This is a genomic window from Novosphingobium sp. ERW19 (assembly GCF_012641315.1).
In the GTDB taxonomy this organism is placed as follows: domain Bacteria; phylum Pseudomonadota; class Alphaproteobacteria; order Sphingomonadales; family Sphingomonadaceae; genus Novosphingobium.
The window spans coordinates 1-115,343 of record NZ_JABAIC010000005.1 but is presented as its reverse complement, the minus strand read 5'-3'; the positions used below and the strand labels follow the sequence as shown (position 1 = coordinate 115,343).

Below are 115,343 nucleotides of genomic sequence, written 5' to 3'. Positions count from 1 at the left end.
GCCAGCGAACGGGCGATGCGGAAATTGCCGGGCACGTACGTGATCGCGATGATCATCGTCAGCAGCACCAGCGACGATCCGAATGCCGCCACCAGCACCAGCGCAAAGATCTTGCTGGGGATCGAGATGAGCGTGTCCATCGATCGCGAGAGGAGTTCGTCAAGCCAGCGCGGCCCCACCGCCGCCGTCAACGCAAGGCCGGTGCCGATCCCGGCGGCAATCGCCACCGCTATCGCCGAAAGCCCCACCGTAAAGCGCGCCCCGGAAAGCAGGCGGCTCAGCACATCGCGCCCCAGAAAGTCACTTCCCAGCCAATAGGCACTGCTCGATCCGGCAAAGACTTCCTCGTTCACGAAGGAACCCGGCGGGTAGGGTGCGATCCATGGCCCGATTACCGCAACCACGATCCAGAAAAGTACGAGCGCAAGGCCGATCTTGCCCGAGAGCGGCAAGCGCATGGCGCGGCGGACGAGATTGGCCATGGTCATCCCTGTCGCAGGCGGGGGTTGGCAAGGATTGCAACTGTATCGGCGATGAGCACCAGCAGCAGGTAAGCCGCGCAGAAGATCATCGCACAGGCCTGCAACAGCGGCATGTCGCGCGAGGTGACCGCGTTCACCATCAGGCTGGCCAGCCCGGGATAGCTGAAGATCGTCTCCACGATGATCGCCCCGCCAAACAGGTACGAAAGGCTCAGCGCCATCGCGTTGGCAATCGGCCCGACCGCATTGGGCAGGACATGGCGCACGATCAGGCGGCGCGGAGAAACACCCTTCAGGCGCGCCATCTCGACATAGGGCCGGTCGAGCTCGGCGATGATCGCGGCGCGGATCATCCGGCCCAGTTGCGCGATCACGCCCACGCCCAGCACCATCACCGGCATGGCATAGGCGCGCAGGAACTCACCCAGCGTCGGGTCCTGCGGCACGATCGTGATGGAGGGCAACCACAGCAGCTTGACCGAGAACAGCAGCACGGCAATCGTCGCCACCAGGAATTCCGGCAGGGCCACCATCGCCAGCGTCATGATGTTGAGCGCCCGATCCGTGGACCGCCCCCGGTTGACGGCTGACACTATGCCAATCAGGAACGCGAACGGTACCGAAAACGCGGCCGTCAGGCCTGCCAGAGTCAGTGTATTTGGCAGCCGTTCCGAAATGATGTCGGCCACCGGCTTGTTCGCAACGATCGAATTGCCGGGATCACCCACGGCAATCGCCCGCAGCCATTCAAAATAGCGGACCACGGCTGGTCGATCGAGCCCCATCTCGTGCCGCAAGGCCGCGACTTGCTCCGGCGTTGCCCCTTGTCCCAGCACCTCCTGCGCGGCGTCGCCCGGCAACAACCCGCTGATAGTGAAGACCACCGCCGAGACCAGCAGCAGCGTCAGCAACGCCAGGCCGATACGCTTTGCCACAAGCCGCATCGGTCCGCGCCAGGGCGACATGGCAGGCGCACCACTCATGCTGCAAGCCACACGTTTTCGCCGAAAGTATAGCCCGCCAGGCCACCGAACGGGATCGGCTCCAAGCCGCGAATGCGCCGGTCATAGCCATCGAGAAGGCTGATGAACACCGGAATGCCCAACCCTCCGCTGCGGTGGATCATCCACTGCATCTCACCATAAATCGCCTTGCGCAGGACCGGATCGCGCGATTGCCTCGCCTCGAGCAACAGCTTATCGAACTTCGCGTTTTTCCAGCCCGCCTCGTTCTCAGTCGCGCCCGACTTGAAGAACAGGCTGAACATCATGTCCGTCGTCGGACGCTGATTGATGTTCCCGAAGGTAAGCGGATGCTTCATCCAGTGGGTTGACCAGTATCCGTCGCTCGGCACGCGATTGATCGCCAGATTGAGCCCGATCTGCGCGGCGTGTTCCTGAAGGATCGACCCCATGTCCACAGATTGCGTTGCCGCCGGCGAGACATAGACCGGCAGGCGAGTGCCCAGCAGACCGGACCGCTTGAGCAGGAACTTCGCCTTGTGCGGATCGAACGCGCGCTGCGGAATCTCGGCGTTGAAATAGGGATCGAGCGGCGAGATCGGCTGATCGTTGGCAATCGTGGCAAAGCCCCGGAACAGCGCCCGCTTGATCAGGTCGCGGTCCATCAGGTGCTTCATCGCCAGCACGAAATTGGGATGGCCTGTCACCGGATTGTCCTGCCGCATGACAAGGTCGGTATAGAGTCCGGACTTGGTTTCCATCACCAGATGCGATGACGATGCCCGCACCCGCTTCACCGAACCGGGACTGACGGCAAGGCACATCTGCACATCGCCCGAAAGGAGAGCGTTCACGCGCGAAAGCTCGTCGGGAATGGCAATCAGCTCGATCTGGTCGAGATAGGGCTGGCCCGGTTTCCAGTAATTCGGATTGCGCTGCACGATCGTGCGGATGCCCGGCGCAAAGGCCTTGAGCACGAACGGTCCCGTGCCATTGACCTTGCTGAAATCGCGCCGCCCGTTCTCCACGATCACGAACTGCGGCTGCGCCAGAATAATGGGCAGATCGGGGTTCGGCCCGGTCAGCCGCAGCTCCACCTCGTGCGCATTCACGCGGCGAGCGCTGGCGAACTGCTCCGCCACCGCCTTCACCTTCGATCCCACCGCCGGATCGCGATGCCGCAGCAGGGAATGGACGACATCGCCGGCGTCGAGCGACTTGCCGTTGTGGAACTGCACGCCGCGCCGCAGGCGGATCGTCCACACCACATTGTCGGTTGATTCGATGGATTCAGCCAGGCCAGGCTTTACCGCCAATCCGCGGTCGTACTGCATCAACCCGCTGTAAAGCAGGAACATGCGCATGTAGTCGCTGGAATTGCCCGCACGCGCCGGGTCGAGCGTATCCGAAGTCGATGCGACGATTCCGGCCACGCGGATGCGGCCGCCCCTGCGCGGTTTTCCGATCAGCCCTTCGGCAGGGGCAAGCACCGCCCCCGCCGCAAGACTTCCCAGCAAGAGGCGGCGCGAAAGCATCAGAGGCCGACGACTGCCGGCAGCGCGCCGATGTGCGGAATTTCCACATCGCGATAGTTGGCGTTCGAAGGTTCGTGTCCCCGACCGATGAACACGCGGCAGCCAAAGCCAAGGTCAGTTGCCGTGTTCTGGTCATAGCGGAAGCTTGACGAGACGTGCATGCCAACCTCCGGACCCATGCCCAGTTGATCGAACATGTATTCGAACGCCTGCATGCGCGGCTTGTACGCTTGCGCGCTCTCGGCGGTATAGACCTTGTAGAAGGTGGCGCCGAGCTTTTCGACGTTCGACATGATCTGGCTGTTCATCGCGTTGGACAGGATCACGAGCGGGATCTTGTCGCAGATCTTGGAAAGGCCGCCGGGCACGTCATCATGCGGCCCCCAGGTCGGCACTGCTTCGTAAACCGCAGTCGCCTCTGCCTCGCGATATTCCACGCCCCATTTCTTCGAACAGCGCTCGAGCGAATTGGCGATCACCTCGCGATAGGGCTTCCACGGACCCAACACCTCATCCAACCGGTAGGCAGCCCAGTCCTTGCAGAAGTCCGGCAGCGCCTCGGCGGCGATGCGGTCAGCATAGAATGCCGTTGCCATCTCCGTCATGCGGAAACGGGTCAGTGTGCCATAGCAATCGAAGCTGATGAACTTGGGCGTGAAAACAGCTGTGCTCATGATTGAACCTCGTTTCCGGTTTCCGGCCCGGGTGACTCTTGCATTCTCGTGGGCCTTGTGACCGGGAAAGATGACCACCGTTCCGGCAGAACTTGCACCCGTTAGTTCAAGCCGGGCAGGTTTCTCTGCACTGTTCTCATGGGATTCTGCGGCATGACATGCTGCCCCTCAATAGCCCCGTGTCCTGTCGACTTCGCCTACCAGCGGCGCGCCTGCCAGCAGCCGTTGCAGATTGTCGGCAAGCACTTCGCCCGCCGTCTCGTGTCGCGTCTCTGCTGCCACGTGCGGCGTCAGGAAAATGGCGGGATGCCGATAGAATGCGTGACCCTCGGGCAGCGGCTCGGGGCTGGTCACGTCAAGCATCGCCGCGCGCAATTGCCCTTGATCCAAGGCCTCGATCAAGTCGTCAGCCACAAGATGACCGCCCCGCGCGGCATTGATGACGGCACTACCCACCGGCATTTTCGCAAAGGTTTCACGGCACAGAATTCCGCGGGTCTCGTCTGTCAGTGGCAGCAGGCAAACCAGAATGTCCGCCTGCATCAGAAACGCGTCCAGCTGGTCCTTGCCTGCAAAGCACGCCACGCCCGCGATCTCGCGCGCTGTCCTGCTCCAGCCGGACAGCGGAAAGCCAAGCGGCCCCAGCACGTCAAGTGCCGCTCTCCCCAGCTCGCCCAGCCCCATCACCCCGATCCGGCTTTGCGACGCCAGACGCGTGTGCCGATAGGTCCAGCGCCCCGCCCGCTGTTCGGAAATGAAGAACGGCAGGTCACGATGCAGCGCCAGGCAGGCCATGGCGACATATTCGGCCATGCCGGTAATGATCCCCTGCTCGACCATGCGCACCACCCGCACCTGCGGCGGCAGGGCCCCGATCGGCAGCTGGTCGATCCCCGCACCGACGCTGAACAGGATTTCGAGGTTGGGAAACTGGGCGATGAATTCCGGCGGTACATTCCACGCAGCGATGTAGCGCACGGCTTCCGGATCAACCGCGTCTTGGCCCCAATGAAGAAACGGCATTTGCGGAACCCGCGCCGCAACGATCTCGCGCCAGACGCGGCCGCGTTGTTCCAGACCGTGATAGAGCAGTGTCACTTGCGTAGTTTCCTTTGCCGCCACCACATCATGGGGCCGGTGATTGAAAGTGCGATGATTGCCAGTCCCTCCAGCAGCAGAACAAGCATCCCGGCAAGGCCCGCGATGTCGCCCGTGTGCAGCGGCAGGACCTTCATCCACAAGGCCGGGCTTTCCGCCGCCGGCACGATGCGCAGCAGCTTCGCGTCGGAAAGTCTGACCGATACCGCATGAACCGACAGCGACCCAGCTTCGGGCGCACGAAAGTTCACGTCGATCCGGTCAGCGGCCGGAAAGCGCACGTCGCGAATTGCCGCCGCAGGATAGGCCCTTGTTGCCGCTGCCATTGCTGCATCGAGTTGCAACGGGGTCTGCGCAAAGGCCGTGGTTGCTGTCGGTGCGGCAGGCGCCAGATCGGGAAGCGCAAGCAACACGCCGGTCACCGCGCTGAACAGCACCAGCAGCGATGCCAACACCCCGCCACTGCGATGCCACTGCCGCAGTTTCACCCGTGCCGGCATCTTCGGATTGATCGCAAGCGACTTCTTCCAGCGCCCTGCTGCAGGCCACCAGAATGCCAGCCCGGTTCCCGACAGCAGCGTCAGCACGACGCCGTTCAGCGCAACGACGGCGAGGCCCGCCGTGCCCCACATCAACCGATAGTGCCATTGCAGCGCAGCCTCGAGCGGAAAAGCCCAGACCCCACCTTCGCGAAGTATCACGCCTGAAGCTGGCTCGATTGCGGCATAGTGCGTGCCGCCGTCGGCAGAAGCCAATTGCGCCATTGCCGGCCCGCCTGGATAGGCAGGCAGGTATAGCCGGTTAAGTTTCAGACCAGCACGACTGGCCGCCGCTGCAAGCATCGGAACCCCCAGCACCGGTCCATCGGAGCCTTGCGGCTCGAGCATCTGGGCCAGCGGTTCACGCAACAGCAGAAAAGTGCCGGTCAGCGCCTGCAGGAAAAGCAGCGGCGCGAACAGCAGAGCCAAACGGCGATGCCATGTCAGAAAGCCGCTGCGCGTCATGAAAGCTTTGCCGGAAAGTCAGGTTGCCGGAGCGGGGGCTCCGGCAACCGGTTCATCAGAACGTGAAGGTAGCGCGCACGTTGAACGCCCGCGGCGCACCCGGAGCGATCCAGAACCGCGAGTACGACGCAGCGTAGTACTGCTTGTCGAACAGGTTGGTCACGTCGGCGTTGATCTTGATGTTGTCGGCCGGTGCATAGCTGGCCGTCAGGCGACCGAGCACATAACCCGGAAGCTCGAAAGCCGTTGCCGTTTCACCAAGCCGCTTGCCGACATAGTTGAGGCCAGCACCGAAGGTGAAACGCTGTCCACCGATCAGGAAGCCCTTGTTTACGAACACGTTGGCCGAATGCTTCGGCACGTTGATCAGGCGGTCGCCCGGACGGATCGTCAAGCCGAAGTCCTTGTCTGCCGAAGCCGTCGTCCAGAAGGCGTCGATATAGGCATAGGATGCGAGGATCGACAGATCGCCTGGCAGGTTGGCGGTGAAGTCGAACTCGAGGCCGCGCGACTTGGCTGCACCGCCCGCAATCGAGAACCCGGCATGATCAGGGTTGGGGTCTGCGGTCAGGACATTGTCCTTCTTCATCTCAAAAACCGCAACCGATGCAGTGATCGCATCACCCGGTGCCGCAAAGCGCATGCCCACTTCAAAGGACTTGCTCATTTCGGCGGGGAAGGGGTTGACGAAGAAGTCGGTGCCGCTGTTGGGGCGGAACCCTTCACCGTAGCCACCATAAAGCGAAAGATCCTGCGTCACCTTGAAAAGCACGCCAGCGGTCGGGCTGAACTGCTTCACAGTGGCGCTGAACGGCCTGTTGTTGACGCGGTTGACGATGTCCTGCTGGAAGTGGTCGTAACGGCCACCGACACGAACCTTGAACGCGTCAGTGAGGTCAATCTGGTCCTGGAAGTAAATGCCGTAGGCCTTCTGCACTTCGTCGGTGTTGGTCGTGACAGCAGTTGGCGTCGGCAACTGACCATAAACCGGATTGAACACGTTGATCACGTTGTTCGAAGCGGTGAACGGAGCGCCAGGGGTATAGCTCGGCGGGCGGAAGCGGGTCTGGAACAGATCGATGTGGAAACGATCCCAGTCAGCGCCGACCAGCACGTGGTGGGTAATCGAACCGGTGTAGACCTTGCCCGAGAGTTCGCCGCGGACCGAAGTGTTGGTGGTGTTGTAATCGCGGAGGATGCGCTGGCGAGTCAGGTTCGTGCCGTCGTTGTCAAACGCCTGCCGACCGAGCGCCAGTTCGGCCTGCGTGCCAAAGCCGTAGAAGCTGGTATCACGATAACCGAAGCCGGCGAGGAAGAACCAGTCCTTCGAAAGCTTCTGCTGCAGCTGAAGCTGGTGACCCAGCACCTTCACGTGGATCGCACCATCGCCGGGCTCGCCGAGGAAGCGCGAGTTTGGAATGATGCCGAGCGTGCCGTCCTGCTTGGCAAGGACGCCGCGATCGAACGGTACCTTGTTGTCGACGAATTCCATCTCGTAGCTGAGGCTGGTGTCGTTCGTCGGCTTGAACAGGATCGACGGCGAGGCGACGTACTTGGTCTGATGCACGGTATCGCGGAAGCTGTCGCCATCCTGCACTGCCCCGTTAAGGCGGACTGCGAGAGTGTCGGTCAGCGCAAGGTTGTAGTCACCCTCGACCCGATAGTTGTTCCAGCTGCCGCCCTGAATGGCGAATGAGCCGAAAGTGTCGTCGGTGCGGGCCTTCTTGGTGATGATGTTGACCGTACCGCCCGGCTCGCCGCGCCCGAAAACGGCGCCGTTCGGACCTTTGAGTATTTCGATCTTCTCGATGTTCGAGGCATCGCGCGGGCCACCGTAACCACGGCCGCCGTTGAAGCCGTTGACGAGGAAGCCCGATGGAAAGTTTTCGTCACCGGCAAAGCCGCGAACCGCGAAGGCATCCCACAGGCCACCGAAGTTATTCTGCTTGGCAATGCCACTGGTCAGTTCGAGCGCAGCTTCAAAGCGGGTGATGTTGAGATCCTGCAGGACCTTGGCATCCAGCACCTGCACGCTCTGCGGAATGGAGGCGAGCGGGACGTCGCCGCGGTACTGCTGCCGCTGGCCGACCACGACCATCTCATCGGCCGGGGCCGCTTCTTCCTCTGCGGGGGCTGCGCTTTGCGCCCAGGCAGTGATCGGCATCGCTCCCATGGCAACGCCGGCAATCAGCGCGCCTTTTACTGCGGACATTTTCTTCATCGCAACTTCACCCCTCGTCTGTGATGCGTGTCATCGACCCCGCCCCGACCATGTAACATTGTTACATCGCCTTCAAGCGAAACCGTCGGTTTGAACCGTCCTGCGTCTTTGTTCTTATCCGTCGAGCTTATGGGTCCGCAGACGAATCTTCGGTCGAAAGGGTGCACGGCGACGAACTTTTATTGTGAAAAAATGGTGACACCGGAGTCTTTGTGCCGTCTTGCACATTTCCGATGGCCTTGAGGCCCGCGCGGCGGGACTTTTATCCGCGCGGGGCATTCTCCGCTGCGACAGTGGCCCCAATCAGCGATTTCTGCTGTGAGTCCTTTGCATTCCGCGCAATCCGTCCGCCTGCCGCGACTATAAGGTCTAGGTCGCATAGAGGAGGTGCCGTTGTGACCGGTGAATTGCCCAATCAGCCAGTCATTGCTATGGGCGGGGCCATGCGGGAACTGCTGATCCGATTTGCGATCGTCTTCTCGGTCCTTCTGGCCGGAATGCACTTCCCTGCCCATGCCGCGCAAAGCAGGATCGATGGTGACGTCGAAGCCTATACCTGCATCGACCATGGTGAAGGTGACACTACTGGCAAGCATTCCGCCCAGCCCGACGATCAGGCAGGGGAAGCGGCCCACCATCATCACAGCCCCATGGCCATCGGCATGGACTCGAAAGCCGGGGCAAACGACCTTGCTCCAACGCCGTCATTGCACTTTCCGGCAAGGGCCACAGCGCTGACTTCGCGCAAGACAGTCCCTCCGCTCGAACCGCCGTTGACCTGATCGCTCGTGCAGGGCGGCTTGCTTGTGAGCCGCCAGGAACTTGCGTTCAGGAAAGGCATTGCAATGAATACCCGCAATCTGGTTGTGGGCGGCACCTTGGCCGTCCTCGCGGCTGCTGCAGGCGGTTACGCGCTTTTGGGCAAGGACACCGCACCGGCGCCTCAAGCCGAGCAGGCTTCCGAGTCCGCAACGCCGATGGAATTGACCGACGCCCAGTTCGCCCGGCTCGGCATCAAGACGGCAGCCGCGCGCCTCAGTGGCGAAGTGCCGCTGGGTGCGGTTCCTGGCGTCGTCACGCTTCCCCCCGAAAGCCGCGTGGCCGTGACCGCGGCCCTGCCCGGCGCGATCCGCCAGGTCTTCGTGATCGAGGGGCAGGAAGTGCGCCGCGGACAGCCGCTGGCAACCATGGTCAGCCGCGATGCGATGGAACTGGGCGGGTCGCGCAGCCGCGCTTCGTCGCGCATATCGCTGGCCAAGGCCAATCTCGCCCGCACCGAAGCCCTCTTCAAGGAAGGCGTGATTGCCGGCGCGCGCGTGCAGGAAGCGCGCGCTGAACTGGCGCAGGCGCAATCCGAAGCTGGTGAAGCGTCGCGTATCCTGGCAGCCTCGGGTGCCAGCGGCAGCGGCATTGTCACCCTGCGCGCACCAATCTCGGGCCGCGTTTCCAAGGTGGCGGTGCAGACCGGTGGGCCGGTCGATGGCATGACCGCGCCTTTCGTGATCGACGCGGCAAATGCCTACCAGCTCGATCTGCAATTGCCCGAAAGGCTTGCAGGGAATGTTCGCCCCGGCATGACAGTATCGCTGCCCGGAGCCGCCATGGGCCGCATTCTTTCGGTCGGCTCGAGCATCGATCCCGCAACGCGCAGCGTGGTTGCCAAGGCGACCATTGGCAGCGCGCAAGGCCTCATTGCCGGCAAGTCGGTCATGGTCACGATTGGCGCGGGCGGCAGCGGTGAAGTGGTGAGCGTTCCTTCCACTGCCGTCACCCGCATCGCCGAAAAGGACGTCGTCTTCGTTCGCACCGGCAATCGCTTCCAGCAGCGCGAGGTTCGCCTCGGTGGCAGCGGCAATGGCGAAAGCGCAATCCTTTCTGGCCTGAAGCCCGGCGAAGTGGTGGCGACCAGCGCGATCCCCGAACTCAAGATGCTGCTGGGCGGCGGGGGTGAGTGATGCTGAGACGCCTTGTTGAATGGTCGCTGGGGGCGCGGCTTGCCGTGCTTGGCCTGGCGCTGGCGCTGGCGATTTTCGGAGGCTGGTCATTCCAGAACCTGCCGATCGACGCTTTCCCCGATATCTCGACCACGCAGGTCAAGATCATCATGAAGGCCCCCGGCATGACGCCGGAGGAAGTCGAAAGCCGCGTCATCACCCCGATCGAGATGGAGATGCTGGGCATCCCCGATCAGGAGATCCTGCGTTCGGCCGCCAAGTACGGCATCGCCGACATCACGATCGACTTTTCCGACAGCGCCGACATCTACTGGGCGCGCACCCAGGTCACCGAACGCCTCAACAACGTCATGGCGGACCTGCCATCGTCAGTGGAAGGCGGCCTCGCGCCGATCTCCACTCCGCTGTCCGATGTCTACATGTTCACTATCGAAGGTCCGCAATCGCTGGCCGAAAAGCGCCGCGTGCTCGATTGGGTCATCCGCCCAGCCCTGCGCACGGTGCCGGGCGTGGCTGACGTGAACTCGCTCGGCGGCCATGCCGAGACGTTCGAGGTCCGGCCCGATCCCGGAGCCATGGCCGCAGCGGGCCTCACCTATCACGATCTCCAGACCGCAATCGAAAGCGGCAACCGCAATGATGGCGCCGGCAGGCTGGCCAATGGCGAAAGCACGCTGATCGTGCGCTCGGTAGGGGCCATCCAGACTGCCGATGACTTGCGCGCCATCGTCATCCGCAGCGCAGCCGGCAGCGTCCTGCGCCTTGGCGACGTGGCAGCAGTGACCACAGGCAGCCTGACCCGTTACGGGGCCGTGACCAAGAACGGCACCGGCGAAGCCGTGCAGGGCCTGGTCATCGCCCTGCGCGGCGCCGATGCCAGCAAGGTCGTCGAAAACGTCAAGACGCGCATGACGGAAATCGAGAGCGGCCTGCCCAAGGGCATGAAGATCGACGTATTCTACGATCGCTCCGAACTGGTCGGCCATGCCGTTTCGACGGTGGAGAAGGCCCTGATCGAAGCCAGCGTGCTCGTCGTCATCCTGCTTTTCCTGTTTCTCGGCAACGTGCGTGCCTCGCTGATCGTGGCCGCGGCCCTGCCCATGGCGACGCTGATCACGTTTATCCTCATGCGCTGGCTGGGCATGTCGGCCAACCTCATGAGCCTCGGCGGCCTGGCCATTGCCATCGGCATGCTCGTCGATGGCGCGGTGGTCGTGGTTGAGAACGTGGTCGACCGCTTCGCCCATCCGCACCACGGCTCCACCGGAAAGCTTCATCAGGTGCTGGTGGCAACCAGCGAAGTGGCAACCCCGGTTGCCTCGGGCATGGCGATCATCGCCCTCGTCTTCCTTCCGCTGCTGACGCTGCAGGGGCTGGAAGGCAAGCTGTTCGGCCCGGTGGCGATGACCATCGTTCTGGCGCTGGCCGGCGCGCTGGTACTGTCGCTCACGCTGATTCCGGTTTTGGCCTACTTTGGCCTGAAACAGGAGGCCGGTCACGACGACCCCTGGCTGATGCGTCAGTTGAGTCCGCGATATCACTCGGCCCTGCAATGGGCTTTTGACAATCGGACGCGCGTCTATGCCATGGCCGGTGGGTCGCTGCTGGCAGCGGCGGTTGCCTATGGCTTCACCGGCAAGACCTTCATGCCCACCATGGACGAAGGCGCCGTGCTGATGCAGCTCGAAAAGCAGCCGAGCATCGGGCTGGACCACACTATCGCCGGAGACCTCAAGGCACAGAAGCTGATCATGTCCAAGGTGCCGGAGGTGCAGGACATCATCGCCCGTGTCGGTGCCGACGAGCTTGGCCTTGACCCGATGTCGCTCAACGATACCGATACCTTCATGCGCCTGAAGCCGCGCGCGGAATGGCGCGAGCAGGACAAGGAGTGGCTGATCGAGCAGATCCGCCTCGCCATGGAAGAGATGCCCGGCATCGAGGCCTCTTTCACCCAGCCCATCGAAATGCGCGTTTCGGAAATGCTTACCGGCGTGCGCGGCGATCTGGCGCTCAAGATCTTCGGACCGGACCTTGCAACGCTCGGTCAGATTGCCGCCAAGGCACAGGACCGGCTGCGCAAGATCCAGGGCGTGACCGAGGTCAAGACCTTGGCGGACGACAAGGTCGATTACCTCCAGATCGATATTGACCGTCTGGCCGCGGGCCGTGCCGGAATGCCGGTTGCCGAACTGCAGGACGTGCTGCGCGCCCAGCTTGAAGGCACTGACGCCGGCGTGGTTGCCGAAAGCCATCGGCGCGTTCCGATCGTGATCAAGGGTGATCCCGCCAACGCGGCCAGCCTCGATGTCTTCGCCAACCAGCTGATCCGCAGTCCGGACGGCATGCTGCTGCGTGTAGGTGACGTGGCGCGGGTCCATCAGGTCGAAGGCCCGGTGAAGCTCGACCACGAGAACGGATCGCGCTTTGCGGTGGTGCAGGCTTTCGTTTCCGGACGCGACCTTGTCGGTTTCGTCGAAGAAGCCAAGGCCGACATCGCCGCCAACGTCCAGCTGCCGCCGGGCTATCGCCTGGAATGGGGCGGTCAGTTCGAGAACCAGCAGCGCGCCTCGGCCCGGCTCGGCGTGGTTCTGCCGATTGCCTTGCTGCTGATTTTCGGCGTGCTGTTCTGGACGCTGCGGTCGGTCAGGGCCTCGCTGCTGATCATCGCGATGATTCCCTTCGCAGTCGTCGGCGGGATCGTGACGCTGGCAGTGTCGGGCGAGTATCTTTCGGTTCCGGCCTCGGTCGGGTTCATCGCCCTGCTCGGCATCGCCGTGCTCAACGGCCTCGTCATGGTCACCTATTTCCGCCAGCTGCGCGAACAGGGCCTGACCCTGCAGCATGCCGTCCGACAGGGGGCCGAGCGTCGCCTGCGCCCGGTGCTGATGACCGCCGCGATAACTGCCTTCGGCCTCGTTCCGCTGCTGTTTGCCAGTGGTCCCGGCTCGGAGATCCAGCGACCGCTGGCCATCGTCGTGATCGGCGGGCTCGTCACCTCGACGCTGCTCACCCTGTTCCTCCTGCCGATGCTCTATGAGCGGTTCGGCGAAAATTCCGCCGAGCGCACCGCGCTTGATGGCGGAATGGAAGGCGCTTCAGCATGAAGTACAGTCTTGTTCTTGCATGGCCGCTGCTGATGGCGGCCCCGCTCCTTGCCCAGACCAGCGACCAATCCCTCACCGGTCTTTCCGATACGGCTGTGGTGGAGGCGATAGAGTCCCATCCCCGCTCTCGCGCCGCCGATGCCAAGGTCGAGGCAGCGCGACAGGAGGCTAACGCGCTGCGTGCCACCCAGAATGAGTTCACGCTGTCAGGCGATGTCAGCCGGCGCACCATCGAGGATGAAGGGCGCTACGCAGAATACACCGTTTCGCTGGAACGTCCGATCCGTCTTCCCGGCAAGTCTGCGCTGGATCGCAAGGCCGGCGTTCTGGGTGTCCGCGTCGCCGAATTGCGCGCCGAAGACGCCCGGCATCAACTGGCGCTGCAACTGAACGAGCTGTGGTGGGATTGGGTAGCTGCAGCGGCCGAGGCAACGACCCTGGCCCAGACGCAACAGACGCTGGAGCGCGCCTATCGGGCGGTGGACAGCCAGGTGCGCGTGCAGGATGCGGCGCAAGTGGATGCCGACCGTGCAATGGCCGAAGCGGCCATGAACCGCGCCGGATTGGACGCGGCGCTTTCCGGGGCAGGCATTGCGCGCGAAAGGCTGGCCGCCCAGTTCCCACAACTGGCCTTGCCCGCGCAAGCCCCGCCCTTGACTCAACCCGGCCAGCCACCTGCAGAACTCGCCCGCCTGCGTGAGGCGGTCATGACCTGCAATCACGAACTCCCGGCGGCACTGGCCGAATCCGAGCGCCTCGCCGCCCTGGCCGAGCGCAGCAGTCGCAACCGCATCGCCGATCCGACAATCGGCGCGCAGTTCTTCAGCGAGCGCGGCGGACTGGAACGCGGCGCCGGGATCGTGTTCTCGATGCCGATCGGCGGTCGCTATCGCGCGGCGCTGTCCGATCAGGCCGCAGCCGAGGCGCAAGTCGCTGCTGCCGAAGCTGCCAGCGCTCGTTTCGACGTGATGGAGATGGCCACGACAGACTACTCGGCGGCGTTGGGAACAGTGCAGGCATGGAAGGCAACAGCGGCGGCTGCGGCCAGCAGCAGGCGCGCCGCCGATCGGCTCGAGGCCGGAAATCGCCTCGGTCACGTCGATCTTGCGGATCTGCTTCTTGCCGAACGTCAGGCAAAGGACGCGGCGCTCGCCGAAACCCGGGCTCGGGCCGCTGCGCTACGGGCCGAGACGAAATTGCGTATCGATGCCCATCAACTCTGGCTCGATTGCAGCCACGAACAAAACGGACTGCAATGATGCAGTAGCTTTCAGATTCCCGTTGCGCCGCCTCGGTTTGCATCGATCCGAAGGCGGGCAGCGGGCTGAGAGCCTACGGAAAAGTGCGTTAACCGAGCGCTTGACCAGCAATTTCAGGTTGACGGTCGTCGTGTTGCTGCGCAAACCGCGATGTCTGCCGTCACGGCACCATGGCACGGGGACCGATGAGCCAGATCTTCAGTTTCGACGCAACCGACCAGGCAATCATCCGCGAATTGCGGGGCAACGGGCGGGCCAACAACCAGCAAATTGCCGAAGTCCTCGGACTTACAGCGACGACGGTTTCAACCCGCATCCGCCGCATGGAAGATGCCAACCAGTTGCGCGTCGTCGCCGTGTCGGACTTCTCCGCCCACGGCTTCAACGTCCTGCTGCGCATCTCGGTGGAGGTTGACGGCCGCCCGGCTTCCGAAGTTGCGCAGGAGCTCGGCGCCCTGCCCGAAGTGGTCGCGGCGCACATGGTGACGGGTCGCTACGATATCGACATGCTTGTCGCCCTGCACGATTTCGATGATCTCTCGGAATTCCTGCTCGACAAGCTTTCAACCGTGCGCGGAATCCGCACGCTGACGCCACACATCGTGGTCGACATCATCAAGTACCAGTTCGACGTCGCGCCGATCGAGGGCCGCCCCGGTGACAGCCGCGGCAATGGAGGGAACGCCTGATGGCCGCGGTTCAGCTAGACGCACTTGATCGCCAGCTGGTCGACATGCTGGCGCTCGACGCGCGCATTTCCAACCGCAAGATCGCGGCAGAGCTGGGCGTAACCGAAGGCACCGTGCGCGGGCGCATCAAGCGGTTGCAGCAGGACGGCCTGATCGCCTTTACCGCGATCACCGGGTTCGAGATGGGCAAGCTCGCCCGGCTCGCTTTCATCAACGTCCAGGCCGATGTAGACCGCGTCCGCGAAGTGGCGCAGATCATTGCCGAGGTACCCGGCGTCAATGCCGTGCTGATCACCATGGGCCAGTTCAACATTACGGCGATGAGCCTGATCGACGAGCTGGACGAACTGGTTGAACTGGCGTCCGACAAGATCCTGTCCATCGATGGCGTCCACCACGTCGAAACCTCGATCGCGGTCAAGACGGTCAAGTACAACGCCCGCATGGCCAAGATCACCAAGCCGGAAGTGGTCCCCGACGACGATTGAGATCCGCAGCACTCACGGTATTAAGAACCAATTTGGCGATTGTTTCCCCGGGGAAACACGCTGATGTGGTTCCTTGATGTAGGTGAGAAGCTGGTCGATCAGCCTTCCGTCATGGCTGCTCGCACCATCGCCCGCAGCATGTCCTTGCGCACCTTGCCACTGGCGGTACGCGGAAAGTCGCTGACGAACTCGAACCGCTCGGGAATTTTCTGGCGGGCAAGGCCCGACGCGGAAACGTGCGCCACCAGATCCCCGGTCTCGGCTGCACCTGAAAGGATGACATAAGCGCAGACGCCTTCGCCAAGGCGATCATGCGGCATGGCAACGATGGCCGCTTCCTTCACCGCAGGGTGCGTGTGCAGCACGTCCTCGATTTCCTTGGCCGAGATGTTCTCGCCACCGCGAATGATGAGGTCCTTCTTGCGACCCGTGATCGTGACTGCGCCAGAATCGTCCAGCACGCCAAGGTCGCCGGTGCGGAAGAAGCCGTCCGGCGTGATCGCCTCGGTGGTCTGCGCCGCGTCGACGTATCCCATCATCATGCCGGGACCGCGCGCCAGGATTTCACCCTCTGTGCCCCTCGGCAACTCGCGATCCTCGTGGTCGACGATGCGGACCTCGTAGTCCACCACCTCGCCGTCCGTTGTCGCGGCAAGATGCTCATCCTGCGGCCAACCGAATGTCACCAGCGGCACTTCGGATGCACCGAACACGCGGAACGCCCGGCAGTTCTCGAAGGCCGCATTGGCCGCCGGGATAAGGTCTGCCGGCACAGCCGCGCCACCGCATGCGAAGAAGCGGAAGCTCGGCAAGCCCGTGCCCGCAGCCCGTGCGGCCGCCGCCAATTCCACCAGAAACGGCGTTGCCGCCACCGTGCCGACAAGATCATGCTGCTCGATCAGCGCCAGCGCCTCGGCAGCGTTCCAGGCCTCCATCAGAACGGAGCGAATGCCGCAGATGAACGGCGCTTCGAGCCCGTTGGCATAACCTGACACATGCGTGACCGGCGAGGGCATGAGCGTCGCCTCACCTGCAGCCATGCCCCAATGGCGGCCGCTCGTCGCCACGATATGCGCCAGCGTGCAGTGGCTATGCAGCACGCCCTTGGGCCTCCCGGTGGTCCCTGATGTATAGAGCACCATCTTCACGCCCAGCGGGTCGACTTCAGGGGCAGCGAACGGCACGCCGCGTCCGGCAGTTACCAAAGCCGCAAAATCGTCAGGTCCATCGCCTCGTACCGTGAAGACATGCGCAAGATCGGGGAGCGACTGCTGGCAGCGCCGCGCCATTGCCGCATAGTCCACCTTGCGCCACACATCCGGCACGAAGATGGCCTTGGCCCTGCAATCGCCTAGCATCATCGTCACTTCGGCATCGCGGTAAATCGGCACGATCGGATTGACGACAAAGCCCGAAAGCGCTGCGGCCAGATTGATTGCGGCAGCTTCGCGCCAGTTGGGCACCTGGAATGCAATCACGTCTCCGCTGCGCAAGCCGCGACCGTGGAGCGAGGCCGAAAGTGCCTCGGCCTCGGCCAGCACCTGTGCGTACGTGTACTGCCCTTCCCCATCGATGAAGCACACGAAGTCCGGCGTTGCCGCGGCACGCTCACGCGCGAGGTCTGCCAGCGTCTTGCGCTGCCAGATGCCCGATGCGGCATAGGCCTGCTGGTGTGGGGCGGGAATCGGCAGCCAGTCCCAGGGTTTTGCAGTGTTCTCGTTCATGCCGTGCTTGTTCCAAGCGCCCGAGTGCTTCAGCAATTGGCGAAAAGGTGAGTAACCTAGCCCCTGTCACAGCTTTCGCACCGCACCCGCGCACGGCATGGTCAGCAGCAACACTGGCCACAAGGCCACGGAGAGGCAATACCCAGATGGACCGTATCGAACGCATCGGACAAGTCGCTGAAATCATGCGCGACTATGTCGAGAACAAGAAGACCTTTCTCACCGACACGACCAAGCGCGTGCCGGTGCGCAGCTATACCGATCCCGACCAATGGAAGGCCGAGATGGAGCTGATCTTCAAGCGCGTTCCGCTGATGCTTGCCTTCACCGCCGAATTGCCCAATCCCGGTGATTACAAGGCGATGGACGCCGTCGGCATGCCGGTGCTGATCAATCGCGACAAGACCGGCAAGGTCCGCGCCTTCCTCAATGTCTGCTCGCACCGCGGCGCGCCCGTTGCCAACGAGGGCCACGGCAATTGCCCGCGCTTTACCTGCAAGTACCATGGCTGGACCTTCGGCCAGGACGGCAAGCTGATCGGCATTTCCGAAGCAAGCAAGTTCGGCGAGGTCCACAAGTCCGAACTCGGCCTGCGTGAACTGCCAGCCCAGGAAAAGGCTGGCATGATTTTCGTGGTGCTCACGCCCAATGCCCCGATCGATGTCGATGCCTTCTACCGCGGTTTCCTCGAGGATTTCGAAGCGCTCGACTTCGGCAACTGGACCTACATGGGCAGCCGCGTGATCGAAGGCGCGAACTGGAAGATAGCCTATGACGGCTATCTCGAAGGCTATCACTTCGCCTCGCTCCACCCCGAGACGATCTTCCCGCGCACGCCGTCGAACTGCATGCACTATGAAGGCTTCGGCCCGCACCAGCGCATCGGCTTCCCCCACCACAAGATCGCCGAGGCGCTGAAGGACGTGCCCCGCGAGCAGTGGGGTACGCAGGAGAACAACGGCTTCGATTTCGTCCGCATCATGTTCCCCAACGTATCGGCCTTCATCGCCCCGGAAATCACGCAGGTTGCCCAGCTCTTCCCCGGGCCGACGCCCGGCGAGAACCGCACCGTGCTCAACTACTTGCGCCGCGAGCCCATCCGCGACGAGGAAGACCGCGCGAACGTGGAGGCGGCGATGAACTTCTTCCGCGACGTGACCTACACCGAGGACTACCTGATCGGACTCGAAATCCAGAAGGGCCTCGAAACGGGCGCGCACGACGAGTTGGTGTTCGGCCGCAACGAACGCGGCAACCAGTACTTCCACGAATGGCTGGACTGGTACCTGCAGGACGATCCGGACCTCCCCGAACCGCAGATGTGATCGGCGGTTGGCGATGAACCCGATCTCGCTTGCTTCGGGCGTCGTCCCGGAATTCGGACCGGTTGAAACCATCGAAGCCGCCCGCGCCGGCGGTTTCGACATGGTCGGCCTTTGGGTCGATCCGGCAGTTTGGACACCGGCACACACGCGCGACGCGCGGGCGGCGCTGGCCGCAACGGGCCTGCCGCTGCTCGATGTCGAGGTGATCTGGCTCAAGCCGGATTCCGCAATGGACGATCATCGCAAGGTGATCGATGTCGGCGCCGATCTTGGTGCGCGGAACGTGCTCTGCGTCTCGTCCGACCCGGACCACGCTCGGACCGCCGCGCGCCTGTACGATCTGTGCCACCATGCCGAGGGCTCTGGCATGCGCGTTGCGCTGGAGTTCGGCATCTTTACCGAGGTCAAGGATTTGCAGGCCGCGCTCGGCATTCTTGACCGGATCGACCACCCACTCAAGGCCCTGCTGATCGACCCGATCCACGTTGACCGCTCGGGCTCCTCTATTGCGGAAATCGCCAAGCTCGATCCCGCCCTGCTGCCCTACGCGCAGTTCTGCGATGCCCCCGCCGAGCGGCCCGATCCTGCTGACTTCAATGCCGTCATCCGCGATGCGATCGACCTGCGCGAACAGTGTGGTGAAGGCGCGCTGCCGCTGGCCGCGCTGTATCAGGCCCTGCCGTCGGGCATTCCGCTCGCCATCGAGCTGCGTTCCGAGACGCTGCGCGACGCATTCCCGCACCCGGCCCTGCGCGCCGCTGCCGTGGCCGGGGCCACCCGCCGCTGGTTGCAAGCCCACCCATGACAGTCACCGTCCTCACTCTGCTCAAGCGCCGTGACGGCATGAGCAAGGCGGATTTCATCGCCTATTACGAAAGCCGCCACCGCCTGATCGGTGAAAAGGTGCTGCAGGGCTGGGCAACGCGCTACCAGCGCAACCATCTTCACCCGCTCGACGGCACGGACGTGCTCCACGATTTCGACGTCGTGCTGGAGATCGACTTTCCCGACCAGCAGACCTGCGATGCCTGCTTTGCGGCGATGGCCGATCCGGAAACAATGGCCGAGATCGTGGCCGACGAGGAACGCCTGTTCGACCGTGCCCGCATGCGCACCTATCGAGTAGAGCGCCAAGTTTCGCGCCTCTGATCAGCGCAAAAATGGAGCCTGTGACGCCAGGTCATTGCGGATAGCGGTTGCCGCGACAGCCGCCTGCCCCATCGCGTGGCTGATCTGATCCAGCCCGCGCGTCACATCCCCTGCGGCATAGAGCCCCGCCACGCTGGTGCGTTGGTGCGCGTCGATCTCTATGCAGCCTTCTTCGGTTGCCTTGGCGCCAAGGTCGAGCGCCAGACCGGAACGGATCAGCGAACCGAGTGCGGGGTAGACGGTATCGAACGCAAGGTCTCCCGCTGGCGTCGGCACAAGAATTGTATCGCCGGCAATGCGCAGGGGCTCGCACGGCCCGTCCAGAAGCTTGACCCCGGTATTTGCCAGGCGCTCCCGCTGCCCATCCTCCATGCCATGCTTTCCGTCAGGCGCGATGAGCGTGACATCGGCTGAGAAGCCGCGCAGGAACAAGGCTTCGTTATGGCCATGCTCCCCTGTACCCAGCACGCCGATGCGCTGGTCGCTGGCCTCGTAGCCGTCGCACACCGGGCAGTAGCGCAACAGCCCGCGCTGCAACGCCATGTCGTGGACCTCGGGCGCCATCGGCGGACGGTTGTTCACCACGCCCGTTGCCAAGAGGATTGACCGGGACCGCCACCGACGGTCCCCGGCCCTGGCCAGGAAATCTTCGCCCTCCCGCGTTACCTGTTCGACGAGCGCCTCATCGACGGACACCCCGAACTCCGCCGCTTGCTGGCGCATCAGGGCAAGCAGCGCCGTGCCCGCAATGCCGCCAGGGTAGCCCGCGTGATTGTGCGTGCGAGGGATGAGTGCGGCGCGGCTGTGGCCGGCATCGACCAACGCCACGCGCAAGTGAAAGCGGGCGAGATAGATCGCGGCAGTAAGGCCCGCAGGCCCCGCGCCGACGATCAGGCAATCAAGATGTGGCGTGTCCATCCCCGCCCAAACCCGTCAGGGCCGGGCGGTTCCGGAAAAGCGTCAATCAGTCGGCAAAGACCGTGCGATAGGACCGGCGTGTAAACTTCCAGGTCCCATCGATCCGTTTCAGCTCGTCGTCATAGCGCCCGGTTGCATGGACCCGCTTGCCCGAAGCCGGGTCGTCGAAGATCTCGATGGTATAGGCCACGGCCCGTGCCACATCGCCATCCACCTCGATCGAACCGGGCTGCATGAAATAGACCATCGGCTTCGTGCAGTTGTCGAGGCCGTAGTGCTTCATCGATTCCGTCCAGCCGGCAACTATTGCCGCCTTGCCGGAAAATCCGCCGAGATCAGGATACTCCGGCAGTTCCCAATAGGCATCCTCGGCCCAGATCGATCCCCACAGTTCAGCATTGAGCGTCATCACCCCGTGGGCATGGGTATCCATCAACTCGCGGATCGCCATGCGATCTTCGAGCGGTCCTGTAAAAGGCATGGGCCTGCTCCTTACCAGGGGTGGGTTTCGCCATTCCACTTGAGGAAATCCCCAGAACGCTCGAGCGTCCATTCGCGGGCGAGCTTGCGGATGCCCTCGGCGCTCTCGACCGGGGTGATGTCTGCGGCTTCGCCGCCCATGTCGGTCTGCACCCAGCCCGGATGGACGAGGCCGACGATCACGCCGCGATCCTTGAGATCGATGGCGACCGACCGCATCAGGCGGTTAAGCCCTGCCTTGGCCGCGACATAGGAATAGTAGCCGCCATAGGGCCAGGTGGAGGCGGCGAGCTGGCTCGAGAAGTTGATGACCTTCGAACCCGCGCCCAGACGGGGGAGAAAGGCCTGAAGCACGCGCAGCGGACCCTGGACCATGATGCGGAACACATCATCCCATTCTGCCCAGTCGGCGCTTTCCAGCTCAGCCGGAACCGGACCGCTCACGCCAGCGACATTGTAAAGTACGTCGACCGCCTCGCCTGCGGTTTCGGCGGCTCCTGCCTTGACCGAGGCGTCGTCTGCCACGTCTAGGCGATGGATGGTCAGGCGACCGTCGGCGGTTGCCGCCAGATCGGCCAGTTCCCGCGCATTTTCGGGGTTCCGCACAAGGGCGATCACCCGGTCCCCGGCGTCGACATGCTGGCGCACCAGTTCCAGCCCAATACCGCGACCTGCACCGGTTATTGCAACGGTCGTCATCCTAATTCTCCCACTTCAGTATGCTCTCAAAGGAATCCGGCACTTCTGCCGGGTTCGAATCAGGTCAGCGGATCATAGAGGCCGCGGATGCTGGCGATCGTCAGCTTCAGCACCTTCTCGATCCGTTCAGGCCCCATCACCGTGCGATGCAGCAGCAGGCCGGAATGGACGGCAATCGCAAAGTCGCTGCCGAGCTTCATCGCTTCCCACTGATCCTTCCACTGCGGGAAGGATTCGATCATTTCAGCGATCCAGACTTCGTCATACCGCCGTGCCGCGGGCGCAAAGGCCGCATTGAGTTCTGCATCGGTGCGAGCGGCGACGGCCAGTTCGAGGTAGGCAGCGTATTCCCGGGTCTGCACACTGCGCCAGTGCGCTTCAGTAGCAAGGTCGATCAGCAGCGCATCGCGACTTTGCGCCATGGCGCCGATATAATCATCAAGAAACAGGCGCATGCGCTGATAGAAGACGTGTTCGACCACTGCCGCCACGAGGTCCATGCGCGTCGCGAAATGGTGGTGCATGGCCCCGCGCGATACTTGGGCGCGTTCTGCCACCTGAGCGGTGGTCAGTCCCTGATAGCCCCCCTCGACGAGGCAATCGACCGCCGCTTCGAGCATCTTCAGTCGCGTCTGCGCCGACTTGCGCTGTTGCCAGCGCACCGGCTCCTGCTCGCCCAGCAAGGTCGGTCGCATCGCGGCAAGCATGCGCTTCTGCATCGTGGAGCCAGCCATCGTCATTGTCCTGTCATGCCCGCGTTTGCTGCGCAAGACCGCCTGACAAAACGGCCAGTTTAATCAGGCATGCGGCACAGCGCATAAAACCGGCAGACGCGCCGGTTATATCGAATCGCGCTGTCACAAGCGGCGACACGGCCATGCCGGCGCCTTTGGGAGGGATCGAGATCATGAGAACAAGGAACAGGCCTTTCATGACGAGCAGCCTTGCGGCGCTCGCCATCGCCATGCTGCCATCCGCCGTCGAGGCGCAGGACGCGCAAGCGCCTCAGGCGCAAGCCGAAGAAGCCCCGACAGGAGGCCTCGGCGAAATCGTCGTGACCGCGCAGAAGAAGGCCGAGAGCATCCAGTCGGTGCCGATCTCGATCGCCGCAGTCGGCAGTGAGACGCTCGCCGCCTACAACGTCACGACGCTGCAGGCGCTGCAGGGCTCGGTCCCGAACGTCCAGATCGACAACTTCGCCAATACCCCCAACAACGCGGTGTTCACCATCCGCGGCATCGGCGTGATCGAGCCCGATCCCTATGCCGGCAACACCGTGTCAATCGTGGTCGATGGCGTGCCGCAGTTCTTCTCGATGGGCGCGCTGCTCGATACTTATGACACCAACCGCGTCGAGATCCTGCGCGGGCCGCAGGGCACGCTGTTCGGCGCGAACACTACCGGCGGCGTCGTCAACGTGGTGACCAACCAGCCCACCGGCGAGTTCGGCGGCAATGTCCGCGGCACCTACGGCAACTGGAACCGCTTCGACATCAACGCGTCGGTCGAGGCGCCGCTGGCAAAGGATCTGGTCAGCATCAAGGTCGCCGGCATCCACACCCAGCGCGATGGCTGGACGACCAACGTGTGGAACGGCGAGGACATGGGTCGCAAGAACGTCGACGCCGTGCGCGGCCAGCTTTACATCACGCCCAGCCCGGACCTGCGCATCACCCTCCAGGGTGAATATGTGGAAGCGCGCAATGGTGCGCCCATCGTGGTCAACGGCGGCCTCCCCGGCGAGGCGAACTATGTGCCCGAAGGCACGTTCTGGAACGGTGCCAAGCTGCCGATGTATCGCAGCCCTTGCGCCGTGCCCAACCAGCCGTGCAAGGCGCCGGACAAGTACTTCTCGGGCAACAACGAAGTGCCCGACCAGTCGGACATGACGACGAAGTTCTTCATCGGCACGATCCAGTATGACAACACGCCGCTGGGCGACATCACCTCGATCACCGGCTACAAGCGCTTTACCCTGTTCGAATATACCGACCAGGACGGCACCGCGAAGACCAACAACGCCACACGCCGCCGCACCCGTGGCTGGCAGTTCAGCCAGGAGCTGCGCAGCGCATTCTCGGCCGGAGACAGCTTCAACGCGGTAGCCGGTCTGTTCTACCTAAAGACCGACTACAACCACTACCAGATGTACCATCTGGATTTCGCACTGCCGGGCCTGATCCAGTACAACGTGCAGGACCAGTCGACCGAGTCCTTCTCGGCGTTCCTCCAGACCTACACACAGCTTTCCGATGCGCTGAAGCTCTCGGCAGGCATCCGCTACACCCACGACAGCATCAACGCGCGCGCCACGCTCGATACCGGTCTTGGCAGTGAGGCGCTCACCTCGCCCAACTGGGACAAGTTCGACGTGACTTTCCCCGGCAGCCTCGACGTTGGCGGAAAGAAGAGCTGGAACAATGTCGGCTGGAAGATCGGTCTTGATTACGAAGTCGGCCAGAACCAGCTGATCTATGCGAGCTGGGCGCGCGGCTTTAAGTCGGGCGGCTATACCGGCCGCATCGGCGTGGCAGCTGACGGTGACACACCCTACAACCCGGAAAAGGTTGATACCTTCGAAGTAGGCTTGAAGGCGGACTTCCTCGACCGTCGGCTGCGCACCAACTTTGCCGCATTCTACACCAACTACCGCGACATGCAGGTTGCGCAGATCTACTTCGATCCGGCCACCAACGTGCAGGGCAATCGCATCCTCAATGCAGCCAAGTCGGAGATCAAGGGCTTCGAACTGGAAGTTCAGGCAATCCCGGTAGAGGGTTTGACCCTGCGCGGCTCGCTCGCCTATCTCGACACCAAGTACAAGAGCTTCCTGTACTTCGATCCGGTGGCGGCAAAGTTCATCGACCTCAAGGGCTATGCTCTGCAGAACGCGCCACGGTGGGCCTCGACACTGGGAGCGAACTTCACCCACGGGTTTGCCGGTGGTTCAAGCATCATGGCCGATGTCAGCTGGATGTACACCGGGCAGAAGTTCTACACCGCCGTGGTCAACACCCCGCGCTCCTCGATCCAGCCGACCTACTACGTCGACGCACTGCTGACGTATTACGGACCGGACAAGCGCTACTCGATCGGCCTGTGGGGCAAGAACCTGTTCGACAAGCGCTACATCTCCACGGTCTACGACAGCCCCGGTTACATGGGCCTCGTCGGCTACGCACCGCCCCGCCAGTTCGGCGTGACAGTCGGCTACAACTTCTGATTTCGACCTGACGGAATCCTCCCTGGCCCCGGTCGTTCCACACAAGCGACCGGGGCACTTTTTGTTTTCAGAACGAAGGACAGACAATGGCCATTGGCAAGATGGAAGGCCGCGTTGCAATCATCACCGGCGGCGCATCGGGGCTTGGTGCGGAGGACGCGCGCCTGCTCGCCCGTGAAGGCGCAAAGGTCGTCATCACCGACATGCAGGAGGATCTCGGCCGCAAGACCGCCGCCGAAATTCCGAACTGCGTATTCATGCAGCAGGACGTGCGTGACGAGGCCCGCTGGCACGAGGTTATTGCTGAAACGCTGCGCCTCTTCGGTCGGCTCGATACGCTGGTCAACAATGCCGGGCTGGTCCGCTTCGGTACGGTCGAGGATCTCCCCTACGCCGATTTTCGTCTCCAGACAGAGGTCATGCTGGGCGGCACGTTCCTGGGATGCCAGGCCGCGATCCCGCACATGAGCAAGGACGGTGCCGGCTCGATCATCAACATGGCCTCGATTGGCGGCATCAAGGGTATCAGCGCGATCCCGGCCTATGCCGGAGCCAAGGCCGGGATCATCGGCATGACGCGCTCGATCGCAGTTCACTGCCGCGAGCAGGGCTATCGCATCCGCTGCAATTCAGTCGCGCCGGGCGGCATCGTCACGCCGATGACCGCACAGGCGCTGGCCGAACTTCCCGCCGACAACGCCGGGCTGGAACAGGCAAACAACCACGGCATGGGCCAGCCGATCGATATCGCCAACATGGTGTTGTACCTCGCCTGCGACGATGGACGGCACATCACTGGTACAAACATCGTGATCGATAATGGCGAAACCATGGGCTGACGCCCATCAGGGGGCAAAACGACGGGCTGACCGAAGCAAACGGCGGGTTCAGGCATGTTTCGGCCCCGCCGCCTCGGCCGGTAGGCAGGACCTTCCCAATCTCCTTTGGTAGCGCTATCGTCTACACAACCAGGCGATAGAGTCCGGAGCAATCGGGAAAGGAAATGCGTGACAAGACCGAGCAAGATGACTCGAAGGCAGGGCCTTGGCGTGATCGCTGGCGGCGTTGCAATGCTCTCGCGCCCACTGAGCGGCATGGCCGCAACGCAGCCTTCGTCCTTGTCCGTGCTGGCTGCTCCGAAGGGGATGCGGTTCGGTTCGGCGGTAGCCGGTGGAGTTGGCGGATCGTGGAGAAATCCCGCGCTTGCCGATCTGCTCAGGCGGGAAAGCGCGATTCTGGTCGCCGAGAATGAGATGAAGTGGCAGGCGATCAGGCCCTCGCCCACTTCATTCGACTTTGCGGCGTTTGACGCGATCGCCGCCTTCGCCGCGCAGAACCAGATGAAGCTGCGCGGCCACACGCTGCTGTGGCATCGGCCGAAATGGATGCCGCGCTGGCTGGAAAGCCATGATTTCGGTCCGCGGTCCGCAACAAGCGCCGCAGCAATGATGACCAACCACGTCGAAACGGTCTGTGCGCGCTTTCAAGGTCGCATCGTATCCTACGACGTGGTCAATGAAACCGTTCTCCCCGAGGATGGATCGTTGGCCGAAACGGCGCTGTCGAAGGCCATGGGTGGCACCGAGGCACTGGTGGACCTTGCGTTCCACACGGCGCGCAAGGCTGCTCCGGGTGCCGAACTGGTCTACAACGATTACATGAGTTGGGAGCCGGGCAATGCACTCCACCGTAAGGGCGTGCTGCGATTGCTCGAAGGCTTTCGCAAACGCGGCACGCCAGTCGATGCGCTGGGCGTGCAGTCGCATTTGATCGCACCCTTGCCCGATGCCGCCCATCGCCGGGAATGGCAGCGCTTTGTCGATGACGTCGTGGCGATGGACTACAAACTTGTCATAACCGAGTTTGACGTGCGCGACCGGGACCTGCCGGTCGACATCTCCAGCCGGGACCGCACAGTGGCCGACACGACCAAGGCCTATTTCGAGATGATGCTCGATTACCCACAGCTGAAGGACGTGCTGGCCTGGGGGCTGGTCGACGCCTATTCGTGGCTCCAGGGCTACGAGCCACGTGCGGACAAGGCCGAAGCGCGCGGGTGTCTTTACGATTCCGCGTTCAAGCCGAAGCCGGTGCATGCCGCATTGGCGCTGGCATTTGCCGAAGCCAGGCCGAGAACCTGAGTGCGCCGCTGGCGAGGGGGTTTGCCCCTCGCCGCATTGCTCCCGACATCGTCAATGGTTGTCGCGCGGCAGGCCCATCGTCTGGGCAATCCGCTGGTACTTCTCTGCACCTTCAAGAATGGCGCCGTGGGAGAGCTGGCCGACGCGGTCACGCTGGATTTCCTGCCACGGCGTCTGCGAGGCCGGGTAGGCGTAACCACCCGCTGCTTCGAGCGCGGCACGACGAGATGACAGTTCCTCTTCGGGCACGAGCATGTTGGCAGTTCCCTTGCGCAGATCGATGCGCACGCGGTCACCGGTCTTGAGAATGGCAAGGCCACCCATGGCCGCCGCTTCCGGGCTGGCGTTCAGGATCGACGGGCTGCCGCTAGTGCCCGATTGGCGCCCATCGCCGATGCAGGGCAGCGCGGTCACGCCTTCGGTGATGAGGTGGGACGGCGCGCGCATGTTGACGACTTCCGCCGCGCCCGGATAGCCGATCGGCCCGGCGCCGCGCATGAACAGCAGCGTTTCAGGCGTAATGCCCGTTGCCGGATCGTCGATGCGGGCATGGTAGTCCTCGGGGCCATCGAATACCACCGCCGGGCCTTCAAACGCATCGGGATCGTCCGGGTTCGACAGATAGCGCGCCCGGAATTCGTCGCTGATCACGCTGGTCTTCATGATCGCCGAATCGAACAGGTTGCCCGACAGCACGAGGAAGCCTGCATCCTTGACCAATGGCTGGCCGAAGGGGCGGATCACCTTCTCGTCCTCGATCACGGCGTCACGGCAGTTCTCGCCCATGGTCTTGCCATTCACCGTCATCGCGCTTTCGGCGATCAGGCCCTGCGCGATCAACTGACCCACCACTGCCGGAACACCGCCGGCGCGATAATAGTCCTCGCCCAGGTACTCGCCCGCCGGCTGCAGGTTCACCAGCAACGGCACCTTGTGGCCAAGGCGCTGCCAATCCGTCAGCGGCAGATCGACGCCGATGTGACGGGCGATGGCTGCAAGGTGGATTGGTGCGTTGGTCGATCCACCGATCGCCGAATTGACGACGATGGCGTTGTGGAACGCGTCAAGCGTCATGATGTCGGAAGGCTTGAGGTCTTCGTGCACCATGTCGACGATGCGCTTGCCGGTGCGCCATGCGCACTCCTGCCGGTCACGAAACGGAGCAGGAATGGCGGCCGATCCCGGAAGCATCATGCCCAGCGCCTCGGCAAGGCTGTTCATTGTCGTCGCCGTGCCCATGGTGTTGCAATAGCCGGTCGACGGCGCGGAACTGGCGACGAGCTTGATGAAGCCTTCCTCGTCCAGCTCGCCCTTGGCCATCAGCTCGCGGCCCTTCCACACGATCGTGCCCGAACCGGTGCGCTCACCCTTGAACCAACCGTTAAGCATTGGGCCGACCGACAGCGCGATTGCCGGGATGTTGACCGTGGCCGCCGCCATGAGCAGCGCCGGGGTGGTCTTGTCACAACCGGTGGTCAGCACCACGCCGTCGATCGGATAGCCGTACAACGCCTCGACAAGGCCGATGTAGGCAAGGTTGCGGTCAAGCCCGGCCGTCGGGCGCTTGCCAGTCTCCTGGATGGGGTGCACCGGAATTTCCAACGCGATCCCGCCCGCCTCGCGAATGCCTTCGCGCACGCGCTCGGCCAGCACGATGTGGTGGCGGTTGCACGGCGAAAGATCGCTGCCGGTCTGCGCAATGCCGATGATCGGCTTGCCCGACCGCAGTTCCTCCAGGCTCAACCCGAAGTTGAGATAGCGCTCAAGGTAGAGCGAGGTCATGTCGATGTTGTCGGGATTGTCGAACCACGCGCGCGAGCGGAGCTTCGGGGCCTTGGGAGAGGAGTCGGTCATTGCGGCTTTCGGCTATTCGAGTGAAGTTCAGCGCGGGAAAATCAGCGGGGGCGGGGCGCGACGCTGACGCGGTAGATCATCTGGTGGCGATAGGGCTTGCCCGGTTCGACACGCGTGGAAGCGAACTTTGGCTGGTTCGGCGCATCGGGAAATTTCTGCGGCTCGAGCGCGATCCCGTCACCCATGCGATAGACGTGGCCACCTTTGCCCCGCACGGTCCCATCGAGGAAATTGCCGGTGTAGAACTGGACGCCGGGTTCGGTCGTCAGCACTTCGAGCACGCGGCCTGAAGCCGGGTCTTCCAGCCTTGCGGCAAGTTGCGGTGTTGCCGTCACGCCCTTGTCGAGCGCAAAGTTGTGGTCATAGCCGCGGCCGATGGCGATCTGTTCATCGCGACCATTGCGCAGGCCATTGGCGATGCGCTTGGGCCGACTGAAATCGAACACCGTGCCCGCCACCTTGCGCAGCTCTCCCGTGGGGATCAGCGTGGCATCGACCGGGGTATAGGCCGACGCCGGGATCATCAGCCGGTTGCCCATCGCGCCCATAGGCGCACCTTCGCCAGCCATGTTGAACAGGGCATGGTTCGTCATGTTGACGATCGTCGGCTTGTCGGTCGTCGCTTCGAACGTGATGCCAAGGTTGCCGCGCTCGTCCAGCGTGTAAGTCACCCTGGTATCGAGCTTGCCCGGATAACCTTCCTCGCCATCGGCGCTGACGTAGGACAATACCACGCTCGCCACCGGGCCTGACTTGACCGAGACGACCTTCCAGTTACGCTTGTCGAAGCCCTTGACGCCGCCGTGCAGCGAATTGCCGAGGTTGTTCTGGGCAAGCTGATAGGCCTTGCCGTCGAGCGTGAAGCGGCCCTTGGCGATGCGGTTGGCATAGCGGCCGACAGTCACGCCGAAGAAGTTTGGCTTCGCCTCATAGGTCTGCACATCATCATAGCCAAGCAGGATGTCGGCGACCTTGCCATCGCGTGAAGGCGCCATCAGCGACTGCAGCGTGGCGCCGTAGGTCAGCACGCGGGCAGAAACGCCGTTGGCAGCCTTCAGCGTGATCGCAAATGCTTCGGTGCCGTCGGCGAGCTTTCCTGCGCTTTCCTGTTTCGCTTCTGCCGCGCTGACCGACTGGGCCGGCAGGGCAACCGGTACTGCCAGCGCCAGCATCAGCAGGGTGCCGTTATTCGGCTTGCCCGCAATCCTCATCCTCAGGGTCCTTTCGGAAACATGCACTGCCTTGCGCCCATTGACGCGGTGTGCTCGCCGATATAGTCCGACAAATAGAAATTGCGCAAGACGGTAAGCGTACCGCATCGCGCAACGGACAAGAGAGAGGAAGCGCAAGTCCATGCCGCCAGTGCCTTCATCCCAGGCAAACTCCATGACAGAGGGCGATTCCGGCGTGCGTTACGGGCCCGCGCTGACCCTGCTGGCCAGCCTGTTCTTCATGTGGGGGTTCATCACGGTCATCAACAACACACTGCTGCCGCACCTGCGCAGTGTGTTCGACTTGAACTATACGCAGACAACATTGATCGAATCAGTGTGGTTCATCGCCTACTTCGTGGCCTCGATCCCTTCGGCCAAGCTGATCGAGAAGATCGGTTACCAGAAGTCGCTGGTGATCGGGCTGCTCGTCATGGCGGCGGGCGCGCTTGGCATGATGCTGGCGGCCTCCATCCCGTCCTACGGGGTGACCCTCGCCATGCTGTTCGTGATCGCGAGCGGAATCACCCTGCTGCAGGTGGCAGCCAACCCTTACGTCGCCGTCGTCGGCAAGCCGGAAACGGCGTCTTCGCGCCTAAACCTGGTGCAGGCGATGAACTCGGCGGGCACGATGCTCGCGCCGATGTTCGGCGCCTACCTTATCCTCGGTCGCTCCAAGGGCGGCACCGCCACCTCCGACGTCGTGCTGACCCATGCCGAGCGCCTTGCCGATGCGCAATCGGTGATCCTGCCCTATGGCCTCGTCGCGGTTGTTCTCGTCGTTCTTGCCATTGTAATCGCCCGCTTTCCGCTGCCTGCGATGGGCAGCGCGACGCAGCGCCTCGCGCCTGAGGAGCGAGCCAAGCTTTCGCTGTGGAAGCACCGCAATCTCGTTTTCGGCATCCCGGCAATCTTTATCTACCTGATCGCCGAGATCGGCGTGGCGAACCTCTTCGTGAACTTCGTCAGCCAGCCAGATATCGCCAACCTGACGCATGAGAAGGCCGGCCAGTACCTCACCTTCCTGTGGGGCGGGATGATGGTCGGGCGCTTCCTCGGTTCGGCGATCATGCAGAAGGTCGACGCAGGCCTTGTGCTTGCCGCCTTCTCGGTTGGTGCCTTCGTCGTCATGCTCGTCACTGTGTTCACCACCGGCCCTGCCGCGATGTGGGCTTTGATCCTTGTCGGCCTGTTCCACTCGATCATGTTCCCGACGATCTTCACGCTCGGCATCAAGGGCCTCGGCCCCCTGACCGAGGAAGGCTCGGGCCTGCTGATCATGGCCATCGCCGGTGGCGCTCTGGTCGTCGTGCAGGGCTGGCTCGCCGATGCCTACGGCCTGCAGACCTCGTTCCTGCTGACGGCAGCGTGCGAATTGTATGTCCTGTTCTACGCGCTGTGGGGTTCCAAAACCACCGCCGAGACTGCCTGACGCATAGCTATGAGCCCTCTCTGGCCGGAACGCACGTGGTTGCCTTCCGGTCATTCAGATAATATGTCAGACTAAATCAGGAGATTTTTGATGACAGAATTCCGCTCCGTGGTCGCCGCCACGGGTGAGCCGATCGGCCCTGCCTTTGCCGTCCACGGCCCCGCCGAAGTCGATGCCGCCTGCGCCGCCGCCGCCGCCGCATTTGACACATACCGCGCCACCAGTCGCGAAGAGCGCGCCGCGTTCCTCGAAGCGATAGCATCGGAGATTCTCGCAATTGGCGACGATCTGATCGAAGCGGCCATGAGCGAATCCGGCCTCCCCCGTGCGCGCCTCGAAGGCGAACGCGGCCGCACGGTGGGCCAGTTGCGCCTTTTTGCCGACGTCGTCCGCAAGGGCGCGTGGCAGCAGTTGCGCATCGATCCGGCCATGCCCGATCGCCAGCCCCTGCCCCGGCCCGACATTCGCCTGCGCATGATCCCGGTCGGCCCTGTTGCCGTATTCGGCGCATCGAACTTCCCGCTCGCTTTCTCTACCGCCGGAGGTGATACCGCCTCGGCGCTCGCCGCAGGCTGCCCGGTCGTGGTCAAGGGCCACCCTGCCCATCCGCGCACCGGCGAGCTTGTGGCCGCTGCCATCGCTCGCGCGGTTGCTGCCTGTGGCCTGCCAGCTGGTGTGTTCGGCCATCTCGTCGGCCCGTCGAACGAACTTGGCGCGGCACTGGTGCAGGACCCGCGCATTGCCGCGGTCGGCTTTACCGGATCGCGCAGCGGGGGCCTTGCGCTCGTCCGCCTCGCCCAGGGTCGTGACGTGCCGATCCCGGTCTATGCCGAAATGTCGAGCATCAATCCTGTCCTGCTTCTGCCTGAAGCGCTGAAGGCACGTGGCTCGGAGCTCGGCACGGCATTCGTGGGCTCGCTGACAATGGGTGCGGGCCAGTTCTGCACCAATCCCGGCCTTGTGCTTGCCATCGCAGGCGGAGGCCTCGAAGACTTTATCGCCGCTGCCACCGAAGCCGTCAGCAGCGCGACCGCGCAGACCATGCTGACCGGCGGCATTTGCAAGGCCTATCAGTCGGGCGTTGCGGCGCTCGAATCCGCGCCCGACGTTGAAAAGCTGGCCGAAGGCGTTGCCGGCGATGCGATGCAGGGCCACGCCGCGCTGTTCCGCACCACCGCGCAGGCGTTCCTTGCCGACAAGGCTCTGGGCCACGAAGTATTCGGCGCGTCGTCGGTGGTGGTGGTGTGCAAGGACGAGGCGGAACTCGCCACAGTCCTTGCAGGGCTTGAGGGCCAACTTACGGCCACCCTGCACATGGACGCCGCCGACGAAGCTCTCGCCGCGCGGTTGCTGCCCGTGCTCGAACTGAAGGCCGGGCGCATCCTCGCCAATGGCTGGCCCACCGGCGTCGAGGTATGTCATGCCATGGTCCATGGCGGCCCCTTCCCGGCGACCTCCGACCCGCGCACGACCTCGGTCGGAAGCCTCGCGATCGACCGCTTCCTGCGCCCGGTCAGCTATCAGAACCTGGCCGCCGATCTGTTGCCGCCCGAACTGCGTGATGATGCGCGTGGCGACGGTGCGCCGCGCCTTATCGACGGCACGCTGACGCTCTGAGCGACTGACAGGAGACCATACTATGTCACTCCGCCTCTTGCAGCACCGCGCCAGTGACGGCACGCGCAGCGTCATCCTTGCCGATGGCGACTTGGCGCACGTCCTTGCAGGTGTCGAGCGCACGACCGACCTTGCTCGCCGCGCGATCGCTGCGGGCACCACGCTTGCGCAGGAGGCGAAGGCCTGTCCGGCCGGCGCGCAAGTGGATGTTGCAGAGGAATTCGCTGCCGGCAATTTTCTCGCCCCGATCGACCACGAGGACCCGGCCCATCTCGCGTTGACCGGCACCGGCCTTACGCACCTCGGCTCGGCCGAAGGGCGCGACAAGATGCATCGCGAGGCTGCAGCGGCTACACACCAGACCGATTCCATGCGCATGTTTCTCGAAGGTCTGGAAGGCGGCAAGCCAAGTGACGGCAGCGTCGGCCAGCAGCCCGAATGGTTCTACAAGGGTGATGGCAGCCAGCTCGTCGGCCCGGGCGAAGCGCTGGAAATGCCCAGCTTCGCGCAGGACGGTGGCGAGGAACCGGAGCTGGCCGGTGTCTACCTGATCGGCCCGGATGGCACGCCGTTCCGCCTCGGGTTCGCCCTCGCCAACGAGTTCTCGGATCACGTGACCGAGCGCCACAACTATCTGTGGCTGGCGCATTCCAAGCTGCGGCGCGCCGCCCTTGGCCCAGAACTGCTGATCGGAGAGGCTCCTACCGACATTCGCGGCACCAGCCGCATCCTGCGTAATGGCGCGGTTCTGTGGGAAAAGCCGTTCCTTACCGGCGAGGACAACATGAGCCACAGCCTCGCCAACCTGGAACACCATCACTTCAAGTACGAGCTGTTCCGCCGCCCCGGCGATGTCCACGTGCACTTCTTCGGCACCGCCACGCTCTCCTTCAGCGACGCAGTGCGCACGCAAGTAGGCGATGTGTTCGAGATCGAGGCAGCGCCCTTCACGCTGCCGTGCCGCAATCCGCTGACGCAGGCGGCAGGCAATGCTTCCGCTCCGCTCAAGGTGCAGGTACTCTAACCGCATGGACCCGATCAGGATCGCCGTTGTCGGCATGGGCAAGATCGCCCGCGACCAGCACCTGCCCGCCATCGCCGGCAATGGCGCATTCGGGCTTGCCGCAACCGTCAGCCCGCACGACCGCGGGGTCGATGGCGTGCCCCATTTCGCCAGCCTGGATGAACTGTTGGCAAGCGGTCCTGCTGTCGACGCCGTCGCGCTGTGTACGCCCCCGCAGGTGCGCTACGATCTGGCCAGCACCGCTCTAGCTCGCGGCATCCACGTTTTTCTCGAAAAGCCGCCCGGTGCGACGCTGGCGGAAGTCGCCGCGCTGGAAGCGCAGGCAGACAAGGTCGGCGCCACGCTGTTCGCTGCCTGGCATTCGCGCTTTGCCGCCGGTGTCGCCCCCGCCCGGGCATGGCTTGCCGAACGGCGCATCGACAAGGTCGAGATCACGTGGCGCGAGGACGTTCGGGTGTGGCATCCGGGGCAAGCGTGGATCTGGGAGCCGGGTGGCCTCGGCGTCTTCGATCCCGGCATCAACGCCCTGTCGATCGCAACCCGTATCCTGCCCCGGCCGATTTTCCTGCAGTCCGGAAGGCTCGAAATCCCCGCCAACCGCGCAGCCCCCATCGCTGCCGACCTGAACTTCCGCGACAGCGCCGGCGCGCCAGTCCACATGGACCTCGATTGGCGGCAAACCGGTCCGCAAAGCTGGAACATTGTCGTGGAGACCGATGCCGGTATGCTCAAGCTATCGAGCGGCGGCGCGGTGCTGACGCTGCCTTCGGGCACCAGCCATGACGAGGACAACGAATATCCCGGCCTCTATGCCCGCTTCGCCAAGCTGATCCGCACCGGCCGCAGCGATGTCGATGTGGATCCGCTGCGCCTTGTTGCTGATGCCTTCCTGCGCGCGACGCGGGTCAGCGTCGAACCGTTCGAGGATTGATCGTGGCGGCCCGCGCACGGCGCGTGATCGGCGATTGGGGCAGCACCCGCCTGCGCCTGTTTCTCGTTGAAAATGGCGAGACCACGGCACGCCTCGACGGACCCGGTGTCACGCAGCTGGTCGAACCGGCAGAGCGGGTTCTGGCCCGGCTCCTGTCAGTGTGGCTGGCAACCGGTCCGATCGAAGCAATAACGCTTTGCGGCATGGTCGGATCTCCCGCCGGCCTTGCCGTGGCCCCTTATGCCCCATGCCCGGTGGATGCAGAGGGTTGGCACCATGCCCGCACCCGCCTGCGCGTGCTTGGCCACGATGTCGAGATCCTGCCGGGTCTTTCCTACCGGACCGCCGATGGCGTGCCCGAGGTGATGCGCGGCGAGGAGACGCAGGTCTTCGGCGCGATGGCGCTGAATCCGGCCCTGCGCGAAGGAGAGCGCCTTTTCGCCCTTCCCGGAACCCACGGCAAATGGGTCAGCACCTGCGACGGCGCGATCACCGACTTCCGCACGGCTCCCACCGGCGAGGTCTTTGCCGCGATCACCGGCCACACCTCCCTGACTGGCCCGGACACCCCCGGCGAGGGAAGCTTCGACGACGGTTTCGGGCGCGGGCTTGCCCGTTCGGCAGAGCCGTTGCCCGGGACCTTGTTCGAGGCCCGCGCGGCGCGCCTGCTCGATGGCCGCTCACGCGATTGGGCCAAGGGCTATCTCTCAGGCGTCTTGATCGGCGCGGAAGTTGCGCAGTTCGACATTGGGGCACAGGACGTTACGTTGATCGGCGATCCCGCGCTTGCCGCGCTTTATGCGAGTGCGATTGCACACCACGGCGGGTCATTGCAACAGGTCGATGGAGAGAGTGCCGTCGTGGCCGGACTTTCCCACGCCATAACTCTTGCCGAAAGCCTGCGCCCATGACGGTCGATGAAGTCCTTGCCCAAGGCGCCCCGCCTATCGTTGCCATACTGCGCGGCATCCGCACGCAGGAAGCCATCAGCGTCGCCACCGCTCTGCTGGAGGCAGGCATCCGGTTGATCGAGGTACCGTTCAACTCGCCCGATCCATGCGGTTCGATCAGTGCCATGGTCGAGGCACTTGGTAGCCGTGGCGCTTTCGGCGGCGGCACGGTCACCAGCATCGCTCTTGCCGAGCAGCTTGCGGGTGCCGGCGGAACATTCTTGGTCTCACCCAACACCGATCCCGCGGTCATCGCCCGTTCGCGCGAACTCGGCATGGACGTCCTGCCCGGGTTCCTGACCCCCACCGAAGCCTTTGCCGCAATTGGTGCGGGCGCGCGGGACCTAAAGCTGTTTCCGGGATCGGTCCTTGGCAGCAGCTATATCAAGGCCATTCGCGAAGTCCTGCCGTCGGCTACCCGCGTTTGGGCCGTGGGCGGCGTCGGCCCGGCCAACGTGGCGGAATATCGCGCGGCGGGCGTGTTCGGCATCGGTGTCGGCGGGAGCCTTTATAAACCCGGTGATGATGCAACGACTGTAGGCGCCCGCGCAGAGGCGTTGGTTTCCGCCTGGAACGCTGCGAACTGACACGCACCTCCTGCGCTTGCCAAGTTTACTGACTTCGGGTAATTAGAATCCATATTTCAGATTGCCGTCTCGTTTAGGTAGCGCTATCATTGCCTGAGCAATCACGTGAAAGGCCGGACCACCGGTCTGCAAGGGGATGAAATGATGAAGGCGAAGATCACCACCCTCGCTCTATGCCTGACGAGCGCGTTCGCGCTGGCGGCCTGCTCGAACACGGCAACCGATGCAAAGCCTGCCAATGGCGGCGCAGACGCCAGCGCCTTCCGCGACCAGCCGCTGGTCAGCGAAATCTTCACCGCAGATCCGTCGGCCCACGTGTTCGACGGCAAGATCTATGTCTACCCCTCGCACGACATCGAAACGCCGACAGCTGACGATGACTTGGGCAACCAGTACGCGATGCGAGACTACCGCGTGCTTAGCATGGACAAGGTTGGCGGCAAGGTAACGGTCGGCCCGGTCGCGCTCGATGTGAAGGACGTGCCCTGGGCCTCGCAGCAGATGTGGGCACCTGATGCCGCCTACAAGGACGGCACCTATTACCTCTATTTCCCGGCGCGGGACAAATCGAAGGACAAGAACGGCCTCGGCGCCTTCCGCATCGGCGTCGCCACGTCGAAGAACCCGATGGGACCGTTCGTTGCCGAAAAGGAAGCGATCCCGGGCTCCTACTCGATGGACCCTGCCGTCTTCACGGACGACGATGGCACTGCCTACATGTACTTCGGCGGTATCTGGGGTGGCCAGCTGCAGCGTTGGGCAAGCGGCAAGTACGATCCCAACGGCTCTGACACCGACCTTATGCAGGACGACGAGCCCGCACTGTCGGGCAAGGTCGTCAAGATGAACGCAGATATGAAGACCTTTGCGGAAACACCCCGCGACGCGGTGATCCTTGGTGAAGACGGCAAGCCAGTGCTGGGCGGGGATCACGAACGCCGCTTCTTCGAAGCCTCTTGGGTCTTCAAGAAGGACGGCAAGTATTACTACACCTACTCGACCGGTGACACGCACTTCCTGAACTATGCCATAGGCACCAGTCCCTACGGCCCGTTCAAGTACGCCGGCCACATCCTGAAGCCGGTGCAGGGCTGGACCACGCACCATTCGATCGTCCAGCACGATGGCAAGTGGTGGCTGTTCTATGCCGACACGCAGCTCTCCAACAAGAACCACCTGCGCAACGTCAAGGTGACCGAGCTGACCTTCAACCCCGACGGCACGATCCAGACGATCGACCCAATGAAAGCGAAGTAAACTGATGTTCCTCGGCATCGATGTCGGCACCAGTTGCGTAAAGGCGGTTGTCACTGCCGAAAGCGGCGAGGTCCTGGCGCAAAGCAGTTCCGATCTCACCGTATCCCGCCCTCATCCGCTGTGGTCCGAACAGGCCCCGGCGGATTGGGTGGAGGCTGCACACAAGGCGGTACTCGGCCTCGATGCCGGACTGCGCAAAGGTGTCCGCGGCATCGGCCTTGCTGGCCAGATGCACGGCGCCACCCTGCTGGGATCGGACGACAAGCCGCTGCGTCCGGCGATCCTGTGGAACGATGGCCGCAGCTTTGCCGAATGTGCCGAAATCGAAGCCGCAGAGCCCCGGGCGCGCGAAATCACCGGCAACATCGCCATGCCCGGTTTCACCGCGCCAAAGCTCGCCTGGGTTCGCCGTCACGAACCCGACGTCTTTGCCGCCACACGCACCGTCCTGCTGCCCAAGGACTATGTCCGCCTCGCACTTACCGGCGAAAAGGCGAGCGACATGTCCGACAGCGCCGGGACGCTGTGGCTCGATGTCGCCCGGCGGTCATGGTCGCCTGAGATGCTGGCGGCCACTGAGCTTGATGAAAGCCACATGCCACGCCTGCATGAAGGCCCGGATGTCACCGGCGTCCTGCGTGAGGACGTCGCCAGGGCGTGGGGCATGGAGCGCGTGCCGGTGGTCGCTGGCGCTGGCGACAATGCCGCAGGCGCGCTCGGTGTTGGCGTACTGTCAGACGGGCAAGGCATGCTTTCGCTCGGCACATCGGGCGTGATCTTCGTGGCCAATGCTAAATTCCGGCCGAACCCGGCCGAGGCCGTCCACGCCTTCTGCCATGCCCTGCCGGGAGTGTGGCACCAGATGAGCGTGCACCTGTCCGCCGCTTCGTGCATCGACTGGGCAGCCAAGGCCTGCAACGTGCCGGGTCCGGCGGAATTCTTCGCCCTTGCCGAACAGGCCGGCGCGGCTTGCGGCCCCGAGCTGTTCCTGCCCTACCTTTCCGGTGAACGGACCCCGCACAACGATCCGCACATTCGCGCCGCATTCCTCGGCCTTGGTAACGAGAGCACCACCGGACGCATGGCCGCAGCAGTGCTGGAAGGCGTGGCCTTTGCCCATGCCGACGGGATCGATGCCCTGCGCAATGCCGGCACGCAGATCGACGAACTATGCGTGATCGGTGGCGGGTCACGCTGTGCGCATTGGGGCCGCATCCTGTCGAGCGTGCTCGGCGTGCGGCTCGTCTATTTGCACGGCGGCGAGGTTGGCCCGGCGCTGGGCGGTGCGCGCCTCGCGCAGATCGCTGTCACCGGCGCATCTGCCGCTGAGGTTTGCACCCGCCCGCCAGTCCGCACCGTGATCGAACCCGATTCCGGCCTCACCGCGTCATTAGCGCCCAAGCGCGCCCGTTTCCGCGCCGCATACGCCGCGCTCGCCCCGATCAAGGAGTAACTTCATATGTCCGCAGCCTATTTCGACGAATTCGCGACCGTCCGCTACGAAGGTCCGGAAAGCACCAGCGACCTTGCCTACCGCTTCTACGACAAGGACCGTGTGGTCTTCGGCAAGCGCATGGAAGACTACCTGCGCTTTGCCGTGTGCATGTGGCACACCTTCTGCTGGCCCGGCAGCGACGTGTTCGGCGCCGGCACCTTCGATCGCCCCTGGCTCAACGGCCCGCAGGACGAAGGCGCCGCCCGCGCCAAGCGTGAAGCCGCTCTCGCCTTTGTCGAGAAGCTCGACCTGCCGTTCTACTGCTTCCACGATGTCGACGTGATGGCGCCGGCCGAGAGCATCGGCGAATTCCGCGCCAGCTTCGCTCGCGCCGTCGATCACCTCGAAGAGCTGCAGGCCAAGCACGGCCGCAAGCTGCTGTGGGGGACGGCCAACCTGTTCGGCCACCCGCGCTACCTTGCCGGCGCCGCCACCAGCCCTCGCCCGGAAGTCTATGCGTGGGGTGCCAGCCAGGTGCGGGATGCTCTTGAAGCGACCCATCGCCTCGGCGGCTCGAACTATGTTTTGTGGGGCGGGCGTGAAGGTTACGACACGATCCTCAACACCGATCTCAAGACTGAGCAGGAAAACTTCGGTCGCTTCCTCAGCCTCGTGGTCGAACACAAGCACAAGATCGGCTTTGCGGGAACGATCCTGATCGAACCCAAGCCGCATGAGCCGACCAAGCACCAGTACGACTTCGACACTCAGACCGTGTACGGCTTCCTCAAGCGCTTCGGCCTCGAGAACGAAGTCAAGGTCAACATCGAGGCCAACCACGCCACGCTTTCGGGCCATACCTTCGAGCATGAGATCGCGATGGCCGGCGCGCTCGGCGTGTTCGGCTCGATCGATGCCAACCGCGGCGACCCGCAGAATGGCTGGGATACCGACCAGTTCCCCAACTCGGTAGAGGAACTGACCCTGGCCTGCATCGAAATCGAACGCGCTGGTGGTTTCACCGACGGCGGCTTCAACTTCGATGCCAAGGTCCGCCGCCAATCAGTTGATGCAGTTGATCTTTTCCATGGCCACATCGGCGGCGTGGACGTTATCGCAAAGGCCCTGCTCCGCGCCGAGGCAATCATTGCCGACGGTCGCATCGATGCCTTCCGCGCCGAACGCTATGCCGGGTGGAACAGCGAACTTGGGACAACCATTCGCCAGTCGAGCCTTGCCGAAATCGCCGATCTTGCCGTGGCGCAGGATCTCAAGCCTGCTCCGGTTTCGGGCCGTCAGGAATGGCTGGAGAACATGCTCAATCGGTTCTGATCCAAATAGTCTGAGTAAGATGAAAGCCCGCGGCAGACAGATTTGCCGCGGGCTTATTTTATAGTGCTATAATTGATAATTATCGTTGAAACCTCATCCTATTTAACTCATACAATTAGAAAGTTTGAGAGGATGACATGATTCGAATCTCCACTCTCCTTGCGGCGGCGAGCGTATTGCTTTGCGCGTCGGCCACTCCCGCAGTTTCACAGGCCACCCCTTCGCTCGCCCCATACTTTGCCCCAGCGACAACCGGCAGCACCTCGGTTGACGAGGATGGTTTCGTCCGCCGCTGGATGCTGCTTGAACCGATCGCAAAGCCCAATCGCACGAACCAGCTCTTTACCAGCGCCTACGTGCGCAAGGCCTTCTCCGAAGACCGCACTGCGGGCCTCGGCGGCAAATTGCCAAGCGATGGACAGACCGTGTCGCACAAGGGCTCATCCCTCACCTGGCACGCACTCGACGCCGCGCAATGGGACGCCAAGCTGTTCTACTTCGCCGCTGCCTATGGAAAGCCGACTTACGGCGTGATCTTCTGGGCCACGACGGTGATCGAGGCGCCACGCGACATGCCCGACGCCCACCTCGCCGTCGGCTCCAACTCCGCATCGATGTGGTGGTTGAACGGCAAGGAAGCCGCCGCCTTGTTCGGTGATCGTCGCATGGTCATGGACGATGTCGTCTCGCCCGCGCTCGGCCTGAAAAAGGGGCGGAACGTGTTGCAGGGCGCGGTGATCAACGGCCCGGGCTTGTCCGATTTCGCGGTCCGCTTTGTCGATGGCAAGGGCCAGCCGATCCGCGACCTCAAGATCACGCTGCGCTGAAGGAGGCCGCGATGAACACCAAACTCCTCGCCGCCGCAGTCCTCGCCGGCATTGCAGCCCCGCTTCTCGCGCAGAGCAATCCCGTCGCGCAGATGGAGGGCGAACCCTGGATTCACGATCCGTCCACGATCGTGCAATCCGAGGGACGATTCTACACTTTCGGTACCGGCAAGGGCGGGCTCGTGTCCTCCGATGGCTGGACGTGGGCCAGCGGCCCGGTACGTCCCGGCGGAGGCGTCGCGCCCGATGTGATCAAACTCGGCGACCGCTACTACGTGGCCTGGGCCGTGGGCGGTGGCGGCATGAACGGCGGCCACAAGAGCGACGTGAAGATCATGTGGACGAAGTCGCTCGATCCTGCCTCCAAGGAGTTCGGGTTCCACGAGGTCGGCACGGTCGCATCCAGTGATGGCTTCGAAAACAACGATGCGATCGACCCGGCCTTCCTGCTCGCGGAGGGGCGCCTGTGGCTCAGCTATGGCACCTACTTCGGCGCGATCCGCATGGTCGAACTCGATCCCCGGACGGCTGAGCGCCTTCCCGGCAACCAGCCCGTCGATATCGCGATCGACATGGAGGCGACCGCGCTGCTCCATCGCGATGGCTGGTACTATCTGCTTGGCACCCATGGCACCTGCTGCGACGGGCCCAACTCGACCTACAACATCCGCGTCGGCCGGTCGCGGAACCCACTCGGCCCTTATGTCGACAACTTCGGCGTGCCCCTGCTGAAAGGCGGCGGCAAGCTGGTGTGGGGATCGAACGGTCGGGGCCGCGGCGCAGGCCATTTCGGTTTGGTCGATCTCGGCGATGGCGTGGAGAAATTCTCGTTCCACTACGAGGCCGACATGGAGCGCTCGGCGCGCAGCGTCCTCGCAATCCTGCCGCTGACGTGGAAGAGCGGCTGGCCTGTCGGGCAAGAGAACCTGCGCCCCGGCACCTACGAGATCCAGTCCGAACGCGGTGGCGCGCTGCAACTGGCGGTGGACGAAGTGCGCCTGCCGTGGTCGTGGACCGGGTTCGGCCCGCCCAAGGAGCCGGTCAAGCCCGTGCCGGACCAGACGCTGGAGCAGAACCGCGCCGTCTGGCCGCAGGGCAACATTCCAGTGGACATGGGTGCCTACCAGGTGCGGCCCAACCAGCACTGGACGATCGAGCCCGTTGCCGGGGCTGGCGGCTGGTTCGGCGCGCCATATGTCAAGATCGTCATCGCTGGCACAAACCGGGCGCTCGCCGCCACGCCCTCGGGCGATGTGGTTGCAGTCCCTCAATTCAGCGGGGCGCCCGAACAACTCTGGCGGATCGACATGCTGGCCGACGGAACCTACCGGATCATTCCCAAAAACACGCCCGATCCGATGAAGCCGCTCGCGCTCGCCGCCGTCGGTGCCAGCACGCCGCGGCTTGTCCGCTTCGATCCGGCATCCGAAGCGGGCAAGTGGACTTTCCGCCTCCCCTGAGCGCTAACCCGCGCTGGCGGCCAGCGCCTGTTCGAGATCGGCAACGATATCGCCCTCGTTCTCGATCCCGATCGACAGGCGCACCGTGCCGTCACGCACGCCGAAGCGGTCGCGCGCTTCAGCCGGAACGCCTGAATGGGTCGTCGTGGCAGGATGGCTGGCCAGCGATTCCGTGCCGCCAAGGCTCACCGCCAGCTTAAAGATCTGCAGCGCGTTGAGGAAGCGGAAAGCGGCCGGTTGCCCGCCCTTGATGTCGAACGAGAAGGTCGAACCGGCGCCGGTGCATTGGCAGGCAAACACCTCTCGTTCCCGCGAACCCGGGCTTGCCATGTGCGGATGTGCCACGCTCTCGACCGCAGGGTGATCGGCAAGGTAGCGCACGGCAGCAAGGGCATTGGCATTGGCCCGCTCCATCCTCAGGCCCAGCGTTTCTAGCGACCGGCCCAGCATCCAGCAACTGTGCGCATCCAGTTGCATGCCGATGGCGCTGCGCAGCAGGCGCACCTCGCGCATGAGGGTGGCCGAGCCAAGCGCCGCACCGGCGACAAGGTCGGAATGCCCACCGACGTACTTGGTCAGCGAATAGAGCGAAATGTCCGCCCCGTGCCGCAACGGATGCTGATAGACCGGGCCAAGAAGGGTATTGTCGCACATCAGCAACGGGCGCTGATCGCCCTGCTCTGCGCCTACCGCTTCGCAGACGCGGCGCATCATCTGGATGTCGACCAGCGCGTTGGTGGGATTGGCGGGGCTTTCGATCAGCACCAGCGCCACGCGCCCGCGCGCCATCGCCCGGCGCGCCGCCTCCATCACCACGGCTTCGTCAAGTCCATCCGAAAAGCCTTCGGCGGCAATGCCGAGCCGTGCGAAGGTCTTGGCCAGGAGCGTTTCAGTGCCGCCGTAAAGTGGCTGTGAGTGAAGAATTACCTCGCCCGGCTTGACGAAGGCCAGCATGGCGGTGGTGATCGCCGCCATCCCTGAAGAAAACACCACGCCCGCCTCGGCACCTTCGTAAACCGCCAGCCGGTCTTCAACGATCTCGCTGTTGGGGTGATTGAAGCGCGAATAGACCAGCCCCCGCCCTTGCCCCGGCGGCGGCTCCTTGCGCCCGGCGACGTAGTCGAAGAAGTCGCGCCCTTCCTCAGCCGTCGGGAACACGAACGTCGATGTCAGGAATACCGGGGGCTTGACCGCGCCTTCCGACAGGAAGGGATCATAGCCGTAGTTCAGCATCAGCGTATCGGGATGCAGTTTGCGGGTCCCAATGGTCGTCTTGCTCTCGCGTGGTGCATTCATCTTCAAACCTCCCCTGGAGCGGTGCCTGCCAGACTTACCTTGGATTACAACACGCGCACCCGCAGGAAGTTGCAAATGAAACTTACACTTCAAGAACCGCGCAACTAGCTCACAAAAGTCTGTGTTCAGAAGTCGCGGACTTGCCACAACGGTTTCACGCCAGGTTGATGAGCATACCATCGAACCGCTGGACTTTGTCGAATTTCCGCCCAAATAGGAGTGCAGGGGCGAAAGGATCTTATGGTGTCGCGAAGCAAGGAACAGGGTGGGGACGCGATCGACAGGTCTGACAAATCGTTGCGGCTGCACGGCAGCATCGCGCGTGACCTTGGCATTGCGATCGTCACGGGAAAGTACCCGCCCGGTCACGTGTTGACGAGCGAGGTCGATTTCGCCGAACAGAACCATATCTCGCGCACTGCCTATCGCGAGGCGATCCGGATCCTCGCTGCCAAGGGCTTGGTCGAAAGCCGCCCCAAGGCGGGCACCAAGATAACCGATCCCTCGCGCTGGCACATCCTCGATCCCGACGTGCTCGCCTGGACGTTCGAGGGCGAACCCAGCCAGGCCGCGATTGACGATCTGTTTGAACTACGCCTGATCATCGAACCGGCCGCTGCGGAAATCGCCGCTACCCGCCGCACCGGCGCGCAACTGGCGCAGATGGGCCACGCGCTCGAAGAAATGGCACGCCATACGCTCGCCTCGCCCTTGGGTCAGGCGGCGGACCAGTCGTTCCACACCACGCTGCTCAAGGCCACTGGCAACATGGCACTGATCTCGCTCGCCAGCACGATCTCCGCGGCGGTGCGCTGGACTACGATCTACAAGCAGCGCAAGCGCAAGCTGCCGCGCGATCCGCTGCCCGATCATCGCGTGCTGTTCGACGCCGTCGCCGATGGCAACGGCCCGGCCGCCCGCGCGGCGATGCAGAACCTGATCGAACTGGCACTGGCCGATATCGATCCGCCGGCGCGCAGCTGAAGTACGAGCTCAAGCTTTTCGCTGGACAGTCCGGCAATTAATCATACTTATCATCCGGCAACTTTAGCGTTGCCGGATTTGGCACTCATACGCCCATCCGCAATGGCCATTGGACTACGGGAAGCAGGATGCCAATCACGCGCAGGCAGGCGATCGCGGCAGGGGCCGCTACCGCCGGACAAGGATTTGTCGGACTTTCTGTCAATGCCGCGCCACCTGCTCCCCGTCAGGATGTGCTGTGGTATCGCCAGCCCGCCTCGACCTGGACCGAAGCCCTTCCGGTCGGCAATGGTCGGCTCGGCGCAATGGTCTTCGGCGGCATCGCGTCGGAACGGATACAACTGAACGAGGACACACTGTGGAGCGGCGGCCCTTATGAACCGCTGAACCCCAAGGCTGGTCCTCAGGCGGTCGACGACATCCGCAAGCTGATCGCACAGCGCCGCTTTGCTGAAGCCGAGGCGCTTGCCGACGAATGCCTGATCGCGCGGCCTGCAGGCCAAATGTCGTATCAGACCTTCGGCGATCTGTTCATTGAAATGGACGTTGCCGGCACGCCAACGGCCTATCGCCGTGAACTCGATCTCGACTCAGCCATCGCCACAACCCGCTTTGCCACACCCGCCGGCAACATCATGCGCGAGGTTCTGGTCAGCCCCGTCGATCAGGTCATCGCCATCCGCCTTTCAGCGAGCAAAGGCGCCACGCTCAACTTCATCGTCCGCTTTGAAACTCCACAAGATGCCACCGTCAGCGCTGCAGACAATGCGATCCACGCAAAGGGCCACAACCGAGCCGATCAAAGCGTCCCGGCCGGCTTGAGCCTCGCCGCGCGGATCACCGCCAGCGCTCAAGGCGGAACTGTCCGTGCGGAAGGCGCCACGTTGGTCATCAGCCACGCCTCGCACGCAACAATCCTTGTCGCACTCGCCACCAGCCACTCCGGCGATCCTGCTGCCACTGTCGTTCGCCGGATCGCCGTTGCCAGCGGCCGGCCGTGGTCTGCATTGCGCAACGCGCACGTCGCCGAGCACCGCCGCCTCTATTGCCGCGCCGCACTCGACCTCGGCCCCGGCAGCACCCTGCCGACTGACGAGCGCATCAAGGCCAGCGTCGCCACCGACGAACCGGCACTGGCCGCGCTCTATTTCGCCTATGCCCGTTACCTGATGATCTGCTCGTCGCGCCCCGGCACGCAGCCCGCGAACCTTCAGGGCATCTGGAACGAGAGCACCAAGCCGCCGTGGGGATCAAAGTACACGATCAACATCAACACCCAGATGAATTACTGGCTGGCCGATCCGGCGAACCTCGGCGAATGCGCGGAGCCGCTGCTGCGCATGGTGCGCGAGCTTGCCGTGAGCGGCGCGAAGACGGCCCACGCGATCTATGGGGCGAGAGGCTGGGTCGCACACCACAACACCGATCTGTGGCGCGCCTCCAGCCCGATCGATGGCGCGGCCTGGGGCATGTGGCCCTTGGGCGGCGCATGGTTGTGCAATGCATTGTGGGATCGCTGGGACCATGGCCGAGACCGGGCATGGCTTGCCGCGATCTACCCCCTCATGCGGGGCGCGGCAGAATTCTTTCTCGATACCCTGCAAACCTCGCCGCAGGGTCTGATCACCTCGCCCTCGATTTCGCCCGAAAACCGCCACCCTTTCGGCGCTTCTATCTGCGCCGGCCCCGCCATGGACCGGCAGATCCTGCGCGACTTGTTCGATCGCACTGCCGATGCCGCCGCCGTGCTCGGCAAGGATGCCGACTTCGCCGCACAACTTCGCCAGACCCGCGCCGCGCTCGCGCCTGATCGCATCGGCAAGGCGGGGCAGTTGCAGGAATGGCTAGAAGACTGGGACGAAGGCGCGCCCGAACAGGACCACCGCCACGTCTCGCACCTCTACGCGCTTTACCCGGGACAGCAGATAGACCCTGACGAGACACCCGATTTGGCACGAGCCGTGCAAATCTCGCTCAACCGCCGTGGCGACGAGTCTACCGGGTGGGCCACTGCCTGGCGGATCGCGCTCTGGGCGCGGCTGCGCGATGGCGAACGGGCGCACAAGATCCTGCGCAGCCTGCTCAGCCCGGCGCGCACTTATCCCAACATGTTCGATGCGCATCCGCCCTTCCAGATCGACGGCAACTTCGGGGGCAGCACGGCGATCGTGGAAATGCTGCTGCAGAGCCGCAAGGGGACGCTTCATCTGTTCCCGGCCCTGCCCAAGGCCTGGGTCACCGGTAGTGCCCATGGGTTGGTGGCGCGGGGCGGTGTCGTGGTTGATCTTGCCTGGACACAAGGCTGCCTCACCCACGCGTTGCTCAAACCCATGGAAAGCGGGCCGATGACCGTGCGCCTGGGCAATCAGCGCCGCACCCTGCAGCTCGCAAAGGGCCGGATGGTTACGCTGAAGGGTTCAAGTCTGGCGACAAGCTGAAACCACTTGCCCCCATAGGCGTTGCGCTGGCACTTGGATATCTGCGGGTTTGGCCGCAACACGGGGGAACAATGCTGGAGCGCAACAGGATCGAGAAGGGCGGGTTCGTCCTTTTTCTGGTGATCGTCACCGTCGGGCTTACGTTGGTGGTCTCGCACTTCATCGGCGCAATCCTCTGGGCCGCGCTTGCCGCGATAATGTTCCATTCGCTGAACGAGCGACTGCTTGAACGCTGGCAGGAAAAGCGCAGCCGTGCTGCGACGATGACTCTGCTGATCATCACGTTCGCGGTGATCATCCCGGCGATGCTGATCGGCACGATGGTGGTGGAACAGGCTTCGGGCGTGTTCGAACAGATGCGCACCGGCCAGATCAACTTCGCCGCCTATTTCAAGCAGGTCCACGATGCGCTGCCGGTGCGCCTGCAGGCCCTGGTCGAAAATGCCGGTTTCGGCACGTTCGAGCTGGCCCAGAGCAAGATTTCCGAAGCGCTTGGCAACAGCGCCAGCATGATCACGCAGCGCGCCTTGGCGATCGGAGCCGATGCTGCCTCTTTCCTGCTCGCATTTGCCGTGGGCCTTTACGTGACCTTCTTCCTGTTGCGCGATGGCTACCAGCTCGGGCCGCAGATTGTCCGCGCCATGCCCTTGGAGCCATCGGTTGCGGGGCGCCTTGTCGAGCGCTTCGTCGCGGTAGTCCGCGCCACAATCAAGGGTTCGGTGCTTGTCGCCCTCGCCCAAGGCGCGCTGGGCGCGATCACCTTTGCGATTGTCGGCCTGCCCGCCTCGCTGCTGTGGGGCGCGCTCATGGCCATTGCCGCGCTGCTACCCGCCATTGGCCCTGCGATCGTCTGGGGTCCGGTCGCGATCTATCTCTTTGCCACGGGAGCGATCTGGCAGGGCGCGGTGGTGATTGCATCGGGCGTCGTGGTCATCGGCCTTGCCGACAACGTGCTGCGTCCGATGCTGGTCGGCCGCGATACCGGCATCCCCGATTGGCTGGTGCTGGTCACCACGCTGGGCGGGATCGAACTACTCGGTCTGTCTGGCATTGTCGTCGGCCCGGTGGTTGGCGCGCTGTTCCTTACCGGCTGGCAGATTCTTACTGAACAGAGGTTGGCGCTTCACCCTGACGAGGGGCAAGGCGAAGCGCGCTGAGCCTCACTTCGGCAGGTCAACCACGCGGTCCACGCTGAAGGTGGTCTCGGTACCCGGCAGTCCGCTGTCGGGCTGCCCACCGCCAAGGTTCAAGCGATAGGTGCCCGCAAACACCTGCCGCACCCCGTCCGGACGCACCGCTGAAAGATCGCGCGGTGAAAGCTCCAGCGTCACCGCCCTGCTCTCGCCCGGCTTCAACGACACGCGTTGCATCCCGCGCAGCGCCACGCGTGGAGCACCCGGCTGCTCGGGGAAGCGCAGATAGGCCTGCACCACTTCCTCTCCCTCGCGCGCGCCGGTGTTGGTCACCTGCGTCGTTACGCGAATGCCATTGGCCGTGCTGCCACCGACCGGCTCGACCCTTGCCGGGCCATAGCCGAAGGTCGTGTAGCTCAGGCCATAGCCGAAGCCATAGACCGGCTTGCCGGTGAAGTAGCGATAGGTTCGCCCCTTCATCGAATAGTCGGTGAAGGCCGGCAGGTCCGCCGTGTCCTTGTAGAACGTCAGCGGCAAGCGGCCCGAGGGGTTGGTCTTGCCCGTCAGCACATTGGCCACGGCAAGCCCGCCAGCCTGCCCCGGATACCACGCCTCGACCAGCGCATCGGCATTGTCCTTCGCCCATGAAAGGTTGATCGGGCTGCCGTTCATCGTCACCACGACCAGGGGCTTGCCCAGCGTGCGCGCCCGAATCAGCAGTTCGCGCTGGTCCATCGGTAGTTCGAGGCCAGTCTTGTCGCCACCATCGAAACCTTCGATCTTGAGCGGCATTTCTTCGCCCTCGAGGTCTGCCGTCAGGCCGACCACGGCCACCAGCACATCGGCTTCGGCCGCGCCGCGCGCCATATCGCCCCACGGATCGCGGCTGATGCGCTTCCAGAACAGACCCGGTCCCGCCGCGCCACCGCCTTCGATGTCGAAGTGCAGCGGATAACGCTCGCCCTTCTTCAGTTCGACCTCGACGTACTTGGGCGGCTCGCCCCACAGCGAATAGTGGTCAGACGTGATCACCGGCTTGCCACCGATCTCGATCGCGCCCTTAACCGCAGTCACGCCCATCTTGTAGAGCCCGCTTTCCGGCGCCACGAAGAAGCCGTCCCACACCACCTTGTGCGCCGGGCTAACCTCTTTCAGCTGCATCGCGCTGCTTTTCAGGTTCGTCTCGATCCGGGTGACGACGGGCCTTGCGCCAAAGGTGCGCTCTCCGCGTGGCTTTTCAGGATCCACCGCATTGTAATAGACCGCCTTCAGCCCCGGCTTGCCATCGGGCGTGAGGAAGTTGCCGTCCGTCACCAGATCGCCATCGGTGATAGATGGCGAGAACGGCACGTAGTTCACCTGCGCTCCCGGCATCGCACGGCGCAGGCCCTCCACCACCGAGATCGGCGGCGCGGAGTTGGCGGAGGAGTAGTTGCCGCGCAGCACGCGCGTCGCATCGCCCAGCGGCCCGATCACCGCCACCCGCGCACCGGGCTTGAGCGGCAAGACGCCCGTGTTCTTCAGCAGGACCAGACTCTTTTCGGCAGACTTCAGCGAAAGGTCCCAGCCTTGCTGTGTGCCCACCGCGCTCACCGGCGTGGCGTTGGGCTTGCGCGTGCTCATCCCGCCAAGGTCCCCATTGCGGTAGCGCGCCGAGAACAGCCGCACCAGCACCCGGTCAAGGTCACCCTCGGTCAGGTAGCCCGCCTTCAAGGCCGCCTTGTAGCGGTCCGCCAGCCCCTTCGCCTCACCGATCGTGCCGGTGTGGCATTCGTTGTCGACGCCCGCCAGCAGGCCCACCGCGACGCCCGAGGCGGCATCTGGCGCGTACTTGTGGCGGTCATAGATATCGACCACGGCATCGCAGTCGGAAACGACATAGCCTTTGAAGCCCCAAGCTCCGCGCAGCCGGTCCTTCAGCAGCAGGTCGCTGGCACATGCTGGCTGACCATCGACGCGGTTATAGGCGCACATGATCGACCCGGCCTTGCCTTCGACGATCGCGGCGCGGAACGCGGGCAGGTAGGTGTCTTCCAGGTCATGGCGCGAAACCATGATGTTATCGGTATGCCGCGTCGGTTCCGGCCCGGAATGCACGGCAAAGTGCTTGGGGCTGGCAATCACGTCAGGCAGATCGGGGTTCGGACCCTGAATGCCCTTCACATAGGCGACACCCAGTTGCGCCGTCAGGTACGGATCCTCGCCATAGGTCTCCTGGCCCCGGCCCCAGCGGGGATCGCGGAAGATGTTGATGTTCGGCGCCCAGGTGTCGAGCCCGGTGCCGATCTTGCCGAGATGCCCAGTCTGCCGCGCCAGCGTGTGCAGGCCCTGCAGTTCGGTGCTGATGACCCGCGCCACGTCATGGATCAACGGCGGATCGAACGTGGCGGCAAGGCCGATTGATTGCGGGAAGTTCGTTGTCGGCACTGCCCCGCCGGCACCGTGCAGGCTCTCGGTCCACCAGTTGTAGGCGGGAATGCCAAGGCGCGGGATTGCTGGCGCGACGTTGAGGAGCTGCTCCACCTTCTCGTCGGTGGTCATCCTGGCCACCAGCGCAGATGCAAGATTGTCGGCTTCGGCCCGCGGGTCGGCCGCCTGCGCGTTGGGGCCGGAGATAATTAGCGTTACCACACTTACGGAGCCGAGCAGCAGTCGCGCGATTCCGCGCGTTGGCAATAAACTGGCGATCACGATTTTCCTCTCAGGTATCCCATGCCGATGCGACCCGGCAGGGCTCGTTTGTGGATCAGACGGGCTGCAGTCCGTACTTGACGATGCGGTCGATCAGGTCGCGATGCTTGGGCAATCCGCTCAGCATCCGCGCGGTAATGTCGGCGTTTTCGGCCCTTGCCCGCCGCGCCTCGCGCACTTCCGGCTCCAACGTGCGCGCGGAAACCTCGGTGCGGAAACCCATGCCATAAAGCACGTACTGGTAGGATGCCGAGGGGAACACTTCGTCCACCCGGTCGAACTCCTCGTGCATGTACGGCCCCTGATACTGCCACAGCGCCATCAGCTCCTGCAGCCGTTCCGGGATCGAAGCCGGCTCCATATTGTCGCGCCAGAAGGCCGTATCGCGCCGCTTGCTCAATACGTAGTGCAGCTTGAGGAAGTCGATAATGCGGCCCCAGCGGTATAGCGTCTTCTCGTTGTAGCGCCGCGCCACCACGTCCATCACTTCGCGCACCGGCGGCATCTGGTCGGCAATCATCTTGGCTGAAAGCTCGATCAGCACGATGGCCGAGGCTTCCAGCGGCTCGAGGAACCCTGCCGCCAGCCCGACAGCCACGCAGTTGTTCTTCCAGAAGATCTCGCGGTGGCCCGAGCGGATGTCGATCTTGCGCACGGAAAGACCTTCCGCCGCAGGGCCGACATAGGCGCGCAGTTCCGCCTCGGCGTCCTGGCGAGAGATATGGCGGCTTGAATAGACATGGCCCACGCCCCTGCGCGTCGGCAGGCCGATGTCCCAGATCCAGCCCGCCGATTGGGCAGTGGAAATGGTGTGCGTCGCCACCGGCGCTTGCGGGTCGGGATAGGGCACCTGCATGGCGAGTGCGGTGTCGCAGAACAGCACATCGTTGCAGTCCTTGAAGCCAACGCCCAGCGTCTGGCCGAGCAGAAGGCTGCGCATGCCGGTGCAGTCGATGAACAGGTCGCCGCAGATTTCGCCCGCTTGCTCGGTCTTTATGGCGCGAATGTCGCCGCTTTCGTCCTGCAAGACCTGCTTCATGTCTGCCAGAACGTGACGGACGCCGAGCTTTTCGGTGCAGTGCCGCTGCATGAAGGGCGCGAACTTTCCGGCATCGAGGTGATAGGCATAGTTGGCCTGGCCCTCGTACTCGGCATTGACCATCGACTTGGGCGCGAGGTTCTCGTCACACAGCCGCCCTTGCGGACAGACCGCGTCGCAGAAGGTCTCGCCGTTGTCGCCGTCCTCGTTCAGCGTGCCTGCCAGCCAGTGTGGCGCGAGGTTCAGCTGTCCGAAGCGCTGTGGCAGCACCAGCGGATGATAATAAGCGTCGTCGGCGGCGCCGGTGGTCCACTTCGCGAACAACGCGCCCTGCTTGAAGGCGGCATCGCATTCGCGGAAGAAATCGGTTTCGGAAATGCCCACGCTCTTCAGCGTGGAACGCAAGGTTGGCCAGGTCCCCTCGCCCACGCCGATGATCGGCACGTTGGGGCTTTCGACCAACGTGACGGAGAAGTCGTGTCCGATCCGGGCCTTATGCTTTGCGGCAATGATCGCGGCGGTCAGCCACCCGGCCGTTCCGCCACCGACAATCACGACATCGCGCACTGCACGAACCATCCGCGCCACTCTCCGCCCAGCATTGGCAGCAGTGCCGGGGCATCACACCCCGGCACCACCGGTTCACGTCTTATCAGTAGTTGAAACGGGCGCCGAAGACAAAGCGGCGGCCGTAGTTGAACGTGTCGAGCGACATGTTCGAGAAGCGACCATAGGTGCTGTAGTTCGAGTTGTTGAGGTTGGTGCCCTCGACAAAGACCGACAGTTGCTTGGTCACCTGGTAGCTGGCGCTGGCATCGATCTGGAACTGGCGATTCACGTTGACCGGTTCCGCACCGAACGTACCGCCCTGTCCCTGGCCAAGGCCAAGCAGGTACTTGTCACGCCAGTTGCCGGCAACGCGCACTTCCAGACCGTTCTTGTCATAGAACGCCACGAGGTTCGCCGAGTTGGCAAGGCCGGTGATGGCAAAGGCCGAACCCGAGATGTCCGCGGTGTTGAAAGTGCGGTTGGTGTTGACCAGTGTGGCGTTGGCGTTGAACCCGAAGCCGGTGTCACCAAACACCTGTTGCCAGGCGATTTCCACGCCGCGCACCACGCCGTCCGGACCGTTGACCTTGCTGTTCACCTGGAACTGCGCCGGCTGGTTGGTGAACGGATCGATCACGCCGTTGATCGTCTGCGTGCTGACCCCGCCGACGATGAAGTTCGAGATGAACTTCATGAAGCCGTTGACCGCGAAGTACGAGTTGGAACCGTAGTACCACTCGACACCGAGATCGAGGTTGTCGGCAAGGTAGGGCTTGAGGCTGGCGTTGCCGCCCGATGCCGCAAGGCTGCCACGGCGCAACGTGCCGAGATTGATCGTCGGACGCAGATCGCCCAGTGCCGGGCGGGTCAACGTGCGCGATGCATCGAAGCGCAGGATCAGGTTGGGCTTCACCTCCAGCTTCACGTCAAGGCTCGGCAGCACGTAGTTATACGAGATGCTCCGCTCGATCAGCTGCTGCGGCGTGAAGGTATCGACCTGGATCAGCGTCGGGTCGGTCGGCACCGTGATCAGCTTCACCGGATTGCGGCCAAGCGCGCCCGAAGTCAGCTTGGTGTACTCATCGCGTACGCCAGCGCTCACCTTGAACGGCATGTCACCGATCTCGCTCTCGAAATTGATGCGCAGATAGGCCGCGAACGTCTGTTCCTTCACGTTCAGCACGCTGTCCGGGTTGAAGGCCGGCGCCGTGGTGCCCCGCCCGGTTGCTTCCAGCACCTTGTACACGGCCACCGGATCGTACTTGATAATCGCCGGAGCCAGGTTGCCCTGATAGCCGGGGATGAAGTTGTTGGTGCTGATGATGCCCTGATAGACGCTGTCCGGCAGCGGCGCGACGGCACCGGTGCGGCCCGAAGGCGCGCCGTAGCCACCGTAGCGGAAGAAGGTGCCGTTCACGAACGGGCTTTCGCCTTCCTGGTGGTACTTGTTCTCCTGGAAGCTGCCGCCGAAGTGAACCTTCAGGTTGTCGCCGTCCCACTTGCCGCCAATCTTGATCTGCTTGACCAGGTTGGTGAAGTAGTTGGGGAAGCCGGCGATCACGTGGCTGCCGATCAGCGACTTGTCGGTGAAGCGCGAAACGTCGCCGCCCGGCCCCACGTCGTGGATGCTGGGCAGGAAGTTGTTGCTCGGCCCGCCGATCTTCACGCCGGTATTGGCGCCAAGGATCGTCGAATAGCGGCTGCACGAAGTCGGCACAGTCGTCGGGCCCGCACCTGCGGGATACGTGCAACCCGTCGACAGGAACGGCCCGTTCGGATCGGCATTGGTGCCACCGTAACCGATGTCCATAGCGTTCTGGTAGCCATTGCGGCCGGGGTTCAGGACCGAGCGCGACAGCGATGCGTCGAAGTCGAAGCTCAGCTCGTCCGTCGCATCCCACTTCAGGTTGCCGCCGAACATGTAGGTCTGGTTGATCGTCCGCGCCAGGCTGGCGTTGAAGTCCATCGGCGTGCCGAACTGGTTGAAGTCAACCACCGTGCCGTTGCTGTCCTGCTTCACATTGCGCAAGTCGTCACCGTTGAACCATGCGCCGTAGCCATAGGTCGCGGTGTTCAGCGTCTGGCGGGTGAAGTTGCCGTCCAGCGTCAGCAGCACATCGTCACCGGCCTGCCACTGGTAGGCCAGACGACCGTCGATACGCTCGTCCTTCGTGGTGATCTGGTTGGCGCCGACCTGCTGCGGGAACCAGCCCAGCACGTTCTTCTTGGCAGGCGTGAAGTCGCTGGTCTGGCAGGCTGCCTGCGCCTGGCACTGGTAGAAGTAGTTGCCGATCCAGCCCGGGATGAACACCTGGTTGGTTTCGGTATCGACGCGGCGATAGGCGGCATAGGCAAGGATGCCCATGGTATCGTCGGCAAAGCGCGTGCTGGCCAGCGCCGCGCCCGAAGGCGTAACCTTGCCGCTGCGATCCTGCACCGCGCCCGAGGCCTTCACCGCAAACTTGCTGTCGGCGCTGTCGAACGGCTTGGGCAGGGCAACGTTGATCGTCGCACCGATGGCGCTGGCGCCGAGTTCGACGTCAGGCGTCTTGTAGACCGAGATGTTCGAGACGAAGTCCGACCCGATCGTGGTGAAGTCCACGGCGCGGCCGCCCGAAGCGGTCGAAAGGTGACGGCCATCGAACTGCGTGTCGTTGAAGTCACCGCCGAAGCCGCGCACGGTCACGCCGTTGGCTTCACCGCGAGCGCCCGAACGCTGGATCGAGATGCCGGGCAGGCGCTGCAATGCGTCGGCCACGTTGGCATCGGGGAACTTGCCGATGTCTTCAGCCGAGATCGCATCGACCACGCCCGATGCGGTGCGCTTGATCTCCATGTTGCGCTGGAGCGAACCGCGGATGCCGGTGACGATGATCTCGGCATTGCTCGGCTCGTCGTTCATGACCGAGCTTTGCGCTTCCTGCGCCGCAGCCGGCATCGCCATAGCAAGCGCGATTGCCCCTGCCGCACTTCCAATAAGGAAGCGTGAATTGATGGACGTCCTCATACCCTCTCCACTGCTATTCTGACGGCCCCCCCGCCCGGGAAGGTGATCTGCATCCGGCTGCCCCACACGACAGGACCGGCAGCCATGACAAAGCACGCGCAATCGGAGAGGCGTCACGCAGACGAACCGCGGTTTCCCTTCAGCCTCTCAACCCTGCAGGCGCTCTGTCAGCGTCACCTTGCGAGACCGGTGTAACTGATCTAGGTAGCGCTATCAATAACAAATTGTCTGCGCAATGAAGGCTCGGTTGGATAGTGTTGCAAGAAGGCCGCGGATGGCGTTAGACCAAGCATGGTAGCGCACACATCGCATCTCGGCCAGATTGGCGATAAGCTACCTGAAAAGCTGGGAAAGACGGGAGAGGACGAATGGCAGAGCAACTCGAGATCTTGAACAGCGAGGTCCATCGCAACCTGGCCATGCATCCTGTTGCAGGCGCGCATCCGCACATGGTGCAGATCTCACTGCCCGAGGTCGAGGCAGCCGCATCGTGCTGCCCGGTTCTGCTGGCCAAATCGCCTGAGACAGGGCGATTCGCCATCGTCGCCTTGTTTGGTTTTGCGCCCGATGAGGTCCTGGTCGAGGGCGCAGGCACTGGAAACGCAGCCTTTCTTCCGCTCGATCTGCAGCGGCAGGGGTTCTTTGCCTCTGATGACAACATTGCCGTCGACCTTGCGCATCCCCGCTTCGCACCTGGCGGCACGATCCCCCTGTTCGATGCCATGGGCGGCCCGACCGACGAGATGCGGCTCGTCCAGCGCGCCATCGGCACGCTGATGGGCAATGCAGCAAGGACGGAGAAATTCATTGCCGATATCGTCGAGGCGCGGCTGGTCGAGCCTGTCGACATTTCCCTGAAGTTCGACGATGGCCAGACCGTCGCCCTGAATGGCCTCTATACCGTCAGCGGCGACGCTCTTGCAGATCTCGATGATAATAGAATCATCAGACTATATCGGGACGGCTCGTTATCCGCGGCTCTGGCAATCCGCGCGTCCCTACGCCAGATCGGCCAACTCGCCCGCCGGCGGAACGAACGACTCGCCGCTCCGGCCAGCAGCTGGGCATGACGTGACTGTCCGGGCCCGGTCAGAACTGATCGAACTAGCGCCGGATGATGCCTCGCTGCTCAGCGCCGGGGCATTTCGCGAAGAAGTGATCGAGCTTGGCAGGCCCGCGGTCATCAGGGGGCTTGGCGCTGCCTTGCCCGCCACCCGCGCCGCCAGCACCGCGCCGAGCGCTGCGCTCGACTATCTGCTGGAATTTGCAAACGACCGAAAGCCACAGGTCTTCTGTGGCGACCCGGTGAACGCCGGCCATTACTTCTACACCGACGATCTTTCCGGCTTCAATTTCACGCGCAGCGAAATGGCGCTGGCCGACGCCTTCGCCCAGATGCTTGCCCACGCGGACAACCCCTCAGCGCCCACGACCTACATCGGTTCGCTGGTCGCGCCCGCCTATCTGCCGGGCTTTGCCGAGGCGAACCACATCGCGATCGTGCCCCGGTCGGTCGAGCCGCGCCTGTGGATCGGCAATCCGTCCACCGCTGCGGCACATTACGACGCTTATGAGAATCTCGCCTGCGTGATCGCCGGAGAACGCACCTTCACGCTCTACCCGCCCGATGCGATCGGTGATCTCTATGTCGGTCCGATCGACAATACCATGGCCGGCCAGCCCGCCAGCCTCGCCGCTCCGAATGGAGACACTGCGCGTTATCCGCGCTTTGCCGCAGCGCAGGCGCGAGCCATCACGGTCACCCTGAGCCCCGGCGATGCCCTGTTCCTGCCCAAGCTGTGGTGGCACCAGGTTGAAGCCAAGGCTCCCGTCAACGTCATGCTCAACTACTGGTGGGATGCAACCGCCACCGGGCCCGACGCCCCCTCATTGGCGCTGCTCCATGCCATGATCGCCATTGCCGAGCGTCCCGAGGCCGAGCGCATGGCGTTCCGCGCGTTTTTTGACCATTATGTATTTCGCACCGAGGGCCATCCCCTTGCCCACGTGCCAGAGGACCGGCGCGGCGTGCTTGGCGACCTGCGCGCCGGTTACGGCCAGATCCGCGCCATGCTCGTCCGCGCCTTGCGCGGCCACTGACAACCAGAACCACATCCGGGAGATAGACTGATGCGCATCCTGCCTTTGCTGACCGCTTCCGCCCTTGCAATGGGAGCGCTACCTTGCGCCTCTGGCGCCTATGCGCAGGTCGAAACACCTGCTCCAACCGTCGTGCCCGGTGCCCCCAAGGCTACTGTCCAGAAAATCACGGTCCACGCCAAGGGCCTCGAAGGTTCGCTCGAGGGCGACAGCGCCGATCGCGACGTGTTTGTCGTCCTGCCGCCAAGCTACGCGAAGAATCCGAAAGGGCGTTACCCGGTCGTCTATGCGCTCCACGGCTACTCCATCGGCGCGGCACAGTGGATGGGCGAAATCCACGTGCCGCAGGTAATCGAGGGCGGCATGGCCCAAGGCGCGCGCGAGATGATCTTCGTCTTCCCCGACAGCAAGACGGTGCACAACGGCTCGATGTATTCCTCGTCCGCCACCACCGGCGATTTCGAGACCTTCATCGCCCGCGATCTCGTGAGCTATATCGATAGCCACTATCGCACCCTGCCCACGCGCGAAAGCCGCGGCCTCGTCGGCCATTCCATGGGCGGCTATGGCGCCACGCGCATCGGCATCAAGCATGCCGACGTGTTCGGCGCGCTCTACCTGATGAGCCCGTGCTGCCTCTCGGCGCGTGGCCTGTTCGGCGTCACGCCCGAGGCGATGAAGGCCTATGCCGCGATGAAGAGCCCGGCCGACTCGGCAAATCTGCAATGGGCACAGCGCGGCACCCTGGCCGCTGCCGCCGCCTGGTCACCCAACCCGAAGAACCCCCCGCTCTATCTCGACCTGCCATTGACTGCCGACGGCAAGACCCGCGAGGACGTCATGGCGAAGTGGGCCGCCAACGCCCCGCTGTCGTTCGTTGACCAGTACATCCCCAACCTGCGCCGCTATGCCGCCATCGCCATGGACGTGGGCGACAAGGACGGTCTCAAGACCGACACCGAAACCCTGCACAAGGTGCTCGAGACCTACGGCATCGCCAACAGCTTCACCCTGTACGAAGGCGATCACACCAACCGCGTCGCGTTCCGCTTTCAGGAGCAGGTCGTACCCTTCTTCAGCCAGCACCTGTCGTTCGGAGCGGGCAAGTGATGCGCCTTGCCTCTGCCGCCCTGCTCGCCGCTACTGCGCTCGCTGCCCCTGCCCATGCCGCCGACAAGCCGCTGGAAGCCAAGGGCGAATGGAGCGTCACCACGCGCGGATCAGCCCCCCTGCCGCCTATGGGCTGGAACAGCTGGAACGCCTTCGGCACCGATATCGACGAGGAGAAGGTCATCGCCTCGGCGCAGCTGATCGTCGACTCCGGCCTTGCCGCCAAGGGCTATCGCTACGTCAACATCGACGATGGCTGGTGGGCCAGGCGCCGGCAAGCTGATGGTCGCGTGCTGATCCGCACCGACAATTTCCCCTCGGCCCGCACCGCTGATGGCAACACCAGCTTCCGCCCCTTCACCGATCGCCTCCACGCCATGGGCCTGAAGGCGGGCATCTACAGCGAAATCGGGCGCAACAGCTGCGGCCAGATCTATGGCGATCCCACCGGCCCCGGCCAGCCCGCCGGCACCATGGCCGAACGCGAGATCGGCCTTTACGGCCACATCGACCAGGACATCGCGCTCTACTTCGGCGAATGGAATTTCGACTACATCAAGGTCGATGGCTGCGGCATTCGCGCACTCGCCGCTGATAGCCCGCAGGTCAAATCCGGCCGGTTGCGCGCGCTCGATCCGCTGATCGACTACGATACCATCCCCCGCACCAACATCCCTGCGGTGAAGGACCTGTTCGCGCAAGTCGGCCAGGCACTGTCGCGCAACAAGCCGGGCAACGACTTTGTCCTATCGATCTGCCTGTGGGGCTCGGCCGACGTCCGTTCTTGGGCGCGCACCTTGGGCAACCTCTCGCGCACCAGCGAGGATATCTCCCCCAACTGGGAGCGGATGCTGCACAATCTCGATTCGGCATCGCGGCGGGAACTCTATGCCAAGCCCAACAGCTGGAACGATCCCGACATGCTGTTCATCGGCAGCGGCGAGTTCGATGATGCGCATCTGACCGAAGCCCGCTCGCACATGGCGCTCTGGGCCATGCTCAACGCACCGCTGATCATCGGCTTCGATCTGCGCAAGGCCTCGCCCGCGATCATGGGCGTGCTCGGCAACGCGCAAGTTGTCGCGCTCAATCAGGATGCCGCCGCGCATCAGGCCGTTCTCGCCTACGATGGCGATTCGGTGCAGATCTTCGTCAAGACGCTGGCCGATGGCACCAAGGCGGTCGCCCTGTTCAACCGCACTGGCAGCCCGATCGACGTCAAGCTGATCGCGTCCCACCTCAAATACCGCGCCGATCAGCCGATCACCCTGACCGACTTGTGGGACGGCGGCACGAAGTCGTTCACCAATGAAATGCCGGTCCACCTCGAACGCCACCAGACCTTGCTGTTCAAGGCCACGGGCACGCGCGAGCGTGCACAGGGACTCTACCTGTCAGAACAGCCCAGCAACGTGAACCCGGCGGTGGACGGCGTTGTCTATCCCATGGCCGATCCAATGGTCTACCGCGGCCTCCTGCCGTGGCGCTCGACCAAGGCCGATGGCGAACACCCCGTCTACGGCGGCTGGGGCGGCGCCCGTGCTGACGCAACGCCCTTCGCCCAGACCCCGAAGATTGCGGGCAAGACCTATCACAACGCCATCGGCACCCTCGCCAACTCTCGCCTCGAAGTCCGCAACACCGGCTTCTCGACCTTCACCACCCTCGCCGGGATAGACGACTCCGTCGCCGACCCCACCGCTCGCGTCCGCTTCTCGGTCCACGCCGATGGCAAGCTGCTGAAGCAGACCGGGTGGATAAAGCCCGGCGACGCCCCTGCCGCCATCGCCGTGCCGGTAAAGGGTGCGAAGATCGTTGAACTTGTCGCCGAAGGAAACCGCCCGGAGATGCAAACTGTGGCGGTCGACTGGGCCGAAGCGGCGCTCGACCGCTAGGCTCGCCGCCGCAAAAGGCGCCAGACCTGCATCACGCCCAGCACCACCAGCGCCCAGAAGCCAAGATCCGCAATAAACGGACCGGGCCGGAAGTCATCCTCCGGCCCGATCTGGTGCGGCACGGAAGTGGCCGTGCTGTCCGCCAGAAACGGCGCGGGCCAGCCCGCCACCTCGCGCGGCAACCAGTTCTGCTCCAGCGGCCCCTCGAACCCATACATCGCCCGTTCGTCGGACGCGGGATGGATCAGCGCGCTTGCGCAGGTGAGGAACAAAGCGAAGGTGGCAACGAGGATCGATCTCAGCATCTGAGCCAGAACGCGGCAGCAAACGTAACGTGCCGCCCAACCTGTTCCGCGTCCTCCGTCGCCCCGTGTTGCGCGCCGGCTGATGGTCAGGACGTCGGCATGGGACCGCTACGGCAGAAATGACCCGGGCGAGCCCGAAAGCAGGCTTTCCCCAAACGACGTAATTGCGGACATTTCGAAGGTTAGCCCTTCGAACACTCTCCTAGCGAAGGTCGATACGCACGCACTCGAACTCCACTGCGTCGCCAACAGCCAGTCCGCGCGGTAATTCTCTGACTTGGAAGATCAACTCGCCAACAGACAACAAGTCGTTTTCGACATCCAAAACTTTCGCAACTCCGAAATGCCGAAAACCTACGTCTCCGGTGCTTTCTATCCGAGGTTCCGCGTCTTCGAACATCAGGCACATGGCCTCATCGAAGAGTTGCAATGGCTCTGTGACAACTTCGCCTTCGATTGCGTCACATGGATAACTGAAAGCGCGGCAAGAATACTGCCCATCTGTGACAGTCACACCAGCAGATTCAGATTTAGAGGCAAAGGGAGTTACGGCAGAAACATACATCATGACACAGTTTTACAGTGCGCGCAGAAGCCTGACCACCGGTAAGGCCGCCATTCGCCAAACCACCCCATTCCTGCAATTAGACCAATCGAACACTCACCCCAAAACCCACCGTCACGCAGGGCTCGCCCCGGGGGCCCTCTTCCCCTTCCACGCCCTCACGCCCAGACAAAAATCGGCCCGGAAAGCACTGCGCCTTCCGGGCCGTTCAGGTATCGCAGCAGCCTCAGGAGGGAGGATAGAGACCGCCGCAGGGCACCTCTTCAAATCACTTCGTAACCTTCACCACCGTCACCGAGCGCGGCGGCAGTGCGATCGTCACGCCGCCGCCGGCAGCCTTGCCGTTGATCGCCTTGGGGGCGACGACGGACGGCGCAGCAAAGGTGTTGACGCTGTCCACCTTGGGCGCGGTCAGCACCTCACCGCTGGCAGTGCGGAAGCCGGGGATCGTCACGCTGGTGCCCGCATCGGGATCGACATTGACGAGCGAGACCCACACCTGCCCGCTCTTGTCCTTGGCCGCCATCGCATCCACGCGCGGCAGCTTGCGGTCACCGACGGCAAGCTCGCCCGCGGCAAACTTCACCGGAGCGAACTGCGCGTCCTGGAAGGGCACGTACATCTTGAACACGTGATAGGTCGGCGTCAGCACCATCTTGCTGCCGTCGGTCAGGATCATCGCCTGCAACACGTTGATCATCTGGGCGATGTTGGCGATCTTCACGCGGTCGGCATGGCGCGCAAAGATGTTGAGGTTCAGCGCCGCCAGGATGCCATCGCGCATGCTGTTCTGCTGCTGCAGGAAGCCCGGATTGCTGCCCGGCGTGGGTGAAAGCCAGGCGCCCCATTCGTCCACCGCGATCAGCAGCTTCTTCTCGGGATCGTACTTGTCCATGATCGCGCTCTGCTTGGCGATCAGGCTGTCCATCTTCAGCGTCTCGTTGATCACGATCGCATATTCGTCATTGCCGAAGCCGGTGGCGGGCAGGTGCGGAGGCCAGCCACCGGTGGTGTAATTGTGCAGCGAAACGCCCTCGATATCCCAGGAGTAGACGTGGGTACTCCACGCCTTCATCACTTCCTCGGTATAGTCGAGCTTGTTGCCATCCCAGCCGACGGCAATGCGCTTCATCTTGTCCTTTTCACGCTGCGCCGGATTGAAATTGCGCGTGAAATTGGCGAAGCGCTTCATTTCCTCGACGTAGTGCTCGGCCGACATCGCGCCGCCGCAGCCCCAGTTCTCGTTGCCAAGACCCAGGATCGGCACCTTCCACGGCGCCGGATGGCCATTGGCGGCACGCTCCTTGGCCAGCGTGGTGTCCTTCTCGGCGGTCATGTACTCGATCCACGCCGAAGCTTCCGCCGCCGTGCCCGAACCGATGTTCACCGAGATATAGGCCTCGGACCCGATCTGCTCGGCAAAATCCATGAACTCGTGCGTACCGAAAGCGTTGGACTCCGGCACGCCGCCCCAGTTGGTGTTGATTTGGACGCGGCGCTTGTCCGCCGGCCCGATGCCATCGCGCCAGTGGTATTCGTCGGCAAAGCAGCCACCCGGCCAGCGCACGTTGGGCACCTTCAGAGCCTTCAGCGCAGTGACGACGTCGCTGCGAATGCCGCGCACGTTGGGGATGGGCGAATCCTTGCCGACCCAAACGCCGCCGTAGATCCCGGTGCCAAGATGCTCGGCAAACTGCCCGAAGATGTGCTTGTCGATGACCGGCCCAGTCGTGGCGGTATCGACGGCAACTTCGACCGACGCGTCCTTCGCCAAGACGGGCGTACCCAGCCCGGCGGCAAACGTCGCCACCAGCAGCGCGTTACGGAATCTCTTGGCAACGGACGTCATCGACTTGGCTCTCCTCTTGCGCCGGGGGCCGTTCGCGCCCCCGGTCGTATGCTCTGGCGTCAGCGGATCAGTGCCCGCCCCAGCCTTCCATCTGTTCCAGCTCCTTGCCCTTGGTTTCGGGCAGGAAGGCCTTGACCAGCCACAGGCTCACCGCTGCACTCACGGTGTAGAGCAAGTAAGTCTCGGCAAGGCCGAGGCCGCTCGCCATGGCGGGGAAGCTCTGCACCACTGCATAGTTCGCACCCCACTGCGCCAGGCCGCACACCGCAAGAGCCGATCCGCGCAGCTGGTTGGGGAACATCTCGCCCAGCATGACCCACATCACCGGACCCCAGCTGACATTGAAGAAGATGACGTAGATGTTTGCCGCAATCACCGCGATCATGCCCAGCGAAGGGTCCATCTGCAGGGCTCCTGCCGCATCGAGCGTCCCTTGCGAAAACGCCCAGCTCATCGCACCCAGCGAAAGCGTCATGCCCGCAGAACCGGCCAGCAGGAGCGGCTTGCGGCCCACCTTGTCGACCAGCGCCATCGTGATGAAGCACGCCGCGATGGAGACCACGCCCGAGATGATGTTGCGTTCGAGCGCCGCCTTTTCCGAAACGCCCGCCAGCTTCCACAGCGTCTCGCCGTAATAGAAGATCACGTTGATGCCGACGAACTGCTGGAACACGGCAATGATCAGGCCTGCCCACACGATCGGTCGCAGGATCGTGCCGGGTGCCAGCACGTCGGCAAGGCGCGGGCGGTGATCGTCGGCAAAGGACGCACGGATTTCCTCGACCTTGCGGTTCGCCTCGGTCTCGCCGAAAATACGGGTAAGAACGCCGCGCGCATCAGCCTCGCGGCCGCTGCCGACCAGATAGCGCGGGCTTTCCGGAATGAACTGCAGCGCCACCAGAAACACCACCGCCGGCACGGCCTGCGCCAGGTACATCCAGCGCCACGCCGGAACGCCCGCCAGCTCTCCCAGCGAATCCCCGGCCTGCTGCGCCAGCACATAGTTGACGACGAATGCCGCGGTCAGCCCGGTAATGATCATCACCTGCTGCACGCTGGTCAGACGCCCGCGGATCGCCGCGGGGGCCACTTCGGAAATGTAGGCCGGGGAAAGCACGCTCGCTGCGCCCACTGCCATGCCGCCCAGGAAGCGGAAGATCACGAAGAGGGCGTGGTTCGCGGTAATCCCTTGCACCAGCGCGCCGACCAGGAACAGGATTGCCGCCAGCACCATGATGCGCTTGCGACCGAACCGATCGGCCATGCGCCCCGCAAGGAACGCCCCCGCCGCGCAGCCCACCAGCAGCGAGCCGACCGTAAAGCCAAGGCCATTGTCATCGAGCGCGAAAGCCGCCTTCAGGCCGGCCTGCGTCCCGTTCACCGCGCCGCTGTCGTATCCGAACAGCAATCCGCCGATTGTCGCCACCGAGACGATAGCGCCGACAAGCGCCATGTTGACCCGGTCCTGCTGCACTGCAGCCATTTCCCTCTCCCAACTCGTTGAACTGGCCCGGACATTGCCATGCGCGATGCACAGCGTCGACGGCCCTGTTTACGTTCTCACCAGTTATCCCGGCCGATATGCTCCGGCCCCGCCGTCAGTCCTTGATAGCGCTACCTATCTACCGCAAGCACCTGTCGGTGCAAGCACGAATTGCGTTTAAGTCTGTTTTATTCGAAATCCGCCTTGCCAAGTCTGTTCGCCACCGTCAGGACTTCGCCAACGGGAGCCTTTGGACCATGAACGATACCCGATCGCGCCGCAGTGCCGGCCGGCCAACCGTCAACGATGTCGCGCGCCTTGCACAATGCTCGCCGATGACAGTCAGTCGCGTGGTCAATGGCGGGGCCGGCGTACGCGAAGAGACAAAGGCGGCCGTCGAAGCGGCGATCAAGCAACTGGGCTATGCCCCGAACCGGGCCGCACGCAGCCTTGCCGGCGCGTCGCAACTGCGCATTGCCCTGCTCTATGCCAACCCTTCGGCTTCCTATCTCAGCGAACTGCTGATCGGTTGCATGGATGCCGCGACCCGGCTCGATGCCCACCTCATGGTCGAACGGTGCGAGCCTGAGACCGACCAGTCGAAGATGATTGCACGCCTTGTCGAGAGCGCTGTGGACGGTTTTCTGCTGCCGCCCCCGCTCTGTGATGATACCGCGCTGCTTGCCCGCCTGCGCCGCGCCGGGACGCACGCCGTCCTGATCGGGCCGGGTCAGGCAGAGGCGCACCATGGCGTCGTCATGATCGACGATTACCAGGCCGCCTATGACATGACGAAGCACATCCTCGGCCTCGGCCACAAGCGGATCGGCTTCATTATCGGCAATCCGCAGCAATCGGCCAGCGCCCTGCGCCTCGCCGGATTCCGAGATGCCATGGCCGAAAGCGGTGCAACCGTAGACGCGGCGCTGATCCGCCAGGGCCAGTTCACTTATCGCTCCGGCCTCGATGCGGCGATGGAAATGCTGGCGCTGCCCGAACGTCCGACCGCGATCTTCGCCTCGAACGACGATATGGCCGCAGGCTGCGTCGCCGCTGCGCATCGCAACGATCTCGAAGTCCCGCACGACCTTACCGTATGCGGATTTGACGATACCGCCTTTGCCTCGAACATCTGGCCGGAACTTACCACGATCCGCCAACCGATCCGGCAGATGGCAGCGACCGCCACCGATCTGCTCGCGCAGGAAATCCGCGCGGAGCGGGCATCCGAAAAGGCCAGGCCGCGCCTCGCCACGCTCGACTACGAACTGGTGCGCCGCGAATCCGACGCAGCCCCGCCACAAGGCTGATCAGTTCGCCACCACTGCCATTTCGAAGCCCGGTACGGCCTGCGAACGCCCGTCGAACAGGTTGACCACCGGGCTATCGGCCCAGCCATAGCGGACTTTCGCCGCCGGCTTGCCATCGGTTGCCAGCACCACTGCATCGCCATCAACGCGGCCCGGTGCGAACCGGCAAGCGCCGGCGGCGTCGCACAGTTCGAAGCTGATCGCGGCGTCTGAACTCCAGGCGTGAAGCCCACCCTCGACGCCGCTGAACGTGACCCGCACCGCGTTGGCTTCCGCCTTTGCCGCAATTGGCATCGGCAGAGCCTTGCCTTGCGCGCCCATCGCAAGGCGCTGCGCAACCAGCAGCTTGTTTGCCGGGTGAATGTCCGTCCGCTCGCCAAGATCGATGGCCGTCGCAAGGAACGCCTTCGGATCGTCGACAACGATCTGCCGCTGCACATCCCGCGTTTGCGCCCAGCCGCTTTCAACCGGCTTGTCCGACGCCGGACCATAATTCGCAAGCTGCACGATGCCGACCTTCAGCTCCTGGCCGAACCGCGCGCGCCATCCGGCAATCAGCGCCTTCATCCGGCGCGCATAGTCCGCCGTGTCGACGTCGCTCTCGCCCTGATACCAGGCCGCGCCATCCATCGCGAAGTGCCCGAGCGGGGCGATCATGCGATTGTGCATCAGCCCGATGCCGGCATTTGCATCCCACGGCGCGCGCGGCGGGTAGGTCCTGGTCGGCGCAATGGCATAGCGCCAACCCTCGCCCAGCGGCATCTTCTCGCCACTCGCCTGCGTCAGGAACAGCCGGTCCGCCGAACTGGCAAAGCCGCCGTTGCCATAAGTGTTGGTCACGGCGATCATGATCTCGTTCACGCCAGCCTTCAGGAACCTCGGCGGCACCGCATAGGCGCGCTCCTCGTCCCAGCCGAAGGTGTTGCCCACGGCTTGACCGTTGACGAAAGTCATGTCCATGTCATCGAGCACGCCCAGCGCCAGCGTGACACCCGCCTTGGCCTGCGCTGCCGAAAGCGTCACCTGCCTCCGCATCCAGACGGTGCCGGTGGGCTTGGCCGCCAGAGGCGTCTTGTCCCAGCCCAGCCAGCCCTTGATCGCCGGAACAGGTTGCCACGGCAGTTCATCGGGCTTGAGCCATGGCTTGGCGCCCCTGTTTTCACCCGAATACCACGCTGTCCAGCGCGGCGCGAATTGCGTTACCGCCGCCAGCCTGTCCTTCGCGAACAATGCCAGCAGCGCCATCTCCTGCGCCCCACCAATCTCCGCCCCGGCCGCCGGATCAAGCCACGGCGTCACCTTGGAACCGCCCCAGCTGGCGTGAACCGCGCCGATCGGCACGCCGCGCGCCCGGCGCAATTCACGCGCCATAAACCAGCACACTGCGGAAAAGCCGCCGCTCGTCTCCGGCCCGGAAACCGCCCAGCGCGTCTGCTTGCCGAATTCGCGCTCGGGCAGGTAGGACATCGCCTTCGGCACCTGCAGCAGCCGCAGTGCCGGATCGGCCGACATCGCCACTTCCATGCCACCGTTCAGCGCGCGCGAAAGCTGGAATTCCATGTTCGACTGGCCCGAACAGAGCCACACGTCACCCACCAGCAGGTCTGAAACGCTCACGGACTCAGAACCTGAAGTTACCTTGAGGTCGGTCGCTTCGGCCGAAGCCTTGCGCGCCCGGAAGGTCAGCGCAAAGGCACCGTCCGCCCCGGCCTTCGCCTGTGCAGCCTCGCCCCCCAGCGTTCCTGCCACGACCGCCCCCGGCAGTGCCCGCCCTTCGACCACCACCGGCCGATCGCGCTGGATCACCGCGTGATCGCTCCACACTGCACCCAGTTCCAGCGCGGGTGCAGCCATCGCCGGCGCGGATACCCCTGCGCCCAGCAGGACAAACCACGCGCGCATCACGCCCTGAACTCCGCAAGCGGCGCCGCAAAACCCGGCACCGTCACGTCAAAGGCGAACAGGTCCCCCGCCATCGGCTGCGCTGCCAGCGCCTTGTCGTCCAGACCCTTGCGCGCGGTCGTCACGAACGCGGTCTTCAGGTCCGCCCCGCCGAACGCCAGCTTGGTCACATTGGCGACCGGCAGGTCGACCTTCTCGATCAGCTTGCCCTCGGGCGAATAGCGCGCCACGCCCCAGCCATTCCACAGCCCGGTCCACACGCAGCCTTGCGCGTCGCACACCGGCCCATCGGCATAGGCCTCGGGGAAATCGTCTGACACTTGCGCAAATACTTGCGCCGCACCCGCGCTGCCGTCCTCAGCCAGATCGGCGACGAAGATCGTCTTCGCCAGCGTATCGGTGAAATAAAGCTTCGTCCCATCGGGCGACACCGCGGGACCATTGGTGATGCACACCCCGTTCGGCCCCTGCGCCACCACCTCGCGGACATTCGCGCGATAGAACCTTCCGCTCGGCGCGTCCTCGTCGTCGTCCATCGAACCGAACCAGACGCGGCCCTGCGCATCTACGCAGGCATCGTTGAGACGGTTGCTCGCCGGCTCCCCGGGAACGTCCGCCACGTGCACGCTCGTGCCCAGCGCCGGGTCGAAAAGGTGCAAGCCGTCCTTCATCCCCGCCAGCAGCTTGCCGCCGATGGCAGGCACCACCCAGCCGACCTGCTCATGCACGCCGAAGCTTCCGTGCCGCCCGGTAGCCGGTTCGAAGCTGTGAATGCGCTTGTTCTTGATGTCGACGAACCACAGGCACTCTCGCGCCGCGTCCCACACCGGCCCTTCGCCCAGCGTGCAGCCAAGCTCCAGAACCCGCCGCACAGCTGTCATCACCGCCATCCCCCGTCGACCCAGTATTCGTGCCCGGTGCAGAACCGCGCATCGTCCGAGGCAAGGAACAGGGCCATCGCTGCGATGTCAACCGGCTGGAGCCGGCCCTTGAGGCACTGCGCCGAGACGATTTCCGCCTCGCCTTCGGGCGTATACCAGCGCATCTGCCGCGCGGTCTGCACATTGCCCGGAATAATCGTGTTCACGCGGATGTTATAGGGCCCAAGCTCGCGCGCCAGGCTGCGGGTCAGGCCTTCCACACCGGCCTTGGCAATCTGGTAGAGCGCCAGTTCATCCAGCCCGAGATGCCACGATATCGACCCCAGGTTGAGGATCACCCCCCCGCCATTGGCCTTCATGTCGGGCCACACCGCCTGCGAGGCAAAGAACTTGTGCTTGAGGTTCACCGCCATCCGCTCGTCCCAATAGGCCGGGGTGACATCGTCGATCCCGTGGCGGTCGTCGCTGGCGGCGTTGTTCACCAGCACGTCGCACCCGCCCAGTTCGTCAACCAGAGCAGTCATCGCCGCGCTCAACCCTTCGACGTCGGACACATCCTGCACCTTCAGCACCGGCACGTGGTGCGCCGAGCCCAGCCGCGTGACGAGTTCCCTTGCGGGATCGTCCTGAATGTCGATGAAGCCCACTTGCGCGCCCTGCAGCGCAAAGGCCTCGACGATCCCCTCGCCGATGCCGCTCGCGCCGCCGGTCACGATCACGCGCTTGTCGCGCAAGCTGGGGTATCGCGCCGCCATCAGCCGAGGCTCTGCCTGCTGGCCCGCAGCGTGATCGGCAAGGGTATGCGCGGCCATTCAGATCTTCTCCACCAGGCCGCGTGTGGCCAGATTGCGCATGAAGGCGCCAATGCCCAAGGTCCATTTGGGCGCATCGCGCGATGTCGTGACAGTGTTGCTCAACGCGCCGAGCCGATCGGAACGGATCGTCACCACGTCGCCCACCTTGTGGGTAAAGCCGCCGCCCGGCTCGTCGCGGTCCTGCACCGGGGCGAACAGCGTGCCACAGAACAGCACGAAGCCATCGGGATAGCTGTGCTCGCTCATCGTCTGGCGCACCAGTTCCAGCGGATCGCGGCTGATCTCGGTCATGCGGTTGGTGCCTTCCATGCGGAAGTTGTCGGTGCCTTCGACCACCAGTTCCACTTCGGCGGCGCGCACGTCGTCGATGCCGAAGCCCTCGTCGAACAGGCGGATGAACGGCCCGATTGCACAGGACGCAGTGTTGTCCTTGGCCTTCGACAGCAACAATGCCGACCGCCCCTCGAAATCGCGCAGGTTAACGTCATTGCCCAGCGTCGCGCCGACGACCTCGCCAGTGCCGTCGCACACCAGCACCACTTCGGGCTCGGGATTGTTCCAGCTCGAATCCGACCGCACGCCGATCAGCGCACCGTGGCCCACGGTCGAAAGCACCGGCGATTTCGAGAACACCTCGGCATCCGGCCCGATCGCGACCTCGAGGTATTGCGACCACATGCCTTGCGCAATCAGCGCGGCCTTGAGCGCCATCGCCTCCTCGCTGCCGGGCACGACGGCGCGGATACCGGCACCCACCGTATCCTCCAGGCCTTGGCGGATACTCGCCGCCGCTGCGGCATCGCCCCGCGCGCGTTCCTCGATCACCCTTTCGATAGCGCTAACGGCAAAGGTCACGCCACAGGCCTTCACGCACTGCAAGTCTATCGGCGAAAGCAGGGACCAGCCCTCGGGCAAGCCATCCTCGATCGCGCCCAGATCGCTTCCCCCTGCGAAGGTGCGGCGCGCAATCGCGCCCGAAACGGAGCTCGCCACCGCAGTGATGTCGTTGATCCGGCCATTGCGCAAAACGATCACGTGCGGCCCGTCGACCGCTTCGGCCCGACCGATGAACACGCCCTCCGCGTAGTCGCGTGGCAGGCAAGCCGTGAGGCCCAAACCCATCAAAACATCCCCCGGCTTCCCTTTGTCTGATAGCGCTACCTTAGAAGCATGCCGTCGCAAGATCAAGAGTGCCGGGCGGGATTTTCGATTACGCAGATTCCACAGGGTTCGAGCGCGCGCGAACAATTGCAACAGTGACAACACCATGATACCGCTACCACAAAATGGCCGGAGGGCCTTTGCAAAGAGGATGCGGCAATGACACGCCTGCGCGCAACGATCGCTCTGGTCATGGCCGCCATGACTGGCCTTGCCACAAGCCCGGCCCGGGCCGACGATGGCTACACTCTCTGGCTCCGCCCGGTCACCGGCACATCATCGGAAATGCGGCTCCCGGCAGCAACGGTCGAGACCCCTCGCCGCTCCCCCACAATTGACCGCGCCGCTGCCGAATTGCGCCGTAGCCTGCCCCGCCTGCCGGCCGCCGTGATGCCTGCTACCGTGATATTGGCCACCAGCAACGCGCCGCAACTCGCCGCGCTTGATCTCGATACGCGGGCGCTCGGCCATGAAGGCTATCTGATTCGCGAAGTCAGGATCGGCAAGCGTGCCGTCATCCTCGTTACCGGCAATAGCGATATCGCTGTGCTCTACGGCGCCTTTGCCCTGCTGCGCCATGTTCGTGCTGGCGGATCGACCGCTGCGATTAATCTCGCCTCCACCCCCGCCATTCCGCTGCGGCTGCTCAACCACTGGGACAACCTCGATGGCTTGGTCGAACGCGGCTATGCCGGGCAATCCTTGTGGGACTGGTGGACCCTGCCTGACTTCAAGGACCCGCGCTATGACGATTACGCCCGCGCCAATGCCTCCATCGGCATCAACGGCACGGTGCTCAACAACGTCAATGCCAAGGCCGAGAGCCTCACCGCACCCTATCTGGCGAAGGCCGCCGCGCTGGCCGACGTGTTCCGCCCGTGGGGCATCCGGGTCTATCTGACAGCGCGCTTTTCCGCCCCGATCGAACTCGGAGGCCTCAAGACCGCCGATCCGCGCGATCCCGCGGTGGCGGCGTGGTGGCAGGCCAAGGCCGACGAGATCTATCGCGTGATCCCCGATTTCGGTGGCTTTCTGGTCAAGGCCAACAGCGAAGGCCAGCCTGGCCCGCGCGACTATGGCGCCAGCCACGCCGATGGCGCCAACATGCTCGCCGCCGCGCTGCAGCGTCACGGCGGGACCGTATTCTGGCGCGCCTTCGTCTATGCCGACACTGACCCCACTGACCGCGCCAAGCAGGCTTACAGCGAATTCCGGCCGCTCGATGGCAAGTTCGCCGAAAACGTGATCGTGCAGGTCAAGAACGGCCCGATCGATTTCCAGCCACGCGAACCGGCCCACCCATTGTTCGGCGCCATGCAGCGCACGCAGCTTGGCGCCGAATTCCAGATCACCAAGGAGTACCTGGGCTTCGCCACCCACCTTGCCTACCTCGGCCCCCTGTTCGAGGAAGTGCTCGATACGCAGACCGGCCATGCACCAGATCAGACCGTGGCCACCACGCTCGCGGCGATTGCGGGCGTGGCCAACATCGGACGCGATCGCGATTGGTCAGGCAGTACCTTCAACCAGGCCAACTGGTATGCCTTCGGCCGCCTTGCATGGGACCCGCAACTGCCCTCACAGACAATCGCGCGCGAATGGTCGCGGCAGACTTTCGGCAATGATCCACAGGTCGACGAAACCGTCACCACGATTATGCTGCGCTCGCGCGAGGCGGTCGTCGATTACACCGGCCCGTTCGGTCTTGCCCACCTGTTCGGCACCGATCATCACTATGGCCCCGGCCCCTGGATTGCCGATCTCAAGCGGCCCGAATGGAACGCGGTCTACTATCACCGCGCCGATGCAGTTGGCATCGGTTTTGACCGCACGGCCTCCGGCAGCAACGCCATTGCACAATATGCCCCGGCCATCGCCGAGCGCCTCGCCCGGCCCGAAACCACGCCGCCGCAGTTGCTGCTATGGTTCCACCATCTGCCATGGACCTATCCGCTGCCGGGTGGAAAAACCCTGTGGCATGACATGGTCCGCCGCTATGATCATGGCGTCGCCGAAGTCGATGCCATGCGCCGCCAATGGGCCACGCTGAAGCCGCACATCGATGCAGAGCGCTGGGCCAAGACCGATGCCTATCTCGGCATTCAGGCCCGCGAGGCGCGCTGGTGGCGCGATGCCAGCCTGGCCTACTGGATGTCGATCAACCACTTGCCCCTGCCCGCCGGCTCGCCAGCGCCTGCACATGACCTTGCGTGGTACAAGCAGCAACGCTTCCCATACGCCCCCGGAGCGCCGCACTAGGCTCGATACACCTGCACCTATCCAAAACACCAAGCGCGCCGAGGTCTGTGGTCCCGCATGATCTGCGCAAAAGATCAGGAGAGGATCAGGTCATGCAGCGCCCTTCGCACGTCCCCGCAGATCGTGTGGTCGATATCGACATCTATCTGCCGCCCGGGCTCGAAGCCCAAGGCTTCCACCGGGCGTGGAGCGAACTTAGCGCCATCCATCCATCCGTCGTCTGGACGCCGCGCAACGAAGGGCACTGGATCGCGCTGGGCGGCGAAGCCCTGCAGGAGGTCCAGTCCGATCCGGAGCGCTTCTCCTCGCGCGTGATCGTCCTGCCCAAGTCGGTCGGCGAGATGCACGGCCTCATTCCCACCACGATCGATCCGCCCGAACATCGCCCCTATCGCCAGTTGCTCAACGCGCACCTCAATCCCGGCGCGATCCGCGGCCTGACTGAGAGCATCCGCCAGACCGCCGTCGACCTGATTGGCAGCTTCGCCCACAAGGGCCACTGCAACTTCACCACCGATTATGCCGAGCAGTTCCCGATCCGGGTGTTCATGGCACTGGTCGGCATCGACGCCGCCGAAGCGCCGAAAATCCGCCACTGGGCCGAGTGCATGACCCGCCCCGGCATGGACATGACCTTCGATCAGGCCAAGGCCGTGTTCTTCGATTATGTCGGCCCGCTGGTCGATGCGCGCCGTGGCAGCAAGGGCGAGGACATGATCAGCGCAATGATCAACGCAGACCTCGGAGAAGGCCGCCGCCTGACGCGCGACGAGGCGCTGTCCATCGTCACCCAAGTTCTGATCGCCGGGCTCGATACCGTCGTCAACGTGCTCGGGTTCATCATGCGCGAGCTGGCGGAAAACCCGGCCCTGCGCGCCGATTTGAAGCAGCGCGGCAGCGATATCGCGCCGGTCGTCCACGAACTCTTCCGCCGCTTCGGTCTCGTCTCGATCGCCCGCGAAGTGCGCCATGACATCGCCGATTTCCACGGCGTTCCCCTCAAGGCTGGCGACATGATCGCGATCCCGACGCAAGTCCACGGACTTGACCCGCGCGTGAACCCGGATCCTCTGGCCATCGATCCCGCCCGCAAACGCGCCCGCCACTCCACGTTTGGCTCCGGCCCGCACATGTGTCCGGGTCAGGAACTCGCCCGCAAGGAAGTGGCGATCACGCTGGAAGAGTGGCTCCGCCGCATCCCCGAATTCGCTCTTGGCCCGGACAGCGACCTTTCCCCCGTCCCCGGCATCGTCGGCGCCCTGCGCCGAGTCGATCTGGTCTGGACTCCCTGAACCGCAAGACCATCGAGCTTTGATCGTCATCCCGGGCCCCGACCCGGGGTCCCGCTTCGCCTTCGCGCCCCCACCAAAACCTAGCGCAACCGCTAGGTTGAGCCGACTCGCGCCTCGGTTCATAAAACAGGCAAGCCTGCCGGTTTTAACCCGGGCGGCACCGGAGAGCCTGATGCTGGACGCCATCAACCCCCACGGCCTGCCCGAGCCGACGAGCGCGGAAGACCTCGCGACGATCCGTTGCCCGGATGGCCCGAGCATGCAGCAGATCGTGGCGAACGACGTCCTGCCGCCGCCCGCCGTGCTGACGATGGAAGAGCCAGCCTACCTCGGCAGCGCTCCAGTCAGCGTGAACCGCTATTTCGACCAGTCGATCTTCGAGGCCGAGATCGAGCGCATCTGGAAGCGCACCTGGCAGTGGGTCTGCCGCGAGGATCACATTCCCGAGCCGGGCGACTACTACACCTATGAGGTCGCCCACCTCTCCTACGTCATCGTGCGGCAAGACGACATGTCGGTCCGCGCCTTCGTCAATTCCTGCCTCCACCGCTCGACCAAGTTCAAGCGCGGCGAGGGCGTGGGTTCGGGCGACAACCTGCGCTGCCCCTACCACGGCTGGACCTGGAACAACGACGGCACGCTCGCCTCGGTCCCCTGCGCCTGGGACTTCAAGCACGTCGACCCGGCAAAGACCAACCTGCCCGAAGCCCGCGTCGGCCAGTGGGGCGGCTTCGTTTTCATCAATCCTTCGCAGGACGGCCCCAGCCTGGAGGAATTCCTCAGCCCCTTGCCCGAACACTTCAAGGACTGGGACATCGCCAACCGCTACGTCGCGGTGCATGTGGCAAAGGAATTGCCCTGCAACTGGAAGACCGCGCAGGAAGCCTTCCTCGAATCCTACCACGTGCTCGAAACCCACCCCCAGCTGCTCAAGGGCGTGGGCGATGCCAACGTGCAGTACGATTGCCATTCCGACCACGTGACCCGGTTCTATGCCGCGAGCGGCGTCAATTCCCCGCACCTTGCAAACCCCCTCAGCGAGGAGGAACTGCTCGCGACGATGATCCTGGGCGACAAGGATTCCCGTGGCGAGGGCCTTACCGTCGGCCCCGGCGAGACCGCCCGCACCGTGATGGCCCGTCATCTGCGCAAGGTCATGGGCGAGGCCTACAAGTGCGATCTATCGAACGTCTCGGACAGCGAGATGATCGACACTATCGAATACCATGTTTTTCCGAACATGGTGCTGTTTCCCGGCCTGTCGCTGCCGATGGTCTATCGCTTTCGCCCGATCGGCACCGACCCCAACCGCACCTTGTTCGAAATCCTGTTCCTGCGCCCCAATCCCGAAAACGGGCCGGCGCCGGAATCGGCCGAGCCCTTCCACGTCGCAGAAGACCAGAGCTACGCCACTGCCCCCGGCTTCGATCCTGCCATGGGCCACGTCTACGATCAGGATACCGACAACCTTCGCGCCCAGCAGGCCGGCTTCCGCGCCAGCGCCACTGGCGTGCAGCAGCTCGGCAACTATCAGGAATCGCGCATCCGCCACTTCCAGATGGTCGTCGACAAGTACCTGGCAGGAGAAGCCTGATGGCCTTTGACATGGCCGCCGAAGTCCGCGATCTCTGCGCTCGCCGCGACATCCACGATGCGCTGTGCCGCTACATGCGCGGGCAGGACCGGCTCGACCCTGAACTCCACCGCAGCGCCTTCCACGATGACGCATGGGTCGATTGCGGCCTGATGCAGGGCAGCGCCGATGAGTTCGTCAGCTTTGCCCAAGGCTTCCTTGCCGATCTTGGCGGCAGCCAGCACATCATCGGCCAGGCCCAGATCGACGTGCGCGGGGATGAGGCCAGCGGCGAAGTCTACTTCTACGCCTGGCACCGCACCTGTGAGGAAGGCGAACCCAAGGACCTTGTCGTCGCCGGGCGCTATGTCGACGAGTATACCTGCAAGAATGGCGAGTGGCGTATCAGCCGCCGCCGGGAAATAGTGGACTGGGCGCGTACCGACCCGGCAGCCGACGGATTCCTTTCAGGCAATCCGCTGGTCCGGCCGGGACGACGCGGAACGGACTTCAGCCAGACCCGAGACTGGCCGGTCTGAGACAGTATCAGAGGACGCCGAAATGACCGCTCAGGACAAGATTTCCCGCTACTCCCCGGAGTTCGACGTAGCCGTTCGCGGCGACACGATCACCGCCGACCGCTACATCACGCGCGAGTGGATGGAGCTGGAGAACAAGCACCTCTGGCCCAAGGTCTGGCACCTTGGCGGCGTGCTGGCCGATCTTGAGGAAGAGGGCGATTTCATCCGCCACAACTTCGGCAAGGAATCGGTCGTCATGGTCCGCCAAGCCGACGGCTCGGTGAAGGCGTTCTACAACACCTGCCCCCATCGCGGTAACCGCCTTGTCCTTGGCGATGTCGGCTCGGCCCCGCGCCTGACCTGCGGCTATCACGGCTGGCAGTTCGATCCCGATGGCACGCTGGTCCACGTGCAGGACCCGGATGATTTCGCCGGCGGCAACCCCTGCGGCAAGGTCACGCTTTCGGAACTGCGCTGCGACACGTGGGGCCCGTTCGTGTTCTGGTGCATGGACGATGACGTCGCCCCCCTGCACGAATGGCTCTGGCCCTACACCGAGCGCCTTGCCGGCTACAAGCTCGACAACTGGGTGCGCGTGCTCAACGTTTCGGCGGACTGCGACTTCAACTGGAAGATCATCCGCGACAACTTCAACGAGAGCTACCACCTCCCGACGATCCACCCCGAACTCGCCACCTTCATCAACGATGGCCTGCCGACCACCGTGTTCGAGATCTACGAGAACGGCCACAACGCGATGTGGATGATCGGCCACCAGGCCACGAGCCGCAAGGACTATGTCAGCGGCGATGTGCCGCCGGGGCTCTACGAGGCCGCCGAGGCCTGGGGCATCGATCCCAAGGAATATCGCGGCCGAACCGCCGACATCCGCGAGGCCGTGATCAAGGCCAAGCGCGAGCGCGGGGCGGATGCGGGCTACGACTACTCCTCGATGACCGACCAGCAGCTGGTGGACTACTTCCACTGCACGCTGTTCCCCAACCTGACGATCACCATGTCGCCCGAACAGTGCCAGATCCTGCGCACCGAACCGCACCCGACCGACCCCGAAAAGTGCGTGTTCCAGCACTGGTGCCTCTATCCGCCAAACGCGAAGATGGACGAGGTCCTGACCCCGGTCGGCATGGCCCCGCTGCGTCAGGATGCGATAGCGCGCCACTCGGTCTACGGCGATGGCGTCTCGGTCGGCTATGTCGCGGATCAGGACCTGTCGATCGGCACTACCCAGCAGCAGGGCCTCAATTCACGCGGCTTCAAGGGCTGCCTGCTGCCGGGTCAGGAAAAGCGCGTGCAGCGGTTCCATGAAAAGCTGAACGACATGGTGCTGGGGCATCCGACGGCAGCGCGGGAATAAGGGCAGCAAGCCCACCCCCAACCCCTCCCGCTTGCGGGAGGGGAGAAGAAAAAACTGACGCGACTTGCCCTCCCGCAAACGGGAGGGCCGCGAGACTTGCTGAACGCAGTGAAGCTGGTCGCAGCGGGGTGGGCACGTGCGCCCGCGTGACAGGAGAGGGACAAGCAATGACCAACACCACCATCACCCCCGGCCAGGTCGGCCCACACGTCATGCAGGCCGCCTTCATCGTCGAGGACGTCGAGGCCGCCGCCAGGGCATGGATCGCCGCCACCGGCATCGGCCCGTTCTACATGGTCCCGCACATCGAGCTGGCCGAGGCGACATATCGTGGCGCACCATCGGACGGCATCGACTTCTCCGTCGCGCTCGCCCAATCGGGCGGCGTGCAGATCGAGCTGATCCAGCAGCACTGCGACCGCCCGAGCGCCTACCGCGATACCATCGCCAAGGGGCAGACCGGCTTCCACCATTTCTGCATCTACACCGCCGACTACGACGCCTGCCGCCAGCGCTACGTCGACCAGGGCTTCGCCGTGGCCATCGACGGCAAGTTCGGCGCGATGCGCTTCTGCTACGTCGACACTTCGCCGGCATTGGGCTGCATGATCGAGATCGTCGAGGAGGACGAGAACCAGACCTCTGCCTTCACGAAAATCGCCGAGGGCGCAGCTGGCTGGGACGGCGTGACCGACCCGATCCGGCCCCTGTTCGATTGAATGTTCATGTAATGTTCTTTCGATGTTTCCCCGGGGAAACATTCCAACAAAATCCATAAGTGTCTGAGAGGAAATGATAATGCAGTGCCCTATCGAGGATCGCCTGGCAATTCAGGACCTGATGATCGCCTATGCCCACGCGGTGGATACGATCGGCAACATCGATGGAATCCTCGATCTCTTCACCGAGGATGCGGTGTTTGACCTTTCGGGCATTGGCCTCACTCCGCAACTCGGCCACGATGGCATCCGCGCCTTCTTCACCAACGTCTTCGCCAACATGGCGCATCACGCCCACTACCTGACCAACTTCGCGGTCACTGCCTACGCAGGCGATACCGCCTCGATGCGCGCCTATGTGATCGGCATGGGACAGGGCAAGGACGGCAGCAGCGTCACCGTCAACGGCCGCTACTACTTCGACGTGCGCCGCACCGAAAAGGGCTGGAAGGCCACGCGCTACACCATGGATTTCCTGATGCCGCTGTCGGGCACGCTGGACAACGCGAAGTAAGTTTAAACCGCTGCCCACCCCCGACCCCTCCCGCCTGCGGGAGGGGGGCGTAAGTGCCCTTCCGCAGGCGGGAGGGCCGGGAGACTTGGGTCTGCGCAGCAGGCCCTAGTCGGACGGGGTGGGCAACGGCGCTACGCTAAAAAGAACAAGAGACGACATTGCCAACCCCCCATCCGGCGCTCGGGGAGAACGCCGGTTACAGGAGCGCTCCATCATGGCCACCTATATCCAGGTCCCCGAAGTCGATGCCCCCTACCCCACCCACGAAAGCGCGCAGTTCCCCGAGCCGCGTGGCGATGCGATTACCGGTGACCGCTACTGGTCGAAGGACTTCGCCGCGCTCGAATGGGAGCACATGTGGAAGCGCGTGTGGCACGTTGGCGGGCGGGAGAGCCAGCTTGAAGAGGCAGGCGATTTCATCACCCACAACTTCATGCGCCAGTCGGTCATCATGGTGCGCCAGAAGGACGGCGGCATCCGCGCCTTCCACAACGTCTGCCGCCACCGCGGCAACCGCCTCGTCACCGTGGAAGAGGGCGGCGTCGGCGAACACTTCACCTGCCCCTACCACGGCTGGAAGTGGAACATCGACGGCGCGCTGGACTGGGTGCAGGACGAGGAGGATTTCCCGCAAGGTTCCCCTTGCGCCAAGCTGCGGATGAAGGAGGTCCCCTGCGAGACCTGGGGCGGCTTCATCTTCTACAGCTTCGATCCCAATGCCGTGCCGCTGATGGAATACCTCGATCCCATCCCGACGCTGCTCGGCAACCGCGACCTTGCCAGCTGGAAGCGCGTGGTGTGGCGCACGCTGCGCGTCAACACCAACTGGAAGTTCGCCTCGGACAACTTCAACGAGGCCTATCACATCCCGGCGGTGCACCCGCAGTTCGAAGGCATGATCGACGATCACTACTCGACCACCGTGTTCGAGATGTACCCGACCGGCCACAACCGCATGATCGAGAAGCTGCAGCCTTCGAGCCGTTATCAGGACGCGCAACAGATGAAGCCGCTGTGGGCGCAGGTCCTGAAGGAATGGGACCTCGATCCCGCCGCGTTCGAGGGCCGCGCGCAGGAGGGCCGCCTTGCGCTGCAGCAGGCGCGGCGCAAGCTCGGGCCGGCGCGGGGCTATACCCATTTCGAGAAGCTCGCCGATGACGAGCTGACCGACCAGTTCCACCACACCTGCTTCCCCAACCTGACGCTGACCGGCACGCCCGAAGGGCTCCACGTCTTCCGCACCGAACCCGACATGGAAGACCCCAACTGGTCGACCTTCGACTACTGGTATCTCGCCCCGGAAGTGGCAGGCGGGGCCGACGTGCCGACGCTTTACGGCAACCGCCCGTGGAAGGAAGCCGAACACCAGAGCGGCGATTTCGACGCCTACAGCGCCGAAATCCCGCAGGGCGACTTCCTCATCCAGGATCTCGACGTGGCGGTGACCCAGCAGCAGGGCCTGCACTCGCTCGGCCACGACGACGCCTACCTGGCGAGGCAGGAGAACCGGGTGCGCAGGTTCCATGAGGTGATCAACGACTACATCGCCGGGCGGCGGTGAACTCGGCGCTGAGAAAGCCCACCCCCGACCCCTCCCGCTTGCGGGAGGGGGGAAAAAGTAACGAATGAGCCCTCCCGCAGGCGGGAGGGCCGGGAGACTTTGGTCTGCGCAGCAGGCCCTAGTCGGACGGGGTGGGCATCCAGCGCTCGCCCCAATGGACTGAAGAGACGGGAGAAACGTGACATGACCCAGCCCACCAAGGGTATCGACCGCCGCCAGATGCTGGCAGGCGCAGGCCTGACCGCAGCGGTCGCCGCAACCGGCGGCATTGCCACGGCAGCAAAGGCGGCAGACGCACCCGTTGCGGGCTGGGACCATGAATGCGACGTCCTGTGCGTCGGCAGCGGCGCGGCGGCGGGCACGGCTGCCGTCACCGCGCTGGCGGCGGGCGCGAAGGTGATGATGGTCGAGAAGATGCCGATCCTTGGCGGCACCACCGCCAAATCGGGCGGCGTCACGTGGATCTTCAACCACTTCATCTTCCGCGAACAGGGCATCGAGGACCCCAAGGCCGACGCGCTGCGCTACACCGTGCGCTACGGCTATCCGCGCCAATACAATCCCAGCAGCCCGACGCTGGGGCTTGATGAGAATCGCTATCGCGTGGTCGAGGCGTTCTACGATCATGGCTCGGCCGCAATTGATCACCTGCGGGAACTGGGCGCGGTGCAGTTCAAGCAGTTCCGCCTGTTCCAGGTGGACAAGCCCGCCCCCGACTATGCCGACCACCTGCCCGAGAACAAGGTGCCGACCGGCCGCGCGCTGGAGCCGGCGGTGGGTTCCGGCTCGACCCAGGGCGGCGGCAGCCTCGCCTCGCAGATGCATGCCTGGCTCAAGGCCAAGGGCGTGCCGATCCTGACCCGCACCCGCGTCACCCGTGTGGTCAAGGACGCATCGGGCCGGGTCATTGGCGCGGAAGCCACGCAGGGCGACAAGGTGATCCGCATCCGGGCGAACAAGGGCGTGGTCTTCGGCAGCGGCGGTTACAGCCACAACGTGCAGCTGTGCGACGTGCACCAGCCCGCCGTCTACGGTTCATGCTCGCTGCCGGGATCGACCGGCGATTTCATCCCGATCGCGCAGGAAGCGGGCGCGATGATGGGTAACATGGGGCTCGGCTGGCGTTCGCAGGTCGTGCTGGGCGAGGCGCTGAAGACGCGCGGCATCGGCCTTGGCGCCTTCGTGCTGCCGGGGGATTCGATGATCCTCGTCAACAAGTACGGCAAGCGCGTGGTCAACGAGAAGCGCGACTACAACGACCGCACGCAGGCGCACTTCTGGTACGACCCGGCGCACGAGGAATACCCCAACCACCTGATGTTCATGCTGTTCGACCAGCGCAGCATCGACGCCTTCGGCGGCGCCTTCCCCTTCCCGGTCAACAAGGCCGAGCAGCCGCATCTGGTCGAAGGCCAGACCTGGGACGAGGTCTTTGCGGGTATCGACGCACAGCTCAAAGGGTGGCAGGATCGCACCGGTGGCGTGCGCCTTGCGCCGGAATTTGCTGCAAATGCAAAGCAGTCGATCACGAACTTCAATGCTTATGCCAAGAAGGGCGTCGATCCCGAATTCGGGCGGGGCAAATACCTTTACGACCGCGAATGGCACCTGCTGTTCTCGGCGCGGCGCCAAGGCACGACGCAACCTGAAAACCCGTTCCCGAACAACACGATGCATCCCTTTTCTGCGAAGGGACCTTATTATGCCATCGTGCTCGCACCCGGCACGCTGGACACGGCAGGCGGGCCGCAGATCAATGCCAACTCGCAGGTTCTGGCGGCGAACGGACAGCCGATCCCCGGCCTCTATGCTGCCGGCAACTGCATCGCCGCGCCGACCGGCCAGGCATATCTCGGCGCAGGCGGAACGATCGGACCTGCGGTGACTTTCGGCTTCATCGCCGGTCGCCACGCGGTGAGCGCATGAAGCGGCTTGCCCTGGGCGCTGGTCTGCTCGCTCTCGCTATCTCGGCACGCGCTGAAGAACCTGCAGCAACTGTCTCGTATCAAACGGATATTGTTCCGATCCTCGAGCAGAATTGTGCGACGTGCCACCTGACCGGGGAAGAGGCGGGAGCCATGTCGCTGGTCGGCGATGCAGCGATCGGCTTTCTGGTCAGCAAGCCTTCGGAAGGTGCGCCTGCGATCATGCGGGTGGAACCGGGCGCGCCGGACAAGTCCTATCTGGTGATGAAGCTGGAAGGCACGCATATTGACCATGGCGGTTCAGGGGCTCGGATGCCGTTCGGCGGCTTCCCGCTCGACGACGGTGACATGGCAAAGATTCGCGCGTGGATCGCGCAGGGAGCAAGATCGTGAACGCAAACCTCGTATCGCTTGAAGGCAAGGTCGCCGTGGTTACCGGCGCGGGTGTGGGCATGGGCGCGGCAACCGCGCGCTTGCTGGCCGCGCGCGGCGCCAAGGTCATCGTATCGGACATCAACGCTGACACCGCCGCCGCCACTGTCGCGGCAATCAGCGCCGAGGGCGGCACGGCTCACGCCGTCCGCACGGACGTTGCCGACGAAGCGCAGGTCGAAGCGCTGATTGCCGAGACCGTTTCCACCTTCGGCCGCCTTGATTGCGCGGTGAACAACGCCGCGATCACGCCCGATGTCCTGCCGATCCATGAGGCTGACATGGCCGTGTTCGACAAGGTCCTCAATGTCGATCTGCGCTCGGTCATGTTGTGCATGAAATATGAGATCCGTCAGTTGCTTGCGCAGGGTTCCTCAGGATCGATCGTCAATATCGGCTCGGTCAGCTCGTTCCGTCCGCAGCCGAACAATGCCGCCTATGTCGCAGCCAAGCACGGCGTGATCGGCCTGACCAAGACCGGCAGCCTGGAGTATGCCGGCAAGGGCATCCGCGTGAACGCCGTCCTGCCGGGCGCGATCGACACGCCGATGCTGCGCGGTGCGCTGGAGACGACCGGCTTCACCGAAGAAGACTTCGCCCCGGCGCTCAGCCTGTTCGGGCGCTTCGGCAAGCCGGAGGAAGTGGCCGAGGCAAGTGCCTGGCTGTGCTCCGACGCGGCCAGCTATGTCACCGGGCACAGCCTTGCGGTGGAAGGCGGCTACCTTACGCGCTAGTGGATTGATTCTGACATTTGAGCGCGCCCGTTCGGAGAGGGTGCCAAATGTCAGAATCGGACCACTAGGCGCTTTCGCGGGCGACGAGGCGGAAGCCGACATCGACCCAGCGCTCAGCCGGAGGTTGGTTCGGGCGGTGCTTGCGGATAGCGGCGATGGCCTCGCGCGCGATCCGGGCACCGTCCACCTCTACCGAGGTGATGGTGGGACGCATCTCGCCGGCGATCGAACTGTTGCCGAAGCCGACCACAGCAAGGTCTTCAGGCACGCGCAGCCCGGCGGCAAGCGCTTCGACGATCACCCCTTGCGCAAGATAGTCCGACCCGCAGACCACGACGTCGGGCATGTCTGGCAAGCGACGGATCTCGGCAAAGATGCGGCGCGCGTGTCCGAAGCTGGACGGCACCTGGACGGCAGATTCACTGGGCGGTTCGTGCCCGGTAGCCTGCCATTCCTCCACAAAACCGGCGCGCCGCATATTGGCGCGCGCGCCTTCGGCGGTGACGACGTGGGGGCGACGATAGCCGCGCGACATGAGGAAGCGCGCGATGTCACGCCCGGCGGCGTGGTGCGAGAAGCCGACCGCCATGCCGATCGGGTCCTCGGGCAAGTCCCAGACCTGGATGAACAGGGCCGGGCTGCGCCGCACCATGGCATCGACCTGGGGCGTGACCGGCCCGGTGAAGATGATCGCATCGACCCGGCGGCTGAGCGCCGCGCGGATCAGGTCCTCGGTCCGCTTCTCTGAAACGCCGGTCAGGCCCAGCATGACAGTGGTGCCAGCGGCCGACAGTTCCTCGACCATGGCCTGGATCGTATCGTTGAAGATGGACTCCGTCAGGTAGGGGATCAGCACGGCGACCATCTTCGATCGGCTGGATGCCAAGCCGCCTGCCAGCAGATTGGGGATGTAACCGGTTGCAGCGATCGCAGCACGGATGCGCTCCGCCGTGCCCTTGGCCACGACCTCGGGATTGTTGACGAAGCGGCTGACGGTGGCGGTCGACACCCCGGCCATCAGCGCCACATCATCAAGGGTCGGCGTCTTGTCGATCGGTCCACTCATCCCGCCGACGCTAGCGCTTTCCGGGCGGATGATGCAATTGCTCTCTTACGCGGGATCAGGCGAACTGCAGCGGCACCGAGAGCGCGCCGATCTCTGGCCAGCGGCTGACCGTGACCGGCCCGGCAAGTTCGAACTCGCTGGTTGCAGCGAGGATTTCCTCGAGCGCCACGCGCAACTGCATGCGGCCGAGATGGATGCCCGGACAGTTGTGCGGCCCGCGGCCGAAGGCGAGGTGCTGCGCGATATTGGGCCGATCCAGAATGAACTCGTCGGGCCTCGGGAACACGGCTTCATCGCGATTGGCCGAGGCATAGATCAGCGCGATCGCCTCGCCCGGCTCGACCGTGCGGCCGCCCAAGTCAACCGGGCAGACAGCGGTTCGTGCAAAGCCGCGATAAGGCGTGTAAAGGCGGAGAAACTCTTCGATGGCCGCAGGCACAAGCGCAGGGTCTGCGCGAAGCTGGTGCTGCAGCGCCTTGTCACGCGAGAGGTGGACGCAAATATTGCCGATCATGACCATCGGCGCGACCATGCCGACGACCAGCACCTGCCGCACCGTGCCGACGAGCAGGTCATCAGGCAGCGGCTGCCCCTCGTGCCGCGCCTCCAGCAAGGCGCTGGTAGGATCGAAGGCCGGGTCCTGCGGGTGTTCGTGGCGCAACGCGATCAGGGCACGTGCCATGTCGTAGAGGCGGAGCGAGGTCTCCTTCATGACCTCGGGCTTGTTGGAATGCACCGCAAGGATGAAGGCACGGCCATTGTCGTGGAGCGTATCGAGCCAGTCCTCGGGAATGCGCATCCATTCGCCGAAGACGTGGACCGGAAGATGGCTTGACACCTCGACGCAGATGTCCCCTCCGCCCCGGGCCACCATCGGCGCCAGCAAGGCACGGGTCAGTTCGCGCGCACGCGGGGCAAACGTCTCGGCCCGATCGAGCGAGAGCAGCGGATTGAGCGCCTTGCGATAAGGGGTATGTTCCGGCGGATCGAGATGCAACGGCGGCCGGCGACCGGTATAGGCGACCTTGGGAATGACGTTCTGGACCGAAGTGATGAACGTGGCCGAATCCGATGCCACGCGCTTTACGTCTTCATACCGCGTCACCGCCCAGAAGCTGCCGAGACCCTCGGTCCAGGCAACGGGGCACTGCTGGCGCAGGCGCGCATATTCGGCATGGGGGCTGTCAAAGTCTTCCGGAAGTTCCGGATCGAAGTCCTGCAGTCGATCGCTCATGATCGGTTGCATAAGCACGCATTACGGCGCATGCAAGCGCTATCATGGAGTTTTCGGGACGTATGAACCAAGAGGCGCATCGGCGGTGAAAAGGTGAAGGTGCAAAGAGGCTATCGCGCCGCGATCATGATCCTGGCAGCCATCGCCGCAACAGGATCAGTGGCCATCCACATGCTGGTGCCCGCACTTCCGCTGATCGCGGCAGACCTGGCCATCGGCGAGGCCAAGGCGCAGCAGGTGGTGAGTGTCTATCTTGCAGGCCTTGGCTCCGGACAATTGGTGGCAGGGCCACTGATTGACCGTGTGGGGCGCAGGCCGGTGATGATCGCGGGACTGGTGCTGTTCATGGCAGGCGCATTGGCGGGCGCGCTGGCGACATCGACCGGACTGCTGCTCGCGGCGCGGGCGGTTCAGGCGGTGGGCGGTGCCTGCGGCGTGGTGACGGCGCGGGTCATGGTGGGGGATCTGTTCGGCAAGGAGCGGGCCAAGGGCGCACAGGCCACACTGATGACCATCGTGCTGATTTCGCCCGCAATTGCGCCAGTGATCGGCGGGAGCGTGGCCGATCTTGCCGGATGGCGCGCGATCTTCGCGCTGCTCGCCCTGGCGGGAGCGGCAACGCTGCTGGCAGCATCGCTGCGGCTGCCCGAAACGGCAGCTATAACAGCATCGAACCAGCGCACCGGCCTGTTCGCATCCTACGCACGACTGGCGCGCAATCACCAATTTCTGCTGACGGCAGCAACGCTGGGGGCGGCCAGCAGCGGACTTTACATGTTCCTTGGCGCCGCCCCGTTCCTGTTGGTGCACCGCTTTGGGCTTTCGTCAGGCGAGGCGGGGCTGGCCCTGTTGTGGGTGGCGGCGGCGAGCATCGCGGGCACGCGCCTGGTGGTTCCGATCGAACGGCATTTCAGCGCATTGATCGTCGGCACGGCAAGCTCTGCCCTGGGCGCGAGCACGGCACTGGTCTTGGCGCTCGGCGGGGTGGAAGGCGTGATGCCGCTGATTGCGCCGATCTTGTTACTGGGCCTTGGTGCTGGCCTTGCGGGTCCGGTGGCATTCAACGCCATCGGCTTTGCCGAGCCGGGCCTTGCCGCCACTGCCACGAGCCTTGCCGGGGCGCTGCAGATGTTGGCGAGCGGCTCGGCGATGAGCGTGCTGGGGCTGTTTGCGCCGATTGACCCGCTGCGCTTGGCCGTGGCGCTGGTGATCACGACATCGACGGCACTGTTCTGCGCACTGGCGCGTTCACGGCTGGCGTCGGCGAGTGGCTAGGCAGCGCTGATATCGGCCACGGCCGCGTCGAGCACGCGCGCCGCGTCGTCTCCGGCCAGGAACACCTGCAAACCACGCTGCCCGCCGTTGATGAAGATCGCGTCCCACAACAGCGCGGTCTCGTCGATCACGACGGGCACGCGCTTCATCTGGCCGAAGGGGCTGATCCCGCCGACCTTGTAGCCGGTGAGGCGCTCGGCATCGCCGGGGCGCATCATCGTGGCGGACTTTGCCCCCAATGCTGCCGCGACGCGCTTCATCGAGACTTCGCCATCGCTTGGCGCGATGGCGCAGGCAGGCTTGCCATCGATCAGTACCATCAGCGTCTTGAACACTTGCGCCGCTTCCACGCCCAGCGCGGACGCGGCGGCCTGTCCGATGCTCTCGGCATCGGGATCATAATCATAGCTGCGCAGTTCGAACCGGATACCGGCCTGTTCGAGCGCTTTCGTTGCCCGGGTTGCCTGTGCCATAGCGGTCCTTTGGCAGGGCCGCTGATCAGAAGCCAGCCTGTTTGGAGTTTTGTGCATGAGTGTCGCGTTTCGCCGGGAAAGTGATGACGAACATCTCGAACCGGTGTTCGAACTGCCGATCCCGCCCGGGCCGAACCTCGTGACGGAACGCGGCCTCGCGCTGATCCGGGCGCAAGTGGAGGCTTGCGAGGACAAGGTTCAGGCGCTGCTTGCGGCAGGCGCCGAAGAGGCCGAGGTCAAGAAGGCGCGGCGTGAACAGCGCTACTGGAGCACGCGCGCCGCGACTGCCGAACTGATGCCGGCGCCAGGTGGGGAGGCTGTGGCGTTCGGTTGCTCGGTCCAGTTTCGACTCAACGGCAAGGCGCGGTGGATCACCATTGTCGGCGATGACGAGGCCGATCCCGCAGCCGGGCTGATCGCGTGGTCGGCGCCGCTCGCGCGGGCAATGATGGAGGCCGAGGAAGGCGAGCTTGCCGATTTCGGTGGCAAGGCCGAGGCGATCGAGGTGCTGGCGGTGCGACCGGCGCGTCTCGACGCACAGGGCGCTTACGCTGGCGGCTGAAACAGGGCGCCGACGTCAGCCACGGTATCAAGGCCGAGGATCGCGTCGGCAAGGCGGCTGGCGGCTTCGGGAAGGACCGGTACTGCCGCCCGCCCGACGCAATCGAGGAACTTGGCCCGCTGCGCCGCTGGGGAGAGTGGCCGCGCAGGGCAGCCAAGCGCGTTATCGAGCCATGCTTCAAAGGTTCCGCCATTGGTCAACGTGATCCTGATCGCACCGCCGACGCCGGGTTGCCATGTGGGCCGGGGGTCGACGTGGGCCTCAACGCGGGCGGCCATGGCCAGAACCTCGGGATCGGCAAGGCTGACGGCATCGAAATCGTCGAGCCGCACCGCGCCGCGCATCAGGGCCAGTGCGGTGGTGAACGGGATCGAAAACTTGGCGTCGATTGCGGTTGCGGGGGCTTGCTTGCGCGCCAGTGGATCGACCAGCATGGACTGGATGCCATCGACACTGACTTCGACGCGGGCGATGTCAGACGGCGTGATGCCGTGGCGGGCGGAAAGGTCGAGCGCCATTTCGATGAATGCGTGCGTGCCACGGCAGCTGGGCCAAGGCTTGAAGGTCAGTTCACCGCCCCAGAAGTGTGTACCGAGGCGCTCGGTCAGGTCGCCTGTGTCGAACTGCCCGCCAGCGTAAAGGGCGAAGAAGCCGGACTTGCCCTCAAGCGGCTGTTCGAAACCGTCCACCCCTTCGCGCGCCAGCATGGCGGCAGTCAGCGCGGCTTGCGCAGGAAAGGCTTCTCGAACGGCGCGCAATGTGGTGCAGCGGCTGTGCTTGATTTCGCCCGGCATCGTCACCTGGCACAGGGTCAGCGAGAGGGCGTCCCTGGTCTGCTGAGGGGACAGGCCGAGGAGATTGGCCGCGCCTGCCACCGCGCCGAAGGCGGCAACGATCGGCGGGGGGTACCAACCGCCTTGCTCCATCGGCTGGCGCAGCGACAGCGCGATCCGGCAGGCAATATCGCCGCCCACCGCCAGCGCGGTGAGGAAGCGTCGACCATCGACCGGGCCTTGTGATTGGGCCAGCGCCAGCAGCACCGGAACCAGCGAGGCGTTGGGGTGGGCAGGCGCGCGGTCTAAGGCGTCCTCGTAGTCCACGGCATGGGCAAGCGCGCCGTTGGCGAGCGCGGCGCCGAGCGGCTGGACACGATACGGCGTCCCGATGATCGTGCACGGCCCTGCCCCGTTGGCGCGGGCCAGCGCGATGAACGGCGCGGCCTCGGGCGCAAGGCCGCTGGCTGCATGGATCACGCCGATCGCGTCCAGCGCGGCGCTGCGTGCACCGTCCCGGGCAGGATCAGGCAGGCTCTCCCAGCTGGCAGTAGCGATGTGGCGGCAGAGCAGGTCGCTGAGTGTGTCAGTCATTGTTTCAGCCGGGCAGAGGGCCATGCCAGCAGGGCAGGGTCGTGGCGGCAGGTCCACGCGCCCTGTTCCAACCGGGCCGATGCGGGGAAAGCGCAGATCGGACGGGTGAAGCTGGACTCGCCGGCGATCTTGCGGGCCTCGATGCGCGCTGGCGCAACGCCTTGTTCGACCCAGCGGATCAGCGCCCAGAGCATGTCGTTTGCCGGGCCCTCGCTGACCGGCGCGTGGCCGGACGCGCCGAAGGTGTCGACTCCAGGCCCGCCGCGACAGTGGTACATGCCGGGCACCATGAACAGCCGGACCGCCTCGCGCAGCTTCGCCAGACCACCGTTATCGCGGGCCAGCGCGCCGTAATACTCGAGCGTCGGCCCGGCGTTGGTCGATGGGTCCTGCCAGCCCTGGTAGATGATGGCGCGGCGATTGGCGGCAAGGAACGGGGCGATGGCGGTGCTGTCTGCCCGAAGCTGCGGCATGACGCGATTGATCGTGGCAAGGTCGCCTGTGCGGCTGAAAGTCAGCGCGTCCCAGTCCGGATCATCGTGCGCGGCATCGGCCCACATCGCCCGCAGCAGCGGCGATGGCGGGCCGGGCCGGGTGCGGACGGCCGGGAACAGGCCGCGGTCCATCGCCCTGCCGCGTTCATCGCGCAGCGGGGCAATGACAGCATTGAGCATGGCGAGCTTGGGCGGCGTCAGGCAGCCTTCGCCCTGCCCCGGCTTGCACAGGAGTTTGGCAGTACGGAACCGGCACTGCAGCGGATTGGTGATGATGCCATCGACCTTGCCGTCCAGCGGATCGCAGGCGCGGGTGACGGCGCTTTCATAGAGCGACCAGTCGGCGTCGCTGAGCGCAGCCGCCGGCTTGCGCTGGGCTTCCAATGCGAACCACATCATCCGCACCGATTGCAGCGGCATGTTCGGCCCCGGCGCGCCGGCGATCACCCCGTCGTAATCGAGCGGGTGGACCTGCATTTCCTTGAGCGCCTGCCGCCCGCCGCCCGAGCACCCGGTGAAGTAGCTGCGTGCGACCGGCCTTGCATAGAACCGGGCAGCCAGCGACTTCGCGGCCTGTGCCGTCAGGTGGACCGCGCGATGTTCGTAATCGGTGCGGGCCTTGGGCAGGCGCATCCAGTGCGCGTCGGTTACCTTGTGGCCGCTGTCGGTAGTGACGGTGGCGAAACCCTGGGCCACGCGCAGGCTCATGTCGAGGTAGTTGAACACCCCGGCGTCACCGCCAACGCCCGCGCCGAGCAACCGACCGTTCCATGCCATCGGCAGCCACAGTTCGAAGCCGATGGTGCCCTCGAGCCGGCCCTCGACCCGGCAGAACGGCACATCGACCGGAACGGACTTGTAGAAGGTGGTCCTGTCGTCGGGCCTGAAGGCAACACCTGCGGGGATTGCGGTGGCCTTTGCGACCACCACGTCCCCGCTGGCGCCCTCAAGCGCGCTGCAATCGCCAGGGCTGGCGCTGGCGACCGTGGCCGCCGCCAGAAGCGATAGCAGCGCCGCCATCAGAACTTCACGCCTGCCGTCATCGAGAACATGCGCGGTATGGGGTTGGCCGACTGCGGATCGTATCCGCGCGTGGTATCAACGAAGGGCGGATCCTCGTTGAGCAGGTTGCGCACGTCAAAACCGATGCGCAGGCGCTCGTTAACCTCAACGTTCAGGCCCAGATCGAAAGTATCGTAGTTGGAGACCTTCTGCACCGGTGTGACCGTGGTGTTGGTGTAGGAGGCCAGATGGTTCCACGTCAGGCGGCCCGAGAAGATGCCCAGCTTCGCGCCGATATCCGCCTGCGAACGGAACTTCTGCGGGAAGTTGATCAGGCCGACGACGTTTGCAACCGCAGCGCCCGGTAGCGGCTGGAACAGGTACTTGGTATAGTACGTGCCGGAAACACCGGCATCGAACTTCACTGCACCCAGCTCCCAGTTGGCATAGGCGGCAAAGTCGATCCCGCGCACGCGCGAGCGGCCAAGGTTCTGGCGGCGGCCATCGACGATGAACTGCACCGCATTGGCATTGATCGGCTGATTGATCGGCAGGCCCGAAGCGATCAGCGCGTTCACTTCCGTCTGCGTCGGGTTCAGCTTCACGAACGAGGCGTAGAGCGGGTTGGTGAGGATACCCGGCGTGCCGCGCAGAGCCTGGATCTGGTCCTTGTAGTCGATGTCGAAGTACGTCAGCGACAGGCGCAGTGCGCTGATCGGGCGGAACTCTGCGCCGAATGACCATGTCGTTGCCGTTTCAGGCTTCAGCCCCGGATTGCCGCCAGCGATGCCGATGCCGGTGAGGTTGCCCGAGGCGCCCGGCAGCGTATCGTAGTAAAGGCCCGCCCCGCCCGCGATGGTCGACACTTCGGTGAAGGTCGGCGCGCGGAACGAAGTACCGTAGCTGCCGCGCAGCGTCAGCGATTCCACCGGCTTCCACGTCAGGCCGATCTTGGGGTTGGTGGTGCTGCCGAAGTCGCTGTACTTCTCGTAACGCCCTGCGATCGACAGCGAGAGCTGTTCGATCCCCGGCATGGCATTGCCACTGCCGACGATCGGCACGAACAGTTCGCCAAACACCGCCTTGACATTGCGCGTGCCGGAATCGGCCACGCTGCGCGGGGTGGCGGCCTGCCCGGTCTTGAGATCGGTATAGGTGTACTCCTCCCGGTATTCCCCACCCAACGCAACGCGTACTGCGCCGCCGGGAAGATCGAACAACGAGCCATCAAGCTGGACGTTGGCGACGTCGAGCTTCGTGCGGCCGGTGATGATGAACAGGTTGTCGCGGATCTTCGCCAGCGTCGCCGGGTTGTTCGGCCCACCGAACACGTTGAGCGCCGTGGCAGGATTGGTATCGGCGAGCGCGGCGTTGAGTGCGGCAGTGTTCACGCCCAGGCGGCGGTCGGCGACATCCTCGGATTCACCGTGGGCGTAATAGGCCGTCGCCTTGAAATCACCGACCAGCTTGGCTTCGATACCGCCGACCACGTTCCAGGATTCACCGTGGTAAGGGTTGAAGTCGGGCCCCAGCGTCGGGACCATCGACCACAGCACCGTCTGCTGCGTGGTGCCCGGCACGGGGGTGACGAAGAACGGGTTGGTGTTGCGCACAGTGGCGCTGATATTGTTGATGCCGGCGATGGTGCCGTTGCGATAGGAATAGAACCCGTCGGCAAACAGACGCACGCTCTCGCCCACGTCCTGCGAGACCGCGGCGGTGATATTGTAGCGCTTCTGTTCGGGGATCACCGTGTCGAGCGCGTTGTAGAAGCAGCGATTGGCGGTACCGGCAACGAGCGAGCCGACATTGGCCGCGGTTACCCCGCCCTGCGGAATGGCGTAAGTCTTGCCGCCGAGGCTGATCGTGCCGGGGTTGCAGTTCTGCACGCGCAGGTCACGCCCGCCGCGATTGCGGTTGTCGTCCTGATAGAAATCGAGATCGTAGCCGCGCAGGTGGGTGTTGTGGGTATATTCGGCAGCGATCATCGCCGAGCCACCGTCCCACTTCTTGCCGAAGATTCCGGCGAACTGCTTTTCGGTGTAGCCACCTTCAGCGATACCGGCGCGGGCACGCACCTCCACGCCATCGAAGTTGCGGCGCAGGATGAAGTTGACGACGCCGGCGATCGCGTCGGAACCATAGACCGCGGACGCTCCATCGGCGACGACTTCGACCCGTTCGAGCGCAATGGCAGGCAGGACCGAAGGATCGGTATACTGCCCTTGCGTGCCTTGCGGCGGGAAGCGGCGGCCATCGTAGAGCAGCAGCGTGGCGTTGGTGGAAATGCCGCGCAAGTTGATGCCCGCGCCGCGCGTGGCGTTGGCCGCGCCGTTCTGGGCCGAACCGCCGTTGCGGTTGGCGCCGAGCGACACGACCTGCGGCACGCGGCGGAGCAAGTCATTGGTCGAGGTCACCGGCTCCTGCGCGATGTCGTCCGCGCCGATGGCGATGACGTTCGAGCCAACCGGGGCGATGCCGCGAATGCGGCTGCCGGTGACGACGATCGACTGGTCATCGGGCGCGCCCGTCTCAGAATCCTGCGCTTCCTGCGCGTGGACCGTTGAAATGCAAGCGATTGCAGAGCTTGCTGCGAGCAGCACCTTGAAAGCGTTCCGGTTCCCCATCTTCAGTCTCCCATTTGTATCTTCACCGCCGGCGCAGTCCGCCGGACCAATCGTTCAATTCAGGCAGTTTCGGCTCGCGCCTGCCTGCTCGCGGAAAGGCGCGGGGCGAGCGAGAGCAGGACAATGGCGCCGACCAGCACGCCCGCGCCGATCAGTTCGGCATCGCGCGGCATCTTCAGGCCCCAGAACCACGCGAGCAGGACCGAGCCGCCAATCCCGGCAACAAGGCTGGCGGCGCGCTCCAGCGGCACACAGTAGGCGTTCTCGCGCGGGTCCAGCAGGATGATGATGGCCAGCACGGAAATGACAGTGAGCGTCGCGCCGATCCAGAACAGATCGAGCAGCACCGGATCGCTCCACACGCCGATGAAGCCCCAGGCAAGCTCGCCCGATTGCCCACCGATGCCGCTTGCCGAGATGACACCGAGGATCACCACCGACATCGGCAGCGCGATCATCTTCTCCTCGACGAAATAGCGCCTTACCGAGGCTGGATCGCCGCTCTTGGAAATCTTGGTCATCACGAACAGGCGCAGGAAATAGCCCAGCGTGTAGAGCACCACGGTGAGGATCGCGATCGGTGGCAGCTTGAGGCCGCCCCGGTCGGACAAGGTGATGACCAGCGCGAAAAGGACCATCGCCAGCGCTGTCCAGCTCCACCAGCGCACCCGGCGGCCGAACATCACGTCGACCAGCGGCGCGATGATCAGGATGTCGCCGCGCATCACCAGCTGGATGAACGGGATGCTGACGTTGGGGATGGTGAAGCTGAGCGGCACGGTAAACAGCACCAGCGAGGTGCCGAGGCCGGAAAGGAACGTGTAGAAGGTCGGGAACGGCAGGCGAACCGGCCCCAACGTGATCTTGTTGGCATCGCGGTGCCAGCCCGAGAGCCAGATGAAGCCCCAGGTCAGCACCATGTTGATGATCAGCGACGCGGGCAGGGTTTCGAGGCCGGTCAGCGGACGGCCAAGTCCGGCGTGCGGCTGCGAGGTGACCAGCTTGGTCACGATCACATTGGGCAGGTACGCCAGCAGATAAAGCAGGACGTAGCCTTCGAGCGGAAAGGCAGAGGCGCGCGGCTTCATGCTGCCTGCTCCAGCACGACCATGCCTTCGGCCTGACGATAGCGGGCGTTGAGGCCTGCTTCTTCCGTAACGGCAGCGAGGTATTCGATCACGGCGGCATGGTCCTCGCTACCCGGTTCGGCCAGGCGCGGCACGGCATCGCGGCCGATGACAAGCGGCAGAAGGCCTGCGCGAAGCATCTTGCCGCCGGCGATCTCGAGCCGGGCAATCATCGACAGACGTGCGGCCTTGGGAAAATTGTAGAGACTTTCGAAATCCGGCTCCCACTCTTCGGCAAGAACACGGATCTCGTTGAAACTCTTGGAGTTGGCGTGGGCCTCGTCCATCGCAAGGTCGGTGGCGAAGTTGCACAGCGAGTAGAAGACGGGCTTGCCGTCGATCAGCTCGCAGCCCTTGAGGATATGCGCATGGCCGCCGAAGATCGCATCAGCCCCGGCGGCAATCGCGGCGCGGGCGACATCGCGCTGGTAATCGGCAATGACCGCGCGGACGAAGTGGATGCCCCAGTGGTGCGAGACGAGAACCACGTCGGCCTCGGCCTTCGCGGCGCGGATGTCGGCCTCCATCGCGGCCAGATCTTCGCGGTGGGGATAGGTGTGGACCCGCGCCGGGGTGCCGGGCTGGTCGTGCTCGATCTGCTCGTAGACGGTGAAGGCGCGCATCGGGACGCAGCCGGGACGGCGTTCGTCAGCCCAATAGGAATGGGGCAGGATGCTGGAATAGGCAAGGAAGGCAACGCGCGTACCATCGCCCAGCGTGCGGATCACCGGGCGGCGAGCCTCGGCAATGTTGGCCCCGGCCCCGACAACGCTCATGCCCGCGCTTTCAAGGTGCCTGCGCGTTTCGAAGAAGGCTTCCTGGCCCCAGTCCATCACGTGATTTCCGGCCATCGAGATCACATCGAAACCGGCGCGGCCCAGCGCAGCAGCGCCTTCCGGGCGGGCGAGGACGGCATGGCGTGCCTGTGGCAAGCGGACGCCCTTTTCGGCAAAGCTGGTTTCGAGCTGGCCGAACACGAGATCGGCGCTGCGCAGAATATCGGCCGTCCCGGCAAAGCAGGCGTCGTAATCATCGCGGTCCATCGCGAGATCGCCAGTGGCCAGTACGGTATGAATCACGCCTCTCCCTTCATTGTTATGCCACATTGCTTAAATGCGACGAACGATTTACGCAAGCGCTTGCATCGGACAATTTGTTGGACAAATATCCGTCGCCTACGAAGGAGGATTGCTTGAAACACCAGATCGCGGCCGCTCTTGCCCTGACCATGATCGCGGCCCCTCTCGCCGCGCAGGAGCAGCCCAGCGCCTACGACACGATGCCCATCGGGCCGGGCACGGGCCCCTACCCCGCGATCATGACGCAGGACGCCACGTTGCCGGCGCACGTCATTTATCGCCCGGCAAAGCTTGATGACGCCGAGGCGCTCGGCGTTCTCGTCTGGGGCAATGGCGGGTGCAGTGCCGATGGCGCCAGCGCGCGGCAGCACCTGATCGAGGTTGCCAGCCACGGCTATGTCGTGATCGCACCCGGTGAGGTTATGAGCGGCCCGGGCGCGACGAAGAAGCGCGAGCCGCGGGCGCCGGACAAGTCCGGCCAGTTGCCACCGGTCGCCACGACCAGCGCCGATGTGAAGGCCGGCCTCGACTGGGCGCTGGCCGAGAACGCCAAGGCCGGAAGCGCGCTTTACGGCAAGATCGACACACGGGCGCTGGCGGTGGCCGGGCATAGTTGCGGCGGGCTGCAGGCGCTCGAAGTCGCGCCCGACCCGCGCATCCGCGCCGTGCTGGTCCACAACAGCGGCGTATTTACCGACGGCACCAACCCGATCCGTGGCATCACCGTGAACAAGGCGATGCTCGACAAGCTGCACACGCCGGTGCTCTACGTCCTTGGCGGGCCCGACGACATCGCCTTTCCCAACGGCACTGACGATTTCAAGCGTATCTCCAAAGTCCCGGCCGCCCTGGTGCAACTGCCTGTCGGCCACGGCGGCACCTTCCGAACCGCAAACGGCGGCGCGGTGGCGGCGCTCTCGGTCGATTGGCTGGAATGGCAGCTGCGCGGCGACAAGTCGGCGGCGCGCAGCTTTACTGGCAGCAATTGCCGCCTGTGCGTGGTGCCCGGCTGGACGATCGAAAAGAAAGGGATCGACTGACACGGGCGCACATGGCCTAACGGCAGCGCGGGCCGGAAGGCCCCTGCTGTCGCAGGCACGGACGCAGCATCGGCGGCGGGGTGTGATCGATGAACTGCGCCGGACGCTGAGGCCACTTGCCCGAAGCGAGGCGCTGTTCGAGATGCGCAATCGCCGCAAGGACCTGTTCGGCCGGCAAGCGGCAGTGACCGGCACTCTTGTGCCACAGCGGCTGCATCATTGCAGGCGGCGCAGCATCCGCATAAGCGCGCTGCAGCGAAGGTGAGGTCAGCCCGTCCCCCACGGCCTGCAGCGATACCAGCGGCACGCGCGGACGGGCAGTGGGCGTGTAGTTTTCCAGCATGTAGCGCACGGCGGAAGGCTTGGCAGTGATGCGGGGTGCCTTGGCCAGCATGGCAAGATCGCGCGTCAGGCTCAGCCCGGCCTTGCGGTACAGCGCCTCCACGAACGGCCTGCGCCCCGAACGGTCGAGCTGGCGCGCGTAGTCCACGCCGATGTTCCACGAGAACGCCCCGCCAGCACGGCGCTCCTGATCGTTGCGCGGCATCAAGGTGCCCATGACCAGCGTTGCGGCGATCTCGTCCACCTGTGCTTCAAGATCGTCGGCAGCGGGCTCGGGACGGTCTGGCCGGGTCCAGCCGGGAATGCCGCCGAGCACGCCGGCCAGCGCGATGCGCGCCCTGCCCTCGCGGGTCTGGCGGGCGGCATCGATTGCCGCCATGGCTTTGCGGCCATTGGCCATGTCGTCCGCGACGTTGACCAGCGACAGCCCGGAGTTGGGCGCAATCAGGGTGGCCGTGGCAAAAGCGCCGTCGAGCCCCATGTTCATCATGCCAACCGCGCCGCCGATCGAAGGACACATCGCCAGCGCGCCGTCGATCACCGGCCTGTCCTGCTCGGCCAGCGCGGTGGAGATCAGGCCGCCCATCGAAGAACCCCAGGCCAGCACCCGCGCCGGCCGTCCTTCAAGCGCGGCGAAGGCTTCGACTGTGGCGCGCTGCGCCGGGACAGCCTGTTCGAGCGACCATCCGCCCGCGCCGTAGTCCGACGCCACGAGCGCGTAGCCCTTGGCGAGGAGCAAGTCGCGGTACTGCGCAGGTGCAGGTTCCGCAGGATCGATCCGCGGCGAATAGCCATGGCTCCACAGCAACAGGCTGCCATTGAACTGCGCCGGGATGAGCGCCTTCCATTTCGCCCCGCTGGCGAGCGTACCTTCGATCACGCGCGGCGCGGGCGGTGCATCCTGCGCAACCAGCGGTGCGCCGAGCAAGGCGAGCGGGGCCAGCAGCAGGCGCGGCTTCACGCTACAGCTTCCTGCGCCAGCCAGGCGAGGATTTCCGCACGGTCTGCATCGAGCCGGGGTGGCGCGGCGAGCACGGGGCCAGCTTGCCCGGCCACCCGATAGCCGGGTCCCGGTATCTGCACGCTCTCCTGCGGCAGGCCGGGGATCTCGAGGTCAACCAGAGCGCCCTCGCCCGCCAGCGCGCCAGCCTCGTCCACGCGGCGGACCATGCCGCAGGGGATGCCCGCGTTGCTTAGCCGTTGCTCCCAGTCGGCGGCATCGCCCGTTGCGAAAACCGCAGAAAGCGCGGCGTGCATCGCATCAAAGTTTGCGCGGCGGGCATCGGGTGTGGCGAAAGCCTCGTCGCTCAGCCATTCCTCGTGCCCAAGTTCGCGCGCGAGCGCGGCGAACTGCGGGGGCTGCACGACGCCGAGCGAGATCTGCCGGCCATCGCGCGTCGTGAACAGCGACGCCGTGGGCAAACCGCTGTAGCCGGTGTTGCCCATGCGGCTCATCGGCTTGCCGGTCACGAGGAACGGAGTCAGCGCCGAGGTCATGAAAGCCAGGCTGGCATCGAACATCGACACATCGAGCTTGCTGCCGCCGCCGCCGCGCTCGCGCTGCATCAGCGCGCCGAGGATCGCCATCGCCGCCGTCTGGCCAGTCAGCGTATCGACGATGGGGAAGCCCACGCGCACCGGCGGGTCGCCCTCGTCGCCGCTCAGCATCATCATGCCACTGGTGGCCTGCACGATGTTGTCGATGGCAGGCCAATCGCGGTGGGGGCCGTCCTGGCCATAGCCGGAAACCGAGCAGTAGATGAGGTCGGGACGCAGATCGCACGCCGCCTCGTAACCAAGGCCGAGCCGAGCCATCACACCGGGGCGGAAGTTTTCGAGCAGCACATCGGACCGCGCGATCACGCCCCTGGCGATGGCAAGGTCCGCCTCATCCTTGAGATCGAGCGCGATGGACTTCTTGCCCGCATTGGCAGCGATGAAGGCGGGCGACATTCCGTCATAGCGCCGGTCCGCGCCATAGTTACGGAAGCCGTCGCCGCCCTTAGGCTCGATCTTGATGACCTCGGCCCCCATCATCCGCAGCAAATGCGAAGCGTAAGGCCCAGCCATGACATGGCTGAAGTCGGCAATCCGGATGCCGGAGAGCGGGCCGGTGGCAGAAGGCGAATTCATGGCTTCTCCGGGAATTGCTTGCGGACCACGGTCCACTGCTTGTCCTTGCACAGCCCGCAGTCGGGGCCGGTAAACATCGCAGCCGCCGTGGGCTTGCGCTTCAATTGCCAGTCGAGCCACGCCGCACCGATGCGGCCATAATCGCCACCGTTGGCAAGGCCGAAGGTGCCGCCGTGGCCGATGGGCGAGTTGGCGAAGAACACCGGCACATGGGCAATGCGGGCAACATCGTCAGACCCGTTGGGCCAGGCGATATCCTCTGGCCCGCCAAGGATGTAAGCGACGGGCGTGTGCAGCTTGGCGAGGTCGTCCTTGGTAATTCCCACACCGCTCAGGCCCGACCCGGCGCGCACATAGACGCCGCTGTTGAAGGCGACGACCGCGTCGATGCGCGGATCGGCAGCGGCAGCGAGCGCCTGCAGGCCGCCGCAGGAATGCCCCATGACAGCAATGCGCGAAAGATCGGCATGGGTAGCAAGGTCACTGTCCTTCACCCAGTCGATTGCGCCGAGCAACTGGCTTACCTGCGTTTCGTCCGGCGTGGCGCGGGCCGGCGGAGCGCCGGTCGGGCGCGGGCCGTTGGCCGGAGGGAGCGCGTCAAGCACTGGCCGCTCCTCGCGCGGCGCGCCATTGGCGATGACAAGATAGCCGTGGCTGGCGATCTCGCGCAGGAAGTGGCTGGCCGAGAGGCCATTGTCGCGGCACCCGCCATTGCCCCATAGCACGAGCGGCAATCGCTGCCTTGGCCATTTCGCGGGGCGGTAGATGGTATAACCCGGCGCGTCGGTGCGCCCTTGCGCGATGGCAGGCATTCCGCCCGAACCGGCAGGCTCACCGATCGTGCGGGCACTCTGCGCCTCGGCTGCAAGCGGGCAGATGCTGAGCGCGAGGCCCAGCAAGAGGGGTGTGATCTGCTTCATGAGTCACTCCCGCAGGAAATCCGGTCCCGACCCTTCACCGCTGCCCGGGCCGAACGGAATGCGGCCTCGCCATCGATGCCGTAGGCGGCGAGGCCGCGTGCGTTGGCTTCTGAATCGCGCAGGTAGATCGCATCGAAACGCTGCTGGTCTGCCGCGCTGGCGGGGTTGAAGGTGACCTTGGCAGCCACGGCTTCGGCCTTGCCCTTCTCTACCGCCGCGCGAACCTGGCGAGCCAGCGCCGCTTCCCACACGGCAATGCCTTCGGTCAGGATCTGGCGATCGGCCTCGGACAATGCGCTCCAGCGTTTCTCGCTCATCGCGCGGGCAGGATAGGCGCCACGGGGCACGGCGATCTGGTAGAAGTGCTTGGAGATTTCGGCGAAATGCAGCGACTTGAAGGTGTCTTCCGGCGCGATCACGCCATCGATCACGCCCTTGGCCATGGCCGAATAAACCTCGCCCATCGGCATGTTCACCGGGTCGGCGCCGAGCGAATCCAGCACGCTGAGGAGTTCGGTCGGCGCACGGATGCGCAGCCCCTTCACGTCTGCCAAGCTGCGCACCTGCCGGTTCGCCGTGACAAGGCCGGGCAGCGTACCGCCCTGCACCGCCAGCACCTTCAGCCCTGCCAGTTCCTGACCGACCTGCGGGTTGGCCCTGGCGATGCAGCCATAGAGCGCGACCTGCGATTCCACGCTGTCGGCCCCCTGATAGAAGCCCGACTGGATGCGGATCAGGTGCGTGCCGCCGCGAACGTAGATCGGCGTGATCAGGCCGATATCGGCCACGCCGTGCCGCAGTTCCTCCATCGACATGTCCGACGAAAGCAGCGCGCCCGACCACACCGGCTTGATGCGGATGCGCCCGTTCGAGCGCTTTTCGACAAAGGCCATCCATTCCTGATCGGCCTTGGAGAACGGGTGGTTGGGGCTGTAGGGCGAAGCATAGGTCAGTTCGGTCACACCCGGTTCGACCGGGCGCGCGCAAGCCGCCAGCAGCAGGATCAGCAGGGCGGCGAAAAGCCTCACGCCAGCCCTCGTTTCTGCAGGAACTCCGCCACCATGCCGACCATCCTGTCATGGTCCCAGTTGGCGGCATCGACCATGTCGGCGTCGATCATCAGGACTGGCACGCCTGCCTTCTCAAGCGCCTCGGCCGTGATCTTGGTGCCCGATTGCGAGAGGCGGTTCTCCGGCGGCAGCAGCACGACGCAGGCATCAATGCCGCAGCGCTCTGCCTCGCTGGTCATCCAGCCGTTCATCCACGGCGGCAGGTGCAGGACCTCGTTCATCGAGCAGATGCGGCTGGCCAGCGCTTCCATCGGGCGGCCCTGCACTTCGCGGATGTACTGCGGCCCGGCAAAAGGCATGTACATCGACCAGACGAACACCGCGCCCATGCGCTCTTCCAGCGCCTGATAGAACCCTGGATCGTGCCACACGCCCGCACCGATCCACATCAGGCGGATCTTCTCGTTGGCGGCTGTGCCCTCACCCGCGGCGATGCGCTCCATCACCTCGTCGCGAAAGCGCCTGGCATGGCCCACCGCCCAGTCCGAGCCGCGATGCCACTGCGGGATCATCGTGTTGGGCATCTGTTCGGCAATCGACACCGGGCACGGCCGCGCCTTGCCGATGGCCTGCGCCGCCTCCCAGATATAGCCTTCCTGTTCGTTGATCCGCTCCATCAGGTAATGGAGCTTCGCCTCATCGAACTTGCGGCCGGTGCGGTTCTCCAGCAGCGCGATCAGGTCGCGCATTTCCGACACGGCCAGCGCGATGCGATCGGCATCGTAGACCTGTTCCCACTGGTCCCTTGAATGAGCGAACCAGCGCGGGTCCTTGTGTTCCCACGCCGGCGCTTCCATCGGGAAGAACTCGCTGCCCAACGCATCGGCCCACTGCCCGAACACGTGCTGGATGCAATCGCAGGTCATCCGCGCGACGAGCACTGTCGGCTTGGGCAATCCGCCCCACGGTGCGGTTCTGGGATCGTTGGCCAGCGTGCACGCAAGGCCCAGCGAGCAGTACTTGCAGCTGTTCTTGGGGTAACCGGCCTGCGCCATCACCTCGAAGTAATGGTTCGAAAGCTGCTTGGCCGAGATATAGGCCGACCACCATTGGTTGGTGATGATCGGTATGTCCATGACATGGAATATCTCGTGCGGCGTATCGGCCTGGACGATGGCGAAGGGCTCGCCATCGTCCACCACGCGGCGCCTGAGGTCTGCACCGAACTGCTTCTGGTACGCGCTCGCGGCAACGGTGCAGGCAAGGTCCTTGCGGCTGCGCTGACCCGAGGGCCTGGTGGGGGTAGCGGCGCTCACTGGAAGACTCCTGCCTGTTCGAGTTCGGCGATCCGGGCCTCTGACAGGCCGCACAGATCGCGTGCGATTTCATGGACATGCTCGCCCATGCCGGGCGCGCGGAAGGGTTGGAACTGATCGCGCGAAAACCGCAGTGGCGTAGCAATGTGGCCGAACGGCCCGAGCAGCGGGTGATCGAGCGTGACCAGAGCGCCGCGCCCGATGAGCTGGGTATCTCGCTCGATCATGTCCTCGCAATCCTGCACCACGCCGCAGGCAATGCCCTGGGCCTGCAGCTCGGCGGCGATGGCGTGGTCCTCGCGCGATGCGGTCCAAACGGCGGGATCGGCGCCCGTGATCGCCAGCAGCCTGGCATGGTCAGCCTCGGTGGGGCAGGAGACCGCCACCCAGCGGTCCTCGCCGGCCGCCGGCAGCACGTCCTGCCAGAATACCCGCGCATCGGCATTGCCCATGCGCTGCGGCCGCTCGCCGCGCTTTGCCTGTGCAAGATAATCGCGCATCTGCTGCACGCAGATCTCGTACATCGAAGCGTCGATATGGCAGCCGCGCCCGGTCTCGCGCCGATACTGCAGCGCACCCGCCACGCCCGCCGCCATGACATAGGGCACGATCACATCACCGAAGGGCACCGCGCCGGGGATCACCGGATCGCGATCCGGCCAGCCCGTCAGGTAGGTCCGGCCGGAAAGCGCGCCGCCGGTGCCATCGACACCCCACTCCTGCGCCATCGGCCCGGTCTGGCCGAACACGCTGCCCGAGACCATGACGATGCCGGGATTGCGCGCGGCAAGGCTGTCGTAATCGAGGCCCAGCTTCGCCATCGTGCCGGGCGAGAAATTCTCCACCACCACATCTGCCCAATCGATCAGCGGATCGATCAGCTCGCGTGCCTCCGGCTTCTTCATGTTGAGCGACAGGCTGCGCTTCGAGGTGTTGAGGTGCGAGAACCACGGCTTGTCGTCCCAGTTTCCGGGCTTCGAAGCTGAGACCTGAACATCCAGTCGCGCCAGATCGGGGCGCGTGCGTGTCTCGATCTTCACAATCTCGGCGCCGAGGTCGCCCAGCGTCTTGGTGGTGATCGACCCAACCAGCGCCCACGCAAAATCGAGCACCTTGACGCCCGAAAGCGGCCCGGGACGGGTGCCAGTATGGATGGCTGGCGCGGCGACCTGGCCCGTGCCTTCACGGAATGCGGCGAAGCGTTCGGGCAGGCCATCTGCGGTATCGAAGAACCCGCGAGCTGCGAGGTGCGGGTCCGCCAGCACGTCCGCCGGTTCGTTGGCCACGCAGGCGTTGATACCGCGCCGCAAGCCCTCGATCGCGATCTCGTGCTTGGTGCGCGAATGGAAGAAGGCGGCGATTGCCGCTTCCCAGACGGCGCGCGTTTCTGCCGGCAGGGTGGATCGGTTGTATGAAAGCCAGTCGGTCCCGGCCAGCGGGTTGGGCATGCCGACCTCGTCAATCCAGTCGGACAGCGCCTGATTGGCCGGCGCACCCAATCGTCCGGTCATCAGCGAATGGAAACACCACCCGTCGGCCAGCCGCCAGATCGCGCGCACGGTGGCCTTGCCATAAGCCAGCGCGCCGCCGACGCGCACCAGCTTGCGCTGGTCGAACTGCCACACCAGCACGCCGTTGAAATTCCGGCTGAAGGCGACCTGCTGGATCGAAACGTCGACGTGCTGGCCCTTGCCGTGGCTTCCGCGTGCATAATGCGCCGCCAGCGCGCCCGATGCGGCAACCATATCGGCATGGAAAGTACAGGCATCACCCGCTTCCTTGACCGGGGGCAGGCCCGGTTCGCCCGTCACGCGCAAGGCCCCGCCCATTGCCGAGGCGACCAGTTCGCCGCCCTTCCAGGCCGAGCGCGGCCCACCAGAACCGAACGGCGTGACCGACACGTGGACGGCGCTTTCCGGAATGCTGACGCCTTCAAGCCCTTCCAGTCCAAGGTCGTCGATCACGAACGACGCGCCTTCGACCGGTCCGCCCAGTTCCGCGCCGAGCGATGCGAGGAAGCGTGCGAGCGCGCGATCCGCCATGCCGCCGAGCACGGCAACGCGATGTCCGGCAAGCGGCTTCATGCGGCCACTCCTGCAAGGAAGGCAGAGATTTCGGCATCGATCCCGTCATGGCAGCACCAGTCGCGCCGGGTGGCGACCATGACCGGGAGCCCATGCGCCTCGAGCGCAGCACGCATCGCCGGCAGGTGCCAGACGGTGGTGTCGTCCTCCTCGATCAGCCACAGGATCGCGGCCTTCGCCAACGATGCCGCAGCGGCTTCGGTCAGGGCTCCGGAGCGGTCGAAAAAGCCCCGTGTATCGAGACGACGGGCGTGGAGCTGGCGCGCGAGCGCGGCAAAAGGCTCGGCACCCTCGTCAACCATTGGGCCCAGATCGCCCCACTCCTCGGCAAGCGTGCGGCCGACGGCGGACCATCCGGATTGTTCGACCATACGGTGCATCCGCTCGTCGGGCAGAGGGCTTCCGGCGATCAGGCAGACTTTCGCTCCGGTGGCGCTCGCCACGGTGCCTGCCCGCTGCGCATTTCCTGCAGCGATGGCCGGGCCAAGCGCTGCCGCGCCCACGCCAAGGCGCTCCGCCAGCTTGCGCAGAGCCACCTCGTCGCGGGCAATGCTGCTCGGCCTCGGGCTCTTGGCGATGTCGAGTACCAGCGGTTCGGGGCCCCTGATCGCCCCGGCCCGGCGCAACTCGCACAGGTAGTAGTACAGACGCTGCGCACTGTCGTCGGCGCGCGAGAACACCACCGCGTCGAGATGGTCGAGCGCGCCGTCGGCCCAGTCCTGCAGCACCGACCGGGTCCACGGCGCGAACTTGCTTTCCAGCCAGCGGTCCGCGGCGGGCATGGCGCGATCGACATTCCATGTCAGCGGCCCGGCATTGCGGCCGGTCGCCTCAAACAGGTCATGCGGCAGGTTCGGTCCGGCGTAAGCAAACATGGTCAATTTCCAAGCAGTTCGGGCAGCCCCAGCGCCAGCGCGGGGAACAGGACCAGGATAAGCAGGTGCAACAGGTCGCTCGCCAGAAACGGGAGCACACCCTTGAAGATGCGGTTGATGGAAACATCCTTGGCCACGCCCTGAATCACGAACAGGTTCATGCCCAAGGGCGGATGGACGAAGCCGATCTCCATCGCGCGGCACAGGAAGATGCCGAACCAGATGGCTGACATGCCCACGCCCTCCACCACCGGCAGCAGGATCGGCGTCGTCAGCAGCATCAGCGCAAGGCCATCGAGCACCGAGCCCAGCAGCAGCAGGATCACCGCGACAAGAACAAGCGTCGGCACCGTGCCCAATCCGAGCCCTGTCACCCATGCGCCGATGGCGTCGGTCAGGCCGGTGACCGAGACGAATACCGAGAAGACCAGCGCGCCGATGATGACCATGAGGATCAGCCCGCTGGTTCGCAGCGTTTCCTCGAATGCCTGCATCAGCATCGCGCCGTTCAGGCGCTTGCGCCAGGCGGCAATGGCCAGGGCACCTGCCGCGCCGATCGAGGCAGCCTCGGACGGGCTGAACCAGCCGAGCGCAATACCGCCGATGACCAGAGCGATCAGCAAGATCATGTCGGCGATCCTGCCGATGGCCTGCCACCGCTCTGCCCACGAGGCGCGCTCGCTGGCAGGAGCAATCTGAGGACGCAGGCGCACAGCGATCCAGATCACCGCGCAATAGAGCAGCGCCTGCGTCAGCCCTGGCACGATCGCGGCGGTGAACAGCTTGCCGATGGACTGTTCGGCAATGATCCCGAACACGATCAGCGCGCCCGAAGGCGGGATCATCTGCCCCAACGTGCCACCCGCTGCGACGGTACCGGTGGCCAGGGCATCGGAATAGCCGCGCTTGCGCATTTCCGGCAGGGCGACGAGGCCAATCGTCGCCGCCGTGGCGAGGCTCGACCCGTTGATCGCGCCAAAGCCGGCACATCCGCCGACCGAGGCATAGGCCAAGCCGCCGCGCCGGTGACCGACCATCTTGGCCGCAGCGTCGAACAGGTCGCGGCTGGCGTTCGAGGAGAAGAACAGGTGCGCCATGAACATGAACAGCGGCAAGGTGCCGAGTTCATAGCGGGTCAGCGTATCGACCAGCACCACCCCGCCCTTGATCAGTGCAGGCTCGAGGCCAAGCACCAGGCACAGTCCGCCAAGGCCAACCAGCCCCAGCGCCACCCCGATGGGCAGGCCCGATAACAGCAGCGCAAACAGGATCAGCACGCCGATCACGCCAGTGGCAGGAGTGGCAAACATCATTTGCGCCTCCGCAGGGCTTGGCCGAGCAGGACTGCAATAGTCGCAGCCAATGCAAGGTTTGCGAACAGGCGCATCCAGCGCCACGAAATGCCAAGCAGTTCGCTCTCCTCGTGCCCGCTCCACAGATCGGCCATGAGCCAGAGCGACCCGGCAAGGAGGCCAGCGAAGAATACTGCGCCGAGCAGCCCCGAAAGCCGCACCATCGCCGCCTTTCCGGCATCGCCCATGCGGTCGACGACCAGATGCACTTTGGCGTGCGCCTGCTCCGCGGTCGCCACGAGCAAGGCCAGCGATCCGGCAACGAGCACGAAGAGCTGGACCAGTTCGATCGAGCCCCGCAATGGCAGGCCCACGTGCCGCCCGATCACCGCGACGGTATCCGTCGCCGTCGCGCCGAGCAGCGCGATGCCGCCGATCAAGGTAATGCTTTTGCGCATCACGCTCATGTCGTCACCGTGCCGTCTGCGCCGATGGAGATCGGCGGCAGTCCGGCCTTTACGGTGATGGCTTCGATGTAGCGGGCGATCTCGGCCTTCCTCTCGCCTTCGGCCAGCAGCGGCCTTCCGGGCGCCAGCACGTCCACCGAAGTTATGCCGACTTCGATCCGGCCATCCTCATGCACCGTCAGCCGTCCCAGCATGGCGTTGACAGCCTCGGGATGGAACGGGGCCAGCGTATAGGCCGGGTCCGGTTCGAACCCGAACATGGCCTTGCGCCGCTGCGCCCATTCGCGCCGGGCGGGATGGTCCTGTGCCGGGCTGAGAGCGCTGGTGACGACGCAGCCGTTGCCGAGTCCGTGGAATATGGGTTTCCCGCGATGAAACTCGATCCCGCGCACGATATGCGCGTGATGGCCGATGACGACATCGGCCCCGGCCTCGATGGCCGCATGGCTGATGGCCCGCTCATAGGGCGCCAGTCGCGCCGGGGTGTGGACCACCCCCTTGTGCAGCGCGACCAGGACCATGTCCGCGCTATCGCGCACCGCCGCGATGTCCTCGCGGAGCACTTCGAGCGCCTGATCGGTCACGCGAACCAGATCGGCGGCAGGCGCAATCAGCGCACCATCGGCAGTTTCGATCCGCAGATAGGCGCACCCGGCATGCGCCTCGCCGGCCCAGCTCATTTCCGGCCCGACGCAATTGTAGCTGAGCAGGGCAATGCGCATGCCGCTACGCTCAATCATCGCTGGCTTGCGCGCCTCGGCCAGCGACAGCCCTGCGCCCGTCCCGACAAGCCCTGCTTCGGCCATGAGCGCCAGCGTATCGGCAATCCCCTCCGCGCCGCAGTCGGTGATGTGATTTCCGGCAAGGCTCAACATATCAAACCCCGCCGCAGCGATCGCGGCGACATTCTCGGGCGGCGCACCCGGCGCGGGGACATCGCCTTGCAGCTCCTGTCCCCGCGCGGTGTGCGGCACCTCGAGGTGGCCCACCGCAAGGTCGGCGTTTCTCAGTGCCGGGGCAATTCCCGCCAGCCAGTAGGGGGCATCGGGCTCGTCGAGCACGAGGTCCCCCGCCAGCACTATGGTAACCGCCTTCGACACTTGCGACCCTTCGGTTCTCAGAACGACTTGCGCAGGCTTACCGCAAACAGCCGCCCGATGGGATCGCTGGCGGTGGCGTCATAGCCGCCGCTACCGTTGCCGCTTGGCGCAAGGTTCACGTAGGGCGGATCGGTGTCGAACACGTTGCGCACTTCGAGGCCGAGCGTCATGCCCTTCTCGAAGAACCCGCTCGCCTGCTGGTCACCGATGCGGAACGTCAGGTTAAGGTCAACCGGGGTATAGCTCTTCACGTTCTGGCCGCCGACCGTCAGGTTGTTGAAGTAGCCGCCGACATGGATCGCCTGGACACGTGCGCTGAACGGCCCGTGATCCCAGGTGACGCTGCCGCGCGCCTTGAACTTCAGCGGGTTGAAGATGAAGTCCAACCGGTCGATCAGCGGCGCCTTCGGGGTCAGCGCCACGCGGTACTTGGTCAGGTACGTGCCCGAAGCGTTGAACGTCAGCGCATCCTCGCTGCCCAGCTCGGCACGCCAGGTTGCGGTGAAGTCGATGCCACGGGTGATCGAGACGCCAAGGTTCTGGCTGCGCCCGTCGACGAACAGGGTCACGTTGGCCGGGCTGCCACCGGGGAACGACCCGCCCGCCAGCGTCACGCCCTGCGCCAGCAGCTGCTGCACGCGCGTGGCGGCATCAGCGCCGCGCAGGATGATGCCCGTTCCTGCATACTGCGCCTCGGTGCCAAGGATGGCGAGGTTGGAGAGGTTCGCCAGCACCTGGTTCTTGTAGTTCACGTCCCAATAGGTGACCGAGAAGCGCAGGTTCCGGGTCGGTTCGAAATCCGCACCGACCGACCATGACGTCGCCGTCTCGGGCTTGAGATTAAGGTTCGGGCCCGACAGGGCGTAGCCCTGCAACGGCGCACCGCCCGCCGGGTTCTGGTAGGACTGGCCGAAGAGGTTGTTGGAATTGCCGTAGATCTCGGGGATCGTCGGCGCGCGGAACGATGTGCCATAGCTGCCGCGCAGCTTGATCCCGTCCACCGGCACCCAGTTCACGCCGAACTTGGGATTGGTCGTGCTGCCGACGTCGCTATACTTGTCATGACGGACCGCGGCATTGATCTCGAGGCGCTGGAACCCGGGCATGGCGTTGTCGGGCCCGAACACCGGGATAAACAGTTCGCCGTAGAATGAATCGACCTTGCGGCCGAAGTTGCGGAAGGTGATCGGGTTCGTAGGCGCACCGCGTGCAGAGCCGAGCGCGACCTTGAAGTCCTGCCGCTCGTACCCCGTCGCCAGCTTCACCTCGCCGCCGGGCAGAGCGAACAGCCCACCGTTCAGCCGCGCTTCGTAGGTACGCAGGCGGCCATTGGTCGGCGCGAGGAAGATCTGGTTGGCGATGCCATCGAGCACGGCCTGGCTGGTGCGGCCGAGGCCATAGGGATCGAACGCCGTCGCCGGATTGCTGCTGGCGAGCGCAGCGTTGAGCGCGACATTGTTCACGCCGAAGTAGGAGCCGGAGAAATCGTTGGTCTTGCCATAACCGAACAGCGCTTCGGCTTCCCAGCCGCCCGGCAACTTCGCCTTCAGGCCCGGCGTGATCTGCCACGAGCGGGCATAGCCATAGGAATCGTTGGTCGGCAGGTCATTCCGGAAGTTGTAGTCGAGCGTGTAGCTCGAGCCGGTGAAGCCGTCGGGCCGTACGAAGAAGGCATTGGTCTGCGGCACCGTCAGGCGCGCATTCGAATAGGCCGAGATGCGGTAGAACGAGCGCTTGGAATAGAAGCCATCATAGAACACGTCGAGCCAGTCGGTCAGCTCGTAGCGGCCCGTGCTGTTGACCGAGTCATACTTCTGGCGCGGGATGAGATCCTGATTGTCGAGTTCGTCGCACTTGTTCAGCGAACCCGCCGTCAGGCTTCCCGCGGTTGCTTGCGTAACGCCACTGGTGGGGATGGCATAAGTCGTGCCGTTGGCGTTGATGTTGCCGGGGGCACAACGCACGATGCGATAGTCGCCCCCGCCGAAACGACGCTGGTCGCTGGTGAAGAAATCGCGGTCGTCGCCCGAAAGGTTGGAGCGTTCGACATGCTCGTAGGCGACCATGATCTGCCCGCGTTCGAACACTTTGCCCAGCGCCGCGCCAAGGGTGTATTCATGGAAATCGCCGCGGCTGGAAATGCCGGCGCGGGCAAACACTTCACCGCCATCGAGCGAGCGGCGCGGGATCAGGTTGACCACGCCCGCAACCGCGTCCGACCCGTAGATCGCCGAAGCGCCATCGGCGACGACTTCCACCCGCTCGATGCCGAGCGACGGGATCACCGAAGGATCGATCGAGCGGCTGTTGTTGGTCACGCGGTGCCCGTCGACCAGCACCAGCGTGGCATAAGGTCCGATGCCGCGCAGGTTGACCGAGTTGCCATAAGTGATGTTGCCGCTGCCGCCCGATTGCCCGCGCGAGTTTTCCGAAACGCCGAGGTCGAAAACCTGCGGGATTTCCTTGATCATGCGGTCGACGGTGACCTGGCTCGAAGCCTCGATCTCCTTGCGGCCCAGCGTCGTGACGGTGGAGCCGACCGGCGCCTCGCCGCGCACGCGGCTGCCCGTCACGATGATTTCGGCATTGCTCGCCGCTGCCGCTTCCGGCGTGTCCTGCGCCGCTTCCTGCGCGAATGCCGCACCGGAAATGGTGATAGCCAGCGCACAGCAGCCCAGCTTCAGCATGGCCCGCGAGGCCCCGTTCCTCTTGCCCTTCATATTCCCCTACTCCTTCCCTGAGCCGTCGATGCGGCTTTGCATTTCAAACGAATTCAGTTGTTTACCGGCAGATCGAGCCGGGATGCATTGGCGCCGCCGCGATGCACGGTGATGACCGGCGAGGGCGTCACGCGAATGTCCTTGAGATTGCGCTGGCGCGGATCAGCCCCCGCCACCGTCAGCCGCAACCGCGCACCCGCCGGTACCACGCGCGACACCGGCGTCATGTCGATGTTCACGCGCACCACTTGACCGGGCCGCACCGGCGCAACATCTGCCTTCATGCCCGAATGCCACGGCAGGCCCATCGTATCGTAGGGCGCCTTGCTTTCCTTGCGGTGCGAGAGGGCCAGCCTGCCAAAGGCCACCACCTCGGCCTTGCCGCTGCTGTCGATCTGGTCGAGGTAGACGAACACGTTGGCGTCGGTCTTGTCGGTCGAAACCGACAGCCGCGCCACGGGGAAGCCCACCAGCTTCACAGGCGCGGTCAGCGCATGCGTGGTGTAGGACAGGCCATTGGCGTCCATCGGCTGCGCCCAGAACGCGAAGTATTCGGGGTCCGGCAGATCGTAGTTCACGGTGAACCGATCGGCGCCAGCCCCTGACGGCGCGCTTCCCAGCAGGCCATCGTTGACCGATCGCGCCGTGCCGCTCCTGCCACCGCCAAGATACCAGGAAACCGGCTGCGCGCCTTCGCCCGGCAGCAGGTTGGAGCGCACATAGCCGCCCTTCCCGTCCAGCCCTTCGAGCCAGTAGGTGGCGCGCGGCGCAGACTCCATGCCATTGGCCATGCCCTTCAGGGCGTGGTCGAAATAGCGGGTGACCTCGCCGGTAAAGTCAAACCCCGGTGGCGGCACGCAATGGCTGCCCGGCCCGGCAAGGAACTTCGATCCCGGCATGTTGGCGGCACTGAGCAAGGCCTGCGCGGTCGGCTCATCCTGCCAGTTGCTCCAGAAATAGGTGGCGATGCCCGCCGCGCGGATGCGGTCGAGGTAGTTGAACGTGCCCACCTCGTTCCAGAACTGGTTGTCGGTGAAGGCCGAGATGCTGTCGCGATAAGGCATGCCGTACCACAGCGGGGCCATCGGCGTGTTGGCGGCATGCTCGGCCACGGCGGCCTTCAGCATCGCTCCATCGCGGTCCGCGTCAACCGGCACGCTCGCAAGGTCGACTTCGGCAGGCTCGTCGGGCCGCGTGTTGAACTGCGCCGGAATGCCGCCGCGCCGCACGAAGGCGTACTTGTCGAGGTCGGAAGCGCCGACGAACACGGCCTTCAGCGATGGCGGCGTGGTCGTGGCGGTATGGAACGTCGATCCGCCAAGGTAGGAACAACCGATCATCCCGACCTTGCCCGACGAGAACGGCTGGCGTGCCAGCCACTCGACCAGATCGTAACCGTCATAGGCCTCGGTGCGGTCCTGAAACCCCCGGCGATGCCCAAAGGACGCGCCCTTGCCGCGGATGTCCGCAGTGGCGACGACATAACCCGCGCGGATCAGCGAGCGCATGGCGAGGCGATCATCGAGCGCCAGTTCAACGACCTTGCCATCCTTGTCCTTGAACCTGGCACGATAGGGCGTGAACGAGAAGATCACCGGCAAGCGCGCGGCCACGGCAGTCTTGCCATCGGCTGGCCGGTAGATGTTCACAGCCAGCTTCGTGCCATCACGCACCGGCACGTAGATCGACGAACGCACGACATCGGGATAGCTTTCCGCACCCGCAGCAACCGGGGTTGCCACACCGGCCACCGCCACGGCGGCGGCTGTAAGATCGCGGAATCCCTTCACAGTGCTCTCCCGAGCGGATTCATCCGCCGCTCTTGCGATGTTCTGATCACCTATCCCGCAAGCGCTTACAACCGAAAAATGGACAACGATATTGTTGACAATTTCGTTCATAACGGACGATACGGTCGATCATGTCACAAGATGCTGCCGTCGATCGCGCGCCTTCGGGCCAGGAAATCGCCGACTGGGTGCGCCAGCGTATCCGTACCGGGCGCTTCGTGCCGGGCCAGCGACTGGTCGAGGTCGACATCATCCGCCAGACTGGGGCGAGCCGGTCAAAGGTGCGCGAAGCGCTCAAGCGCCTCGAAGGCGAAGGTCTGGTCGAGATCGAGGAATTTCGCGGCGCCTCGGTGCGCAGTTCCACGCTGGATGAGGTCCGCCAGATCTATCGCGCCCGCATGGCGCTCGAAGGCATGGCGGCGCACGATTTCACGGTCAATGCCGATTCCGAAACGCTTGATCGGTTGAAGGCCCTGCAGGACCAGCTCGACGCCTGCGTGCGCGAACGCGCGCCGGACCGCTTTGGCAGGCTAAACAACGAATGGCACCGCCTGATCGTCGAAGGTTCTGGCAACAAGGTCATCGCCGACCATCTCCAGCGCCTCAACGTCCCGATCCATCGCCTCCTGTTCGAAAGCTTCTACGACGAGGAGCGGCTGAAAACCGCCAACGCTGATCATCAGGCCATGCTGGCGCTGATCCTCGCCGGCGACGCCGATGGCGCCGAACGCGCCATGCGCCAGCACATCGGCGACGGCTTCGAAACCCTCGCCCGCATCGAGGACGAATTCTACCGCTGAACCGGTCGGGTCACACCTTCAGTGTCCAGATGCCAGCCATCGGCCCGCCTTCCCCGAACAGCGCGATCATTGGCGTGTCGGTTTTGGCGGCGCGGGAGAGCTTGTCGGCGAGGGGGTCGTCGACGGGGCCGTTGTGGCCTTGCAGGTGGTGGATCCAGGCGCTCAGGCCTTCGCGGATGGCGGGGCAGGTGCGGTCGTGAGCCTCGTTGTGCGCCAGCGTCTCGAGCCAGCGCTGCGGGATCTTCTGCGAGCCGTCCATGGCGATCTGGATCAGGCGGTGGTTGAGGCTGGGGTTGGCGAAGCGGGCGATGAGCGCGTCGGCATAGGCGGCAAGATCCTGCCCCGGCGCGGTCGTGATCGTCGGCGCGGCTTCGTTGCGCATGAGTTGCTCGGCAAGGCTGCGCAAGGCAGGGTCGGCAATGGCTTCGTGGACATATTCATGGCCCGCGCGCAGCCCGCAGTAGGCCAGCAGCGAGTGCGCACCGTTGAGCATGCGCAGCTTGGCCGTCTCGTAAGGGGCGACCTCGGTGACCAGCTGCGCGCCGACCGCTTCCCAGCGCGGGCGGGGTCCGGCAAAGCGGTCCTCGATCACCCACTGGCTGAACGGTTCGGTGACGACGCAGGCCTCATCCTGGCAGGCTTCGTCTTCAAGACCGCCCAGCGCTGCTGCCACCGCCGCG

Annotated in this window: 93 protein-coding genes and 1 pseudogene (1 of these 94 running past the window's edge); 46 read left to right on the top strand and 48 right to left on the bottom strand. The window is 64.5% G+C overall.

Translation table 11 applies throughout. The annotated features are described in order from the left end of the window. The 7 genes from HGI46_RS11485 to HGI46_RS11455 all read right to left on the bottom strand — a co-directional run. A protein-coding gene (locus HGI46_RS11485) for an ABC transporter permease (RefSeq protein WP_118075283.1) crosses the window boundary here: on the bottom strand, nt 1-482 show its 5' portion. 340 nt of this gene lie to the left of the window's left edge; only the first 482 of its 822 coding nucleotides appear in the window; it begins with the start codon at nt 480-482; its stop codon lies beyond the left edge, outside the window. A gap of 2 nt (nt 483-484) precedes the next feature. Further along, nucleotides 485-1,447 (bottom strand): ABC transporter permease, encoded by a 963-nt coding sequence (locus tag HGI46_RS11480; RefSeq protein ID WP_240946714.1) that lies wholly within the window; start codon nt 1,445-1,447, stop codon nt 485-487. A gap of 14 nt (nt 1,448-1,461) precedes the next feature. After that, nucleotides 1,462-2,979, bottom strand: a complete 1,518-nt coding sequence (locus tag HGI46_RS11475; RefSeq protein ID WP_168904284.1) for an ABC transporter substrate-binding protein — start codon at nt 2,977-2,979, stop codon at nt 1,462-1,464. Next, a complete protein-coding gene (locus tag HGI46_RS11470; protein ID WP_168904283.1) occupies nt 2,979-3,653 on the bottom strand; it encodes a haloacid dehalogenase type II in 675 nt (224 codons plus the stop codon). The genes HGI46_RS11475 and HGI46_RS11470 overlap by 1 nt, the downstream gene beginning before the upstream one ends. 168 nt (nt 3,654-3,821) lie before the next feature. Continuing rightward, nucleotides 3,822-4,751 carry a glyoxylate/hydroxypyruvate reductase A gene (locus tag HGI46_RS11465; protein ID WP_346766718.1) on the bottom strand — a complete coding sequence of 310 codons (930 nt, stop codon included), beginning with the start codon at nt 4,749-4,751 and terminating at the stop codon, nt 3,822-3,824. Next, nucleotides 4,748-5,755, bottom strand: coding sequence for a PepSY-associated TM helix domain-containing protein (locus HGI46_RS11460; protein ID WP_168904282.1), 1,008 nt, complete (start codon nt 5,753-5,755; stop codon nt 4,748-4,750). The genes HGI46_RS11465 and HGI46_RS11460 overlap by 4 nt, the downstream gene beginning before the upstream one ends. Nucleotides 5,756-5,810: 55 nt before the next feature. Next, entirely contained in the window at nt 5,811-7,967 is a 2,157-nt protein-coding gene (locus HGI46_RS11455; protein WP_346766717.1) for a TonB-dependent siderophore receptor, read from the bottom strand. A 452-nt stretch (nt 7,968-8,419) separates the two neighbouring features. Here HGI46_RS11455 and HGI46_RS11450 point away from each other — a divergent pair, with 452 nt between their 5' ends. From HGI46_RS11450 to HGI46_RS11425, 6 genes are all read left to right on the top strand, one after another. Beyond that, a complete protein-coding gene (locus tag HGI46_RS11450; RefSeq protein ID WP_206065687.1) occupies nt 8,420-8,758 on the top strand; it encodes a hypothetical protein in 339 nt (112 codons plus the stop codon). Between the two features lie 63 nt (nt 8,759-8,821). After that, on the top strand, nt 8,822-9,931 hold the full coding sequence (locus HGI46_RS11445; protein ID WP_168904279.1) for an efflux RND transporter periplasmic adaptor subunit: 1,110 nt from the start codon (nt 8,822-8,824) through the stop codon (nt 9,929-9,931). After that, nucleotides 9,931-13,038 (top strand): CusA/CzcA family heavy metal efflux RND transporter, encoded by a 3,108-nt coding sequence (locus HGI46_RS11440; RefSeq protein WP_168904278.1) that lies wholly within the window; start codon nt 9,931-9,933, stop codon nt 13,036-13,038. The genes HGI46_RS11445 and HGI46_RS11440 overlap by 1 nt, the downstream gene beginning before the upstream one ends. Next, on the top strand, nt 13,035-14,297 hold the full coding sequence (locus HGI46_RS11435; protein WP_118075275.1) for a TolC family protein: 1,263 nt from the start codon (nt 13,035-13,037) through the stop codon (nt 14,295-14,297). The genes HGI46_RS11440 and HGI46_RS11435 overlap by 4 nt, the downstream gene beginning before the upstream one ends. A 170-nt stretch (nt 14,298-14,467) precedes the next feature. Then, entirely contained in the window at nt 14,468-14,986 is a 519-nt protein-coding gene (locus tag HGI46_RS11430) for an Lrp/AsnC family transcriptional regulator (RefSeq protein ID WP_240344976.1), read from the top strand. Then, the gene (locus tag HGI46_RS11425; protein WP_039335926.1) at nt 14,986-15,474 is read left to right on the top strand and encodes an Lrp/AsnC family transcriptional regulator; all 489 of its coding nucleotides are present in this window, start codon (nt 14,986-14,988) and stop codon (nt 15,472-15,474) included. The genes HGI46_RS11430 and HGI46_RS11425 overlap by 1 nt, the downstream gene beginning before the upstream one ends. A 98-nt stretch (nt 15,475-15,572) precedes the next feature. Here HGI46_RS11425 and HGI46_RS11420 read toward each other — a convergent pair whose 3' ends face one another. Continuing rightward, nucleotides 15,573-17,198, bottom strand: coding sequence for an AMP-binding protein (locus HGI46_RS11420; RefSeq protein ID WP_168904277.1), 1,626 nt, complete (start codon nt 17,196-17,198; stop codon nt 15,573-15,575). 146 nt (nt 17,199-17,344) lie between these two features. On the opposite strand from HGI46_RS11420, the gene HGI46_RS11415 reads away from it, so the two are divergent. Genes HGI46_RS11415 through HGI46_RS11405 form a run of 3 tightly spaced genes read left to right on the top strand, consistent with a single transcriptional unit; the run spans nt 17,345 to nt 19,672 of the window. Further along, nucleotides 17,345-18,523 (top strand): SRPBCC family protein, encoded by a 1,179-nt coding sequence (locus tag HGI46_RS11415; RefSeq protein ID WP_168904276.1) that lies wholly within the window; start codon nt 17,345-17,347, stop codon nt 18,521-18,523. Nucleotides 18,524-18,536: 13 nt separating this feature from the next. Further along, nucleotides 18,537-19,328 (top strand): TIM barrel protein, encoded by a 792-nt coding sequence (locus HGI46_RS11410; RefSeq protein ID WP_168904275.1) that lies wholly within the window; start codon nt 18,537-18,539, stop codon nt 19,326-19,328. Further along, nucleotides 19,325-19,672 carry an EthD domain-containing protein gene (locus HGI46_RS11405; RefSeq protein WP_168904274.1) on the top strand — a complete coding sequence of 116 codons (348 nt, stop codon included), beginning with the start codon at nt 19,325-19,327 and terminating at the stop codon, nt 19,670-19,672. The genes HGI46_RS11410 and HGI46_RS11405 overlap by 4 nt, the downstream gene beginning before the upstream one ends. Here HGI46_RS11405 and HGI46_RS11400 read toward each other — a convergent pair whose 3' ends face one another. From HGI46_RS11400 to HGI46_RS11380, 5 genes are read right to left on the bottom strand one after another with little or no spacing between them, the layout of a single operon-like run. Further along, the gene (locus tag HGI46_RS11400) at nt 19,673-20,590 is read right to left on the bottom strand and encodes an NAD(P)/FAD-dependent oxidoreductase (RefSeq protein WP_168904273.1); all 918 of its coding nucleotides are present in this window, start codon (nt 20,588-20,590) and stop codon (nt 19,673-19,675) included. A gap of 46 nt (nt 20,591-20,636) precedes the next feature. Beyond that, nucleotides 20,637-21,071: a nuclear transport factor 2 family protein gene (locus HGI46_RS11395; RefSeq protein ID WP_168904272.1), complete on the bottom strand. Its 435-nt coding sequence runs from the start codon at nt 21,069-21,071 to the stop codon at nt 20,637-20,639. 11 nt (nt 21,072-21,082) lie between these two features. Next, a complete protein-coding gene (locus tag HGI46_RS11390; protein WP_168904271.1) occupies nt 21,083-21,769 on the bottom strand; it encodes an SDR family oxidoreductase in 687 nt (228 codons plus the stop codon). Between the two features lie 59 nt (nt 21,770-21,828). Continuing rightward, nucleotides 21,829-22,503 (bottom strand): TetR/AcrR family transcriptional regulator, encoded by a 675-nt coding sequence (locus HGI46_RS11385; protein WP_168904270.1) that lies wholly within the window; start codon nt 22,501-22,503, stop codon nt 21,829-21,831. Nucleotides 22,504-22,516: 13 nt separating this feature from the next. Continuing rightward, nucleotides 22,517-22,702: a hypothetical protein gene (locus HGI46_RS11380; RefSeq protein ID WP_162896271.1), complete on the bottom strand. Its 186-nt coding sequence runs from the start codon at nt 22,700-22,702 to the stop codon at nt 22,517-22,519. Here HGI46_RS11380 and HGI46_RS11375 point away from each other — a divergent pair. The 3 genes from HGI46_RS11375 (at nt 22,701) to HGI46_RS11365 (ending at nt 27,133) form a co-directional block, all read left to right on the top strand. Then, complete coding sequence (locus HGI46_RS11375; protein WP_168904269.1) at nt 22,701-24,992, top strand: TonB-dependent receptor; 2,292 nt, start codon at nt 22,701-22,703, stop codon at nt 24,990-24,992. The genes HGI46_RS11380 and HGI46_RS11375 overlap by 2 nt on opposite strands. A gap of 86 nt (nt 24,993-25,078) precedes the next feature. Continuing rightward, nucleotides 25,079-25,831 (top strand): SDR family oxidoreductase, encoded by a 753-nt coding sequence (locus HGI46_RS11370; protein ID WP_206065686.1) that lies wholly within the window; start codon nt 25,079-25,081, stop codon nt 25,829-25,831. A gap of 186 nt (nt 25,832-26,017) precedes the next feature. Then, nucleotides 26,018-27,133, top strand: a complete 1,116-nt coding sequence (locus tag HGI46_RS11365) for an endo-1,4-beta-xylanase (protein ID WP_168904268.1) — start codon at nt 26,018-26,020, stop codon at nt 27,131-27,133. Nucleotides 27,134-27,184: 51 nt separating this feature from the next. Here the strand turns inward: HGI46_RS11365 and HGI46_RS11360 are convergent, their stop codons facing one another. Beyond that, on the bottom strand, nt 27,185-28,987 hold the full coding sequence (locus tag HGI46_RS11360; protein ID WP_168904267.1) for an IlvD/Edd family dehydratase: 1,803 nt from the start codon (nt 28,985-28,987) through the stop codon (nt 27,185-27,187). A gap of 41 nt (nt 28,988-29,028) precedes the next feature. Next, nucleotides 29,029-30,159 (bottom strand): aldose epimerase family protein, encoded by a 1,131-nt coding sequence (locus tag HGI46_RS11355; RefSeq protein ID WP_168904457.1) that lies wholly within the window; start codon nt 30,157-30,159, stop codon nt 29,029-29,031. A 214-nt stretch (nt 30,160-30,373) separates the two neighbouring features. On the opposite strand from HGI46_RS11355, the gene HGI46_RS11350 reads away from it, so the two are divergent. From HGI46_RS11350 to HGI46_RS11300, 11 genes are all read left to right on the top strand, one after another. Further along, nucleotides 30,374-31,630 carry a sugar MFS transporter gene (locus tag HGI46_RS11350; RefSeq protein ID WP_240946713.1) on the top strand — a complete coding sequence of 419 codons (1,257 nt, stop codon included), beginning with the start codon at nt 30,374-30,376 and terminating at the stop codon, nt 31,628-31,630. A 90-nt stretch (nt 31,631-31,720) separates the two neighbouring features. After that, complete coding sequence (locus HGI46_RS11345) at nt 31,721-33,247, top strand: aldehyde dehydrogenase (NADP(+)) (RefSeq protein ID WP_168904265.1); 1,527 nt, start codon at nt 31,721-31,723, stop codon at nt 33,245-33,247. A gap of 22 nt (nt 33,248-33,269) precedes the next feature. Next, entirely contained in the window at nt 33,270-34,271 is a 1,002-nt protein-coding gene (gene araD1 / locus HGI46_RS11340) for an AraD1 family protein (protein WP_168904264.1), read from the top strand. Between the two features lie 4 nt (nt 34,272-34,275). Beyond that, nucleotides 34,276-35,202: a Gfo/Idh/MocA family oxidoreductase gene (locus HGI46_RS11335; RefSeq protein WP_168904263.1), complete on the top strand. Its 927-nt coding sequence runs from the start codon at nt 34,276-34,278 to the stop codon at nt 35,200-35,202. A gap of 2 nt (nt 35,203-35,204) precedes the next feature. After that, a complete protein-coding gene (locus HGI46_RS11330) occupies nt 35,205-36,113 on the top strand; it encodes a 2-dehydro-3-deoxygalactonokinase (protein WP_346766716.1) in 909 nt (302 codons plus the stop codon). Further along, entirely contained in the window at nt 36,110-36,739 is a 630-nt protein-coding gene (locus HGI46_RS11325) for a 2-dehydro-3-deoxy-6-phosphogalactonate aldolase (RefSeq protein WP_168904262.1), read from the top strand. The genes HGI46_RS11330 and HGI46_RS11325 overlap by 4 nt, the downstream gene beginning before the upstream one ends. 144 nt (nt 36,740-36,883) lie before the next feature. Continuing rightward, on the top strand, nt 36,884-37,996 hold the full coding sequence (locus HGI46_RS11320; RefSeq protein ID WP_168904261.1) for a glycoside hydrolase family 43 protein: 1,113 nt from the start codon (nt 36,884-36,886) through the stop codon (nt 37,994-37,996). A 4-nt stretch (nt 37,997-38,000) separates the two neighbouring features. Then, nucleotides 38,001-39,449, top strand: a complete 1,449-nt coding sequence (xylB, locus tag HGI46_RS11315) for a xylulokinase (RefSeq protein WP_168904260.1) — start codon at nt 38,001-38,003, stop codon at nt 39,447-39,449. Between the two features lie 6 nt (nt 39,450-39,455). Then, the gene (xylA, locus tag HGI46_RS11310; protein WP_168904259.1) at nt 39,456-40,763 is read left to right on the top strand and encodes a xylose isomerase; all 1,308 of its coding nucleotides are present in this window, start codon (nt 39,456-39,458) and stop codon (nt 40,761-40,763) included. A 137-nt stretch (nt 40,764-40,900) separates the two neighbouring features. Beyond that, complete coding sequence (locus HGI46_RS11305) at nt 40,901-41,590, top strand: acetylxylan esterase (RefSeq protein WP_168904258.1); 690 nt, start codon at nt 40,901-40,903, stop codon at nt 41,588-41,590. An 11-nt stretch (nt 41,591-41,601) separates the two neighbouring features. After that, nucleotides 41,602-43,050 (top strand): family 43 glycosylhydrolase, encoded by a 1,449-nt coding sequence (locus HGI46_RS11300; protein ID WP_168904257.1) that lies wholly within the window; start codon nt 41,602-41,604, stop codon nt 43,048-43,050. 3 nt (nt 43,051-43,053) lie between these two features. Here the strand turns inward: HGI46_RS11300 and HGI46_RS11295 are convergent, their stop codons facing one another. After that, on the bottom strand, nt 43,054-44,346 hold the full coding sequence (locus HGI46_RS11295; RefSeq protein ID WP_168904256.1) for a cystathionine gamma-synthase family protein: 1,293 nt from the start codon (nt 44,344-44,346) through the stop codon (nt 43,054-43,056). A 243-nt stretch (nt 44,347-44,589) separates the two neighbouring features. On the opposite strand from HGI46_RS11295, the gene HGI46_RS11290 reads away from it, so the two are divergent. The 3 genes from HGI46_RS11290 to HGI46_RS11280 all read left to right on the top strand — a co-directional run bounded on the left by HGI46_RS11290 (nt 44,590) and on the right by HGI46_RS11280 (nt 48,925). After that, nucleotides 44,590-45,330 carry a FadR/GntR family transcriptional regulator gene (locus HGI46_RS11290; protein ID WP_346766715.1) on the top strand — a complete coding sequence of 247 codons (741 nt, stop codon included), beginning with the start codon at nt 44,590-44,592 and terminating at the stop codon, nt 45,328-45,330. Between the two features lie 128 nt (nt 45,331-45,458). After that, nucleotides 45,459-47,768 (top strand): glycoside hydrolase family 95 protein, encoded by a 2,310-nt coding sequence (locus HGI46_RS11285; protein WP_168904255.1) that lies wholly within the window; start codon nt 45,459-45,461, stop codon nt 47,766-47,768. Between the two features lie 71 nt (nt 47,769-47,839). Continuing rightward, complete coding sequence (locus HGI46_RS11280; protein WP_168904254.1) at nt 47,840-48,925, top strand: AI-2E family transporter; 1,086 nt, start codon at nt 47,840-47,842, stop codon at nt 48,923-48,925. Between the two features lie 3 nt (nt 48,926-48,928). On the opposite strand, the gene HGI46_RS11275 is transcribed toward HGI46_RS11280, so the two are convergent. From HGI46_RS11275 to HGI46_RS11265, 3 genes are all read right to left on the bottom strand, one after another. Further along, a complete protein-coding gene (locus tag HGI46_RS11275) occupies nt 48,929-51,442 on the bottom strand; it encodes a glycoside hydrolase family 3 C-terminal domain-containing protein (protein ID WP_168904455.1) in 2,514 nt (837 codons plus the stop codon). Between the two features lie 205 nt (nt 51,443-51,647). Continuing rightward, a complete protein-coding gene (locus tag HGI46_RS11270; RefSeq protein ID WP_168904253.1) occupies nt 51,648-53,210 on the bottom strand; it encodes a tryptophan halogenase family protein in 1,563 nt (520 codons plus the stop codon). 73 nt (nt 53,211-53,283) lie between these two features. After that, a complete protein-coding gene (locus HGI46_RS11265; protein ID WP_168904252.1) occupies nt 53,284-56,187 on the bottom strand; it encodes a TonB-dependent receptor in 2,904 nt (967 codons plus the stop codon). A 368-nt stretch (nt 56,188-56,555) separates the two neighbouring features. Here HGI46_RS11265 and HGI46_RS11260 point away from each other — a divergent pair, with 368 nt between their 5' ends. The 4 genes from HGI46_RS11260 to HGI46_RS11245 are packed head-to-tail and all read left to right on the top strand — an operon-like array spanning nt 56,556 to nt 61,292. After that, complete coding sequence (locus HGI46_RS11260) at nt 56,556-57,257, top strand: SapC family protein (protein WP_168904251.1); 702 nt, start codon at nt 56,556-56,558, stop codon at nt 57,255-57,257. A gap of 1 nt (nt 57,258) precedes the next feature. Next, the gene (locus tag HGI46_RS11255) at nt 57,259-58,287 is read left to right on the top strand and encodes a cupin-like domain-containing protein (protein WP_346766714.1); all 1,029 of its coding nucleotides are present in this window, start codon (nt 57,259-57,261) and stop codon (nt 58,285-58,287) included. Nucleotides 58,288-58,317: 30 nt separating this feature from the next. Beyond that, entirely contained in the window at nt 58,318-59,397 is a 1,080-nt protein-coding gene (locus HGI46_RS11250) for an alpha/beta fold hydrolase (protein ID WP_168904250.1), read from the top strand. Next, the gene (locus HGI46_RS11245) at nt 59,397-61,292 is read left to right on the top strand and encodes an NPCBM/NEW2 domain-containing protein (protein WP_168904453.1); all 1,896 of its coding nucleotides are present in this window, start codon (nt 59,397-59,399) and stop codon (nt 61,290-61,292) included. Before HGI46_RS11250 ends, HGI46_RS11245 begins: the two co-directional genes overlap by 1 nt. On the opposite strand, the gene HGI46_RS11240 is transcribed toward HGI46_RS11245, so the two are convergent. The 4 genes from HGI46_RS11240 to HGI46_RS11225 form a co-directional block, all read right to left on the bottom strand. Next, nucleotides 61,289-61,597 (bottom strand): hypothetical protein, encoded by a 309-nt coding sequence (locus tag HGI46_RS11240; protein WP_168904249.1) that lies wholly within the window; start codon nt 61,595-61,597, stop codon nt 61,289-61,291. The genes HGI46_RS11245 and HGI46_RS11240 overlap by 4 nt on opposite strands. A 202-nt stretch (nt 61,598-61,799) precedes the next feature. Next, nucleotides 61,800-62,165: a hypothetical protein gene (locus HGI46_RS11235; RefSeq protein WP_168904248.1), complete on the bottom strand. Its 366-nt coding sequence runs from the start codon at nt 62,163-62,165 to the stop codon at nt 61,800-61,802. Nucleotides 62,166-62,430: 265 nt separating this feature from the next. After that, nucleotides 62,431-64,011, bottom strand: coding sequence for an alpha-L-arabinofuranosidase C-terminal domain-containing protein (locus HGI46_RS11230; RefSeq protein WP_168904247.1), 1,581 nt, complete (start codon nt 64,009-64,011; stop codon nt 62,431-62,433). A 67-nt stretch (nt 64,012-64,078) separates the two neighbouring features. Continuing rightward, the gene (locus tag HGI46_RS11225; protein ID WP_168904246.1) at nt 64,079-65,494 is read right to left on the bottom strand and encodes a sugar porter family MFS transporter; all 1,416 of its coding nucleotides are present in this window, start codon (nt 65,492-65,494) and stop codon (nt 64,079-64,081) included. Nucleotides 65,495-65,751: 257 nt separating this feature from the next. Between HGI46_RS11225 and HGI46_RS11220 the strand changes: the two genes are divergently transcribed. Beyond that, nucleotides 65,752-66,804, top strand: coding sequence for a LacI family DNA-binding transcriptional regulator (locus HGI46_RS11220; protein WP_118075930.1), 1,053 nt, complete (start codon nt 65,752-65,754; stop codon nt 66,802-66,804). Here HGI46_RS11220 and HGI46_RS11215 read toward each other — a convergent pair whose 3' ends face one another. From HGI46_RS11215 to HGI46_RS11200, 4 genes are read right to left on the bottom strand one after another with little or no spacing between them, the layout of a single operon-like run. After that, nucleotides 66,805-68,706 carry a sialate O-acetylesterase gene (locus tag HGI46_RS11215; RefSeq protein ID WP_168904245.1) on the bottom strand — a complete coding sequence of 634 codons (1,902 nt, stop codon included), beginning with the start codon at nt 68,704-68,706 and terminating at the stop codon, nt 66,805-66,807. Then, nucleotides 68,706-69,587 (bottom strand): SMP-30/gluconolactonase/LRE family protein, encoded by an 882-nt coding sequence (locus HGI46_RS11210; RefSeq protein WP_240946712.1) that lies wholly within the window; start codon nt 69,585-69,587, stop codon nt 68,706-68,708. Before HGI46_RS11210 ends, HGI46_RS11215 begins: the two co-directional genes overlap by 1 nt. Beyond that, nucleotides 69,587-70,345: an SDR family oxidoreductase gene (locus HGI46_RS11205; protein WP_168904452.1), complete on the bottom strand. Its 759-nt coding sequence runs from the start codon at nt 70,343-70,345 to the stop codon at nt 69,587-69,589. The genes HGI46_RS11210 and HGI46_RS11205 overlap by 1 nt, the downstream gene beginning before the upstream one ends. A gap of 54 nt (nt 70,346-70,399) precedes the next feature. Next, the gene (locus HGI46_RS11200) at nt 70,400-71,524 is read right to left on the bottom strand and encodes a fumarylacetoacetate hydrolase family protein (protein ID WP_168904243.1); all 1,125 of its coding nucleotides are present in this window, start codon (nt 71,522-71,524) and stop codon (nt 70,400-70,402) included. 198 nt (nt 71,525-71,722) lie between these two features. Here HGI46_RS11200 and HGI46_RS11195 point away from each other — a divergent pair, with 198 nt between their 5' ends. From HGI46_RS11195 to HGI46_RS11145, 11 genes are all read left to right on the top strand, one after another. Continuing rightward, nucleotides 71,723-73,822, top strand: a complete 2,100-nt coding sequence (locus HGI46_RS11195) for an alpha-glucuronidase family glycosyl hydrolase (protein ID WP_240946711.1) — start codon at nt 71,723-71,725, stop codon at nt 73,820-73,822. Between the two features lie 92 nt (nt 73,823-73,914). Further along, nucleotides 73,915-75,114 (top strand): cytochrome P450, encoded by a 1,200-nt coding sequence (locus HGI46_RS11190; RefSeq protein ID WP_168904242.1) that lies wholly within the window; start codon nt 73,915-73,917, stop codon nt 75,112-75,114. 172 nt (nt 75,115-75,286) lie between these two features. Further along, complete coding sequence (locus HGI46_RS11185; RefSeq protein ID WP_168904241.1) at nt 75,287-76,708, top strand: aromatic ring-hydroxylating dioxygenase subunit alpha; 1,422 nt, start codon at nt 75,287-75,289, stop codon at nt 76,706-76,708. After that, nucleotides 76,708-77,226, top strand: a complete 519-nt coding sequence (locus HGI46_RS11180; protein ID WP_168904240.1) for a nuclear transport factor 2 family protein — start codon at nt 76,708-76,710, stop codon at nt 77,224-77,226. Before HGI46_RS11185 ends, HGI46_RS11180 begins: the two co-directional genes overlap by 1 nt. Before the next feature lie 22 nt (nt 77,227-77,248). Next, nucleotides 77,249-78,583, top strand: a complete 1,335-nt coding sequence (locus HGI46_RS11175; RefSeq protein WP_168904239.1) for an aromatic ring-hydroxylating dioxygenase subunit alpha — start codon at nt 77,249-77,251, stop codon at nt 78,581-78,583. A gap of 167 nt (nt 78,584-78,750) precedes the next feature. Then, complete coding sequence (locus HGI46_RS11170; RefSeq protein ID WP_168904238.1) at nt 78,751-79,302, top strand: VOC family protein; 552 nt, start codon at nt 78,751-78,753, stop codon at nt 79,300-79,302. Nucleotides 79,303-79,381: 79 nt separating this feature from the next. Continuing rightward, nucleotides 79,382-79,816, top strand: coding sequence for a nuclear transport factor 2 family protein (locus HGI46_RS11165; RefSeq protein ID WP_168904237.1), 435 nt, complete (start codon nt 79,382-79,384; stop codon nt 79,814-79,816). Between the two features lie 214 nt (nt 79,817-80,030). Beyond that, complete coding sequence (locus tag HGI46_RS11160) at nt 80,031-81,377, top strand: aromatic ring-hydroxylating dioxygenase subunit alpha (protein WP_168904236.1); 1,347 nt, start codon at nt 80,031-80,033, stop codon at nt 81,375-81,377. Between the two features lie 183 nt (nt 81,378-81,560). Beyond that, complete coding sequence (locus HGI46_RS11155) at nt 81,561-83,303, top strand: FAD-dependent oxidoreductase (RefSeq protein ID WP_168904235.1); 1,743 nt, start codon at nt 81,561-81,563, stop codon at nt 83,301-83,303. Further along, on the top strand, nt 83,300-83,695 hold the full coding sequence (locus HGI46_RS11150; RefSeq protein ID WP_118075235.1) for a hypothetical protein: 396 nt from the start codon (nt 83,300-83,302) through the stop codon (nt 83,693-83,695). The genes HGI46_RS11155 and HGI46_RS11150 overlap by 4 nt, the downstream gene beginning before the upstream one ends. Next, the gene (locus HGI46_RS11145) at nt 83,692-84,468 is read left to right on the top strand and encodes a glucose 1-dehydrogenase (protein WP_168904234.1); all 777 of its coding nucleotides are present in this window, start codon (nt 83,692-83,694) and stop codon (nt 84,466-84,468) included. Before HGI46_RS11150 ends, HGI46_RS11145 begins: the two co-directional genes overlap by 4 nt. Nucleotides 84,469-84,532: 64 nt before the next feature. Here the strand turns inward: HGI46_RS11145 and HGI46_RS11140 are convergent, their stop codons facing one another. After that, on the bottom strand, nt 84,533-85,534 hold the full coding sequence (locus tag HGI46_RS11140) for a LacI family DNA-binding transcriptional regulator (RefSeq protein ID WP_168904233.1): 1,002 nt from the start codon (nt 85,532-85,534) through the stop codon (nt 84,533-84,535). A 55-nt stretch (nt 85,535-85,589) separates the two neighbouring features. Next, nucleotides 85,590-86,768: a cytochrome P450 gene (locus tag HGI46_RS11135; protein ID WP_168904232.1), complete on the bottom strand. Its 1,179-nt coding sequence runs from the start codon at nt 86,766-86,768 to the stop codon at nt 85,590-85,592. Between the two features lie 93 nt (nt 86,769-86,861). Between HGI46_RS11135 and HGI46_RS11130 the strand changes: the two genes are divergently transcribed. Next, nucleotides 86,862-88,043 (top strand): MFS transporter, encoded by a 1,182-nt coding sequence (locus HGI46_RS11130; RefSeq protein ID WP_346766713.1) that lies wholly within the window; start codon nt 86,862-86,864, stop codon nt 88,041-88,043. Here HGI46_RS11130 and ybaK read toward each other — a convergent pair. Further along, nucleotides 88,040-88,516: a Cys-tRNA(Pro) deacylase gene (ybaK, locus tag HGI46_RS11125; protein WP_168904231.1), complete on the bottom strand. Its 477-nt coding sequence runs from the start codon at nt 88,514-88,516 to the stop codon at nt 88,040-88,042. The two genes, HGI46_RS11130 and ybaK, sit on opposite strands and share 4 nt — an antisense overlap. A gap of 55 nt (nt 88,517-88,571) precedes the next feature. Between ybaK and HGI46_RS11120 the strand changes: the two genes are divergently transcribed. Next, nucleotides 88,572-89,078, top strand: coding sequence for a GreA/GreB family elongation factor (locus tag HGI46_RS11120; RefSeq protein ID WP_168904230.1), 507 nt, complete (start codon nt 88,572-88,574; stop codon nt 89,076-89,078). Here HGI46_RS11120 and HGI46_RS11115 read toward each other — a convergent pair. The 5 genes from HGI46_RS11115 to HGI46_RS11095 are packed head-to-tail and all read right to left on the bottom strand — an operon-like array spanning nt 89,063 to nt 96,774. Beyond that, nucleotides 89,063-90,445: an MmgE/PrpD family protein gene (locus HGI46_RS11115; RefSeq protein ID WP_168904229.1), complete on the bottom strand. Its 1,383-nt coding sequence runs from the start codon at nt 90,443-90,445 to the stop codon at nt 89,063-89,065. The two genes, HGI46_RS11120 and HGI46_RS11115, sit on opposite strands and share 16 nt — an antisense overlap. Next, on the bottom strand, nt 90,442-91,959 hold the full coding sequence (locus tag HGI46_RS11110) for a tannase/feruloyl esterase family alpha/beta hydrolase (protein WP_168904228.1): 1,518 nt from the start codon (nt 91,957-91,959) through the stop codon (nt 90,442-90,444). Before HGI46_RS11110 ends, HGI46_RS11115 begins: the two co-directional genes overlap by 4 nt. Further along, nucleotides 91,959-94,568 carry a TonB-dependent receptor gene (locus HGI46_RS11105; RefSeq protein WP_168904227.1) on the bottom strand — a complete coding sequence of 870 codons (2,610 nt, stop codon included), beginning with the start codon at nt 94,566-94,568 and terminating at the stop codon, nt 91,959-91,961. Before HGI46_RS11105 ends, HGI46_RS11110 begins: the two co-directional genes overlap by 1 nt. Nucleotides 94,569-94,627: 59 nt before the next feature. Further along, nucleotides 94,628-95,656 (bottom strand): hypothetical protein, encoded by a 1,029-nt coding sequence (locus tag HGI46_RS11100; protein WP_168904226.1) that lies wholly within the window; start codon nt 95,654-95,656, stop codon nt 94,628-94,630. Beyond that, nucleotides 95,653-96,774 carry a CapA family protein gene (locus HGI46_RS11095; protein ID WP_168904225.1) on the bottom strand — a complete coding sequence of 374 codons (1,122 nt, stop codon included), beginning with the start codon at nt 96,772-96,774 and terminating at the stop codon, nt 95,653-95,655. The genes HGI46_RS11100 and HGI46_RS11095 overlap by 4 nt, the downstream gene beginning before the upstream one ends. A gap of 113 nt (nt 96,775-96,887) precedes the next feature. On the opposite strand from HGI46_RS11095, the gene HGI46_RS11090 reads away from it, so the two are divergent. Next, a complete protein-coding gene (locus HGI46_RS11090; protein WP_240946710.1) occupies nt 96,888-97,814 on the top strand; it encodes a hypothetical protein in 927 nt (308 codons plus the stop codon). 16 nt (nt 97,815-97,830) lie between these two features. Here the strand turns inward: HGI46_RS11090 and HGI46_RS11085 are convergent, their stop codons facing one another. From HGI46_RS11085 to HGI46_RS11030, 12 genes are read right to left on the bottom strand one after another with little or no spacing between them, the layout of a single operon-like run. Then, nucleotides 97,831-99,117, bottom strand: coding sequence for an alpha/beta hydrolase (locus tag HGI46_RS11085; RefSeq protein ID WP_168904224.1), 1,287 nt, complete (start codon nt 99,115-99,117; stop codon nt 97,831-97,833). Further along, on the bottom strand, nt 99,114-100,289 hold the full coding sequence (locus tag HGI46_RS11080) for a CoA transferase (protein ID WP_168904223.1): 1,176 nt from the start codon (nt 100,287-100,289) through the stop codon (nt 99,114-99,116). Before HGI46_RS11080 ends, HGI46_RS11085 begins: the two co-directional genes overlap by 4 nt. After that, a complete protein-coding gene (locus HGI46_RS11075) occupies nt 100,286-101,209 on the bottom strand; it encodes an alpha/beta hydrolase fold domain-containing protein (protein ID WP_168904222.1) in 924 nt (307 codons plus the stop codon). Before HGI46_RS11075 ends, HGI46_RS11080 begins: the two co-directional genes overlap by 4 nt. Next, a complete protein-coding gene (gene dctP, locus HGI46_RS11070; protein ID WP_168904221.1) occupies nt 101,206-102,237 on the bottom strand; it encodes a TRAP transporter substrate-binding protein DctP in 1,032 nt (343 codons plus the stop codon). The genes HGI46_RS11075 and dctP overlap by 4 nt, the downstream gene beginning before the upstream one ends. After that, nucleotides 102,234-103,535 carry a 2-hydroxyacyl-CoA dehydratase family protein gene (locus HGI46_RS11065; protein WP_168904220.1) on the bottom strand — a complete coding sequence of 434 codons (1,302 nt, stop codon included), beginning with the start codon at nt 103,533-103,535 and terminating at the stop codon, nt 102,234-102,236. Before HGI46_RS11065 ends, dctP begins: the two co-directional genes overlap by 4 nt. After that, on the bottom strand, nt 103,532-105,619 hold the full coding sequence (locus tag HGI46_RS11060; RefSeq protein ID WP_168904219.1) for a CoA transferase: 2,088 nt from the start codon (nt 105,617-105,619) through the stop codon (nt 103,532-103,534). The genes HGI46_RS11065 and HGI46_RS11060 overlap by 4 nt, the downstream gene beginning before the upstream one ends. After that, nucleotides 105,616-106,494, bottom strand: coding sequence for a hypothetical protein (locus tag HGI46_RS11055; protein WP_240946733.1), 879 nt, complete (start codon nt 106,492-106,494; stop codon nt 105,616-105,618). The genes HGI46_RS11060 and HGI46_RS11055 overlap by 4 nt, the downstream gene beginning before the upstream one ends. A 2-nt stretch (nt 106,495-106,496) precedes the next feature. Further along, the gene (locus HGI46_RS11050; protein ID WP_240946709.1) at nt 106,497-107,807 is read right to left on the bottom strand and encodes a TRAP transporter large permease; all 1,311 of its coding nucleotides are present in this window, start codon (nt 107,805-107,807) and stop codon (nt 106,497-106,499) included. Next, on the bottom strand, nt 107,804-108,253 hold the full coding sequence (locus tag HGI46_RS11045) for a TRAP transporter small permease subunit (RefSeq protein ID WP_206065683.1): 450 nt from the start codon (nt 108,251-108,253) through the stop codon (nt 107,804-107,806). Before HGI46_RS11045 ends, HGI46_RS11050 begins: the two co-directional genes overlap by 4 nt. Continuing rightward, nucleotides 108,250-109,353, bottom strand: coding sequence for a CapA family protein (locus HGI46_RS11040; protein ID WP_168904216.1), 1,104 nt, complete (start codon nt 109,351-109,353; stop codon nt 108,250-108,252). Before HGI46_RS11040 ends, HGI46_RS11045 begins: the two co-directional genes overlap by 4 nt. Before the next feature lie 17 nt (nt 109,354-109,370). Next, nucleotides 109,371-112,073 (bottom strand): TonB-dependent receptor, encoded by a 2,703-nt coding sequence (locus HGI46_RS11035; protein WP_168904215.1) that lies wholly within the window; start codon nt 112,071-112,073, stop codon nt 109,371-109,373. A 53-nt stretch (nt 112,074-112,126) separates the two neighbouring features. Then, a complete protein-coding gene (locus HGI46_RS11030; protein WP_346766712.1) occupies nt 112,127-113,863 on the bottom strand; it encodes a CocE/NonD family hydrolase in 1,737 nt (578 codons plus the stop codon). Between the two features lie 131 nt (nt 113,864-113,994). Between HGI46_RS11030 and HGI46_RS11025 the strand changes: the two genes are divergently transcribed. Next, nucleotides 113,995-114,663, top strand: coding sequence for a GntR family transcriptional regulator (locus tag HGI46_RS11025; protein WP_118075219.1), 669 nt, complete (start codon nt 113,995-113,997; stop codon nt 114,661-114,663). 10 nt (nt 114,664-114,673) lie between these two features. On the opposite strand, the pseudogene HGI46_RS11020 reads toward HGI46_RS11025, so the two are convergent. Then, nucleotides 114,674-115,343: pseudogene (locus tag HGI46_RS11020) on the bottom strand (mannitol dehydrogenase family protein); the annotation flags it as partial.

Coding starts and splice junctions, on each gene's coding strand:
- HGI46_RS11480 (WP_240946714.1), bottom strand. CDS start 1,447: ATGTCGCCCTGGCGCGGACCGATGCGGCTTGTGGCAAAGCGTATCGGC.
- HGI46_RS11475 (WP_168904284.1), bottom strand. CDS start 2,979: ATGCTTTCGCGCCGCCTCTTGCTGGGAAGTCTTGCGGCGGGGGCGGTG.
- HGI46_RS11470 (WP_168904283.1), bottom strand. CDS start 3,653: ATGAGCACAGCTGTTTTCACGCCCAAGTTCATCAGCTTCGATTGCTAT.
- HGI46_RS11460 (WP_168904282.1), bottom strand. CDS start 5,755: ATGACGCGCAGCGGCTTTCTGACATGGCATCGCCGTTTGGCTCTGCTG.
- HGI46_RS11455 (WP_346766717.1), bottom strand. CDS start 7,967: ATGTCCGCAGTAAAAGGCGCGCTGATTGCCGGCGTTGCCATGGGAGCG.
- HGI46_RS11450 (WP_206065687.1), top strand. CDS start 8,420: ATGCGGGAACTGCTGATCCGATTTGCGATCGTCTTCTCGGTCCTTCTG.
- HGI46_RS11445 (WP_168904279.1), top strand. CDS start 8,822: ATGAATACCCGCAATCTGGTTGTGGGCGGCACCTTGGCCGTCCTCGCG.
- HGI46_RS11440 (WP_168904278.1), top strand. CDS start 9,931: ATGCTGAGACGCCTTGTTGAATGGTCGCTGGGGGCGCGGCTTGCCGTG.
- HGI46_RS11435 (WP_118075275.1), top strand. CDS start 13,035: ATGAAGTACAGTCTTGTTCTTGCATGGCCGCTGCTGATGGCGGCCCCG.
- HGI46_RS11430 (WP_240344976.1), top strand. CDS start 14,468: ATGGCACGGGGACCGATGAGCCAGATCTTCAGTTTCGACGCAACCGAC.
- HGI46_RS11425 (WP_039335926.1), top strand. CDS start 14,986: ATGGCCGCGGTTCAGCTAGACGCACTTGATCGCCAGCTGGTCGACATG.
- HGI46_RS11420 (WP_168904277.1), bottom strand. CDS start 17,198: ATGAACGAGAACACTGCAAAACCCTGGGACTGGCTGCCGATTCCCGCC.
- HGI46_RS11415 (WP_168904276.1), top strand. CDS start 17,345: ATGGACCGTATCGAACGCATCGGACAAGTCGCTGAAATCATGCGCGAC.
- HGI46_RS11410 (WP_168904275.1), top strand. CDS start 18,537: ATGAACCCGATCTCGCTTGCTTCGGGCGTCGTCCCGGAATTCGGACCG.
- HGI46_RS11405 (WP_168904274.1), top strand. CDS start 19,325: ATGACAGTCACCGTCCTCACTCTGCTCAAGCGCCGTGACGGCATGAGC.
- HGI46_RS11400 (WP_168904273.1), bottom strand. CDS start 20,590: ATGGACACGCCACATCTTGATTGCCTGATCGTCGGCGCGGGGCCTGCG.
- HGI46_RS11395 (WP_168904272.1), bottom strand. CDS start 21,071: ATGCCTTTTACAGGACCGCTCGAAGATCGCATGGCGATCCGCGAGTTG.
- HGI46_RS11390 (WP_168904271.1), bottom strand. CDS start 21,769: ATGACGACCGTTGCAATAACCGGTGCAGGTCGCGGTATTGGGCTGGAA.
- HGI46_RS11385 (WP_168904270.1), bottom strand. CDS start 22,503: ATGGCTGGCTCCACGATGCAGAAGCGCATGCTTGCCGCGATGCGACCG.
- HGI46_RS11375 (WP_168904269.1), top strand. CDS start 22,701: ATGACGAGCAGCCTTGCGGCGCTCGCCATCGCCATGCTGCCATCCGCC.
- HGI46_RS11380 (WP_162896271.1), bottom strand. CDS start 22,702: ATGAAAGGCCTGTTCCTTGTTCTCATGATCTCGATCCCTCCCAAAGGC.
- HGI46_RS11370 (WP_206065686.1), top strand. CDS start 25,079: ATGGCCATTGGCAAGATGGAAGGCCGCGTTGCAATCATCACCGGCGGC.
- HGI46_RS11365 (WP_168904268.1), top strand. CDS start 26,018: ATGACTCGAAGGCAGGGCCTTGGCGTGATCGCTGGCGGCGTTGCAATG.
- HGI46_RS11360 (WP_168904267.1), bottom strand. CDS start 28,987: ATGACCGACTCCTCTCCCAAGGCCCCGAAGCTCCGCTCGCGCGCGTGG.
- HGI46_RS11355 (WP_168904457.1), bottom strand. CDS start 30,159: ATGCTGGCGCTGGCAGTACCGGTTGCCCTGCCGGCCCAGTCGGTCAGC.
- HGI46_RS11350 (WP_240946713.1), top strand. CDS start 30,374: ATGACAGAGGGCGATTCCGGCGTGCGTTACGGGCCCGCGCTGACCCTG.
- HGI46_RS11345 (WP_168904265.1), top strand. CDS start 31,721: ATGACAGAATTCCGCTCCGTGGTCGCCGCCACGGGTGAGCCGATCGGC.
- araD1 (WP_168904264.1), top strand. CDS start 33,270: ATGTCACTCCGCCTCTTGCAGCACCGCGCCAGTGACGGCACGCGCAGC.
- HGI46_RS11335 (WP_168904263.1), top strand. CDS start 34,276: ATGGACCCGATCAGGATCGCCGTTGTCGGCATGGGCAAGATCGCCCGC.
- HGI46_RS11325 (WP_168904262.1), top strand. CDS start 36,110: ATGACGGTCGATGAAGTCCTTGCCCAAGGCGCCCCGCCTATCGTTGCC.
- HGI46_RS11320 (WP_168904261.1), top strand. CDS start 36,884: ATGAAGGCGAAGATCACCACCCTCGCTCTATGCCTGACGAGCGCGTTC.
- xylB (WP_168904260.1), top strand. CDS start 38,001: ATGTTCCTCGGCATCGATGTCGGCACCAGTTGCGTAAAGGCGGTTGTC.
- xylA (WP_168904259.1), top strand. CDS start 39,456: ATGTCCGCAGCCTATTTCGACGAATTCGCGACCGTCCGCTACGAAGGT.
- HGI46_RS11305 (WP_168904258.1), top strand. CDS start 40,901: ATGATTCGAATCTCCACTCTCCTTGCGGCGGCGAGCGTATTGCTTTGC.
- HGI46_RS11300 (WP_168904257.1), top strand. CDS start 41,602: ATGAACACCAAACTCCTCGCCGCCGCAGTCCTCGCCGGCATTGCAGCC.
- HGI46_RS11295 (WP_168904256.1), bottom strand. CDS start 44,346: ATGAATGCACCACGCGAGAGCAAGACGACCATTGGGACCCGCAAACTG.
- HGI46_RS11285 (WP_168904255.1), top strand. CDS start 45,459: ATGCCAATCACGCGCAGGCAGGCGATCGCGGCAGGGGCCGCTACCGCC.
- HGI46_RS11280 (WP_168904254.1), top strand. CDS start 47,840: ATGCTGGAGCGCAACAGGATCGAGAAGGGCGGGTTCGTCCTTTTTCTG.
- HGI46_RS11275 (WP_168904455.1), bottom strand. CDS start 51,442: ATGACCACCGACGAGAAGGTGGAGCAGCTCCTCAACGTCGCGCCAGCA.
- HGI46_RS11270 (WP_168904253.1), bottom strand. CDS start 53,210: ATGGTTCGTGCAGTGCGCGATGTCGTGATTGTCGGTGGCGGAACGGCC.
- HGI46_RS11265 (WP_168904252.1), bottom strand. CDS start 56,187: ATGAGGACGTCCATCAATTCACGCTTCCTTATTGGAAGTGCGGCAGGG.
- HGI46_RS11260 (WP_168904251.1), top strand. CDS start 56,556: ATGGCAGAGCAACTCGAGATCTTGAACAGCGAGGTCCATCGCAACCTG.
- HGI46_RS11250 (WP_168904250.1), top strand. CDS start 58,318: ATGCGCATCCTGCCTTTGCTGACCGCTTCCGCCCTTGCAATGGGAGCG.
- HGI46_RS11245 (WP_168904453.1), top strand. CDS start 59,397: ATGCGCCTTGCCTCTGCCGCCCTGCTCGCCGCTACTGCGCTCGCTGCC.
- HGI46_RS11240 (WP_168904249.1), bottom strand. CDS start 61,597: ATGCTGAGATCGATCCTCGTTGCCACCTTCGCTTTGTTCCTCACCTGC.
- HGI46_RS11235 (WP_168904248.1), bottom strand. CDS start 62,165: ATGATGTATGTTTCTGCCGTAACTCCCTTTGCCTCTAAATCTGAATCT.
- HGI46_RS11230 (WP_168904247.1), bottom strand. CDS start 64,011: ATGACGTCCGTTGCCAAGAGATTCCGTAACGCGCTGCTGGTGGCGACG.
- HGI46_RS11225 (WP_168904246.1), bottom strand. CDS start 65,494: ATGGCTGCAGTGCAGCAGGACCGGGTCAACATGGCGCTTGTCGGCGCT.
- HGI46_RS11220 (WP_118075930.1), top strand. CDS start 65,752: ATGAACGATACCCGATCGCGCCGCAGTGCCGGCCGGCCAACCGTCAAC.
- HGI46_RS11215 (WP_168904245.1), bottom strand. CDS start 68,706: ATGCGCGCGTGGTTTGTCCTGCTGGGCGCAGGGGTATCCGCGCCGGCG.
- HGI46_RS11210 (WP_240946712.1), bottom strand. CDS start 69,587: ATGACAGCTGTGCGGCGGGTTCTGGAGCTTGGCTGCACGCTGGGCGAA.
- HGI46_RS11200 (WP_168904243.1), bottom strand. CDS start 71,524: ATGGGTTTGGGCCTCACGGCTTGCCTGCCACGCGACTACGCGGAGGGC.
- HGI46_RS11195 (WP_240946711.1), top strand. CDS start 71,723: ATGACACGCCTGCGCGCAACGATCGCTCTGGTCATGGCCGCCATGACT.
- HGI46_RS11190 (WP_168904242.1), top strand. CDS start 73,915: ATGCAGCGCCCTTCGCACGTCCCCGCAGATCGTGTGGTCGATATCGAC.
- HGI46_RS11185 (WP_168904241.1), top strand. CDS start 75,287: ATGCTGGACGCCATCAACCCCCACGGCCTGCCCGAGCCGACGAGCGCG.
- HGI46_RS11180 (WP_168904240.1), top strand. CDS start 76,708: ATGGCCTTTGACATGGCCGCCGAAGTCCGCGATCTCTGCGCTCGCCGC.
- HGI46_RS11175 (WP_168904239.1), top strand. CDS start 77,249: ATGACCGCTCAGGACAAGATTTCCCGCTACTCCCCGGAGTTCGACGTA.
- HGI46_RS11170 (WP_168904238.1), top strand. CDS start 78,751: ATGACCAACACCACCATCACCCCCGGCCAGGTCGGCCCACACGTCATG.
- HGI46_RS11165 (WP_168904237.1), top strand. CDS start 79,382: ATGCAGTGCCCTATCGAGGATCGCCTGGCAATTCAGGACCTGATGATC.
- HGI46_RS11160 (WP_168904236.1), top strand. CDS start 80,031: ATGGCCACCTATATCCAGGTCCCCGAAGTCGATGCCCCCTACCCCACC.
- HGI46_RS11155 (WP_168904235.1), top strand. CDS start 81,561: ATGACCCAGCCCACCAAGGGTATCGACCGCCGCCAGATGCTGGCAGGC.
- HGI46_RS11150 (WP_118075235.1), top strand. CDS start 83,300: ATGAAGCGGCTTGCCCTGGGCGCTGGTCTGCTCGCTCTCGCTATCTCG.
- HGI46_RS11140 (WP_168904233.1), bottom strand. CDS start 85,534: ATGAGTGGACCGATCGACAAGACGCCGACCCTTGATGATGTGGCGCTG.
- HGI46_RS11135 (WP_168904232.1), bottom strand. CDS start 86,768: ATGAGCGATCGACTGCAGGACTTCGATCCGGAACTTCCGGAAGACTTT.
- ybaK (WP_168904231.1), bottom strand. CDS start 88,516: ATGGCACAGGCAACCCGGGCAACGAAAGCGCTCGAACAGGCCGGTATC.
- HGI46_RS11120 (WP_168904230.1), top strand. CDS start 88,572: ATGAGTGTCGCGTTTCGCCGGGAAAGTGATGACGAACATCTCGAACCG.
- HGI46_RS11115 (WP_168904229.1), bottom strand. CDS start 90,445: ATGACTGACACACTCAGCGACCTGCTCTGCCGCCACATCGCTACTGCC.
- HGI46_RS11110 (WP_168904228.1), bottom strand. CDS start 91,959: ATGGCGGCGCTGCTATCGCTTCTGGCGGCGGCCACGGTCGCCAGCGCC.
- HGI46_RS11105 (WP_168904227.1), bottom strand. CDS start 94,568: ATGGGGAACCGGAACGCTTTCAAGGTGCTGCTCGCAGCAAGCTCTGCA.
- HGI46_RS11100 (WP_168904226.1), bottom strand. CDS start 95,656: ATGAAGCCGCGCGCCTCTGCCTTTCCGCTCGAAGGCTACGTCCTGCTT.
- HGI46_RS11080 (WP_168904223.1), bottom strand. CDS start 100,289: ATGAATTCGCCTTCTGCCACCGGCCCGCTCTCCGGCATCCGGATTGCC.
- HGI46_RS11075 (WP_168904222.1), bottom strand. CDS start 101,209: ATGAAGCAGATCACACCCCTCTTGCTGGGCCTCGCGCTCAGCATCTGC.
- HGI46_RS11060 (WP_168904219.1), bottom strand. CDS start 105,619: ATGAAGCCGCTTGCCGGACATCGCGTTGCCGTGCTCGGCGGCATGGCG.
- HGI46_RS11055 (WP_240946733.1), bottom strand. CDS start 106,494: ATGTTTGCTTACGCCGGACCGAACCTGCCGCATGACCTGTTTGAGGCG.
- HGI46_RS11050 (WP_240946709.1), bottom strand. CDS start 107,807: ATGATGTTTGCCACTCCTGCCACTGGCGTGATCGGCGTGCTGATCCTG.
- HGI46_RS11045 (WP_206065683.1), bottom strand. CDS start 108,253: ATGAGCGTGATGCGCAAAAGCATTACCTTGATCGGCGGCATCGCGCTG.
- HGI46_RS11035 (WP_168904215.1), bottom strand. CDS start 112,073: ATGAAGGGCAAGAGGAACGGGGCCTCGCGGGCCATGCTGAAGCTGGGC.
- HGI46_RS11025 (WP_118075219.1), top strand. CDS start 113,995: ATGTCACAAGATGCTGCCGTCGATCGCGCGCCTTCGGGCCAGGAAATC.